Origin of the sequence: Serratia sp. 201 (genome assembly GCF_037027545.1) — a bacterium.
Taxonomy (GTDB): domain Bacteria; phylum Pseudomonadota; class Gammaproteobacteria; order Enterobacterales; family Enterobacteriaceae; genus Serratia; species Serratia bockelmannii.
On sequence record NZ_JAXCHC010000002.1, the window covers coordinates 1,361,412 to 1,476,754 of the forward strand.

Below are 115,343 nucleotides of genomic sequence, written 5' to 3' on the forward strand. Positions count from 1 at the left end.
TGAGCGCCAAGCTGATGGAGCAGAATAACCGCACGCTCTATACGTTGACGGTGATCACCGTGCTGGCATTGCCGATCAATATCGTCGCCGGTTTCTTTGGCATGAACGTGGGGGGGATCCCGCTGGCCAGCAATCACCACGGTTTTATCCTGCTGGTGTTGCTGGTCGGCAGTTTTACGCTGATCGCCGGTTATTTGGCGTTCAGGCGCAGGGACGAGACGTAATTACAGGCGGGCGCGGTACTCTTCTTCCAGCCGGGCATGGGTGCTCCAGAACGGCTGCGGCGCCCGGTCGTGCAGGCGATCCAGCAGGATATCCAGATGAGTGTGCCAGCCGCCGGCGACGCTGAGCATCTCGTCGCGGTTGGCCAAGCGCCGGTGGGTGACCGTCAGCAGCACCGCGTTTCCCTGCTCCGTCAGTTCGAAGGTCACTTCGGAAGGGCGCCCCTGATCCTGTTCGGCCCAGGTAAAGCTCAGCAGGCGCGGCGGGAACAGGCAGGTGATGTGGCCGCGGTTGCTGACACAGCCGCCGTGCTGTTTGTACTTGGCCGGCGGTTGCTCGTGCTCGCCGGCCAGATCGGAGTTGCGAAACTCCAGCTCCAGCGGCGCGCCGTTTTCCAACTTCATGGCGCCGGACGCCAGCCAGGTGGCGCGCTTGTCGGATTCGGTCAGGTAAGCCCACACCCGCTCGATGGGCCCAGGCAGCAAGCGCTGGATGCGCAGCGTGCCGGGTTCGATAATCATGCCGTAATCATTCATGGTTCACTCCTTGGGAGGAAGCTGTTCGGGCTGTAGCAGCGCCTGTTCGAGCGCATCCAGCCGTTCAGTCCAGAAATGTTCATAGGTTTGCAGCCAGTGCATGGCCTGCGCCATAGGCTCGGGTTCGAGCCGGCAGATATGGTTTCTTCCTTGCACGGTGCGTTGCACCAGGCCCGCATGTTCCAGTGCTTTCACGTGCTTGGAGGCGCCGGCGAACGACATCTGCAACGGCGCGGCCAGTTCGCCGATGCTGCGCTCACCGCCGGCCAGCGCGCGTAACATCGAACGGCGGGTCGGGTCGGCCAGCGCATGAAAAATGGCGTCCAGCTGTGAGGAAGATAATTCAACCATATGGTTGAATATAGAACAGGTGGGCTAATATTCAACCGTTTTGTTGAATATTTTTTTGCCCCGGCGAGAAACCGGGGCGAGGATCAGGCGTAGGTGTGCGCCAGCAGGGCGTTGAGCAACACGTCGGCGCCTGAGGCGGCCCAGGCGGGGGTGATATCTTCCCGCTCGTTGTGGCTGATGCCGTCCACGCAGGGAATGAAAATCATGGCGGTCGGGGCGACGCGGTTAAGGTAACAGGCATCGTGGCCGGCGCCGGAAATCATGTCGCGATGGCGATAGCCCAATGCTTGCGCGGCGTGGCGTACGCTGTCGATGCAGCCCCGATCAAAAGCGATAGGGGGATACTGGAAGATGCGGTCGGCGCGGGCGGTCAGACCGTCGCCGTTGACGTGGTTTACCGCCGTCAGCAGACGCTGCTCCATCTGCTCCAGGGTAGACTCCTGCGGATGGCGGAATTCGACGCTGAAAAAGACGCGCCCCGGCACCACGTTGCGTGAATTGGGGGTAATTTGCGCCATGCCCACCGTGGCGCGCGCATCGGGCGCAAAATCCCAACCGATGCGGTTGACCGCCGTGACCAGCGCCGTAAAGCCCAGCAGGGCATCGCGGCGCCGATCCATTGGCGTGGTGCCGGCATGGGCGCTGAAGCCGACGACCTCCAGCTCATACCAGCGCTGCCCTTGTGCGGCGGTCACCACGCCGATGTCGAGATGTTCCGCTTCCAGAATCGGCCCCTGTTCGATGTGCAGTTCGAAGGCGGCGTGGATCGGCGTGCCGCCCACCGGGTGCTCGCCGGCGTAGCCGATGCGCTCCAGTGCGTCGCCGAGGCTGACGCCGTGCTCGTCGCGGCGCGTCAGGCCGTACTCCAGGTCGAATACCCCGGCGAACACCCCGGAGGCGATCATCGCCGGCGCAAAGCGTGCGCCTTCTTCGTTAGTCCAGTTGATCACTTCAATCGGGCGTTCGGTGACGATCTGCCGATCGTTAAGGGTACGAATAACCTCCAATCCGGCCAGCACGCCGTAGATGCCGTCGAAACGGCCGCCGCGGGGCTGCGAGTCGCCGTGAGAACCGGTGACGACCGGCGGCAATTCGGGGCGCGCGCCTTCACGGCGCAGGAACATGTTGCCCATCCGATCGACGCGCACGTTACAACCTGCCTCCAGCGCCCAGGCGCGCAGCTGCTCGCGCGCTTGGCGATCTTCTTCACTCAGCGCCAGCCGGGTGACGCCGTTATTGGCGATGGCGCCGAACTGCGCCATCGTCTGCAGGCTTTGCCACAGGCGCTCGCCGTTGACTCGATACGTCATTGTTCTTCTCCCGACGTTTTGGCGGTGTAGCGAAAATCGCAGCAGGGCGCGCCGGACATGATGGTTTGGCTGCGCTGCAGGTCAACCTCTGGGGCATAGCCGACGATGAACTGGCTGTCGCGGGCGCAGGAGAGCAGGTGGCCGATCTCCCCCAGCCCCATCTCGTGATACATCTCGGCGTAGCGGCAGCGGGTGACGTTATAGTCGAAGTGCTGCGCATCCTGGTTGATCACCTCGACGCGCAGCGCATCGTCTTTTTCCCACAGGTACTGCAAGGCGGCGAAGCTGCGCAGATCCGCGCCGTTCGGTTCCTGGGCGGCGAACTGTTTGCCCGCCTCGATGGCGGCATTCTCGATGGCTTCGCCGATCACCGCCTGGGCGCGCGCCTTGCCGATTTCACGCACCAGAATCTGGTAGATCGGCTTGATGATCTCCGCCTCGATCTTTCTGCGGGCCAAAATGCCCAATTCGTTTTTTGCACAGCTCATCGCCTTGCTCCTCTTGATTTATTGTGACTTGGCGCCGCCCAACACGGTTTGCGGCTGCCATTTGCCGTCAACCACCCGGTACAGGGTGAAGCTCGGCTGTTGCAGGTTGCCTTGCGCATCGAAGGCGATGTCGCCGGTGACGCCCTGGTAATGTATGGCGCGCAGTTTCGGCAGATAATCGGCCGGATTGGCCGAATCGGCTTGCTCAATGGCGGCGATCAGCACCCGGGTGGCGTCGTAGGCGAAGGGCGCATGCAGTTCGATGTGGGTGTGATAACGATCGCGGTAGGCTTGCTCAAACGCCTTGCCGCCCGGCATCTGTTCCAGCGGCAGCCCCGGCTCCAGCGCGACGACGCCTTCGCCTTCCCGCTGCGCCAGCGTCAGGAAGGTTTGGCTGACGAAGCCGCCGGCGCCCATCAGCTGCGCGTTCATGCCCAGCTGTTTCAGCTTGCGTGCCAACGGCGCCGCTTGAGAATCCACGCCGCCGAAGAAAATCAGATCGGCGTTTTTACTGCGCACGGTGGTCAGCACGGCGCTGAAATCGACGGTCTTGTCATCCACATACTCGCGGGTGACCGGCTGCACGCCCTGGGCCTGCAGCGATTTGATAAACTCGTCCGCCAGCCCCTGGCCGAAAGCGGTGCGATCGTCGATTACCGCGATACGCTTGGCTTTCAGCGTTTTCACCGCATATTGCCCGGCGTAGTTGCCGCCGTCGTCGTCGTGGCCCATCACGCGGAAGCTGGTGTCAAAGCCTTGCTGCGTGTAGCCGTGACCGGTCGCCACCGGCGCCACCTGAGCGATACCGGCGTCGTGGTAGATGCGCGCCGCCGGGATGCTGGTGCCGGTGTTCCAGTGGCCGACCACGCCGGCGACGCCTTCGTCGACCAAGCGCTGCGCCACGGCCACGGCGGTGCGCGGGTCGGACTGATCGTCCTCGGACAGTAATTTGAAGGTGACCGGTTTGCCGTTCAGCGTCGGTTTCTGTGCGTTAGCGTCGGCGATCGCCAGCCGTGCGCCGTTTTCGAGATCTTTGCCGATGCGCGCGGAAGGGCCGGTCAGCGGCCCGGCCAGGCCGATCAGCACGGTGTCGTCCGCCAGCGCCGGGAGGCTCAGGATCATTGTCATGGCGGCCAGCGCCAACGGCTTGATGCGAATGTTCTGCTGCATGTCATACTCCTGGTGCGGTTAAAGGTAACAACGGTTATTCACCCAAATAGATCTGTTTGATTTTTTCATCGTCCAGCATGTCGGCGGAGCGGCCGCTGTGGCTCAGGCTGCCGCTGTCCAATACGTAGGCGCGATCGGTGGACGCCAGCGCCAGGCGGGCGTTCTGCTCGACCAATAGCAGCGTGACACCGTCACGGGCTAACTGCTTGATGACCGAGAAAATGGCCTCCACCACAATCGGCGCCAGCCCCATCGACGGTTCGTCCAATATCAGCAGCCGCGGGCGGCTGAGCAGCGCGCGGCCCATCGCCACCATCTGTTGTTCACCGCCGGAAAGCAGCCCGGCCGGTTGATGCAGGCGCTCGCTCAGCCGTGGGAAGGTGGCGCACACGCGTTCGAAATCTTGCCGCACCGCCGATGCGTCACGCCGCGCATAGGCACCCAGCTGCAGGTTTTCTCGCACCGTCAGGCGGGTGAAAATGCCGCGTCCCTCCGGCACCATCACCAGCCCTTGTTGCAGCAAGCGGTGCGGCGGCATGCCGCGAATCGAACGGCCGTCGAACAGGATGTCGCCCTCAAACGGCTGCAGGCCGGTCAGCGCCCGCAGGCTGGAGGTTTTTCCCGCGCCATTGGCGCCGATCAGCGTCACCTGTTCGCCGGCGTTCACCGTGAAATCGATGCCTTTGACCGCATGAATACCGCCATAAGACACTTTGAGTCGTTTAACGCTCAGCAGGGCTTCAGACATGCGCGCCGCCTCCCAGATAGGCTTGAATGACCGCCGGTTCGCGTCGCACCTGCGCCGGTTCGCCTTCGGCGATCGCTTTGCCGTAATCCAGCACCGTCAGCCGATCGCACAGGCCCATCACCAGCTTGACGTCATGTTCGATCAGCAGCAGCGTTTTGCCGCTGTCGCGGATGCGCAGCAGCAGTTCGCGCAGCGCCACTTTTTCTCCGGCGTTCATGCCGGCCGCCGGTTCGTCCAGCGCCAGCAACCGGGGCTCGGTCGCCAGCGCGCGGGCGATCTCCAGCCGCCGCTGATGGCCGTAGGCGAGATCGCCGGCGCGGTAATGGGCGAATTGGCTGATGCCGACGTACTCCAGCAGCGCATGAGATTTATCGCGCACCGCCTGTTCCTCCTCCCTGGCGCGACGGTGCCGGGCGATCGCCGCCCACAGGCCGTTGCGGGTGCGCACGTGGCAGCCGACCATCACGTTTTCCAGCACGCTCATTTCATTGAACAACCGCAGGTTTTGGAAGGTGCGGGCAATGCCGGCCTGCGCCACTTTGTCGATCGCCTGGGGTTTATAGCGCTGGCCCGCCAGGCGGAACTCGCCCGCGTCGGCGCGATACAGGCCGGTGATCAGGTTGAAGCAGGTGGTCTTACCGGCGCCGTTCGGCCCGATCAGGCCGTAGATTTCCCCCTGGCGGATGCTCATGCTGACGTCATCCACCGCCGTCAGGCCGCCGAAGCGTTTGCTGATATGGTGTAAAGCGAGCAGCGGCGTCATGCGGCGGTCCTCCCAGCATGGCGAGCCGGCCACAGGCCCGCTGGGCGATACAGCATCACCAGGATCAGCGCCAGGCCGTAAAACAGTTGGCGAATGATTTCCGGGTCGATCAGCACCTGGCCGAACAGCGCCTGCTGCAGCGGCCCCATGCTGCTGCGCAGCAGCTCCGGCAGGGCGGCCAGCAGCAGCGCGCCCAGGATCACGCCGGGGATGTGCCCCATGCCGCCGAGCACCACCATCGCCAGTACGGCGATCGATTCCTGCAGAGTGAACGATTCCGGCGACACGAAGCCCTGAAACGCGGCAAACAACGCGCCGGCCACACCGCCAAAGGTGGCGCCGATGGCGAAGGCCAGCAGCTTGAAGTTGCGGGTATTGATGCCCATCGCCCGCGCGGCGTCCTCGTCTTCGCGGATCGCTGTCCATGCGCGGCCAATGCGCGAGTTTTGCAGCCGCAGGCTGATAAACAGGATCGCCAGCAGCAGCGCGGCGAACAGGTAGTAATAGAGATACAGCCCGGAGAAACGCACGCCGAACCACTCATGCATGCCGGAGAACTTCAGGCCGAACAGGCTGACCGGGTCGATGCCGGAAATGCCTTTAGGGCCGTTGGTGAGGTTGACCGGGCGATCGAGGTTACGCATCAGAATGCGCACGATCTCGCCGAAACCGAGCGTGACGATCGCCAGATAGTCGCCGCGCAGCCGCAGCGTCGGCGCGCCAAGCAGGATGCCGCACGCCGCCGCCAGCAGCGCCGCCAGCGGGATCAGCCACAGCATCGACAGGTGCAGCCCGTCGGGGAACCACTGCAGCAGCAGCGGGAATTGCTGCGTCAGATGCGGTGATGACAGCAGCGCGGCCAAATAGGCGCCGACGGCGTAAAAGGCGATAAAGCCCATGTCCAGCAACCCGGTCATGCCCACCACGATGTTCAGCCCGAGCGCCAGCATCAGGTACAGCAGGGCGAAGTCGACGACCCGCACCCAGTAGTTGCCGCCGGTGGCGCCCGCCACCCAGGGCGCCAGCAGCAGCGCGAGAATGAACAGCGTCAGCCCCAGCCTGGCGCGACGCGGCGTGGCCAGAGGAACGGGGGGAGTCAAAACGGTCATGGTGATGTCCTTATGCGCGCGTGGCGATGCGTTCGCCCAAGAGCCCGGAGGGGCGGAAGACCAGCACGGCGATCAGCACCAGAAACGCGAACACGTCCTGGTAGTTGCTGCCGAACACGCCGCCGGTCAGCTCGCCGAGATAGCCGGTGCCCAGCGATTCGAACAGGCCCAGCAGCAATCCGCCGAGCATCGCGCCGCGCAGGTTGCCGATGCCGCCGAGCACGGCGGCGGTAAACGCCTTGATGCCCGGCAGAAAGCCCATCGAGAAACCGGCGTTGCCGTAGTTGCTGGCCATCATGATGCCGGCCACCGCCGCCAGCGCGCCGCCGAGCGCAAAGGTCAGAACGATGATGCGGTCAGGACTGATGCCCATCAGGCCGGCGACCTGCGGGTTTTCCGCCGTGGCGCGCATGGCGCGGCCGAAACGGCTGTGTTCGACCAGCAGCCAGAGGCCGGCCATGACCGCCACGGCCACCGCCAGCGTGACGATCGCCGTGCCGGTGATCACCGCCGGCGCATGCCCGCCGCTGCCTGCGGTCAGGGCGATGGGGGTCATTGGCAGCAGTTGCGGAAACATCAGGGGATTGCGTGACCAGATCAGCATCGCCAGGGTTTGCAGCAGCAGCGAGACGCCGATGCCGCTGATCAGCGGAGCCAGGCGCGGCGCAGTGCGCAACCGGCGGTAGGCGAGACGCTCGATCGCCATCGAGGTAATGGCGCAGACCGCCATGGCGAACAGGGCCGCCAGCAGCAGCGTGGCGTACGGCGATAACGCGGGAAAGTGGTGTTGCAACACGCCGATCGCCGACAACGCGCTCAGCGCACCGACCATCAGCACGTCGCCGTGCGCGAAATTGATGATGCGCAGGATGCCGTACACCATGGTGTAACCGAGCGCGATCAGCGCATAGATGCTGCCGAGCATCAAACCGTTGACGGTTTGCTGTACCAGCGTATCCATAAGGAGAGTCCGGAGATAATGAGTCAGGAGGCTCACAGTAGAGAATTTAAAAAAATTGTAAAATACGGAAAAATACTTTCTTATACAAAAAACGAGTGATTTTAATACGTTGATTTTTATGTATATTGAACCCATCCCTTCAGTGTCGATTTCCCAAAAACAGTCAATATATGAAAAAAACAGAACAGTACGATGAGCCATTGCCGATGCTGCCGAACGATCCGCCGCTGCGCGCCGTGCGGGCGTTCGAAGCCATCGCGCGCCTGGGTGGCATCAGCGCGGCGGCTAACGAGCTGATGATTTCGCCTTCGGCGATCAGTCATCAACTCAAAACGCTGGAGGCATTTTTGCAGATGCCGTTGACCGAACGGCAGGGGCGTAACCTGGTGCTGCGCAGCGAGGGGCGGGAGTATTACCGTTCGATTCGCTCGGCGTTCAACGTGCTGCGCCAGGCGACTGAACACGTGCGTGAGCAATCCGCGTCGCGGCAGGTGACCATCAGCCTGATCCCGCTGTTCGGCATGGGTTGGTTCATTCCGCGGCTGCGTGGCTTTTTGCGCGAAAATCCGGATATCGACATCAATGTGGTTTACGCCAACCACCGCAATTACCTGAGCGACGCCGCCGATCTGTCGATCCGCTTCGGGGTTGGGCAGTGGACCGGCTATCGCAGCGAAAAGCTGATGTCTGGCCAAATGGTGCCGGTGTGCAGCCGGGCATTCAGTAAACTGCACGGTTTGCTGGATACGCCGGATCAGCTGGCGACGCTGCCGCTGCTGCACGACGAGGAGCGCAATACCTGGATGCAATGGTTTCAGCTGGCCGGCGTTAAACGCCCGCTGCGCAGCATCGGGCCGATGTTTGAAGACGGATTGTTGACGCTGGCGGCGGTGCAGGCGGGGCTAGGGTGCGCGTTGATGCGTGAACCGTTAATCGCCCAGTACCTTGAGAGCGGTGAGTTGATCAAAATGTTCGATCTGCCGATCGACGACGGCCGCGATTATTACCTGTGCGCTCGACTGGATAGCGAGCTGTCGCAGGAAGGCGAAAATCTGCGGCAATGGCTGCGGCGTGAGGCGGCGGCTCAGAACGTCGGGGCATAATCTACAACCAACGCGTCTTTCAGCACCTGGCGGCTTGCAGTAGAGTGCGGGTTCCTGTGTCGCGATAAGGTATGACGATGCTGTTCGATTTAAACCAGCAGGCGGCCGAACTGCCCGAGGCTTGGCGTTCTGCCGTGCTGGGCCGCGTCGGTGCGGCCAATATCAAAGTGCTGCGCATGGACGCGCGCAGCATTGCGGATGAAGTGCATGATTACAGCGAAGGATTGCTGGTGATCAGCGGCCACCTGCGGCTGCAGGTGGCGGGGGAAGTGGTGGTGGTGCGCGCCGGCCAGCTGTATCAGGCCGCGGCCGGCGTGCCGCATCGCGTGTTGCCGGGCAGCGAAGGCACGCTGGTGATTGTCGATCTGCCGGATGATTAAGCGGCGCCCAGGACCGCCAGCGCCACCTTTACCGCTGCCAATAGCCGCTCTTCAGTGACGCCGTCACGTGCCTGAATCGACAGGCCGTGCAGGAAGACGGCGAAATAGTCACCCAGGCTGTCGGCGTCGGTATCGGCCGGCAATTCGCCGGTTTGCACCGCCTGCCGCAGCCGTTCGACGATCTGCTGCGTACGCTGCAACCGATGCTCTGCCAGCCAGGTTTTGAGCCCATCGTTTTCCGCACTGACACTGGCGGCGGCGGAGACCACCATGCAGCCCTGCGGCAGATCTGGCCGGCTGTAGAGGCGCACGGCATCTTCCAGCATACGTTGGATCGCCGGGCGAATGCCGCTTTCCTGCGCGAAGGCGCGATCGGCGAAGCCGCCTTCCTCGGTTTCGTAACTGGCGATTGCCTCGCGGAACAGCTGCTCTTTGGAGCCGAACGCCTTGTAGATGCGCGCGGAAGCAATGCCCAATTCTGCCACCAGATCCGACATCGAGGTGCCTTCGTAACCTTGCCGCCAAAATAAGTTTCGCGCCTTCAAGAGCGCCTGTTCGCGGTCGAACTCACGCGGTCTGCCAGCCATTCTCTGCTCCAATTTACCTGCCATTCAGCGACATAGGATCGCTTAAATCGGCGGGAATACCAATGTCTTTATAAATTTCGCTTGCGGTGAACTCGCTTTGCTCCTATTGTTTGTCAATCGACAACTAATAGGAGTTTACGATGAAAACCCTCAAAGGTCCAAGCCTGCATCTCGCGCAGTTCAGCGATGAGACAGTGCCGTTCAACAGCCTGCCGGCCATCGCCGAGTGGGCGGCGCAAACCGGTTTTACCGCCTTGCAGATCCCGGCCTGGGATCGGCGTTTATTCGACGTGGCCACCGCCGCGGAAAGCCAAACATACTGCGACGATCTGACCGGGATGTTGGCGGAGCAGGGGTTGGTGGTCAGTGAATTGACCAGCCATATCTTCGGCCAGCTGATGGCGGTACACCCGGCTTACGATACGCTGTTTGACAGCTTCGCGCCGCCGGCGCAGCAGGGCAATCCGCAGGCGCGCGGCGAGTGGGCGCGGCAGCAAATGCTGCTGGCGGTGAAGGCGTCGGCGCGGCTCGGGCTCAGCGAGCTGGGCACCTTTTCCGGTTCGCTGGCCTGGCCCTATCTGTTCCCGTTCCCACAGCGCCCGGAAGGATTGATCGACACCGCGTTCGACGAACTCGCCAAACGCTGGCTGCCGGTGCTCGACGCCTGCGAAGAACAGGGCATCAACCTGTGTTATGAAATTCACCCGAGTGAGGATCTGCACGACGGCGTGACGTTCGAGAGGTTTCTTGAGCGCGTCGGTAACCACCCGCGTTGTCGGGTGCTGTTCGATCCGAGCCATATGGTGCTGCAGCAGCTTAACTATCTGGAGTTTATCGATATCTATAAGGACGTTATCGGCATGTTCCACGTCAAGGACGCCGAGTTCAATCCGACCGGTCGCCAGGGCATTTACGGCGGCTATCAATCCTGGATCGATCGCGCCGGCCGCTTCCGCTCGCTGGGCGACGGCCAGGTTGATTTCAACGGCATCTTTTCGCGCCTGACGCAGTACGGCTATTCGGGCTGGGCGGCATTGGAGTGGGAATGTTGCCTGAAAAACCCGCAGGACGGCGCGCGCGAAGGCGCAGCCTTCATTCGCGATCGCATTATCCGCGTCACCGACAAAGTGTTCGATGACTTCGCCGGTGCGCCGGTCAGCCCGCAGCAGATCAACGCCTTGCTCGGCATTCGCTGAGCCCAACTTTTCAGGGAGTCACCCATGCAATATCTACAGAACGAGGTCCCGTTGGCGGATCTCGCGGCGGAACACGTCTATCTCCAGGTGAACGGCCGGCGCCTTCACTGCGTGGTGGCCGGTGAAGGGCGGCCGGTGCTGCTGATCCCCGGCTGGCCGCAAACCTGGTACACCTGGCGCCATGTGATGCAAGCGCTGGCGGCGGCCGGTTTTCAGGCGATCGCCGTCGATCCGCCGGGCATCGGCGACTCTGACAAGCCCGCTGGCGGCTACGACACCGGCAGCATCGGCGCGGTGTTGCACACAATGATGGCGCAGCTGGGCCATGAGCGTTACCAACTGGTTGGCCACGACATCGGCATGTGGATCGGTTACGCCATGGCGAGCGATTTCCCGCAGGCGGTGGAGCGTCTGGTGCTGACGGAGGCCGTGATCCCCGGGCTGGCGCCGCCGCCGCCGATTTTCGTTGCGCCGGAGGAGAACATCTTCCTGTGGCATTTCATGTTCAACCAGCTGGCGGATTTGCCGGAGACCCTGACCCAGGGGCGCGAACGGGAGTATCTTGGCTATATCTTCAACCGCTGGTCCTATCGGCGCGATCGGGTGGCGGCGGAGGTGTATATCGCCGCCTATTCGGCACCGGGCGGCCTGCGCGCCGGATTCGACTATTACCGGGCGATCCCGGAGACCGTGCGGCAGAACCGGCTGCGCGCCGCTACGCCCTTGACGATGCCGGTGTTGACGGTGGGAGCGGAGCACGCCACCGGCGACGCGCCGCTGACGACGCTACAGGGCAATGCGCACGATCTGCGGGGCGAAACCGTCGCCGGCTGCGGCCATTTCATCACCGAGGAGTGTCATGAGGAATTTATTGCACTGATTACGCCATTCCTGGCGGGAGAGCCGTATGCCGCTTGATGAACGCATCGCCGCCTTTTTGACGGCATCGGCCGACGTGCCACCGCCCGCTTCGCTGGCGGCAATGCGCGCGGCCACGGAAACCGGTTTACGCCAGCTGCAGGGCGAGGCGGAACCGAGCGGCGGCGTCAGGGACCATACGGTGGTCGCCGCCGATGGACACCGGATTGCACTGCGCGCCTATCTACCGGCGGGGGAAAACGGCACGACCGCGCAGCCGGCGATGCTGTTCGCCCACGGCGGCGGCTGGTGCCTCGGCTCACTGGCGTTGTACGATCGGCCCTGTCAGGCGTTGGCTAACGCCACCGGCCGGGTGATCCTGTCGGTTGACTATCGTCTGGCGCCGGAATACCCGTTTCCACAGCCGCTGGAAGATGTCTATCAGGCGCTCTGCTGGGTGGCACAACGGGCGCCGCAGTTGGGGATTGACGCGCAGCGCCTGGCAGTGGGCGGTGATAGCGCCGGGGGCAATCTGGCGGCGGCGGTCGCACTGTTGGCGCGGGATCGCAGCGGCCCGTACATCGAACGTCAACTGCTGCTGTACCCGGCGCTCAGCCGCGAGATGACGACGACGAGCTATCACGAGTTTGCCGAGGGGCACTTTCTGACGCGCGACGCGATGGGGTTTTGTTGGCAGCAGTATCTGGGCCAGCGGCGTGATCCCGGCGCGGAACCGTTGTATGCCGCCACGCTGCGCGGGTTACCGCCGGCCACCATCCTGAGCTGCGAATACGATCCGCTGCGCGATGAGGCCGAGCAGTATGCGCAGCGGCTACGCGAGGCGGGCGTGCCGGTGCGCTGCGAACGGTTGCCGGGCATGGTGCATGCCTGTATTCACATGCTGGGGCTGACCCCGGCGGCGCGGCAGCTGTTCGAACTGGCCGGTGAGTAAAAAAAAGCCCCGCATTGCGGGGCTTCTGGCTATTCATCCGCCGGGCGATTATCGGCCGGCGACGGTGACAAAGCGCGTTTCCAGGTAGGATTCGATCGCTTCGCTGCCGCCTTCGGTGCCGTGGCCGGAGTCTTTCACGCCACCAAACGGCGTTTCCGGCAGGCCGAAACCGATGTGGTTGATGCTCAGCATGCCGCTCTCCACGTCACGCCCCAGCGCATTGACGGTGGCGATGTTGCGGCTGTAAGCGTAGGCGGCCAGCCCGTACGGCAGGCGGTTGGCTTCGGCGATCGCCTCGTCATAGGTAGCGAACGGGCGCAGCAGGGCGACCGGGCCAAACGGCTCTTCCGACATGGCGCGCGCGCTCAGCGGCACGTCGCGTAGCACCGTCGGCTCGAAGAAGTTGCCTTTGCCCGCCACGCGCTTGCCGCCGGTGCTGGCCTTCGCCCCGTGGGCGACGGCATCCTGCACCAGCGCCTCGATATTGTCGACGCTGCGGCCCAACACCATCGGCCCCATCGTCACGCCGTCTTCCAGCCCGTTGCCGAGCTTGAGCTCACGCACCGCGGCGGTGAATTTCTCCACGAAGGCCTCATAAACGCCTTGTTGGATCAGGAAGCGGGTCGGGGCGATACAGACCTGGCCGGCGTTGCGGAACTTGGACTGCGCCAGCTCTTTGGCCGCCGCGTCGAGATCGGCATCGTCGAAGATCAGCACCGGCGCGTGGCCGCCCAGCTCCATGGTGGCCTTTTTCATATGCTGGCCGGCCAGCGCCGCCAAATGCTTGCCCACGCGAGTGGAGCCGGTGAAGGAGATCTTGCGAATGGTCGGATGGGGGATCAGGTATTCCGAAATGTCCGCCGGGGTGCCATACACCAGCGCGATCACCCCGGCCGGAATACCGGCGTCGGCGAAGGCTTTGATCAGTTCAGCCGGTGAGGCCGGCGTTTCTTCCGGGCCTTTGACGATGATGGAACAGCCCGCCGCCAGCGCGGCGGACAGCTTGCGCACGATCTGGTTGATCGGGAAGTTCCACGGCGTGAAGGCGGCCACCGGGCCGACCGGCAGCTTGAGGGTTTGCTGCTGTACATCGCGGGCGCGGGAAGGAATGATCTGCCCGTAGGTGCGGGTGGCTTCGCCGGCGAACCAGTCGATAACGTCGGCGGCGTTGAGAATTTCGACTTTGGCCTGCGCCACCGGTTTGCCCTGTTCCTGCGTCATGACGGCGGCGATGGCGTTGGCGCGTTCGCGCAGCAGCGCCGCGGCTTTGCGCATCAGGTTGGCGCGCTGGTGCGCGGCGGTGTCGCGCCAGACGTTAAATCCGCGCTCGGTGGCGGCCAGCGCCAGATCGAGATCCTCTGCGGCGGCATGCGCCACTTGACCGATGACCTCGTCGGTAGCGGGATTGGTGACCGGCAGGGTTTTTCCGGCCAGTGCGCTGCGCCATTGTCCATCGATATACAGTTGAGTATCCGGATACATTGTTGCCTCTTGTTTGCGGAGTGTCAGGGGCCGATGAGCTTCGCGATGCGGCCCGTCTGAAAGGGACAGGGACCTTAACCCTACGCCGAATGGCGGCGATCGTCCAGGCGAGGGGCACGAAAGGAGCAGGGCGGCTACTCAACCGGCGATGTTTTGGCTATGCTGAGCAGATTGTCAGCACGGATGAGGAGGTCGGGTGCAAGGGGTTCCACAACAGTTTCCGTTCGAGAAGGACTGCGCGCAGTTCCGGCATTTGTCGCATCTGCCCGGCGTCGAACTCTATCAGGCGCATATCGAACGCTATGCCTTCGAGCCGCATACCCACGACGCCTTCGCCATCGGCACCGTGGACACCGGGGCGGAGCGTTTTCGCTATCGCGGGGCGCAGCACCTGGCGGCGCCGGGCGCGCTGGTGCTGATGAACCCGGACGAGCTGCACACCGGCGAAGCCGAAACGCCGGGCGGCTGGTGTTATCGCATGCTCTACCTGGCGCCCGAGGCGCTGGAGCAGCTGTCCGGCGATCGGTGCCAGTGGTTTACCGATGCGGTGTGCCACGATCCGCGGGCGGCGCAGCGCCTGTCCGCCATTCTCGCCACGCTGTGGCAAACCGACGATCCGCTCACGCTCGACGGCCTGCTGTTGGAGGCGGTCGAGGTGTTGCACCCGCACATCCGTACCGGGCGGCGAGAGAAAGCCGAGGCGGCGCACCGTTTCGAGGTGGTGAAAAGCTACCTGCACGATAACTTCGCCGAGGCCATAACGCTCAACCAACTGGCCGAGCTGGTGTCGCTCAGCCCGTACCATTTCCTGCGCAAGTTCAAGGCCGAATATCACGTTTCGCCGCAGCAGATGCTGATGGCGATCCGGCTGTCGCAGGCCAAACGCATGCTGGAGCGCGGCATGCCCGCTGCACAGGTGGCGGCGGCGGCGGGGCTGACCGATCAGGCTCACCTGACGCGTGCCTTCGCCAACCGTTACGGCGTCACGCCAGTGCGTTTCCAGAAACAGGTGAAATTGGGCTAAAACAGCAACCTGCTACAATAATTCCTCCCCGCGTTTTCGTTACTCTGCCGCTGTCTTGTCGGGCGGATTGGCCGCGCCGGCCGTTTGTCGGAGTCGTTATGTTCATTGGCGTTGTGTTTGCCCTGGCCGCCGGGCTAATGTGGGGACTGATTTTCGTCGGCCCGCTGCTGGTGCCGGATTATCCCGCCGCGCTGCAGTCCACCGGGCGCTATCTGGCCTTCGGGCTGATCACCTTGCCGCTGGCGTGGTTCGATCGCCGCCGCCTGCGCAAGCTGCGGCGCCAGGATTGGCTGGAAGCGCTCAAACTGACGGCCATCGGCAATCTGCTGTACTACCTGTGCCTGGCCAGCGCCATTCAGCGTACCGGCGCACCGGTATCGACCATGATCATCGGCACCTTGCCGGTGGTGATCGCCATCTGCGCCAATCTGTTTTACGGCAGGCACGACGGGCGGCTGGCCTGGAGCAAGCTGGCGCCGGCGCTGCTGCTGATCGTCTGCGGGTTAGCGTGCGTAAACATCGCCGAACTGCGCGGCAATGCGGTGCCGATCGACGACTGGCGCTATCTCAGCGGCCTTGGGTTGGCCGCGTTGGCGGTGGCGTGCTGGACCTGGTTTCCGCTGCGCAATTCGCGTTGGCTGCGGGATAACCCGACGCAGCGGCCGGCCACCTGGGCCACGGCGCAGGGGCTGGTGACGCTGCCGCTGGCGCTGCTGGGCTATCTGGCGGTCTGCGGCCAATTGGCGCTGAGCGAACCGGCGTTTGCCTTGCCGTTCGGCCCGCGCCCCGAGGTATTTATCCCACTGATGCTGGTTATCGGCGTGTTCTGCTCCTGGCTGGGGGCGCTGTGCTGGAACGAAGCCAGCCAGCGGCTGCCGACGGTGTTGGTGGGGCCGCTTATCGTGTTCGAAATTCTGGCGGGGTTGGCCTATACCTTTCTGCTGCGCCAGGCCTGGCCGCCGCTGCTGACATTGGCCGGCATCGTTTGCCTGATCGCCGGCGTGGTGTACGCCATGCGTATCAAGCCGCAGCCGGTGGTGGTGGCGCTGGAGGACAAGCCGAGGTGACGCCCGCCGCGAAGGCGGGCGCGAGGGTTAACGCTTGCTGTGGTGAATGATTTCTTCGGCCACGTTGCGCGGCGCTTCGGCGTAGTGGCTAAATTCCATGGTGTAGGTGGCGCGGCCCTGCGACATCGAACGCAGGGTGGTCGAGTAACCGAACATCTCGGACAGCGGCACCTTGGCGCGAATTTCCTTGCCGCCGCCGCCCGGGATCTCTTCCATACCCTGTACTAGACCGCGGCGTGAGGAGAGGTCGCCCATCACGTTGCCGGCATAATCTTCCGGCGTTTCCACTTCTACCGACATGATCGGCTCAAGGATCACCGGGTCCGCCAGGCGGCAGGCGTCCTTGAAGCCGAAGATCGCCGCCATGCGGAACGCCTGTTCCGACGAGTCGACATCATGGTAAGAACCGAAGGTCAGGTGTACCTTGACGTCCACCACCTGATAACCGGCCAGCACGCCGTTATTCAGCGCCTCAAGCACGCCTTTTTTCACCGCCGGGATAAACTCGCCCGGAATGACGCCGCCCTTGATCTCATCGAAGAACTCGAAGCCTTTGCCAGGGTCGTTGGGTTCGACGGTCAGCACCACGTGGCCGTATTGCCCTTTACCGCCGGACTGGCGCACGAACTTGCCTTCCACGTCGGTTACCCGTTTGCGGATGGTTTCGCGGTACGACACCTGCGGCTTGCCGGTGGTAGTCTCCACCCCGAACTCGCGGCGCATGCGATCGACGATGATCTCCAGGTGCAGCTCGCCCATGCCGTAGATAATGGTCTGGCCGGATTCTTCATCGGTGCGCACGCGGAACGACGGATCTTCCGAAGAGAGCCGCTGCAGCGCAATGCCCATTTTCTCCTGGTCGCCCTTGGTCTTCGGCTCGATCGCTTGGGCTATCACCGGCTCGGGGAAGGTCATGCGCTCCAGCGTGATGATGGCGCCAGGGTCGCACAGCGTATCGCCGGTGGTGACGTCCTTCAGGCCGACGCAGGCGGCGATGTCGCCGGCGTGCAGTTCGTCGATGTCCTTACGATCGTTGGCGTGCATCTGCACGATGCGGCCGATGCGCTCCTTTTTGCCCTTGATTGGGTTGTAAACGCTGCTGCCTTTGGCCAGCACCCCGGAGTAGACGCGCACGAAGGTGAGTTGGCCGACGAACGGATCGGTCATCAGTTTGAACGCCAGCGCCGAGAATTTTTCGTTGTCGTCGGCTTTGCGAGTGATGATTTCATCATGTTCACCGTGGCCTTCCATCGGCGGCACGTCGAGCGGCGAGGGCATCAGTTCAATTACCGCGTCCAGCATGCGCTGCACCCCTTTGTTGCGGAACGCCGACCCGCACAGCATAGGCTGGATTTCGCCGGCGACGGTGCGCACCCGCAGCCCGTGAACGATCTCCTCTTCGCTCAGCGGCACCTGGTTGAGGTATTTCTCCATCAGTTCTTCCGACGCTTCGGCGGCGGCCTCAATCATGTTTTCACGCCACTCCTGTGCCGAGTCGCGCAGCTCTGCCGGGATCTCTTCGAAGCTGAAGTTCATGCCCTGCGAGGTCTCGTCCCACAGAATGGCTTTCATCCGCACCAGATCCACCACGCCGCTGAAGTGATCTTCGGCGCCGATAGGGATAACGATAGGCACCGGGTTGGCTTTCAGGCGCTCGATCATCATTTTGCGCACGCGGAAAAAATCCGCGCCGATGCGGTCCATCTTGTTGACGAACGCCAGCCGCGGCACTTTGTACTTGTTGGCCTGGCGCCAGACGGTTTCCGACTGCGGCTGCACGCCGCCCACCGAGTCATAGACCATCACGGCGCCGTCCAGCACGCGCATCGAACGCTCCACTTCAATGGTGAAATCGACGTGCCCGGGGGTGTCGATGATATTGATGCGGTGCTGCGGATAATTATGCTGCATGCCGTTCCAGAAGCAGGTGGTGGCCGCCGAGGTGATGGTGATGCCGCGCTCCTGTTCCTGCGCCATCCAGTCCATGGTCGCCGCGCCGTCATGCACTTCACCCAGCTTGTGGCTGACCCCGGTGTAAAACAGAATCCGCTCGGTGGTGGTGGTCTTGCCGGCATCGATATGCGCGGAGATGCCGATATTGCGGTAACGTTCGATAGGGGTGGTGCGAGCCATAATTAACCTTTCTTAGCCGCATGAAGGAGAGCGGCTTAAACAGCATGGATAATGATGATAATCCTCATAGGGTTATCCGCCGGATTGCAGAGCCTCGCTCTGGTCACAAACTAATCGTAGTTGAAGGCGTTAGTTTTTTTAAGCGATGGCTGTGATAGATGAAAGTTTGCGCGCATAACGGCGCCGGTGCAGAAAAGGGCGAAAAAAAAGGCCCGTAACGGGCCTGTTGTCGTAGGGCGCATTCGCCGCTTATTTGCGTCCCAGCAGGAAGCCGAAAACGATGCCGACCGCTGCTGCAACGGCTACGCCGGCCAGCGGGTTGGCTTCCACCTGCGTTCTTACGCTGTCCGCTGCGTCACGGGCGGCATAGCTGGCCTGGGAGGCGTATTTGCGCGCCGCGCCGCGCACCTGATGCTCCGGCGAATCAACGGCTTTGCCGAACGCTTCTTGTACCGCGCCTGCGGCTTCATTGGCTTTGTCTTCCGCTTTACCAAACATGCTGCTCTCCTGTTCCTTGTGGGTTAACGAACACTAAGCCTAGCAGGTGAATGGCATTTTTTGCAGCATTCTGTGCGTTATAAGATCAATCTGAGCAAAGAAAAGTCTTTCCATACGCACGGCGTCGGCTTCACCCGCGCGTTTTTTTATGTTCTATTGGCTAGCGGTTTAACCGAGAATCTTTACCCTTTGACCGATTCGTTGAGTTGAAAGGACTCCCCATGTCAGTACTGCGTATTCTGGCGCTGTTCGCCGCGACTGCCGCCGCGTTGCCCGCCCTGGCCAAGCCGGTGGCTCACGGCACGGCGCTCGAGAACGGCATTCGTTGGCAATCTTGTCTCAACAGCGGTTTTCAGCGCTGGTTCGATGAGGCGCCACCGCCGGGGCTGCGCTGCGGTTACCTCGAGGTGCCGTTAGCCTACGCCACGCCGCCCGCCCATGCGGCGCAGGCGGGCGAACAGACCGTGCGTCTGGCACTGACCCTGCAGCCCGCTACCGGGCCGAAAAAGGGCAGCGTAGTGATGATCAGCGGGGGCCCAGGCCTGCCGGGCATCAACCCCTATCTGGGCAACGACGCCCACGTCGCCAGACTGCGAAAATCCTACGATATCATCGGTTACGATCCGCGCGGCGTCGGTCAGTCGACGCCGAAAATCTCCTGCCAGCTGGCCGAAGGCGACGAAACCCCGACGCCGGACGACAACGACGTGGCCGGTGCGGAGAATCAGACGCGCACCCTGATTGCCGCCTGCATCAAACAAACCGGCGCGGACGTGTTGCAACACATCGGCACCGACGAGGCGGTCAACGATCTGAACGCAATCCGCCACGCGCTGGGCGAACCGGGGCTGACGGCGGTGGCGTACTCTTACGGCACCAAGGTGGCGGCGCTGTATGCCGAACGTTTTCCGAAGAAAACGCGCGCGCTGGTGCTGGACGGGGTGGTGGATCTGGCGGAGGACGATTTCACCCAGCGCATGAACCAGGAGCGGGGCTTCCAGCAAAGCTTCCTGCGCTTCGCCGCCTACTGCGGCAAAACCGACAGCTGCCAGCTGGGCGGCGGCGCTAATCAGGCGCTGCAGCGCTATCATGCCTTACTGCGCAAGCTGCACGATCAACCGTTCGTCACTGCGGCGGGCTATGAAATCTCCGCCGACGATGTGCTGACGGTCACGCGTTCGCTGCTGCTGTGGCCGGAGCGCTGGCATGAGCTGGCGACCGTGCTGCGTCAACTCGATGCCGGCATCGCCGGGCAGCAGGTTTCCGATCTGATTGACGAAAGCTATTCGCCGGACGCCGATGACGCCCTGAACGTCATCACCTGCGCCGACGTCGCCAACCCGACGGCCGATCCGCAGCAGTTGCGCAGGCAGCGGCAGGAGATCAATACCGCCGCTTTGTACGCTCACTACCTGCCGCTACACGAGTATCCGCTGGAAATGTGCGATCTATGGCCGTACCGCGGCAAAGATCGGCCGCACACCCCGGTGGCGTCCGCCGCGCTGCCGCCGCTGCTGTTCGTCGCCCAGCGCTACGATCCGACCACGCCGTACCGCAACGCCCAGGTGATGGCCGCCGCCTTTAAAAGCCCGCTGATCACCCGCGAACGCGACGGACATACGCTGGCGCTGAACGGCATCGACAGCTGCGTTGACGAAAGCGTGGTGGAGTATCTGCTGGCGCCGAAAAAGCCGCGCCGCGACAAGGTTTGCCGCTGAGGAGGCCGGGGCAGCCCGGCCACAAGAGAGTCAGCCGGCGAAAATATGCGCCTGGCCCATCACGTTGAGATTGACCTGTGCACCGGGCCGCAGGCCTTCGCGGCTGACGGTTTTGATCTCGAGCTGTGCGCCGGTGGCCGCCATTTGCAGATTGAGGGTGGAGACGAAGCCGGCGAAATCGATGCCGGTGATCACCGCCTGGCCGCGCTGCGCCGGATCAGACAAACCGATTTGAATCTGCTCCGGGCGCAGCATGATGCGCGCTGAGCCGCTGCGTTGGCGATCGTCGACGGCGATGCGCCCCAATGCGCAGTCTGCCCAGCCCTGCGCCAGTTCGGCGGTCAGCACCAGCGTTTCGCCAAGGAAACTGGCGGTCGGTTCATCGACCGGGCGCAGATAGAGATCTTGCGGCGCGCCCACCTGCGCCAGCCGGCCGTTGCGCATCACCGCCACCTGATCGGCGAACGACAGCGCCTCGCTCTGATCGTGCGTAACCAGAATCGACGCCACTTTGGCCTCCGTCAGCAGTTCGGCCACCGCTTTGCGGGTGGCGGCGCGCAGGCCGGTATCCAACGCCGAGAACGGCTCATCCAGCAACATCAGCCGAGGTTGTTGCGACAAAGCGCGCGCCAGCGCGACCCGCTGCTGCTGTCCGCCGGACAACTCGTGCGGCCACAGCGCGGCCAGGCGGCGATCCAGCGCTACCATTTCCATCAGCGCCTCAATACGGTGCTGTTTCTCGCGTTTGCTTCCTTTAAGGCCAAAACCGATGTTGCCGGCAACGGTAAAGTGCGGGAACAGTGCGCCATCCTGCGGGACGAAGCCGATGCCGCGCAGATGCGCCGGCACCCAGCCGCCGCCGTTGCCCATGGCTTGCCCTTGCAGCAGGATCTGGCCGCCGTCGGGGATTTCAAAGCCGGCGATGATGCGCAGCAGGGTGGTTTTGCCGGAGCCGGAAGGGCCGACGATCGCCGTGCGGCTGCCGGCGGCAACCTGTAGGTCGATGTGTTCCAGCACCCTGATGGCATTGTAAGATTTTCCGATACCGTGCAGTTCGAGCGTGCTCATAGTCCCGCCGTACGTTTAGATTGAGAGTAAAGAAGCCAGGTGAGCGGCAGCGACAGCGCCACCATAATCAGCGCATAAGGCGCGGCGGCGACATAGTCTATCTCGCTGGTCAGCGCCCAAAATCCGGTGGCCAGCGTGCGGGTGCCGTTCGGCGCCAGCAGCAGCGTGGCGGTCAGTTCATTGGCGATCGCCAGAAACACCAGCGCGGCGCCCGCAGCGGCGCCCGGCGCCGCCAGCCGCAGCGTGGTGCTCCACAGCGCCTGCGCCGGCGATTTGCCGAGGCTGCGCGCCACGTTTTCCAATTCCACCGGCGCCTGTGCGATACCGGCGCGCAGATTGATCAGCGCCCGCGGCATAAACATCAGCAGATATGCCAGCAGCAGGGTGATTTCGGTCTGGTAAATCGGCCGGAAGCTGTGAATGGTGATGGTCACCAGCGCCAGCGCCACCACGATACCAGGCAGCGAGCTGGTCACGTAGTTGCAGCCTTCCAGCACCCGATACAGCCGGGCCGGATAGCGTACCGACAGCCAGGCCATCGGAATGGCGCACAGCGTAATCAACAATGCGCCAGCGGCGGACAGCGACAGCGTTTGCCACAGCGCGGGCCACAGCTCGGCGTTACGCCACACCTCGAATCCACCCAGCCAAAGCCAGCGGGCCAGGGTGATGAAAGGCACGCCCAGCGCCAACGCGGTCAGCGCGATCGGCAGCAGCAGCGCCAGTGCGGCGAACGGCGCTGACAGGCGACGCGGCGTTTGGCTGCGGGCGCTGCCGGAACCGACGCGGGCATAGCGCGCGCGGCCGCGGCTGAGAGCCTCAAGCAACAGCAGCCCCAGGCAGCACAGCACCAACACGCCGGCCAGCATGTTGGCCGCCGGGCCGTTGAAGGTCGACTGGAACTGATCGAAGATCGCGGTGGTAAAGGTATCGAAACGGATCATGGCGTACAGGCCATACTCCGCCAGCAGGTGCAGCGCGATCAGCAGCGAGCCGCCCCAGACCGCCAGCTTCAGCTGCGGCAGCACCACGCGGAAAAACACCGCCGGCGGCCGGGAACCAAGCGAGGTAGCGACGTCTTCGATACCGGGATCCAGGCGGCGCAGCACGGCGGCGGCCGGTAGGTAAATGAACGGGAAATAGGCGAGCACCGAGATGAAAACGCCGGCGCCCAGGCCGTGCATCGACGGCACCAGGCTGATCCAGGCATAGCTTTGCACAAAGGCCGGCACCGCCAGCGGCGCGGTGGCCAATACCGCCCAGAGACGGCGGCCCGGCAGCGTAGTGCGTTCGGTCAACCAGGCCAGGGCCACGCCCAGCACGGCGCAGATCGGCAGCGTCAACACCACCAACAGTAGGGTATTCAACAGCAGTTCCGCCACGCGTGGGCGGAAAACCAGAGCTTTGACCATTTGCCAGCCGGTTTCAAACGCCACGCCGATAACGAATCCCAGCGGCAACAGCGCCAGCAGCGACAGCAGCACAGCGCTGGCCACCACGATCGCCCCTGGCCGCGGGTGACGGGGGACAACAGAATAACGCCGCGCGGTCTGCGCGGCGTGGGTACTCAGGTTTGACATAACGATCAAAAACTCTCGGTTTGCCGGCGGGCCTTACAGCAGGCCGGCCTCGGTCATCAGTTCGACCACTTTTTTACTGTTCAGCTGCGCGGCGTCTACTTTCGGTGCGTCCAGATCTTTCAGCGGCACCAGTTTCGGGTTGGAGGCCGCACCGACGCCGACGGCGTATTCGAAGGCATTGTTGGTGCGCAGGATCTCCTGGCCCTGTTTGCCGGTGATCCACTTGATGAAGGCCTGCGCCTGCTGCTGATGCTTGCTGGAAGCCAGCACGCCGCCGCCGGAGATGCTGACGAATGCGCCCGGATCCTGATGTTTGAAGTAATACAGCTTGATGTTGTTGCTGTTCTCGCCGGTTTTAGCGCCGTCGACGAACGGGTAGTAATGATAGATCACGCCGCTGTCGATCTGGCCGGCATTGACCGCTTTCATCACCGTGCTGTTGCCCTTATAGGCGGTGAAATTGGTTTTCATCGCTTTCAGCCACTCCAGCGTGGCTTTCTCGCCTTTCAGCGCCAGCAGCGCGCTGACGATCGCCTGGAAATCGGCGCCCGATGGCGAAGCGGCCCAGCGGCCTTTCCATTCCGGCTTGGCCAGATCCAGCAGCGACTTCGGCAACTGCGCGTCGGTCAGTTTGGCCGGGTTGTAGACGAACACGGTAGAACGGGCGGCGATGCCGGTCCAGCGGCCGTGGCTGGGGCGATATTGCGGCTCTACCTGGGCCAACGTCGCGGCGTCCAGCGGGGCGAACAGCTTGGCGTTATCCACCAACACCATCGCCGGGGAGTTTTCCGTCAGGAACACGTCGGCAGGCGAGGCGCTGCCTTCCTGCACCAGCTGATTGCCCAGCTCGCTGTCGCCGCCGTTGCGCAGCGTGACTTTGATGCCGGTGTCTTTGGTAAACCCGTCGACCCAGGATTTCACCAGATTTTCATGCTGGGCGTTGTAAATAACGATGCCCTGGTCGGCGGAGGCCGCCTGAGCGCCAAAGGCCAGCATCATCGAGGAGGCGAGCAGGGCGACGGGGCCGAGAGATGAAATACGCAGCTTCATGCAGTTATCCTTTTTAGCGTTCGAATGAAGAAAACGAATATCGCCTGGCAAGCGCAAGCAGGCCGATTTTAGCCAAGAACATCAATAATGATAGTGAAAACGATTCGTATTAAATTATTTTTGACGATCGCTCACAAAATGAATTGCCCTAAGGATACGTTAAGCTTCGGCTGGAATAATCTATATTGATTGCCTGAATTTATGTCACCGCCGATTCACGGGGTTCCCGGCGGCAATGCCGGTCTCCGCGTTTATCCTCGTGTTCTTTATCGTTCCGTCACCAGTACTCCTTTGATAATGAAAGAAATTCAACACCGCTTTTGGTTATGACTCATAGCGATTAATGATTTAATTTATTCCACTGCCTCATTGCATATTGAACGCGATAAAACACTCATCAGGGATATCGACGTGAAATATTCATTCAATGGCAAGAAATTGGCTGGTTTAATCATCCTGGCTTTTAACGCGACGGTCGCACAGGCGGCCGAGGTGCCGGCGGGCGCTAAACTGGCGGCGGCGCAAGAACTGGTGCGCGCCAACGGGTATGAACCGGCGACGCTGGATCCAAACCTGGCCGAGAGCAATGTGGAGTTCTACATCTTCAACGATCTGTTCGAAGGCTTGCTGCGCGTCGGAAAAGACGGCGAAGTGATCCCGGCGCTGGCACAGAAGTGGGAGCACCAGGGCAACGTCTGGACTTTCCATCTGCGGCCGCAGGCCAAGTGGTCGAACGGCGATCCGGTCACCGCCGACGATTTCGTTTACAGTTGGCAGCGCCTCACCGATCCGAAAACCGCGTCGCCGTACGGCAGCTATCTGGCTTCGGCCTACGTGCTGAACGCGGCGGCGATCAACGCCGGCAGCAAGCCGCCGAGCGAGCTGGGCGTCAAGGCGCTGGATGCGCACACCCTGCAGGTGACGCTGTCGGAGCCCAACTCCTATCTGCTCAAACAACTGGTGCATTTTCCGGTCTTGCCGGTTAACCGCAAGGTGGTGGAGCAGTACGGCAAAAACTGGACTCAACCGGCGCATTTTGTCGGCAACGGCGCGTTCCGCCTCAGCCAGTGGGTGGTGAACGAAAAGGTGGTGGTGGAACGCAATCCGCAGTATTGGGATAACGCCAACACCGTGCTCAACAAGGTGACGTTCTTGCCGATACAGGGATTCCCGGAAGTGGCGCGTTTTCGCGCCGGCGAGGTGGAATTGGGGTATACCACGCCGCCGGAGCTGTATCAGCAGCTGAAAAAAACGCTCGGTGAGCAACAGCTGGTGACCTATCCGCTGCTCTCCACCAGCTATTTCGCCTTCAACAACCGCCAGGCGCCGTTCAACGACGTGCGGGTGCGTCAGGCGCTGAATCTGGCGCTGGATAAAGAGATCATCGCCGGCAAGGTGCTGGGATATGGCCAGCAGCCGGCCTGGACCTTTACCCCAACGGGGGCGGGCGGCTATCGCCTGCAGCCCGGCGCCGCGGCCGGCTGGACGCCGGAACAACGGCACGCCCAGGCGAAGCAACTGCTGGCGCAGGCCGGTTTCAACGCCGAGCATCCGCTGCGCTTTACCGTGCTGTACAGTAACGACGCCACCATCAAGAAGATCGTCATCGCCGCCGCCGCCATGTGGAAAAAGAACCTCGGGGTAGAGGCCACCTTGCAAAGCCAGGAGCGTAAAGTGACGCTGGATAATATCAACCGCGGGCAGTACGGCGTGGCCTTTACTCGATGGCTGGCGGATTACAACGATCCGTCTACTTTCCTGAACGTGTTCCGTTCCGACAGCAGCGAAAACAGCCCCAAATACCGCAATCCGGAGTACGATCGCATTCTGCATCAGGCGACGGCGGCGCCGACACCGCAGCAGGTGCAGCAGTATTTCCAGCAGGCCGAGGCGGTGCTGGCCGTCGATACGCCGGTCGCGCCGGTGTACTACGAAGCCAACGCCACGCTGGTCAAACCTTACGTGAAGGGGATCGACTTTACCCGTCAGGGCGCGCTATACGATAAAAACGTCTACATTCTCGCGCACTAAGAAATAAAAAAACGGCTGATTTATATCAGCCGTTTTTATAGATTCACATTTAATAAAATTATCCTAAATACTCCATAAACGACGGGCAATCTTTTCTTCCCGCCGGATAAAACAACGCCTATACTGCGCCGGTAGTTTATATGCAGTATCTCGTTTGGCGAGGCTCCTATACAAACACAGGTTACTGATCTGACGACATCGAGAGATGCCCAAGGTTAAGACAGGCTTTATCGGATTAAGGTTCAGCCCAAAGTAACTTCCGAGCAACAATTCGGATACGTTGTATAGTGCTAAAACCTGGACGCGGAGATAGGCAGTCTGCACTCCCTCTGTGGTTACGCCCCTATGCGATTCGCTGTTGAAGTTCACAACAGAAATAGGGACTGACAAAATGATCAAGTCACATCAATACTCTTCTTCTCCGGCGCTGCGCGCGACTGAAACTCTCGATGAAACTTCAGTTGCCGGTTATATGAACGCCGATTTTATTACCGTTCCCGCGACGATGACGGTCACGCATGCCCGGGAATATTTACTTTCGCAGCTAAAAACGGACGAAATTCCCACCCGGGTCTTTATTACCGCGGACGACTATCATTTGCGCGGCACGCTGTCGGTGAAAAAACTGCTGCAGTGCGACGATGAGGATAAAGCGGTCGGCGTAATGATGGATTACAGCTATTTCCAGGTTTCACCCGACGACGATCGCAATGACGTGGCGCATCTGCTGGGCAAAGGCGGTTTGGACGTGGTGCCGGTCGTGGCGAACAACACGCTGGTCGGCGTGCTGGGCGAGCGCGAGATCGCTCGGCTGGTCGAAGATGAAAACACCGAAGACGCGCAGCGTCAGGGCGCGAGCCTGCCGCTGGACAAGCCTTATCTGGAGACCAGCCCGTGGGCGCTGTGGCGCAAACGCTCGGTGTGGCTGCTGATGTTGTTCGTGGCCGAAGCTTACACCGGCAACGTGCTGAAAGCGTTTGAAGATCAGCTCGAAGCGGCGATTGCGCTGGCGTTCTTCATCCCGTTGCTGATCGGCACCGGCGGCAACAGCGGCACCCAGATCACCTCGACGCTGGTGCGTGCTATGGCGCTGGGCGAGGTCAGCCTGCGCAATCTGGGCGCGGTGATCCGCAAAGAGGTCACGACCTCGCTGCTGATCGCCGTCACCATCGGTCTGGCGGCCTGGGTGCGCGCCTGGATCATGGGCGTCGGCATGGAGGTGACGCTGGTGGTCAGCCTGTCGCTGGTGGCGATCACCGTATGGAGCGCCATTGTTTCGTCGATCATCCCGATGCTGCTGAAACGGCTCGGTATCGATCCAGCGGTGGTGTCGGCGCCGTTTATCGCCACCTTTATCGACGGCACCGGCCTGATTATTTATTTCAAAATCGCCCAGCACGTCCTGGGAATTTAAACGGGTCCCGCGCTTGAAAGCGCGGGAATGTTGCCAAAAAGAGGAGGACGTTAAAAAACCATGGATACCGACCAACCCCGATATTTAACGCAAGGGGCTTTTATCGATAACATTTAACCTGAGGACAAAATAATGGGAAACATGACTATTTTTATGGGATTCCTGGCAATGATCAGCTCGCTGGGCCTGTTGGCGGCCTATATGAGCACCAAATGGGATGATTGATGAACGCTAAAGATCCGCCTAGATGCATCCTCCCCGTACCGCTATTTATTATGGGGAGGATTTAGTGGCGCGCTGAACGCGCGGCCTGATACGGGAGTTGATAATAATGACGATTCTTATTTTGGGATTGCTCTACGCCATTTTAATGATCTCGGTGGGCGTTAATGAGATTTATTTTTATTCCACCGGAAAATCCAATTTTCTTACTAGCCTCATGCTGACATTCTCTGGCAGTATGCTGCTGATCGCCTTTGTCTGGCAATTATCCGCTAAAGTAAAAAAATAAATCACCGTCTGAATGTGAGCAGCATCATGCAGAATGAAAAACAGGCCGTGGCCAGAAACTCGATGATTGCCAGCGGGGTGCTGGCCACGGGCAAATTCGTCGCCGGCATTTTTACCGGCAGTATTGGCCTGATATCCGAAGGGATCCACTCTTTCACCGATTTTATCGCCACCAGCATCACCTGGCTGGCGGTGCGCATCAGCGATAAACCCGCCGATGACGATCACCACTTCGGCCACGGCAAAGTGGAAAACCTGGCGGCGCTGTTCGAAGTGCTGTTGTTGCTGGGCGCCGCCGGTTGGATTGTCTATGAGGCGGGCAGCAGCCTGCTCGGGCAACCGCATGAGATCGTCGCGGCGCCGGTGGTGATCGCGGTGTTGCTGATCTCCATCTGCGTCGATTTCTTCCGCGTGCGGGCGCTCAACCGCGTCGCCAAAGCCACCGACAGCGCGGCGCTGGAGGCGGATGCGCTGCATTTCTTCTCCGACATGCTTTCATCCGGCGTGGTGCTGCTGGGCATGGTGTTTGTGCTGCTAGGCTTTGGCCGTGCGGACGCCATCGCCGCGCTGATCGTCGCCGGTTTTATCTTTGTCGCCGCAATCAAGCTCGGTAAACGCTCCTTCGACTCGTTGATGGATACTGCGCCCGCCGGAGCCACCGAAGCGATTCGCGCCACGCTGGACAGCTTTCCGGCGGTGCTGGCCTGCGACAGCGTGCGCATTCGCAACGCCGGCGCCGTAATGTTTGTCGAGATCACGGTGGCGGTGTGCCGCACCTTGCCGCTGGAGCGCATCGATACGTTGAAGCGAGAAATCATCGAACGGCTGCGGGAGCAGTACGCCAGGGCGGAATTCACCGTCATCGCGGTGCCGCAGACCCGCAGCGACGAAGACATGGCGACGCGCATTCGGGCGATTGCCGCCAACCACGGCGCGCAGGTGCAGAATGTGACCTTGCAGCAGTTGCCGACGCGTATGGCGATCGGCATGGATTTGGCGGTGCCGGCCCACGTCAGCGTGGCGCAGGCGCATGACATCGCCACGGAAATAGAAGGGATCCTGCGCCAGGCGATCGGCGAAGACACTGAAATAGAGACGCACCTGGAGCCGCAGACGCCGCACTGGCTGACCAGCGAGGATGTCGATGCGGCGGAGCTGGCTGCTATTCGCCGCATCCTGCAATCGGCGCTGGAGCAGGGGGAGAATGTGCAAGACGTACACAACATCCGTGCGCGCAAGACCGACGGCGGCATCATCGTCAACTTCCACTGCCGCGTGTCGCCGGCGGTAACCATCGCCGCCGCGCACGATGCGGTCGATCGGGTCGAGCGGCGGCTGCGCGCGCTTTATCCGGCCATCACGCGCGCGATAGGGCACGTCGAGCCGATCAAGCCCGGCATTTGAATCAGCTCGGCCAACTGCGGATAGAGCACCGCGTTGGCCAGTAGCAGCGGGTTGCCGCGCCGCAGCCCGTTGTTGTGCATAAAGTCATTCGCCACGCCGCCGGCTTCGCGCGTCAGCACCAGTCCAGGCAGACTGTCCCAGGCATTCATGTGCGGTTCGTAATAGCCCAGCAGCCGTCCGGCGGCCACCTGGGCGGTCATCAACGCGCCGGAGCCGCTGCGCACAAACATTCCTCCCGCCTGCAGCAGGCGACAGAGAAAGCCGCTGAATTCCGCCGCCGAGGCGCGTGGTGATATCCCGACGCCCATCACGCCATCCGCAACGCTGCGCCCGGCATGCACGCCTATCGGTTCCCCGTTGAGGAAGGCGCCGCCGCCGCGGCAGGCGCGGAACATCTCGCGGTGGTTGGGATCGTAGACCACACCGATCGTCGGCTCGCCGTCGATCACCACGCCTATCGCGATACACCAGGTATGCAATCCGTTCAGGAAGCAGGCGGTGCCATCGATAGGATCGACGACCCAAACGCAGGCGGCGTGCTCGCCGCTGCTGCCGCTCTCTTCGCCGAGAAAGCCATCCTGGGGAAACCGGCGATTGATCATGCGGCGGATCAGCGCTTCGACGCGGCGGTCGGCTTCGCTGACCACGTCCTGCAGCCCCTGTTTAAAGTCGACCGCCAGGCTTTGCCGCCGTTGATAAAAACTGAAAGCGAGATCGGCGGCGGCGCGGGCGATCTCACGCGCGAAGCGGTAGCGCGTTTCGATATCCTGTGGGGAAAGTAACGGCATGGCAGGCTCGATAACAAAGAATGAATCGACTTACTCTGCCATAAAAGAATGAACGTAATGTGTCGTTCAACGCGGCGGATAATAAAAACGTAGCAGTATCAGGGCGTCGTGGGCTGAAAGCGGTTCGGTCTTGGCCTCGGCCGGTATTATCGAGCGCCAAAACGCCAGCCCGCGCGGATTATCCTGGCTGACCGACAGCGACCAACCGCCGGGATGCTGCGCGAACAAGGAATGAGCGGCCCGTTGTCCCAGCCCGTTGCGTCGCCATTCGGGTTTGATGTAGAACTCCGCCATTTCGACGGTTGCGCTATCCAGACGCCTGACCAACGCGAAACCGGCGGTTTGCCGATCGCTCAACATCAAATAAGAGTAGCGGCCGACCTCGCGCCAGTAGAGCGGCAGATAGGGGTAATCTCCATCGGCGCCCAACTCGCGAAGGCAATCGGACAGCATGGCCGCCAGCAGTGGCCGCTGCGAGAGTGAGGCTTGCTCAAGGGAAAATGCCATGTCGCACTCCATCAAAAAACAGGCCGCCGGATGGCGGCCTGTCAAGGTTAGCCCAGATGCAACCGGGCGGTGATGTCGGCAATCTCGCGGCGCCAGCGCGCCTGAAGCTCCGGTTTCTGATGCTTCGGCTTGCGCGCCAGGTCGGCCTCCAATTTGCTTTCGAGGGCAAACAGAGCGGTCAACAGCGCTTCTTCGCCTTCCAATCGATCGTCCGGCGTCGGGCCATCAGCATTAGCCCTGTCCGCCGTCGGCAGTACCGGCGCTTCGCCCGCCAGGCGCTGATACACCGGCGCCAGATCGTGCCACTCCTCCAGTTTTTGCTGGTCGATCAGCCAAAAGCGGTTGCAGCTCTGTTCGATCAGCATCCTGTCGTGGGTAACCAGCATGACGGCGCCGGGGAACTGGCGCAGTGTTTCCGCCAGCTCCTCTTTGCCCGCCATGTCCAGGTGGTTGGTGGGCTCGTCCAGCAGCAGCAGCGAATGGTTGGCCAGCGTCAGACCGACGAACAGCAGCCGCGAACGCTCGCCACCGCTCAGCGAACGGATCTGCTGATGGTGGCGCAGGTAAGGAAAACCGGCGCCGATCAGCGCCAGTTTCCGCTGTTCCTCGGTCAGCGGTGCAAACTGCGCCAACGCGTCGCTCAACGTGTCCTCATCGCGCAGCTGTTGCAGGCTCTGATCGTAATAGCCGATGTGCACGCGCGGATGGAACAGCGCCGGGCGCTCCGTTTGTTGCTGATACTCACGCCACAACAGGCGCAGCAGCGACGATTTACCGCAGCCGTTGCGCCCGACGATGGCGATGCGATCGCCGCTTTTCACGCGCAGATGTTCGAGGCTGAACAGCACCGGCGCATCCGGCGCCGGGCGCACCGCCCAGTGCGGCAGCGCCAGCAGGCGATCGGCGTCCAGCGCTTCTCCCTGCAGCCGCAACCGCCACGGGCTGCCGGCGGTCAGGGTGGTCTGTTCTTCCTTCAACCGATCGACGCGCTTCTCCATTTGCTTGGCCTTGCGCGCCAGATCTTCGTTGTCGTAGACCTTGCCCCAGGTCGCCAGGCGTTTGGCGCTTTTTTCCACCCGGTCTATCTCTTTCTGCTCGGCGTAGCGCCGCTGTTCGTCCGCGGCGTCCTGTTCCGCCAGCGCGGTGCGCGCCGCAGAGCAGGGCAAACGGAAGAACTGCAGCGTTTTGTCGCGCAGGATCCAGGTGCAGTTAGTCACCTGATCGAGCAGGTAGCGATCGTGCGACACCAGCACGAAGCTGCCGGTCCAGTTACGCAAGAACTGTTCCAGCCACAGCAGCGTGGGCAGGTCCAGGTGGTTGCTGGGTTCGTCGAGCAACAGCAGATCGGGTTGGCGGATCAGCGCGCGCGCCAACAGCAGCCGCGTATGCTGGCCGCCGCTGAGGGTGCCAGCGGTCAACGTCCAGCTTGCCGGTTCAAACCCCAGCTCGGCCAGTAACGCTTCACAGCGCCAGCGTTCACTGAGGTGTTGGCCCGCAGGCAGCCGCGCCAGCACCGCATCCAGCAGGGTGCAGGCGTGCAGCTCCGGCGGCAGGTGCTGCTCGATGCGCGCCATCAGACATTGGTGTGACAATGTCACTGAACCGGTGTGCGCAGGTAGGTCGCCGCTGAGAATTTGCAGCAGGGTGCTTTTGCCGCAGCCGTTATCGCCGATCAAACCGATGCGATCGCCTTTTTTCAGGCTGAAGGATATCTCGCTCAGCAGGACGCCGAACGCGTTGTCGTAACCGACAGATTGTGCAGACAGTAATGTGCTCATTGCTTACTCAAGAGTTACAGGCATGACAATGCCTATCGTCAAACATCGCTGACGACAACCCGGTAAGCCGGAGGGAAGATCCTGGATTTTAGTAAGCTTCGCTCAAGCTGGGTTATCGCAGCACGATACCGGTAATGCTTGAGCGGCGACGATTACCAAAGAAGTGTGAGTGAAAAACCAATTCACACGTCAGCATAGTAAGTCTCCTTTTATTGGTTGCAGGTTAATCGGTGGCTGGAGTATAGAGCGCTTTATGCCGTATCGCCAGTGTAAAAGCGCCTGAATAATCAGCAGGCTAAGGCGAGCACGGGCGCGTGGCACACAATGGGAATAATTACTGTATTTCGGCCGACATTAAGCAGCTATTATAATTAGCGTTTATGGTTAAGCGACGGTTCATCCGCCGCCTTTTCGTCTGTCTATCAGATAATGATGCTGAGCACTGAATTTATGTTAAAGCCCCGTTCGTTCCTGCTGTTGTTGTTATTGCTGTTGGGTTTGCAGCTGACGCCGCTCGGCGCCGTCGCCGCCCCCCAGGATGATCCCACCGCCGAAAGCGCGCCCGATCCCGCTACGCAGCTGAAAGCCGCGCAAAAGCAGTTGGACAGCATGAAGCAGCTGGTTTCAAAGGCTACCACCGACACCCAGCTCAGCAAGCTGCGGCTGGCGACCGACGATCTGGTCGCCAGCATGGATAAATTGTCTGCCGATCTGCAGCCGCTGCAGGAAAAGCTGCAGGCGCAGTTGGACGTGTTGGGGCCGGCCCCGGCGGCCGGCGCGCTGCCGGAAACCCCGGCTGTCGCCCAGCAGCGTAATGCGCTGAACAGCAGCAAGAAGCAGCTGGACGATGCGGTAAAACGCGCGCAGGCCATCAAGACCAGCGCTTTCGACCTGGGGCAGCAGATCAGCGATCTGCGCCGGGTAGCGTTTAAAACCCAGCTGGCGCTGAACACCGGCAGCATTTTGGGCGTCAAGTTCTGGACGCCGGTGGTGCAGCCGTCAGCGGATGACGTGCAGCGGCTGGACCAGTTCAACGCCGAGATGAAAGCGGCCTGGGACGCCAGTTGGCAGGACGAATGGCGGTACGGCACGCTGGCGTTGCTGGCGCTGGCGGTGATCGTCTGGTCCTGGGGGCGCTATTTGTCCGAGCGTTTCCTCGCCTGGGTCAGCATTCGCTTCCTGCCGGACGGGCGCCTGCGCCGCAGCTTTATGGCGATCATCACCGTGGCCGTGACGGTGTTCACTACCTCGATCGCGCTGAATTTGCTGTATTACGTTTTTATCCGCGTGCAGCCGCTGCCGGTGATGCTGGAAGACTTCGCCGAAGGCTTTAACCGTCTGGGGATTTTCTGCGCGCTGATCGCCGGGCTGGGGCGTGCGGCGCTGTCGCTGAATCGTCCGTCGTGGCGTTTGGCTTCGCTGGACAATGAAGTGGCCGCCGGGCTGCGTTACTTCTCGCCGCTGCTGGCCGGTCTGGCGCTGGCGTTCGGCACCGTTGAGCTGATCAACAACGTCGTCAGCGCCTCATTGGCCACCACCATCTTCGGTAACGGCCTGGTAGCGGGATTGATCGGCATGGTGCTGCTGGCGGCGCCGCTGCGCGGCCAGCGCATTCGTCGCCGCCTGGAGCAGCAGGGCGCGCACCTGGAAAAACGCACGCTGGTCGGCGGGCTGGTGCATATCGTCACCCTGGTGTGTTCGGTGGTGATCCTGCTTTCCTTGCTTGTGGGTTACATCGCCTTCGCCCGCTTCCTGACCTACCAGCTGATCTGGGTGGTGCTGGTGCTGATGGCGTTCTACTTCATGGTGTTGTTCGCCACTGACCTGTGCGCCGCGCTGTTTTCGCCGCAGACCGTCAGCGGCAAGATGCTGAAGAAAACGCTCAGCTTCAAGGATCGCCATCTGGAGCAGGTGGCGATCATCACCACCGCGCTGGCCAAATGTTCGCTGTTGCTGTTGATGATCGTCGCGTTGTTCAACGGCTCGTTCGGCAGCACCACGCCAGGCTCGCTGATAGAGAAAATCGTCTCGATCCTGACCGGCGAAGGCTTACAGCGTTTCAACATCGTGCCCGGCAACCTGCTCAACGCCGTGATCTGTCTGGCGATCGGTATCTACATCCTGCGCGCGGTGCGGCGCTGGCTGGGCTCTGAGCTGCTGCCGAAAACCATTTCGGACGTCGGCATCCGGGCCTCGCTGGTGACGCTGTTCAGCAATATCGGTTATGTGCTGGTGATTCTGATCACCCTGGCGGCGCTCGGCATCCAGTGGAGCAACCTGGCGTGGATCGTCAGCGCCTTGTCGGTCGGTATCGGTTTCGGTTTACAGGAGATCGTGAAGAACTTTATTTCCGGCCTGATCCTGCTAACCGAGCGCCCGGTGAAGGTCGGGGATATGATCGGCATCGGCGGCGTGGAAGGCGACGTGCGGCGCATCAACGTGCGCGCCACCGAAATCCAGCTCAGCGACCGCTCCACCATGATCGTACCGAACTCGCAGCTGATCTCGCAGAACGTGCGCAACGCCACCATGGGCAACGCGCAAGGGGTAGTGACCATCGCGCTGACGTTCCCGACCTCGATCGATCCGGAGCAGGTGCGCAATATCTTGCTCAGCGCCTATAACGAGTACGAAACCATTCTGGAGACGCCGGCACCTTATGTGCGCTTTAGCCAGCTGGGGCCGGACGGAATTATCCTGAGCGTGACCGGCTACGTGCCGAGCCCGCGCATGGTCGGCGCCACCAAGAGCGAACTGCTGTTCAATATCCTCAAGCTGCTGCGCGCGCAGGAAGTGAGCCTGTCCAGCCCGCAAGAAGTGGTGTTTATGAAACAGCAGGCGACGCGGTATCAGGCCAACGAAGAGGAACATTCCTCCTAACCCAGCCCTGAGGCGGCGGGCCGTTAAGTGACGGCCCGCCGAACGTGGCTAGTACATCGACGGCTCCACCGATTGCGAGCAGTCGCTGTTGGCGCTGGATTTGGTGCAGGTGTAGGGCTCATTCGGCGATGCCGAAGGCGCATTCGATGGGCCGCCGCCGCCGATACAGCCGCTCAGCATCAGCATCAAAAACACGAGAATTATCTTCTTCATCTCACCGTCCTCCATTGCGATTCCTCCCTTAAGTATATGTCGGGAAAGCGAACGGCACCGCTCACCGGTGCAATCTATACTCCTTTGATAACGTTTCGGCGCACAACGGCGGCGAACGAGGAGGGAAAGATGCAAACCGACGACGATTTGACCCACTTTGCCGCGCAGGGTGCGCCGCCGTTGCCGCCCTGTACCAAGCAGGGTGATGTCGAACATGACGGCGCGCGCATCTGGTATGCGGCCTATGGCGCGGATCCGACGGTGATCCTGCTGCACGGCGGCCTGGGCCACAGCGGCAACTGGGGGTATCAGCTGCCGACGCTGCTGGCCGCCGGGTACGGCGTGCTGGTCATCGACAGCCGCGGGCACGGGCGCAGCACTCGCGACGCCCGGCCGTATCGTTACGCTCGCATGGCCGATGATCTGTTGGCGGTGATGGACGCGTTGCGGATCCCGCACGCCGCGCTGGCGGGCTGGAGCGATGGCGCCTGTGTTGCGCTTATCGCTGCCCATCGGGCGCCGCAGCGGGTGGACGGCGTTTTTTTCTTCGGTTGCAATATGGACGCCAGCGGCGTTAAACCGCCCGCGTCAAACCCCATCGTGGAGCGCTGTTTTGCGCGTCATGCGCAGGACTATGCCGCCTTGTCGCCGACGCCGGAGGAGTTCGACGCGTTCGTCGCTGCCGTGAGCCTGATGATGAGCAGCCAGCCAGACTACCGCGTACAGGAATTGGCAGCCATTCGCGTGCCGGTGACGATCGTTCATAGCGAGCACGATGAGTTTATCCGCGTCGAGCATGCCGTCTACTTGAGCCGCAGCATCCCTGGCGCCCGTCTGGTGATGCTGCCGGGTGTCAGCCACTTCGCGCCGCTGCAGCGGCCAGCGGTGTTCAACCGCGCGCTGTTGGATTTTCTCGCCGATGTGATGTGTCGCAAGGCGTTTTGAGGCCGCCGCAAAGAAAACGGGCGCCAAACGGCGCCCAAGGCGTGACAGGTTAGAAATCGACCGTCGCCTGCAGGCTCAGGCTGCGCGGCTCACCCTCAATCACGCGTAAATTACCGGCGCTGGAAGCATAGTATTCGCGGTTGAACAGGTTTTTCACATTCAGTTTCAGCTGAGTATGTTTCCCCAGCAGCTTGCTGTCCCAGGCGACAAAGGCATCCGCCACGGTATAGGCCGGCATGGTGAAACTGTTCTCCGGATCGCCGGCGCGGCGACCGACGTAGCGCGCGCCGCCGCCAATGCGCACCTCGCCGGGCACCACCGGCAGCGTCATGCGGTGGCTGAGGTACAGGCCGCCCATGTTGGTCGGGGCGTTGACCAGCCGATTGCCGACGTTGGTCGGATTGAGGTTGTCTTCGACGATCTCGGTTTTGTCGTAGCTGTAGTTGGCGGTGAGATCCCAGTTGGGCGCCACTTCGCCGTTCAACTCCAATTCCGCACCGGTGGAGCGTGCTTTGGGAATGCTGCGGGTCACGCCGTTGATAAAGATCGACATATTGCTTTCATCGATGCGATAGAGCGCCAGCGTGGCGTCGAACGCCGGAGTGATCTGCCATTTTCCGCCTACCTCATAGGTGGTGCCGGTTTCCGGCGTAGCGACGTCGCCATTGTCGTCGATGGCGGTGGACGGCGTGAACGAACGGCTGTAATTGCCGTACAGCGACAGGCTCGGCGTCAGCTTATACACCAACCCCGCCTGCGGCAAAAACTGGTCGTCTTTGTCATTGAGCGTATTTTTCGGTTTCTGGAAACCGTTGCTGTTGTTTTGGTAATACGACTGATAGCGCGCGCCCAGCACCGCGATCCATTGATCGGTGAGATGAATGCTGTCCTTGGCGTACAGGGAACGGCTGAACAGCGTGGCGCGCAGGTTGCTTGACGCGTCACTGTAAGTGGTGCTGTCAGTGACCGGCGTTTCGCCATACACCGGATCATACATGTTGAAGGTCTTCGAGACCTTGCCGCGGTAGGAATAGGCCTTGTAGGTCTGATTCTTCTCGTAGTCCACGCCCAGCAGCAGGTCGTGCTGCATGCCGAACAGCTGCGGCGAACCGGTCAGATCCCAGGAGTAATAGTGGGTTTGATGATTGAAACCGCGATTGGCGTCGGCGCGGCGCGAGACGATGCCGGTCGTGGTGTCGACCGCGGTGGCGCGCACTTCGTTGCTGTCGTAACGGCGTTGCAGCCAGGCGTAGTTGAAGCGGGTCGTCCAGATCGGATCCAGCGCGTACTCATAATGGGCGTTCAGACGTTTGTTCTTGCCCCAGGCATGGTTCGCGTAGTCATCCAAGCGGCGGTCATAGGGCACATCGACCGGTTTGCCGTCGATAAATGCGGTGCCGCGATCGTAAGGAATGTCGTACTTGTATTCGCTGTAGGCGATGTTAAAGGAAGCCTGGTCGCCGAACCAACTGAGCGAGGGGGCGATCAGCGTGTGTTCGTCGCTGCCGAAATTGCGCCAGTAATCTGCGTGCTGGCGTTCGGCGATCAGGCGAAAGGCGAAGCCGCCGCCCAGCGGGCCGGTCACATCGACGCTGCCGCTGCCGCCGCCAACACTGTTGGTGGCGCCGCTGATGCGGGTGTTCCAGTCATACTGCGGTTTTTTGCTGATCAGATTGATGACGCCGCCGGGGCTGAGGATGCCATACAGCAGCGAAGCGGAACCTTTCAGGACCTCAACGCGATCGGTGGTGGCGTCCATGCTCAACCCCTGATTGCTGCGCACGCCGTCGATGAAGACCGAGCCGTCGGAGTTAACCCCGAACCCGCGTTTGACGAAGCCATCCTCCGTGCCGCCGAGCGTGTTGCCCTGGGTGACGCCGCTGACGAACTTCATCGCGTCATTGACGCTTTTGACCTGGAAGTCGTCAATGACCTGAGAGGTGACGACGCTGACCGATTGCGGTACCTCGGCGATCGGCGCGGCGGTCTTGCCGGCGGTCGAGGCGGTGTCGGCGCTATAGCTGCCAGAAGGCTGGGCCGCGGCGGTCACCGTAATGGATTCCTCCGTTTTTGCGCCGGGTGCGGCGGCGATCGCCAGGGCGGGGAACAGGCCGGCGAACAGGGGCAGCGAGCGAAAAACGTGATTTTTTTTGTTTTTGTTGGGGTGGCGAAGAACTGACTGGCGCATATAATTCCGTAAAAAATAATAAATAGTAACGATTATCATTATAATTATCATTTATCCGTTTTGAATAGTGGGGAATGCCTGTATCCCTTCACTGCGCGATTTAATTTTGTCTTTACGGTAAAAGACGGCCATTTTGCCGGTAAAAAATCGGCTGGGTGGCAATAACGATCGTAGTGACGGGAGGGGCACGGCAGTTTGTTCGCCGGAAGGGGGATTCCTGTCAATATATTGATACACAAATATATTTTCCCTTGATGAATAAACAGGTGTCCGGGCAGGCAAAACTGGCAATAATAGGCGGGTCGGCCGTTTATCTTCGCCTCATCGCCGACGGTTGTGACGCGAACAGACTGTCACTTTATGCTAGCGGAAGTCTCTGGATCCAAGATGCAAACCACCTCGTTGTCCGATACCCGGAAAATCTGGCCCGCGCTCATCATTTTTTTGCTGGTGTTCACCCTGTGTCTGCTGGGCATCGTGAGTCGCCCCGGCAGCTTTCTGGCGATATTCTGGCCGGTGAACGCCGTACTGCTGGCCGTTTTGGTGCGGCGGCCACAGTGGGCTACGCGGGCCGGCTGGGGCATGGCGGTGCTGGGCTATCTGGCGGCGGATCTGTTGACCGGCAGTTCGCTGCAAAAGACGCTGCTGCTGAACGTCGCCAATCTGACCGGCGTCGTGGTGGGGTATCTGTTGTTCATGCGGCTGTCGCCGCCGGCGCGCACGTTGCAGCGCGGCACGTCCAGCATGTACCTGTTCGGTATCTGCCTGGCTGCCGCCGCCGCGACCGGCGCGGTGGGCGCCGCAACTTCGCAGTGGCTGTTCGGCAGACCGTATCTGACCTCGCTGGCGCTGTGGTTCTCGTCCGAATTCACCAACTACGTCACGCTGATGCCGTTTATTCTGGCGTTTCCCGCCGATTGGCGACGTCGCCTTGCGGCGGCCGGCGCCCTGTTCACCCAGCGCAGCCACTGGCCGCGCGCGGGGCGAAAACTCACGGTATTGGCGCTGCTGTTGCTGGCGGCGGTGTGCAGCGTGCTGATCGGCGGCCCCGGGGCGGTGATCTTTCCCATGCCGGTGCTGCTATGGCTGGCGATGTCCTTCTCATTGTTCTGCACCATGATTGCGGTGCTGATTTATGTGCTGTGGTGCCATCTGGCGATCGATTTCGGGTTGCTTAGCACGACGCTCGACATGAAGGTGTTGCAAAACGCGGTATCGATGCGTTTGGGCATCGCGCTGCTGGCGCTGGGGCCCATCGCCGTGGCCAGCATGAACTATGCGCGTAATGCGCTGCTGCGCACGCTGGAGCACGTGGCGAATCACGATGCGTTAACGCACGTGCTGACGCGCAATGCGTTTATGCAGCGCGGCGAACGGTTGATAGACCAAAAGGGCGAGCTGGTGTGCGTCATGATGCTCGATATCGACTATTTCAAATCGATTAATGACCGTTTTGGCCATGCCGGCGGCGATCAGGCACTGATGGCCTTTACCCGCGCGATCGCCGCCGATCTGAGCGTCGGTGACCTGTTCGGCCGCATGGGGGGCGAAGAGTTCGCCATCGTTTCGACGCTCGGCCAGCCGCAGCAAGGATGGCAATTGGCCGAACGCCTGCGGCAACGCATCGAAACGGAGTCTATCCTCATGCCGGCCGGGCATCCGCTGCAGATCACCGTCAGCATCGGCATGGTGACCTGCCCGGGCGGCGCCGGCCAAAGCCTGGCGGATCTGCTGAAGCTGGCGGATCTGGCGGTGTACAAAGCGAAAAACGCCGGCCGTAACCGGGTTGCCACACCGGAATCGTCTCCGCCGGCTGCTCATGGCCGCTGAACTTCCGATCCGCGCTCTGCCCCGGCCGTCTAAACTGGTAGGGGGCGCGGGCATTTCCGCCTGCGCCGAACCGACTGTCCTTAATCAGACAAGAGGATGCCAGAATGAAATACGTAGACGGGTTTGTGGTGGCGGTACCGGCCGCCAATAAGGAGGCCTATCACCGGTTGGCGGCCGCAGCGGCGCCGCTGTTCAAAGAGTTTGGTGCCACGCGCATCGTGGAATGTTGGGGCGATGACGTGCCCGACGGCAAACTTACCGACTTTCGCGGCGCGGTGAAAGCCCAGGAAGACGAAGTGGTGGTGTTCAGTTGGATAGAGTACCCCTCCAAGGCGGTACGCGACGCCGCCAACGAAAAAATGATGAACGACCCGCGCATGAAAGCGCTGGGCGAGATGCCGTTCGACGGCAAACGCATGATCTTCGGCGGTTTCGCGCCGATCCTCGATGCGTAAAGGAGGCACAGATGGCCAGAATTACGCAACATCTGTGGTTTGAAAAAGACATGGAAGCGGCGCTGAATTGCTATGTCGCGTTGATCCCCGGTTCGTCCGTGAACTGGTTTTCCGAGCTGCCGGCGGATACGCCGAGCGGCCCGGCCGGCAGCGTGAAGCTGGCTTCCTTCACGTTGGGCGACCAGCGCTATGCGGCGATCGAAGCCGGGCCGTTGGATCCGTTCAATCACAGCTTCTCCGTGATGGTGGAATGTGACGATCAGGCGGAGGTCGACAGGCTGTGGGGCGCGCTGAGCGAGGGCGGCGAGGCGGAGCAGTGCGGCTGGCTGCGCGATCGCTGGGGGCTGTGCTGGCAGATCGTGCCGCGGCGCCTGACGGAGTTGATGAACGATCCCGACGCCGCCCGCGTGCGGCGTGTCACGGAAGCGATGCTGTTGATGGGCAAAATCGACATCGCCGGGTTGGAAGCGGCGGCGCGCGAGTAGTGCAACGCTCACTGAGGGAGAGAACGGATGCACCGAGAACGGCACAGTATTGAACGCATCGGCTGGCTGCGGGCGGCGGTGCTCGGCGCCAACGACGGCATCGTTTCAACGGCCAGCCTGCTGCTGGGCGTCGCGGCGGCCAGCGCCTCGCATTCCGCGCTGATGATCGCCGGTGTCGCCGGGTGGGTGGCCGGCGCAATGTCGATGGCCACCGGCGAGTATGTGTCGGTCTCATCTCAGGCGGATACCGAAAAGGCCGCGCTGGCGGAGGAACAGGCGGAACTGCTTGAAGACTACCCGGGGGAGTTTCGCGAACTGACGTCAATCTACGTGCATCGCGGTCTGGATCCGGCGTTGGCCCGGCAGGTGGCGGAAAAGCTGATGGCGCATGATGCGCTGGAGGCCCACGCGCGCGACGAGCTGGGCATTTCCTCTGCCACCCGCGCCCGGCCGCTGCAGGCCGCGTTGGCGTCGGCCCTGAGTTTCTCTCTCGGCGCGCTGTTGCCGCTGCTGGTGGCGCTGTGGGTACCGGTCGCCTGGACGCGGCCGGCGCTGGTGGCGTCGGCGCTGATTTCCCTCGGCGTTCTCGGCGGCATCGCCGCGAAAACCGGCGGGGCGCCGATCTTGCCAGGCGTGGCGCGCATCCTCATCTGGAGCGCACTGGCGATGGCAGTTTCTTCCGGCGTCGGCCTGCTGTTTGGCGTTACGGCCGGCTAACGTCGCACTTGCATCAATCTATTGCACCTCAAGCTCAGAATTTATCATTTGTCAGCCGCCGGCGTTCGCGGCAAGGTGACGGCAACGCCAACCTCAGTCAGGGACACTTATGCAGAAATCACAGATCCTATCGTGGGTCGCCCAGCATCCGCTGTTGCAACGCATGGTCGCGCTAGAGCCGATCACCTGGTTCAATCCACGCGCGACAACGTTGGCCGCAGGGCTGCCCCACGTCGGGTTGACCGCCGCCGACGTCGCCGACGCGGAGCAGCGCCTGGCGCGCTTCGCGCCTTATCTCGCCGCGGCCTTCCCGGAAACCCAACCCACAAAGGGGATCATCGAATCCGAGCTGGTGGCGATCCCTGCCATGCAGCTCGCGTTGGATCGGCGCTATGGGCAGACGTTGGGCGGACGCCTGCTGTTGAAAAAGGACAGCCATCTGCCGATTTCCGGTTCAATCAAGGCGCGCGGCGGCATCTATGAGGTGCTGACGCACGCGGAAAAGCTGGCGCTGGAGGCGGGGCTGCTGCACACCGGCGACGACTACGCCCGGCTGTTTTCCGATGAGTTTCGTCAGTTCTTCAGCCAGTACCGCATCGCCGTCGGATCGACCGGCAATCTGGGATTATCCATCGGCATAATCAGCGCCCGACTGGGGTTTGACGTCAGCGTGCACATGTCGGCGGATGCACGGGCGTGGAAGAAGCAAAAGCTGCGCGATAACGGCGTCACGGTGGTGGAGTACGCCGAAGATTACGGCGTGGCGGTCGAGCAGGGGCGCAAACAGGCGGCAAACGATCCGCGCTGTTTCTTTATCGATGATGAAAACTCGCAAACTCTGTTCCTCGGCTACGCGGTGGCCGGCGACCGCCTGAAGCGGCAGTTCGCCGAACAGGGTATCGTGGTGGACGCGCAGCATCCGCTGTTCGTGTATCTGCCGTGCGGCGTCGGCGGCGGGCCGGGCGGTGTGGCGTTTGGCCTCAAGCTGGCGTTCGGCGATCACGTTCACTGCATTTTCGCCGAGCCGACCCATTCGCCCTGCATGCTGCTCGGCGTCTACAGCGGGCTGCATGACGGCATTGCGGTGCAAGATCTCGGCATCGATAACCGCACCGCGGCGGACGGGCTGGCGGTGGGGCGCGCCTCCGGCTTTGTCGGCCGGGCGATGGAGCGCCTGCTGAACGCGTTTTACACTCTCAGCGATGAAGAGATGTTTGCGCTGCTCGGGTTGTTGGACCGGTACGAGCATATCCAACTGGAGCCGTCCGCGTTGGCGGGCATGGCCGGACCGTGGCGCGTTGCCGCCCATGCGAAGGCGCTCAGCGAGCAAGGCATCAGCGCCGAGCACCTGGCGCAGGCGACGCATCTGGTGTGGGCGACCGGCGGCGGCATGGTGCCGTCGGCGGAAATGGCGAAGTACCTCGCCGCCGGGCAGGCGGCGGAGTAAGGCACAGTAAAAAGGGGCGAAAATCGCCCCTGATTGTCTGTCGTGCGGTTACAGCTGTTCGCCGTTGCTGGCGATCACCTGGCGATACCAGTCGAAGCTTTTCTTGCGCGAACGTTCGAGCGTGCCGGTGCTGTCGTCGTGTTTGTCGACGTAGATGAACCCGTAGCGTTTGCTGTACTCACCGGTGGTGAACGACACGCAGTCGATGCAGCCCCATGGCGTGTAGCCGATCAGATCTACACCGTCTTCAATCACCGCTTTCTTCATCTCTTCGATATGGGCGCGCAGATAGTCGATGCGATAGTCATCGTTGATCTGGCCGTCCGCCTCCACCTTGTCGAAGGCGCCGAAGCCGTTTTCCACGATAAACAGCGGCTTCTGGTAACGTTCATACAGCACGTTCAGCGAATAGCGCAGCCCGACCGGATCGATCTGCCAGCCCCAGTCGGAGGCCTTGACGTGCGGGTTCGGCACGTTGCCCGGGAAGCCGAACATGCCGTCGCTGCCGTCCACCGCGTTGGCCTGCAGCGCATTGCTCATGTAGTAGCTGAAACCGATGTAGTCGGTGCAGCCCTCGCGCAGGATCTGCGCGTCCTGCGGCTGCATCTCGATCTTCAGCCCTTTGCGTTCCCAATCGCGCAGCAGGTAGCTTGGGTAGTAGCCGCGCATCTGCACGTCGGTATACAGATAGCGCTGGTGCATCGCTTCCACGGCGTACATCACGTCGTCCGGTTTACAGGAATAAGGATAGAACGGCACGCAGGCAAGCATGCAGCCGATTTTGAATTCCGGGTTGATCTGATGGCCGAGTTTGACCACCTGCGCGCTGGCGACGAACTGGTGGTGCAACACCTGGTACAGCGCCTGTTCCGGGTTGTCTTCCTGGGTGTAATCCACGCCGGAACAGCAGTAGCCGAACAGCGGGTAGCGGTAGTTGCTCTGGTTGTTGATCTCGTTGAAGGTCATCCAGTACTTCACTTTTTCGCGGTAGCGACGCATCACCACCTCGCTAAAGCGCACGAAGAACTCCACCACCCGGCGATTTTTCCAGCCGCCGTAAGCTTTCACCAAATGGTAAGGCATTTCGAAGTGGGACAGGGTGATCACCGGCTGAATACCGTATTTCAGCAGTTCGTCGAACAGGTCGTCGTAAAACTGCAGGCCGGCCTCGTTCGGCGTCGCTTCGTCGCCGTTCGGGAAAATGCGCGTCCAGGCGATCGAGGTGCGAAAACACTTGAAGCCCATCTCGGCGAACAGTGCCACGTCCTGCTTGTAGCGGCCGTAGAAGTCCACCGCTTCGTGGTTGGGGTAACGATAGCCGTCGAGCACGCCGTCGGTCATCACGCGATCCACGCCGTGTGAGCCGCCGGACAGCACGTCGGCGATGCTTGGCCCTTTGCCGCCCCGATCCCAACCGCCTTCAACCTGGTGCGCGGCGACCGCGCCCCCCCACAGAAAATCCTTCGGCAACTGTTTCATCGTCAATGTCTCATCGGTTTATTTAATGAAGGGTAATAACGCTGCGTTGAGAACAGAGTAGCAAGACCGAAAGAAATGTCACGATATAACAAATCACCGTGAAAAGTGATTTGTCACAATAAAAAAACAGCCTGTTTTATTTTTCCGAATTAATATGCCCGAGCCGTTTGCCGATGGTTTCAATAATGTAAAGTACGGGGATCTGCGTGGTAATATTGTGATGCCCGCCGATCAAATGCTGTGGAACGTGGTAGGAGAGGTTGAAGTCCGCCAGCCGCGCCAGCGAAGAGGTTTCGTTGTTGGTGATGCTGATGATCTTGCAGTGGTGCAGGCTGAACTGGCTGGCCAAACGCAGGATCTCTTCGGTCTCGCCAGAGACCGACAGCATGATCGCCACCGCGTTTTTATACATATCGCTGTTGACGGGATAATAAGGATCGTCGATATGAGTACTGAATTTCCCGACGTTGGAAAAGAAACGCGCGCCATATTTCCCCAATGCGCCCGACGTACTGATGCCGACGAAAATAATTCGCTCGGCGGCGGCGATATGTTGCACCGCCTGATCGATCAGCTGATTAAATTCTTCGTTGCTGACGCTTTTAAAAAAGCTGAGGATTTCGCCGATGCCAGAATCGACCGGTGGCGCATCGGTTTGTTCCAGATACAGCTTGAAACGGATGCGAAATTCCGAATAGCCGTCACAGCCCATTTTCTTGCAAAACCGCAGCACGGTGGTGGTGGAGACGCCGGCGGCCTCGGCCAGCTCGCGGATGGTCATGTACATCACTTGATTCTTGTGTTTGCTGACGTAGGTATAAACCATCAGCTCCAGGGCGTTGAGCTCGGCGATTGCTTTATGGGTAAACATGAGTCGGTCCGGCGGCTGAAAACGGGAAGCTTATCTGCGGGTTAACATAGCAAAATTCACCGCCGCTGGCACTGCCGGGCAAAAAGAAAAGCCGCACCAGTCAGGCGCGGCCCAGGGTTCACGACGAACAAATTAAAGCAAAACGTTCCGGAAGACATGCCATGAAAACGCGTTTCATCACACAGGGTTAGCATAGGTCAGCTTATTCCGGTGGCAAAATGCCGGTTTCTGCTTTCTAAAGACAAAGCGCGGCAAAGGCTATGGCGTCTCGGGTTTATCTTCGGACCAGCGGGCGGCGTTGACGTCCACCTTAACCGGCAGCAGCCCGATGGCGGTGAATTTATCCGCCAACTGCTGTTGCTGCCTGAACACCTCCGGCGACATGCGCTGGCTGCCGAACGGCATGCGGGCGATGGCTCTGGCCCAAATGGCCTGATCCAGGCCGGTGCTCTGAGCGAGGATCGCCGCCGCTTCCTGCGGATGGCCGTTGGCCCAGTCGCTCAGCACGCCGAGCTGTTGAATCACCTGCTTGGCGCTGTCCGGGTAGGTTTCGGCAAAGCGGCGGCTGGCGAGATAGAAGGTGTAGTGCGGCACGAGGCCTTCCGCGTCTTTCAGCCGACGGGCGTTGGCATGGGTTTCCACCTCGGCGTAGTAGGGATCCCAAATCACCCAGGCGTCGACGCTGCCGCGCTGGAAGGCGGCGCGGGCATCGCTCGGCGGCAGATAGACCGGCGTGATGTCCTTGTAGCTCAAGCCGGCCTGTTCCAGCGCGCTCACCAGCAGGTAATTGACGTCAGACCCTTTGTTCAACGCCACGCGTTTCCCTTTCAGATCGGCCACGGAGCGGATCGCCGAATCCTGCGGCACCACGATGGCTTCGGTTTTCGGGCTGGGCGGCGAATGCGCCAAATAAACCAGATCGGCCTTGGCGGCTTGCGCGAAGGCCGGCGGAGCGTCGCCGGTCGCCGCCAGATCGATGCTGCCGACGTTCAACCCTTCCAACATCTGTGGGCCGGCGGGGAATTCTATCCAGCGAACCTTGATACCCTGCGGCTCCAGGGTTTTTTCCAGCGTACCGCGGTATTTCAGCAGCGCAAAAATGTTGGCTTTTTGGTAACCGATGGTGATTTGCTGCAGTTTCTCCTGCGCGCCGGCCGGCAGGCTAAACAGGCCGAGCAGCAGGGCGGCGATCAGCGGCGTTGTGAGTTTTCTCATCATGATCTTCCGATAGGCGAAGTGAACGGTAGCGATGACGCGCTGGGCGTAACGCCATGAAACGGCATTTAAATTTTCCTGCGGCGGGATAAGGGCGATGATAATGAGCGGCGCAGTGGCGTGTAAAGCGCCCGCTTATGCTGAATAATGCCTTGCTTAGCCATAAATGAGCTTAATCGGGAGAGGGTGAGCTCGACGCTACGCCGCGTCACGCTCACGCGAACGCGCCAGCAACAGCGGAACCAACAGATACAGGGCGGCGGCCAACGCCCAGACCAGGCCGGGCCAGACATCGCGCGTGGCGGCGTACAGCGCCGTCGCGACCAGCGGCCCCGCGACGCCGATCAGGCTGCCCATGCTGGCCAGCGTCCCTTGCAGCTCGCCCTGATGATCGTCGTCCACCTTGTGCGCCATCAACGCCTGCAGCGCCGGCAGCGCCATACCGCCCGCGGCGAAGAACGGCAGCAGCGCAAAGGGCGCCCAGCCGCGGGTGGCGATCGATAACAGCACCAGACCCAGCGCGTCGGCCGCCAGGCCGATCAGCAGTGCCTTGCGCTCGCCGAGCCGTGCGACCAGCGGGCCGATGGCGAAGGCCTGCGACAGCGCGTGGCAGGCGCCGTAACCGGCCAGCGACAGGCCCGCCACCATCATGCTCCAGCCGAAACGATCCTGACCGTATAAAATCCACAGCGTGGCCGGCGCCTGTGAAACCAGCGCCATGATCAGGTAAATACCGGCCAGCGGCAGCAGGCCCGGTTTGCCGTGCAGCCGACGCAATGACGAAAATGGATTAAGGCGGATTTTCTCGGCGGCGCGGGCGCGGGGTTTACGCGATTCCGGCAGCAGGAAAAACGCCATGATCAGGTTGAGGGCATTCATCGCCGCCGCCGCCAGGAAGGGGGCATGCAGATGCCATTCGCCCAGCGATCCACCGAGCAGCGGACCGACGATAAAACCGACGCCGAACACCGCGCCCACCAGGCCAAAACGCCGCGCGCGCTGGCCGGCGGGGGTAATATCGGTGACGTAAGCGGTGGCGACCGCCATGTTGGCGCCGGTGATGCCCGCCAGCAACCGGCCCAGATAGAGCCAGGCCAGCGTCGGCGCGAACGCCATCAGCAGATAGTCGGCCGCCGCGCCGGCGAGCGAAATCAACAGCACCGGACGCCGGCCGAAACGATCGCTCAGTGCACCGAGGATCGGTGAAAACAGGAATTGCATCAACGCATACGCCGCCAGCAGCGCGCCGTAATGCACGCTGCCGGCGTCGAGGCCGCCCAGTGAGCGCAACAGGGCCGGCAGGATAGGCATGATCAGGCCGATGCCTACCGCATCCAGCAATACCGTCAACAAAATAACCAGCATAGGTTTTTTCAAAATTGCGACTCTAACAGTGATAGAGTATTGAGTATTCCATAGTAACCCTATCAGTGATAGAGAGATGAGCGAAAAAAATACCGCGACGCGTTTAACGCGAGAGACCGTCCTGCGCGGGGCGCTAGCGTTGTTGAATGACATCGGCATCGATGCCCTGAGCACCCGTCGCCTGGCACAACATTTGGGGGTGCAATCTCCCACGCTCTATTGGCATTTCAAGAACAAGGCCGAACTGCTGAAGGCGATGGCGGAAACCATCATGTTGGATCACCGTGAAGAGGTGCCCGCCGACATGCCCTGGCAGGATTGGGTCGTTACCAATGCGAGCCATTTCCGTCGGGCGCTGCTGGCTTACCGCGACGGCGCGCGTCTGCATGCCGGCACCCGGCCGCAGGAACCGCAATTCGCCATCATTGAGGCCAAGGTGGCGCTGTTGTGTCGGGCGGGGTTGACGCCGGAACGCGCCGTTAATCTGCTGTTCGCCGTCGGACGTTTCGTGGTGGGCTGGGTGCTGGAAGAGCAACAAATGCAGTCGGACGATGCGCTGAATGACGCCGATCGCCAGCGTTACCCGCTGCTGTGCGAAGGCTGGGAAACATTGCAGGATAAGGGCGCAGACGCGCTGTTCGAAGCCAGCGTGCGGCTGTTGGTTGACGGCGCCGAGGCCGAATTGACGATCGACAATAATCACGGCCAGCAATCATAAAACCGGGCTTATCTATAGGAAATTTATAGGAAATACCCACTTTTCGTTAAAGCCATGGCGGCTACATTCCCTTAACATCATCATGTCTTTTGATGATAATTATTAGCACGCTGCTCAATTGTTCTTCGCAGTGATGTTACGGATTAAATCCGTTTGTTTAAGGGATAGTTTCACCATGGAAATCAATGTTAATGGCCGGGTGGTTACACTCGGCAATCTCGCGCCCGACACGCCGCTGCTGTACGTTTTACGCAACGATCTGCAATTGAATGGCCCCAAATACGGCTGCGGCCTGGGGGAATGCGGCGCCTGCACGGTGCTGATCGACGGCGTCGCCGCGCGCTCTTGTTCAATGCCGCTGTCCGCCGTAGGAAGCAAATCCGTCACTACCCTGGAAGGCTTGGGCACACCGGACGCGCTGCATCCAGTGCAGCAGGGGTTTGTCGATGAGCAGGCGGCGCAGTGCGGTTACTGCACCAACGGCATGATCATGACGCTGGTCGCGTTGTTCGAACGCGAGCCGGAGGCGGACGAGCAAACGATCAAGAAAGCGCTGGCCTACAACCTGTGCCGCTGCGGCACTCACCTTGAGATCTTGCACGCCGCCGAGCGCGCCCGCGATCTGTTGGCAGCACGGAGGCAAGCATGAGCCGCCTCGAACTGACTCGCCGCCAGTTGTTGCAGGCCGGCGGGGTGGTGATGGTCAGCAGCCTGCTGCCCGCGCCGTTTAACGCCTTCGCCGCCGAGGCGGTTGTAGCGCCTGCCGATCTGCCGCTGGATCGGGTGGACAGCTTTATCAGCCTCACCGCCGACGGCCGGGTAACGGCCTTCAATGGTCACGTCGATCTGGGTACCGGCATTCGCACCGCGCTGGCGCAGATCGTCGCCGAAGAAATTTGCGTGCCGTTCGAGCACGTCACGATGATCCTTGGCGATACGCAGCGCACGCCGGATCAGGGGCCGACCATCGCCAGCGCCACCATTCAGGTCACGTCGGTGCCGCTGCGACAGGCGGCGGCGCAGGTGCGGCACATGCTGACGGCGTTGGCGGCCAAAGCCTTCGAACTGCCGGCCGACCAGCTGACGGCGGCGGCGGGGCAGGTATTTGTGACCAAAAAACCGGGGCGCTCACTGAGCTATGCACAGCTGGCGAGTGGGCAGAATCTGCACGTGATGCTGGATAAAAACGTTCAGTTGAACAGCGAACACCAGAATCGCTACGTCGGCCGCGCCGTTGCCCGGGTCGACATTCCGGCCAAAGTGAGCGGTGGGCTGACCTACGTGCACGACCTGCGCTTGCCCGGCATGCTGCATGGCCGGGTGGTGCGCCCGCCTTACGTAGGCGCCGACAGCAGCGCCCCGCTGGGCGGCGGCCTGCTGTCGGTGGATGAAAATTCGATCGCGCACCTGCCGGGCATCGTGAAACTGGTAGTGATCAACGATTTCATCGGCATCGTGGCCGAGCGCGAGGAGCAGGCGATCGCCGCCATGCGCCAGCTGAAAACCAAATGGCAACCCTGGGCCGGGTTGCCGGATCTGTCGCCGGAAGCGCTGCCCGCCGCGCTGGAAGCCAACCCGAAAACCGACCGCGTCCTGCGCGACGATGCGGGAACGGACGCCGCGCTGGCGGCGCTGCATACCGAAGTGCAGGCCGACTATGTCTGGCCCTACCATCAGCACGCCTCGATCGGCCCTTCCTGCGCGGTGGCGGAGGTTAAAGACGGGCGGGCGCAGGTGTGGTCCGGCACGCAAAACCCGCACGATCTGCGCAAAGACATCGCCACGCTGCTGGAATTGCCGCCTGAGCAGGTGCACATCACCCGCATGGAGGCCTCCGGCTGCTATGGCCGCAACTGCGCCGACGACGTCTCGGCGGACGCGGCGCTGTTGGCGCGGGCGACCGGCCGCTCGGTGCGGGTGCAGCTGATGCGCGAACAGGAATCCGGCTGGGAGCCGAAGGGCACCGGCCAGCTGATCCGGGTGCGCGGCGGCCTCGACGCGCAAAACCGGGTGGCGGCCTACGAACTGAAAACCAGCTATCCCTCCAACAATGCGGTGACCTTGCCGCTGGTGTTGACCGGCAAGGTGGCCAACCGGGCCGATGTGCAACAGATGGGCGATCGCACCGCCATTCCGCAATACGCGTATCCGCACATGCGGGTGATCTGTCAGGACGCCGCGCCGATCGTGCGGGCGTCGTGGATGCGCGGCGTTTCGGCGCTGCCCAACGTGTTCGCCCATGAATCCTGGATCGACGAACTGGCCTGGCACGCCGGCGAGGACCCGATCGCGTTTCGCCTGCGTTACCTGAGCGATCCGCGCGCGGTGGCCTTGATTGAGGCCCTGAAGCGGCAAGCCAACTGGCAAGACGGCCCGGCGTACCGGTCGCACGCCGCCGGCGCCGAAGTGGTGAGCGGCCGCGGTTTCGCCTATGCCCGCTACTTCCACAGCAAATTCCCCGGCTTTGGCGCCGCCTGGGCGGCCTGGGTGTGCGATCTCAGCGTCAACCGCCTTTCCGGGCAGATCACGCTCGATAAAATCTTCGTAGCGCATGACTGCGGGCGCATGATCAACCCGGCAGGGGTGCGCCATCAGGTGCACGGCAACATTATCCAATCCGCCAGCCGGGTACTGAAAGAGTTTGTGACCTTTAACGAGACGGGGGTGACGTCATTGGACTGGGGCGGCTATCCGATCCTGCGCTTCGACGAATTGCCGCAGATCGATATCCAGCTGATTGACCGCCCGGACGAAGCGCCGATGGGTGCCGGCGAGTCCGCCTCGGTACCGAGTGCGGCGGCGATCGGCAACGCGCTGTTTGACGCGCTCGGCGTGCGTCTGCGCGAGGTGCCGTTTACGCCGGCACGGGTGCTCGCCGCGCTGCGCGCCCAGGCCGGCCATTAATCCCCCGTAACGAACAAGGACAGCAAAGATGAGTAAGATGAAAAAAATCGTCGGGTGGGGCGGCGTCACGGTGATCGCCGTTGTGGTGGCCGGCGTGGTCGCCAGTTGGCAGCCGGAAATCGCGCCGCTCGCCGCCGATGCGACCCACCGTTTCAGCGAGGCGCAGATCGCGCGCGGCAAAACGCTGGCCGACCTCGGCGACTGCGCCGTGTGCCACACCCGTGCGGGCGGCGAGCGCAACACCGGCGGGCTGGCGATGGAGATCCCCTTCGGCACCATTTACACCACCAACATCACGCCGGACGTGGAAACCGGCATCGGCAGCTGGAGTTACGCGGCGTTCGTACGCGCCATGCGGCACGGCGTCGATCGCCAGGGCCGCTATCTCTATCCGGCGTTTCCCTATACCGCCTTTACCCGCACTCGCGACGAGGATCTGCAGGCGCTGTATGCCTATCTGATGTCGCAGCCGCCGGTCAAGTACCGGCCACCGGCCACCGATTTGCACTTTCCGTTCAATATTCGCCAGGGCATCTTTGCCTGGAACCTGCTGTTCCTGACGCCGGACGCGATGCCGGAACAGGCGGCCCAAAGCGCCGACTGGAACCGCGGCGCGTACCTGGTCGAAGGGCTGGGGCACTGCAGCGCCTGCCATTCGCCGCGCAACGTGCTGTTCGGCGAGAAAACCGGTGACGAGCACCTGGCCGGCGGCGTGGCGGAAGGCTGGACGGCGCCGGCGTTGACCGGCCGCTCACCCGCGCCGCTCGCCTGGACGCAGCAGGATCTGGTCGATTTCATGCGCACCGGCTACTCGGCCAACCACGGCGTCGCCGCCGGCCCGATGGCGCCGGTGATCGAAGAAGGGCTGTCGCGCTTGCCGCAGGCCGATCTGCAGGCGATCGCCGTCTATCTGCGCAGCTATCATCCTGAAACGGCGGCGGGCGCTACGGCGGCAACGTTAAACGCTCAGGCGGAACGGCAGGTGGAGCCTCTGAGTTCGGAAGGGGCACGGCTGTTTTCCGGCGCCTGCATGGCATGCCATGCGCAGGAAAAAGGCGCGCAGATGGCGGGGGTGCGGCCGTCTCTGGCGCTGAACACTAACTTGTTCGCCGATGCGCCGGACAACGCCATTCGTGTGGTGCTGGACGGCATACAGCGGCCGGCGAACGCCGAGCTGGGCTATATGCCGGGTTTTCGCCATAACCTGAATGACGCGCAGATCGCCATTCTGCTCAACTACCTGCGGCAGCATTACGCCGGTCAGGCGCCGTGGCCGGACTTGGCGGCGCAGGTCAGCCGTTTGCGCGCCGAAACCGCGCAGAAATAGCCGCCTGGGGCTGGACAGCCGCGCCGCGGTGACGACAATAGACCTTTTCACATGGACAGAGGCAGTAAAATGAATACGTTAGACGCGATCCGCCAACGCCGCGCCACCAAGCAGTTCGATACGCAGTACGTGATGACGCTCGAAGAGAAAAAAGCGCTGTTGAACATTGCGCTGCAGGGCGCACCCAGCGCGTTTAACCTGCAGCACTGGCGCCCGCTGCTGATCGAAGATCGCGCGCAGCGCGAGAAAATTCGCGAAGCGGCGTGGGGGCAGGCGCAGGTGACCGACGCATCGATGCTGGTCGTGCTGTGCGGCGATCTGTCGAGCTGGGAGTCACAGGTTAAAAACGTCTGGGCCGAGGCGGCGGAGCCGGTACAGCAGTTCATGATCCCGGCCGTCGATCAGTATTATCGCGGTAAGCCGCAGGTGCAGCGCGACGAAGTGATGCGCAGCAGCGGCATCTTCGCCCAGACGCTGATGCTGGCGGCCAAGGCGCAGGGCTACGACTCTTGCCCGATGGACGGATTTGATTTCGACGCGGTGGGTGAGATTATCAATAAGCCGGCGCACTATCAGATCGCGCTGATGGTCGCCATCGGCAAGGCGGCGGGGCAGCCTTATCCGCGCATCGGCAAACTGCCGTTCGACGACGTGGTGAAAACCGACCGTTTCTGATCTGAGCGGTGAATGACAAAAGGGAAGGCTTGCGCCTTCCCTTATTTTTTGGTGACGCACAGTTCGTTCCAGTAGCTGAAACGGATGCGCCGTTGCAGGCGGTGATGCCACATAGAAAACTCCTTCTACCCTACACGGTTTAAATAAATAGCACCGCGCCGGACACAAGGCGAATGCCTTATTGTGCATAGCTTGCCCGTCGGGCGGGATTAACCGATTTTACCGGCCCGATGCACGGCGAGCGTCCATCGCCAGCCGAAGTTCATGCCCGCTGCCGCGCCGAGAATGGCCAGCGTGCCCAGCAGCTGCAGCAGGCTGAGACGGTGCCCGAACACTGCCCAGTCCACCACGATCGCCACTGCCGGGTAGATAAACGACAGGGCGCCGACCAGGGCCGTGGGGATCTTCTGAATGGCGCCATAGAGCAACGTGGACATCAAACCGGTATGCACCAGGCCGAGGGTTGCCAGCAGCAGCCAGTCGATGGGGGCCGCAGGCGGCGTGGCCAGGCCGGCGAACGGTGCCAGTGCCAACGTGCCAACGGTCAGTTGAATCAACACGATGAGCTGCGGCGGCAACGCGGCCAGCCGTTTGACGATCGCCGCCGCAATGGCGTACATCAGGGCCGCACCGAGCGCCAGTACCACGCCGAGCAGGTAGTCATCGCCGCTGCCGCCGCTTTGCCGGCCGGCGACGATCAACACCATCCCCGCGAACGCCAGCAGAAGCCAGCCCAGCCGGTTAGCCGTCAGTTTTTCGCCGAACAGCAGCGCCCCCAGCGCCACCAACATAAACGGCTGAACATGGTAGGTCACGGTGGCGACAGCGATCGAAGCATGCTGATAGGCAGCAAACAATAGCGTCCAGTTGAGCACCAGCGCGATACCCCCGAGGATGGCGACAGCCAGCTGCCGCCGGTTGATCGCGCCGAGCTTCAACTGACCGAGTGCGGCGCAGGTCGCCAGCATCGCCAGCGCGCCGAACGCGCAGCGCCAAAACACCACCGTTGTGGGCGGCTGCCCTAAAACGAGTACCGGCCAACCGACGGTGCCTGAGATGGTCATGGCGAGGATCATTTGCACTACGCCGCGCGTCTTTGTTTTCATGTTGTTGCCCTCGCTGCCTGACCATGCTTGTGGTGAAGCCGCTTAATCATTAAAATGAACAATTGGACATTATGATGAACACGCATGCAGCTGTTCGTCAAGTCGAACAAACGGATGATATAGAGAACGATGAGCAATAACCTGATGCAGAACATTACGCCGATCGGCCTCTTGTCGGCGGCGATCCGCCGCGAGCGTGAGCGATTGAACCTGTCGGTGACCGAGCTGGCGAAGCGCGCGGGCATCGCCAAGTCCACGCTGTCGCAGCTCGAAGCCGGCAGCGGTAATCCCAGCCTGGAAACGCTGTGGGCGTTGGCGATGGCGCTGGACGTGCCGGTCAGCCGACTGATTTCGCAACCCAGCAGGCCGGTGCAAGTGATCCGCGCCCATGAAGGAACGCCGGCCCTGTCGGAGCAGGGCAACTACGCCGCCACGCTGCTGGCCACCTGCCCGCCGGGCGCGCAGCGCGACATTTACCGGCTGCGGGTGCAACCCGGAGAGGCGAAACTTTCCCGGCCACATCCCCCCGGCACCGTCGAGCATGTGATCATCAGCAGCGGGCGAGCGCGCCTCGGGCCGGCGGAGCAGCCGCTGGAGCTGAGCGCCGGCGATTACATCAGCTACTCCGCCGATCGCGAGCACGTTTTCGAAGCGCTGGAGCCGGAGACCACCGCCGTGATGTTGATAGAACAGGGTTAGCCCGGGCGTTGAAGGTCCGTTTATTGAAAATGATTCTCAATTATATTAGTGTGCCCGCCTGTTTTGACGCCGGGGCAGGCGCGTAGCCCGGCGTCGCCGTTTATTGCCCTTCAAGGACCGAAGATGAAAATCGCTATTCCTTCCCTGCTGTTATTCGCCGGTTTGACGGCAACGCACCCGGCCACCGTGTTGGCCGCTACACCGCCCGTCGCGGCGGATCAGGGCCAGAACGACACGGCCAACAACGATTTCAGCTTCGTGCGCTATCGCGCGGATTACCGCGTCAACGCCAACGCCACCAACGTGAAGACGGAAAGCTACGAAGTGCTGCTGAAGACCAAGGCGGCGGTCGAAAAATTCAGCCAGATCCGCCTGAGCTACAGCGAAAAAATGGAAACGCTGGAGGTGGTCGCCGCCTACACGCTGACTGCCGACGGCCAGCGGCACGACGTGGCGCCCGATCGCATCTATACCCAGGAGAGTTACTCCAGCGCCACGGCCCCGCTGTATGCCGACCGCAAAGTGCGCGTCATCGTGTTCTCCAACCTGGCGCCGGGCTCGCGGGTGGTGTATGAGCTGCGCCGCACGCAAAACACCCCGTATTTCCCCGACTATTTCGGCCTGTGGGAGACGTTCAGCGTTTTCGATCAGTTCGACGACGCCGAAGTGACCCTGCAGGCACCGGCCAAGCTGCCGATGCATATCTTCACGCGTGGCGTGGAAGGCGGGGACAAGCCGCAGATCCGCAACGGCCAAGCGCACTGGCGCTGGCATTATTCGCGCAGCGCGCCGATGAAATCACAAAACTGGGCAGCGGACAGCTGGACCTTCAGCCCGACCATCATGGCGAGCACCTACCGCGAGTGGCCGCAGTTGGCCAAGGCCTATCAGCTGAAGGCCGGTGCGGCGGCGAAGGTGACGCCGGGCATCCAGGCACTGGCAGACAACATCACCGCCGGCATCAGCGATCGGCGCGAGCAGGCGGAGGCCCTCTATCGCTGGGTGGCGCAAAACATTCGCTACGTGGCGGTGTATCTTGGCAACGGTGGGCTGGAGCCGAATTCGGCGCAGAGCATTCTCGACAACCACTACGGCGACTGTAAGGACCACGTGGTGATCCTGGAGGCGCTGCTCGCCGCCAAGGGTATTGAAAGCTCACCGGTGCTGATCGGTATGGATGAAGGCCCGTTACTGCCTAAAGTGCCGCTGCTCAGCCGCTTTAATCACGCCATCACCTATGTGCCGGAGTTCAAACTGTACCTGGACTCCACCAACCCCTGGGCGCGGTTCGGGCAACTGCCGCAAGGCGATCTGGGGGCGCCGGTGCTGCTGACGCGCGACGCCAAGCTGGCGCGCACGCCGGGCAGCGATGAGCAGCCGGTCAAGAGCGCGCTGAGCGTCGATTTCGTGTTTGACAAAGCGGGCAATCTGCACGGACAAACCGAGCGTCGGCTGAGCGAAGTGGAAGAAATTGACCTGCGGGGCTATTTCTCGCAGATCAACCGGCAGAACCGGGCGCAGGCCGAAGCGTCGATCATGTCCGCCTCCGGTATCGACGGCAGCGGCGAAGTGGCGATGAACAGCGATCCGCTGGATCTCAAAAAACAGTTCGGTTACCGCTTCCGCTTCAAGGCGGACGACTACGTCGATTTCGGCGTGGTGGGCGGCATGACGCTACCTAATCCGCCCGGTGGCAAATCGTTCCGCACGCTGTATACCACCACGGCGGCACCGGACAACGAAACGCCGTTCTACTGCAGCGCGCAGCGCTACGACGAAACCTACCGTCTGCAGCTGCCGGCCAACGTGCCGATCATCGCCATTCCGCAAGACAGACAGTTCCGCAATGCGGCGGGCGACTATCGCGTGGCGTGGCGGCGCGACGGGCAGCAGGTGATCGTCAATCACCGCCTGCAGGTGAACGCTATTCGCGGCAAGGAGGCGCTGTGCCAGGCACAGGATTACCCGGCGTTCCGCGAGCTGTTCCAGCAGGTGCGGCGCGGTTTCCGCGGCCAGGTGGTGTACGGCGAATTGGCCAACGGCAAATAAGCCGCTGCCCCGTCGCGCTTAGCGGCGGGGCGCACGCCTCAGTTGAACTCGCCCGCGACCCCAGACCACAGGCTGACGCGGCAGCCGCGTGCGGCGAAAGCGTCCATCTCGCGCTTGATGCCGCCGCTCTCTTGCCAACCCGGCAAATCGAGCACGATCAACTCATCCATCGCCGCCATGAACAGGGCGTCGATCGGCGCCCACAGCTTGCCGATGGCGGTTTTGTCGAGCTCTTGCAAACACAGGTTGATCGGATGTGACATGCTGACCTGGCTAAAAACGGCGCTGCCGGCGCGTACGATAGCGGCGGCGACGTCGTTGCACGCGATAAAGCGTTGCTGCACGACGTTGGCGTCGGCGTGGCTGTAGGGGCAGGCTAAAAATATTTTTCTCATTACCGTTTGTTCTCTCAATAATTGATGGTCGGGGCGAAAAAAGGGCGCAGCTTCCCCGTGAGGCGGCGCCCCGTTTATTTTTATGGCTTAGGGATAAATTTAGCGAGCGGCGGCGGCGATGGCCGTCGATTGCCTTTGCGTCTGTTCTTTTTCCAGCAATTCGGCTTCCGGCACCGAGATCTTGATGGCGATCAGGACAGCAATCATGCCACCGAGGAATTTGCCCATCATGATCGGCAACACCAGCGAAGGTTGGAAGTTGGCGGTAAAAGCTAGGTGATCGCCCAGCGTGGCCTGTGCGCAGATGCCGAAGGCCACGCACAGCACCTTATCGCGGGCGCGCATGCCTTTGAACAGGTGATAAACGGCGATGATATTGGCCAATACCATAATAAAGCCCAGCGCGCCGGTATCCGATAAACCGAGCTTTTTACCGATGAAATGCATCGGCTTGCGGCAATAGCGCTGGAATAAATAACAAATGGGGAATGTGCCCGCCAGCATAATGCCGATATAACCGGCGATCTCGATAGCGCGGAATAATTCGTCTTTGTCGGCAAATAACGGATCGAATACCCAGCCGCCGAACACCTTTTTAAACACACCGGTGAAATGCTCGATGATGCACAGCGCCAACACCAGCTTGATAAAGGCATCCGCCGCCTTGCCGAAGATCAGGAACCCTTTCACCATCGCCGCCGGCCGCAGCTTCAGCCCCAACGCCAACAGGAAGCACAGGGCGAACAGCGGGGACAGCAGCCGCAGCGCCTGCAGCAAGTCCAACTGCAGATAGTGCGCGGCAGGTGACGTGGTGGAGATAATCTCCCTGACCGGCAGGTTGTTGAAGGTGATGGTCACCAGGGCGATCAGCACGGCGAACGGAATGCTGATCAGGCCCGCCATGGCGCCCAGCGCCAGATATTTATGGTCGTCGCGGTTCAGCATGATAAGCCCGACCGGGATCAGGTACACGATGCTGGCGCCGGAGGTGTAGCCCACCAACATGGCGACGATCCACATGTCGCGGTTGGCGGCGATGGCGTCAGCCAACTGATAGCCGCCCATGTCCACGGCGATCACCGCCAGCGCCGCGATCGAGGCGTCGGAGCCGAGCGCCGAGAAGAAGGGGCCGATGCTGTACATGATCAGGTAAGAGATGATTGGGATCGCCGCCATGATGCCCGCCTGGGCGAGAAACACCGGGCCGATGGCGTGAATGCCGTTGACGAACTCACGTCCCAGTTCGCCTTCCGGTTTGACGATCGACGCCAACGCCCCGATCAGAGTGCCGGCCATGATGATATAGATGATGAAATTACCGAACTCAGCCATGGTGTTCCTCCTGCGATGAACGTAAGCCGCGCGAACGCGCGATGATTTCCTGATAGCGGGCAAACCAGACCGCCATATCGACCTCGGCGGGCTCCGTCACTTCATAGCGGTTGAGCACCTTGAGCGGCTGTTCCACGCCCAGCCCTTTACGCGCCAACAGAGCCACGCCCTGAGCGGTGATCTCTTTATTGGCGGGCGTAACGATGCGCTTTTGGATCAGGTTGGCGAGGAACTGCGTGAAATAGCGGTTGGCGGACAGACCACCGTCCACCGAAATGCTGTCGCCGATCGGTTTCAACTTATCCATGGCGTTGATCACCTCGGCGGAACGCATGGCGATGCCTTCGAGTATTGACTGCAGCAGATCCTTGCGTTCGGTTTCCAGCGACAGGCCGGCCCACATCCCGGCGGCGGAGCGATCCCAGTACGGGCAGGCCAGCCCGGAGAGCGCCGGTACAAAGGCCAGGCCGCGCGCGATGGCCGGCTGGGCCGGGAAATCGCCGAATTCATCGAAATCGTTGAACAGGCCTATCTTTCTCGCCCAGTTAATGGCGGAGGCCGCGTTATAAACGCCGCCGTCCAGGCCATACACCGGCTCGCTGCCGGGCAGCTTCCAGCACAGCGTGGGCAACAGGCCGGACTCGCCGGCATCGATCGGACGCGGCCCGGTGATCGCCTGTAAAAAAGCGCCGGTACCGAAGGTGATCTTCATCTGCCCAGGTTGATGGCAGCCGTGGCCGTATGTACCGGCAAACTGGTCGACGATGCAGGCCGTCAGCGGTACCGGTTTGCCGTTGAGCACGACGTCGCCGAAGTGGCCGATGTTGTCTCTGACCTCGGGCAGGCTGTCGATCGGCACGCCGAACAAACGGCACAGCTCCTCGTCCCACTGCAGGGTATGAATGTTGAATAACGAGGTGCGCGAGGCCGAGTTATAGTCGGTGAGATGCCTGCCGCACAGGTGGAACAGGAAGAAGGCGTCCATGGTGCCGAGCCGCAGGCGGCCGCGTTGCGCCAGCTGCCTGGCCCCCGGCGCGTTGTTCATCAGCCAGCCCATCTTGCTGGCGGAGAAGTAGGTATCGAGCGGCAGGCCGGTTTTCGCCATCACCAGCGGTTCGACGCCTTCGCGTTTCAGGCGCTGGATCTCCGGCTCGGTGCGCTGATCTTGCCAAACGATGGCGTTGTACAGCGGCAGGCCGCTGTCGGCGTCCCAGGCCAGCAGACTTTCGCCCTGATGCCCTAAACCGATGGCGTCCACCATGTCGCACTGGCTGAGACAGCGGCGGATATTCGCCAGAATCTCCAGGGCGTCGTGTTCCACCCAGCCCGGATTGGGGGTGATCTGCTTGTGCGGCATGCTGGCCGGCGAATGGTGCCTGCCGTCTTCGCCGAACACCACGACCCGGGTGCCGGTGGTCCCCTGATCAATCGCGGCATAACGTTGATTCATCATTGCTTCGCTCTCTTATAGGTTTTGTTTTTTATTGTGCCTGGTGTTGGTTGTATGACTGTTTTAATAATCTATCTTCAATTTCACACATTAAAGCAACATAAATCACAAGATAAAATAACCCCGCGTGATCGACCTCATACTTTTTGCTTATCACCGCGTTCTGCGGCTTTTTTTTGGGAGTTGTGTTGTTTTTACCATTTCAAATGCGGTTATTGTGTGGTTTTATTGTGGTTATCACATCAAAACGGGACATCAGCATGATGGAAGAACAAACGGATTGGGACATTGTCGTGATTGGCGGCGGTGTGGTCGGGTGTGCGGTATTCCGCCAATTCTGCCTGATGGGCGCCCGAACGCTGCTGTTGGAAAAGGGAGGCGATATCCTGTCTGGCGCCAGCAAAGCCAACAGCGCGCTGCTGCACACCGGCTTCGATGCGCCCAGCGGCAGCCTGGAACTGCATTGCATGCAGGCCGGGTACCGGGAATTTATCGCCATCCGCGAACGGATGAATTTGCCGCTGTTACCCACCGGCGCCTTGGTTGTGGCCTGGGATGAGCAGCAGTTGGCGGCGCTGCCCGCGATCGTGCAGCAGGCGCACGACAATGGCGTGCTGGACGTGGCACAGATCGACGCCGCCGAGCTGTATCGCCGTGAGCCACAGCTGGCGCCCGGCGCGTTGGCGGCGGTAGAGGTGCCGGGCGAGAGCGTGATCGATCCCTGGAGCACGCCGCTGGCTTACCTGACGCAGGGCGTTAAACACGGCGGCGACTATCGCTTCAATACCGAGGTGACCGGCGCCGAACGCTTGCCGACCGGCTGGCGGCTAACCAGCAACCGGGGCGAGTTTCACGGCAAAATCGTCATCAACTGCGCCGGCAATCAGGGCGACCGGGTAGAAAGTTTCTGCCACCAGCCCGAGTTTGAAATTCGCCCTCGCAAAGGGCAGTTCCTGGTGTTCGACAAGGCCGCCGCCGGGCAGGTCAACGCCATTATCTTGCCGGTGCCGACGGCCATCACCAAAGGGGTGCTGCTGTCGAAAACCATCTTCGGCAATCTGCTGCTGGGGCCGACCGCCGAAGAACAGCAGGATCGAGAAACGGCAACGGTAGACGAAACCAAAATGCGCGAACTGATCGAACAGGGCACCCGGCTGCTGCCCTCGCTGGCGAATTACAGCGTGACCGCTAGCTATGCCGGATTACGCCCGGCGACCGAACAGAAACACTACCGCATTCAGCACTATCCCGAGCGGCAGTGGATCTGCGTGGCGGGCATTCGCTCCACCGGCCTGACGGCGGCGCTCGGCATCGCGCAATATGTGGAACAGCTCTATCGCGACCACTTTACACCGTGCTTCACGCCAAAAACGCCGGAGACTGTGCATTGGCCGCAGATGCCGATGCTTGCCGACTACGCGCTGCGCGATTACGCGCGCCCGGACAACGGCGGCATCGTTTGCCACTGCGAGCTGGTGACCCAACGGGAGATCGAGGCGACGTTCGATTCCGCCGTGCCGCCGGAGTGCATCGGCGGGCTGCGGCGCCGCACGCGCGTGATGATGGGGCGCTGCAACGGGTTTTATTGCTGCAGCCGGGTAGCGGAAATGGTAGGCGATCGTTTTGGCCAAACGCTGGCCGTAGGGAGCATTGATGAAAACTGAGTATCAGGTGGCGATTGTCGGCGCCGGGCCGGCCGGGATCGCGGCGGCGACCGCGCTGCGGCAAGCGGGGATCGAGGATGTGGTGATCCTGGAGCGGGAACGGCAGGCGGGCGGCGTGCCCAGACACTGTCGGCACCCCACCTTTGGGCTGCAAACGTTTTATAGGCCGATGCTGGGATCCACCTATGTCGATAAAATACTGGCGCGCGCCGGGCAGGTGGAGATCCGTACCGGCGTGACGGTGCTCGCCATCAAGCCGGACGGCGAGCTGACCATCACGGACTGCCGCGGCGTCAGCACGTTGAAAGCGCAGCGGGTGATCCTGGCGACCGGCGTGCGCGAGACGCCGCGCCATCCGCGACTGGTGAGCGGGCTGCGGCCGCAGGGCGTACTCACCGCCGGTGCGCTGCAGCAGTTCGTCTATCTGCGCGGGCTGCAGCCAGGTAAGGCGCCGGTGGTGGTCGGCACCGAGCTGGTCAGTTTCTCCGCGCTATGGACGCTGCGCAACGCCGGCGTGCGCGCCGTCGCCATGATTGAAAGCGGCGGCAGGCCCGTCGCCTGGCGGTTGAGCGCGCTCTATGCGCGTCTGATGGGGGTGCCGATTCATTATTATTCGCGGGTGACCGATATTGCCGGCTGCGATCGGGTTGAGTCCATCGAGGTGGAAAACCGCCAGGGGGAGAAACGGCGCATCGCCTGCGACAGCCTGATCTTCACCGGCCGCTTCACCGGGGAGTATACGCTGATCCGCCAGAGCCACCTGGCGCAGCGGCCGGACAGCGGCTGTCCGTTGACAGACCAGTTCGGCCGCTGTTCCGACGCCGCCTATTTCGCCGTCGGCAACATGCTGCATCCGGCGGACATGGGCGACCAGTGCTATCAGGAAGGGCTGCGCGTTGGCGAGGCCGTTGCCCGTTCGCTGCAGCGCACGCTGCCACCGGCGCGGCAAATCCTCCCGGTGCGGCATGACGAACGGATCCGCCTGACCGCGCCTACCAACGTGGCGCTGTCAGGCAAAGCCACCACGGTCACGATCAATATGCGCGTGGAACAGGCGGTGTCCGGTTCGGTGGTGGTGCGGCTGGGCGACGAAGTGCTGTATCGCAAAACGCACCGCTGCCTGCCGGAACGGCGGATCCTGCTGCGCAACATCGCCTTGCCGCCCGACGGCGAGCGTGACGCACTGCACATCAGCATAGAATCCGCCGGGTGAACGATGGCAACGGCTTGCGTCTAACGCCCTGAAACCCGTAGTATTCCGTCAGTTAACGCCGCAAGTCTCGGCGGAGGCAGTCACTCTTACTAAAGGCAGCGAGTGTAATGTGAATGGATATCTCTAATTCCGTGGAAAGGCGCAATGAAATACTGGCGCTGATCCAGGCCAACGGCCGGGTTTACGTGAATGAGCTGGCGGATAAATTCCAGGTTTCGCAGGAAACCATTCGGCGCGACCTGAACAAGCTGGAAGACTATCGGCTGATCAAGAAGATCCACGGCGGCGCGGTGAGCAGCCAGTTTAAATTCGAGCATGAATTCAACGAGCGGGCCAAAATCGCCGAGGCCGAGAAGCGCGCCATCGCGGAGAAAGCGGCGACGCTGCTCCAACCGGGCGATACGGTGTTCGTGGATTTCGGCTCCACCACGCTGGAGTTTGCCCGGCAGTTGGCGACGGTCGATCAGTTAACGGTCATCACCAACTCGCCGTTGATTGCCAACGTCTGTCTGGAGAATGACTCCATTGACGTGGTGCTGATCGGCGGGCAGTTCATCGACTCCAAAATGGCGTGCCTGGGCGCGATCGCATTGAATAATATCGAGGCGTTTTTCGCCGACTACGCCATCATCGGCGCCGGCGCGGTCAACGTGCAGACCGGCGTAATGGATCAGAACGTCAATGAAGCGGCCATCGCGCGCAAAATGATTGCCCAGAGCCGCAAGTGCATCGTGCTGGCCGACGAAAATAAGCTGCGCGGGCATGCGATGACGCTGGTGGCCAAATGGCCCGAGGTCGATTATCTGGTGACCTCCGACAGCGGTAACGCATTAGAAGGCTTGGTTTTCCCCGCCAACGTTAATGTGTTGGTGGCGCAGGTCTAAAGGGGGAGAAGCCTTTCTCCATGCGGAGAAAGGCTCAAACCGCTTCCGTCAGGCGATATCGACCGCGCGCACCTCTTTGGATCTCAACTTCACGCGGATCGGCACCGATTTATACGAAGGCGTGCCGCTCTCCTCATCGATGTAATGCAGCGGCACCAGCACGTTGGCCTCCGGGTAGTAGGCGCCGACCGAACCGGCTGAGATGTTGTAGGCGATCACCGTGATGCCTTCCAGGCGCTGGGTGCTGCCGGGCAGCGCCGTTTCCAGATCGACCACGTCGCCATGTTCCAGCCCCAAACGTTGCAGATCGCTGTCATTCATGAACAGCACGTCGCGCCGGCCGAAGACCCCGCGGTAGCGATCGTCCAGAGCATAGATGGTGGTGTTGTACTGATCGTGGCTGCGCAGCGTTATGAGCCGCAACGTGTCTTTGTCTGTCGTTATCTCGTCCTCATGCAGCCCGTTGAACACGGAAAACATCGCCTTGCCCGTCGCCGTCGGCCACTGGCGTTCGGTCGGCGGCAGCGGCATGCGGAAGCCGCCGGGTTGGCGAATACGCGCGTTGTAATCGTCGAAGCCGGGAATGGTTTTTTCGATCAGCTCGCGGATCACGTCGTAATCTTCGATCAGCTCATCCCAGGGCACCTTGCTGGCGGGCATCACCGCTTTGGCCATGCCGGCCACAATGGCGGGTTCCGAACGCAGCAGTTCCGACGCCGGTTTTAATTTGCCGGATGACGCATGCACCATCGACATCGAATCCTCCACCGTCACCGATTGCCGCCCGCCGGCCTGCATGTCCAGTTCGGTGCGGCCCAGGCAGGGCAGAATGAGGGTTTCTTTTGCCACCAACAGATGGCTGCGGTTGAGTTTGGTGCCGATATGCACGCTTAACTCCAGGGCTTTCATCGCCGGGAAGCTCTGCTCGGGGTCCGGCAATGCTACGGCGAAGTTGCCGCCCAGGCAGATCAACGCCTTCGAGGCACCATCGATCATCGCCTGCATGCATTTCACGGCATCGTGACCATGGGCTTTGGGCGGCGTGAAGCCAAACACCGTTTCCAGCTTTGCCAAAAAATCGGCCGACGGTTTTTCGGTGATGCCGACGGTGCGGTTGCCCTGCACATTGGAGTGGCCGCGCAGCGGGCAGATGCCGGCGCCCGGTTTGCCGATGTTGCCGCGTAGCAGCAGCAGATCGGCGATCAGGCGCACATTGGCCGTCCCTTTATTGTGCTGCGTAATGCCCATGCCGTAGGTCACGATGGTGGCGTTGGATTTTGCGTAGGCGGTGGCGACCCGTTCCAGGTCCTGGCGCGCCAGGCCGCTCTCCACTTCGATAGCCTCCCAATGGGTGGCCGCCAGATCGGCGGCGAAAGCGGCAAAGCCTTGCGTGTGCTCGGCAATAAAGGCGTGATCCACGGCGTTGCCTTGTGTTTCATCCAGCTGCAGCAGCGCTTTGGCGATGCCTTTGAGCGCTGCGGCGTCGCCGCCGGCCTTGACCTGATAGTAGGTGGACGCGATAGGGGTCGAACTGTAGGTCGCCATTTCGATGACGTTTTGCGGATCGGTGAAACGCTCGAGCGCCCGCTCGCGCAGCGGGTTAAACACGATAATCGGCACCTTTTTACGCGCCAGTTCATGCAGCGTGCCCATCATGCGCGGGTGATTGGTGCCCGGATTGTGCCCGATGGAGATAATCAGCTCCGCGCTGTCAAAGTCGTCCAGCGACACGGTGCCTTTACCGATGCCGATCGACTGGGGCAGGCCAACGCTGGTCGGCTCATGGCACATGTTGGAACAGTCGGGGAAGTTATTGCTGCCGAACTCCCGCGCAAACAGCTGGAACAGATAGGCCGCCTCATTGGACGCCCGGCCGGAGGTATAAAACTCCACCTGCTCCGGCGGCAGCGTTTGCAAAACGGCGGCGATGCGTTGAAACGCCTCATCCCAGGCCAGCGGGCGCAAGGTGTCCGTCCCGGCGTCATAGCACAGAGGGGTTGTCAGGCGGCCATAGTCTTCCAACTGGTAATCGGTTTTCTGCAGCAGCGACGTTACGGTGTTCTGCGCCAGAAATTCGGGCGTCACGCGCTTGCTGGTCGCTTCCCAGGTCACGGCTTTGGCGCCGTTTTCACAAAACTGGAAGGTAGATCGATGTTCTTTATCCGGCCATGCGCACCCCGGACAATCAAAACCGTCGGGTTGATTGGTGCGCATCAGCGTCACCGGCGCTTCTAAGGTGTCCATCTGCGTGCGCACGGCGATGGCCGTCGCTTTTAGTGCGCCCCAACCGCCGGCGGGCCCATCGTAGGGATGCACCCCAGGTACTGCTCGTCTTTTCGCCATTGTTGATTGCCTCCGACATCGCTTACGATAAATGCAGGTGATTGATTTACTGAAAATATTATTTTTATCGTCCAAGATGGAACGCAAGCGCCGTCGCCGTTAAACGCGAGCCTGTCGATTCAGTATAGATGAGTGAAAAAGGGAGCAACGTCAGTCTGTGCGGGGAGAACGGCGGCCCGGCGTGGCTGAAGCGGGCCGCCGGCGCGTTACTTTTTCACCACCAGTCCGACGCCGCGGCCGCGCGGATCTGATGCGGTTTCCGGCGTGCGGCCATCGATGCGGATAGCCTGAATATCCCCCATGTTCCAGCCCTGGTCTTCGAGGGTGTAACCCATGGCCTTCAGCTCGTCCGCCGGTTTGCCGGTCAGCGGCGCAAAGCTGTCATAGTAGACGGTGTCCTTCGGCAACAGCTGATGGTGCACGCGCTGGGCGGCGACCGCCTGCGCCAGCGGCAGGTGGTAATCGTAGAGGTTGTTGATCACCTGGAAGATCGAGGTGAAGATGCGTGAACCGCCCGGGGTGCCGATCACCAGGGTGACGTCGCCGTCGCGGGTGATGATGGTCGGGCTCATCGAGGAGAGCATGCGCTTGCCCGGCTCGATGGCGTTGGCGTCGCTGCCCACCACGCCGAAGGCGTTGGCGACGCCGGGTTTGGCGCTGAAGTCGTCCATCTCGTCGTTAAGCAGGAAGCCGGCGCCTTTGACCACCACGCCGCTGCCGAAGTCCCAGTTGAGCGTATAGGTGTTGCTGACCGCGTTGCCGGCGGCATCGACGATCGAGAAGTGGGTGGTTTGGTGGGTTTCCAGCCCCGGCCGCACCTTTTCGGTCGGCGAGATCGCCGTCGGGTTGATCTCGGCGGCGCGTTTTTTCAGGTAGTCGGGGGCGATCAGTTGCGCTTCCGGCACCTGGGTGAAGTCCGGATCGCCGAGGTAGTCGGCGCGATCGGCGAACACGCGTTTTTCGATTTCCGCCAGCAGGTGGATGTAGCGCGCCGAATTCAGCGGCACGCTCTTGAAGTCGGCGGCGCGATCTTCTTTGATCCCCAGCAGCTGCGCCAGCGCGATGCCGCCGGAGCTGGGCAGCGGGGCGGTATACACGGTGTTGCCGCGCCAGCTGATGCGCATCGGTTCACGCCATTTCACCCGATAGTCGGCCAAATCCGCCGCGCCGATCAGCCCGTTGTCGCGCTGCATTTGCGCCACCAGCAGGCGAGCGGTTTCGCCGTGATAAAAATCGTCGGCGCCCGATTTGGCGATGCGCTCAAGGGTGGCGGCCAGCTCCGGCTGCTTGAACACCGTGCCGGGCTTCATGGCGCCGAAATAGTCGCCGAAGTTGGTTTTACCGGCGAACAGCTTGTTGGCGTCTTCACGGTACTGATACTGCTGATCCGCCACGGTGAAACCTTGCCGGGCGTAACCGATCGCCGGCGTCAGCAGCTCGGCCCAGGGCAACTTGCCGAAGCGTTTATGCGCTTCCCACAATCCCAGCACGGTGCCCGGCACGCCGGCGGCGCGGCTGCCCACCAGGCTGAGATTCTCGATCACTTCGCCTTTCTCGTTCAGATACATAGTTTTGCCGGCGGCCTTGGGCGCCACTTCGCGGTAGTCGAGGAAATAGGGTTTGCCGTCGACGTACAGCGTCATAAAGCCGCCGCCGCCGATATTGCCGGCTTCAGGGTAGGTAACGGCCAGGGTAAAGGCGGTGGCGACCGCCGCATCGACCGCATTGCCGCCGGCCTGCAGAATGTGCGCGGCGACCTTGGCGCCATACTGATCCGGGGCGGCGACCGCGCCGGCGGTCAGTTCGGCGGCAAAGGCAGCGGGAACGGTGCAGGCAAGGGCCACGCTCAGAGCTATCGTTTTCAATAAACCGGCAGACATAGAAGATCCTTTTAGCGATGTTCAGTTATCAGGTGAATTCAACTAATTATTTTGAAACAGCAGGTTAGCGCGTTTTCTTCGGGCTGTTGCGACGCTTTATTGAAAGTAGCAGCGGGCAGGCGGGGCCGCCTGACCAGAGTAGCAAATCGTGACGTGGCGCGTTATGCGCCGGCGGGCAGCGCCGACTGCAGCCATTGGCAGAAGTGCCGGGCGAGCGGATTGTGTTCGCTGTCGCGGTGCAGCAGCCACGCCCAGTTGGCGCCGCGCACGCGTTGCTCGGTTAACGGTTGCAGCAGCCCGGCGTCGCGCGCGTGTTGCGCCAGCAATTGGCTGACCAACGCGATGCCGAGGCCGTTGCAGGCGGCGTCCAGCAGCAGACCAGGATCGGAGAAGTTCAGCCCGCTGTCTCGCTGGCCGACGTGCGCGCCGCCCGCCACCGCCCAGTGGCTCCAATCCATCTCGCGTTCGCCGTGCAAGGTCACGCGCTGCTCCGGCGTCAACGCCAGCAGGCTGGGGTGGCAGGCGGGGTAGAGTCGGTCGGTACAGAGAACGTTAAAGGTGCAGTCCGCCTGCGCGCTGAGATCGTCACGGATCGCCAGATCGATGCTGTCCGTCGCCATATCCGGCGGTTCAAAGCTGGTGAACAGCCACAGATCGATCTGCGGATGCTGCCGATTGAAATCGCCCAGCCGCGGCGTCAGCCAGTGGCGGGCAAAGGCCGGGGTGGTGTTAACGATCAGTTGGTTGGGTTTGCGGTACTGATCCAAACGGCGAATGCCGACGGCCAGCTGTTGCAGCATCACCTGTGCGGTGCTGAACAGATCGTGGCCGGCGTCGGTCAGCGCCACGCTGCGGCCGGTGCGGAAGAACAGCGGTTGCTCCAGAAACGCCTCGAGGCTGCGGATTTGCTGGCTGATCGCCGACTGAGTCAGGTGCAGCTCTTCGGCAGCCTGATGAAAACTGCCCAGGCGCGCCGCCGCTTCGAAACCGCGCAGGGCGCTCAAGGGGGGCCAGTGTTTTAACATTATCGATAAGCCTGTCTAATCAGATATCCGCTAAATATATCGTTTGTCGCGGTGGCAGGGGAAGACTAGCATGGGATTCAAGCGCTGGAGCGTAAAAAAACCGGCTAACAGTTTGAATTTAAATCAATTTAAAGAGGCTATTTATGTCAACGCGTCGCACCTTTATCAAGCAGCTTTCGGCGGTGGCCGGTGTGAGCTTGACGGCATCATTGGGCATCCCGTTACGCGGTCACGCGAAAGCTGCGCTTAATCCGGCCTGGCGGATGCCCGACGAAGGGGAACCGCAACAGCGGGCGTTTCTCGCTTTCGGCGCGCAGCGTGCGATTTGGGGCGGGTTCACCGCGGACGTGCAGGCAGCGCAGGGGCGCATCGCCCGCGCCATCGCCGACTTTCAGCCGTTGACGGTTTTTTGCCGCGGCAATGAACGTCAATTGGCTGAGGCCACCTGCGGCAGTCACAACGTCAGCTATGTTGTCACTGAGCTGGATGATATTTGGATGCGCGACATCGGCGCCAATTTCGTCGTCAATGACGCCGGCGAACTGGGCGCGGTGGATTTCAACTTCAACGGCTGGGGCGATAAGCAGCAACATGCCAGGGATGCGCGTCTGGCAGGGTTTGTCGCCAGGCGATACGGCGTCGCTCAACCGCGCCGCAGCGCGCTGGTAGGCGAAGGCGGCGGCATCGAGGTGGATGGGCACGGCACCGGCATCATGACCGAGAGCAGTTGGGTGAATGCGAACCGCAACCCGGGCTGGAGCCGAGACCGGGTTGAGCAAGAGCTGAAGGCGATGCTCGGCCTGCGCAAAATTATCTGGCTGCCGGGCATTAAAGGCCGGGACATCACCGATGCCCACGTCGATTTTTATGCCCGTTTCGTGCGGCCTGGCGTGGTGGTGGCCAACCTGGATACCGATCCGGCCTCTTATGATCATGCGGTTACCCAAGCGCATCTGGCGATCCTCAAAGCAGCGACCGACGCCGACGGCCGCACGCTGCAGGTACATACGCTTTCGCCGCCGCGGGCACCGCGCGAAAGCCGATTCAGTCGCCGCAACCCCGATTTCGCGGCGGGCTACATCAACTATTTCGTTATCAACGGCGCGGTGATCGCCCCGGAGTTTGGCGACCTGCAGGCGGACAAGGCGGCGTTTGAACTGCTGTCGGCGCTCTATCCGCAGCACAAGGTGGTGCAGCTGGAGATCGACGCCATCGCCGCCGGCGGCGGCGGCATTCACTGCGTGACCAGCCAATTGCCGGTGCATGGCAAGCCAGACCAGTGAATGTTCAAAAAATGCGCACGCGGTTGTTTGTCGCCATAGGGTGTGATTGGCTGAGTGGAAACATAAGGAGGCCATAATGAACGACTCACCCTTGAGCATTCCCACCTGGTATCGCGATCCGCACGCAGAACAGGCCATGGCCGAAGGCCATGCGCCCATCTGGCGGCATCTGCTGAGCCTGGTGCCGGAACACGAATTGTCCGGCGTCAGGGTGCTGGACTTCGGCTGCAATCAGGGCGGTTTTCTGCGTCTGTTGCACCAAATCCGGCCATTTCGTGAAGGACTCGGCGTCGATATCGCCCGCCAGTCCGTCGAACAGGCCAACCGCCTGAAAGGAAACCTGCCGATCGGTTATCAGACCGACACGCGGTTGACGGGTTATGAGAACCACTTCGATATCGCCTTCAGTCATGAAGTCATCTACCTGATTGAAGATATCGCGCAGCATGCCGCCGATATGCTGCGGGTGCTGAAACCGGGCGGTGTTTATTATGCGGTGACCGGTTGCCACACCGACAACCCGCTGTGGCCGCAATGGCGCGAAAGGGTGGCTGAACAGACGCATACCGTGGTGCGGGATCGCGCTCTGGACGACTATGCGCGCATTTTCTCCGCCGCGGGATTCCAGGTCTCTGCCCGCCGGCTGGGCTTTTCCGGCTTCGTGCCCTATGAGCCGGACGGCTGGATGCCGAATATCGCGGCGGCGATCGACTACTATTGGCACACCAAAACGGTGTTTAGACTGGTTAAACCCTAAAAATCCCCACGCGGCGCTCGGTACGCCGCCGCTGACGAGATAAGATGGCGAGATTTATGATGGATGAGGATGCGAAAACAATGGACTTTCGTTTGAACACCCGGTTATCCCTGCTTATGGTCTCGCTCTTGGCGCCCGTTGTTGGGGCCAGTGCCGCTACGCTTACGCTCGATAATCAGGATCCGGCGGCGGTGTATCTCATTCCGGACGCGAAGCTGATTCAAGAACGCGAGGGGGTGAAAATCGCCGGGCAGTCATACCGTTATTTCGTACTTCAGCTCGCCGACAATCTCCAGTATGAAGGCTATATCACCCGATGCGCCGACGACGATGCCGATAAATTGAATGAACAAGCGCGGCGACAATTGAACCGTTGTACCGAACAGGTCATCGACGACCTGGATCGGTTGATGGAAAAGACCGCCAACTTGACATTCGACTACGGCGGTACGCAAAACGTTTATCGGGGCGAAGAACATTCAACGCCTTATTATTACTATTCATTCGCCCGCGTGGCCCACTATTATCAGACCGAAGACGGACGTCATCCCCTGTATGGTCTGGTTTATCGTTGCAAACAGCCGGCGAGCGATGCTCATCGGGAGCAAGAGCCTGATGCGACTGAAACGACGCAGCCGCCGGCTGAAGTGGAACGCTTTATTGCATTGGCAAAAAATCGCTGCGCCAATGTGCTGAAACCACGCTGAACGATATTGCTCCACCGTTTCCCGCTTCGACAAGATTTTACGCTATCCTTACGCAACCCTTTCAGAAGCGAATGTCTGCATTCGATATATTGAGAATAGTCATTCTCAATGGGATCGTATTGCAATGCAGAGAAAAACGCTTTTGGTGCTTGGGCTGTCGCTGTTGCTGGCTGCCTGCGATGGGCAAAACGCCGGTGCGCCGACGGGCGCAGGCGGTGAGCAGGAGGTCGGCGTCGTCACGCTGCGCGGCCAGTCAGTGACCCTGAGCAGCGAGTTGACCGGCCGGGTCAACGCCACCATGACTTCCGACGTGCGGCCGCAGGTCGACGGCATCATCAAGCAGCGGCTGTTTACCGAAGGGGCCGAGGTGAAAGCCGGGCAGGTATTGTACCAAATTGACCCCGCCAGCTATCAGGCCAGCTACGATCAGGCCGCCGCCCAGCTGAAAAACGCCCAGGCCACGGTGCAATCCACCCGGCTCAAATCACAGCGCTATGCGGCGCTGGTGAAAGAGAACGGCGTTTCTCAGCAGGATGCGGACGATGCCAAAGCCGCCTATTTGGCGGCCGTGGCGTCGGTGGCCCAGTATCAGGCAGCGCTGGAGACGGCGCGCATCAACCTCGCCTATACCCAGGTGCGGGCACCGATCGCCGGCCGCATCGGCATCTCATCGGTGACGCCGGGCGCGCTGGTCACCGCCAGCCAGACCGATGCGTTGGCCACCATCCGCGCGTTGGATCCGATCTATGTCGATCTGACCCAGTCCAGCGCCCAGTTGCTTAAACTGCGCCGTCAGCAGGCCGCTTTGCAGCGCGGTGCGGTCACGCCGGTCGCCATCAAGCTGGAGGACGGCACGCCTTATGCCCACGCCGGCAAGCTGGAGTTGACCGAGGTGGCGGTGGATGAGGCCACCGGTTCGGTCACGCTGCGTGCGGTGTTCCCCAACCCCGAGCATGAGCTGCTGCCCGGCATGTACGTCCACGCCACGGTGGATAACGGCGTCGATCCCAAAGCCATTCTGGCGCCGCAGCAGGGCATCACCCGCAACGCCAAAGGGGAAGCCACCGCGTTGGTGGTGGACGAGCAAAACAACGTGGCGCAGCGCACCGTCAGCGCCGAACGGGTGGTGGGCAGCAACTGGCTGATCGGCAGCGGGCTGAACGAAGGCGATCGCCTGATCGTCGAAGGCACCGGCAAGGTCACGATCGGCGCCGCGGTGAAGCCGGTTGAGGTTTCAGTCGACAAAACCCAACGCGGGGAGCAGTGATATGGCGCAGTTCTTTATCCGGCGGCCGGTATTCGCCTGGGTGATTGCCATCATCATCATGCTGTGCGGCCTGATGTCGATCAATTCATTGCCCGTCTCGCAGTACCCGGATGTCTCACCGCCGCAGATTTCCATCTCCGCCACTTACCCGGGCGCGGACGCGGAAACGCTGGAAAACAGCGTCACGCAGGTGATTGAGCAGCAGCTCACCGGCCTGGACGGCCTGCTGTATTTCTCTTCGACCAGCAGCTCCAGCGGCTCGGTCAGCATCAACGTCACCTTTGATCAGGGCACCGATCCGGATATCGCTCAGGTGCAGGTGCAAAACAAGGTGCAGCAGGCGGAAAGCCGTTTGCCGAGCGCGGTCACTGCGCAGGGCGTGACGGTCAAGAAATCCCAGAGCAGCTTCCTGCTGATCGTCGGGCTGTATGACGAAAGCGACAAGGCGACAATGGCCGATATCTCCGACTATCTGGTCAGCAACCTGCAGGATCCGCTGTCGCGCATCGAGGGCGTGGGGGACGTGCAGGTGTTCGGCTCGGAATATGCGATGCGTATCTGGCTGGATCCGACCAAGCTGGCGAGCTATGCGCTGATGCCTTCCGACGTGCAGACGGCGATCGAAGCGCAAAACACCCAGGTGTCTGCCGGCAAGATCGGCGATCTACCGGCCGCCGCCGATCAGCAGCTGACCGCCACGGTAAAGGCGCAGTCGCGGCTGCAAACGCCGGAACAGTTTCGCAATATCACCCTGAAAAGCGACAGCAGCGGCGCGCTGGTGCGGCTGGGTGACGTGGCACGGGTTGAGCTGGGCAACGAAGACTACTCCGCCAGCGCGCACCTCAATGGCCACCCGGCGGCGGGGATCGCGGTCAAGCTAGCGGCGGGCGCCAACGCCCTCAACACCGCCAAACTGGTTAAGGCCAAGGTGGCGGAATACCAAAGCGCGATGCCGCAGGGCTACAAGGTGGCCTACCCGAAAGACAGCACCGACTTCATCAACATCTCGATCGAGGAGGTGGTGAAAACGCTGTTTGAAGCGGTGGTGTTAGTGGTGGTGGTGATGTTCGTGTTCCTGCAAAACCTGCGCACCACGCTGATCCCGACCATCACCGTGCCGGTGGTGTTGCTGGGCACCTTCGGCGTGCTGGCGGCGTTCGGCTATTCGATCAATACCCTGACGCTGTTCGGCATGGTGCTTGCGATCGGGCTGTTGGTGGACGACGCCATCGTGGTGGTGGAAAACGTCGAACGCGTGATGCGTGAAGATAAACTGCCGCCGCGCGAGGCGACGGAGAAATCGATGCGCGAGATCACCGGCGCGCTGGTCGGCATCGCGCTGGTGCTGTCGGCGGTGTTTCTGCCGATGGCGTTCTTCGGTGGTTCCACCGGGGTGATCTACCGTCAGTTTTCAATCACCGTCGTCTCCTCAATGGTGCTGTCGGTGGTGCTGGCGTTGACGCTGGCGCCGGCGCTGTGCGCCACATTGCTGAAATCGACGCATGAAGAACAGACCGACAAAGGGCTGCTGGGTAGATTCAACCGCGGTTATAACCGGCTGCAGGAGAAGTACGCCGACAAGGTCGGCGCAGTGATCCACCGGCCAACGCGCTATCTGCTGCTGTACGGTCTGCTGCTGATCGCCGCGGCCGTGATGTATCTGCGTTTGCCGACCGGTTTCCTGCCCAATGAGGATCAGGGTTCGGTGATGGTGCAGTACACCTTGCCGGCCGGCGCCACCAACGCGCGCACCTCGGCGGTGAGCGAGGCGGTGACCGCCTATTTCCTCGATCAGGAAAAGGCCAACGTCAGCACCATTTTCACCATCAACGGTTTCGGCTTCAGCGGCAGCGGGCAAAACGCCGGCATGGCGTTCGTCAGCCTCAAAGACTGGAGCCAGCGCAGCGGCAGCGAGAACACCGCCGACGCCATCGCCAAACGCGCCATGGCGCACTTCGCTTCGCTGCGCGACGCCCAGGTGTTCTCCATGAGCCCACCGGCGATCGACGGTTTCGGTCAGTCCGACGGCTTCACCTTCGAGCTGCAGGCCAAAGGGGCGACCACCCGCGCCGAGCTGCAGGCGATGCGCGACCAGATCGTCGCCGCCGCCGGCAACAATCCGGCATTGCTGGCAGTGCGCGCCAACACCTTGCCGGACACCCCGCAGCTGCAGGTGGAGATCGACAACGGCAAGCTGCAGGCGCTCGGCCTGAGCGCCGGTGACGTCAACAGCACCCTCAGCAGCGCGTTCGGCAGCACCTACATCAACGACTTTATCGACCGCAACCGGGTGAAAAAAGTCTATATGCAGGGCGACGTGCAGTACCGCGCCAAGCCGGAAGACCTCGACCGCTGGTTTGTGCGCGGCACCAATGCGTCGGGCGCCAGCAGCATGACGCCGTTCTCCGCCTTTGCGTCTTCGCACTGGATCTACGGCCCGGAAAACCTGTCGCGCTATAACGGGCTGTCGTCGTTCGAGATCACCGGGCAGGGCGCCGCCGGCGTCAGCTCCGGTACGGCGATGAGCGAGATGGAGAAACTGGCGGCGAAATACTCCGCCGGCAGCAGCTATTCCTGGAGCGGGCTCTCCTATCAGGAACGGCTGACCAGCGGCCAGGCGTCGTCGCTGTACGCCATTTCGCTCATCGTGGTGTTCCTGTGCCTGGCGGCGCTGTATGAGAGCTGGTCGATTCCATTCGCGGTGATGTTGGTGGTGCCGATGGGTGTGGTGGGCTCGCTGCTGGCGATCACGCTGCGCGGGCTGGAAAACGACATCTACTTCCAAGTGGCGCTGCTCACCATCATCGGCCTGTCGGCGAAGAACGCTATTTTGATCGTCGAGTTCGCCGAGGAGATGCACCAGCGGGGGGAAACGCTGATTGGCGCGGCGGTCCACGCGGCACGCATGCGCCTGCGGCCGATCCTGATGACCTCGCTGGCGTTCACCGCCGGGGTGCTGCCGCTGGCGGTATCCAGCGGCGCCGGCGCCAACAGCCGAATCGCCATCGGTACCGGCATTATCGGCGGTACGATCACCGCCACCGCATTGGCCATCTTTTTCGTACCGCTGTTTTATGTGTTGGTGCGCCGCATGTTTACCCGCCGGCCCACCAACTCGCCGTCTCAGGCAGGAGAATAACGTGTTGCAACGAGTCATGATGTTAACTTTACCGCTGCTGCTGAGCGGGTGTCTGTCGCTGGATCCACACTACCAGCGCCCAGCGGCGCCGGTGCCCGCCAACCTGCCGCAGGGCGAGGCCGCCGGCAAGCAGGCGTTGAGCTACCCGGACGTCGCCTGGCGCGACTATGTGCAGGACGCCAGGCTGCGGCAGGTGGTGGCGCTGGGGCTGGACAGCAGCCGCGATCTGCGCGAGGCGATCGCCAATATCGCCTCGGCGCGCGCCCTGTACGGTGAGCAGCGCTCGGCGCTGTTCCCGACGATCAACGCCACCGCCGACGGCAGCCGCGGGCGTTCGCTGACCGGTAGCGGCAATGCCACCGCCATCAGTCAGAGTTATGAAGCGCAGGCCGGCGTCAGCGCGTTCGAGCTGGATCTGTTCGGCAAAAACGCCAGCCTGTCGCGCGCGGCGTTCGAAACCTATCTGGCCAATTCGGAGGCGGCGAAAAGTACTCGCCTGACGCTGATCGCCGATATCGTCACCGACTGGGTGGCGGTGGCGGCCGAGCGCAACAATCTGGCGGTGGCGCAGCAGACGATGGAAAACGCCAAACGTTCGCTGGACGTGACGCGTAAGAACCAGCAGCACGGCATTGCGTCGCTGGTTGACGTGGCGTCGGCGGAGACCGTTTATCAACAGGCGCGATCGGACGCCGCCAGCTATGCGACCAGCGCCGCGCAGGCGAAAAACGCGCTGGATTTGGCGGTGGGGCAAAGCGTGCCGGAAAATCTGCTGCCGAGCGGTATCGATGGGCTCGGCGAAATCATGCGCAATCTGCCGGCTGGGGTGTCTTCGCAGGTGCTGCTGACGCGGCCGGACGTGCTGCAGGCTGAGCATAACCTGAAATCCGCCAACGCCAACATCGGCTCGGCGCGGGCGGCGTTTTTCCCGTCGATCAGCCTGACCGCCAGCGGCGGCGTGGGCAGCGGTGAACTCTCGTCGCTGTTCAGCCACGGCGCGGGCGTCTGGTCGTTCGCCCCGAGCATCAGCCTGCCGATCTTCAGCGGTGGCTATAACACGTCGCAACTGAACTACAGCAAAGCGCAGAGAGATCTGTATGTCGCCACCTATGAGAAAGCGGTGCAGACTGCATTTCAGGAAACCGCCGACGCGTTGGCGCGTAAAGCGACTCTGCAGGAACAGCTGGCGGCGCAAACCGGCTATGTGGCGGCGGCGCAGCAATATTATCGCCTGGCCGAGTTGCGTTACCGCCAGGGCGTGGACAGCTACCTGACGCTGCTGGACGCGCAGCGCACGCTGTACACGGCGCAGCAGTCGCTGATCGCCGCGCAGCAGACCGCGTACGACAATCAGGCCACCCTGTATAAAGTGTTGGGCGGCGGCATTGCCGCCGAGCGGCAGGGGGACGGCGTCATCGCCGACAAGACGACGCTCAGCCGCTAACCATCGACCGCGCGCGCCAGAAGTGTGGCTGCGCGCGGTTTTTTATGGAAAGTGTAAAGAAACAGAAAACCCGCGCGGCGGCCCGAACTCGCCGCGGCGAGCAGAGTCAGACAGAGAACCGCATTCATCTTTATTCATACCGGCTTGAGGTCGTCATGGCAGAAGACATTCAGCAACAGGTCATCGCGCTTATCGCCGCATTCAACGCGCCTGGGCGGCAGAAGAAGGGCGTGGTCATCACCCCGGAAACCGAGATCAACACCGCGCTCAGTCTGTCGTTCAGCGACTCCAACACGCTGATGCGCCGCTACTTCGATACCTTCGGCGTCGACAGCAGCAATTACAACCACGAGCTGTATTTCCAGCCGCCGGCCAACACCGGGCGCTGGTTTTCCCCCTCCGCCTGCAAAGAACACCCCCGGCCGCTGTGCGTGTCGATGCTGGTACGCTCCGCACGCGCCAAACGCTGGCTGTACGACATCCACTTCCTGATCGAGCAGCTCCGCTAGCACCGCATTACTGCTCCAATACCTCGGCGAATTTCGCCAGCCACTGCGGATGCGCCGGCCAGGCCGGGGCGGTGACCAGATTGCCGTCGACGTGGGCCTGATCGATGCCGATCTCCGCATAATGGCCGCCGCCGAGTCGCACCTCCGGGGCGCAAGCCGGGTAGGCGCTGCAGGTGCGGCCCTTCAACACCCCGGCCGCTGCCAGCAACTGCGGGCCGTGGCAAACGGCGGCGATCGGTTTTTTCGCGGCGTCAAACGCCTGCACCAGCGCGATCACCTCGGGGTTCAGACGCAGGTATTCGGGCGCCCGACCGCCGGGGATCAAGAGCGCGTCATAGTGTTCTTCTTTGGCGGCGGCAAAGTCGGCGTTCAGGGTGAAACGATGACCGGGTTTCTCGCTGTAGGTCTGTGCGCCGTCAAAGTCGTGGATCGCGGTCTGGATGTAGTCGCCGACGGCTTTGCCGGGGCACACGGCGTCCACCCAATGGCCGATCATCTGCAATGCCTGAAACGGCACCATGGTTTCGTAATCTTCGGCGTAGTCGCCGACCAGCATCAGGATTTTTTTCTTGCTCATGATCACAACTCCTGCAGGAGGGGGAATGCCTAAGGTATAGCCCAGCCCCCCTGGGAATGCGAACCGCAAAGTGCTGTGGAATACACGATTAAAAAGCGTAAAAATTGAGTTGACTTTCTTGGCAAGAATAAAGGCCATAATTATCTTGGCGGTCTAATCAGTAATGAATTTGATTTTCGTTTGTTTCCTATGGTAGAAAAACGGCTCCCCACTAAAATGGAAGAGAAATCTGTTAGCACGCTTCATACGAATACTTCAGAGTTCTGTGATTATGACCATTGCGTAATAATGGAAAGCACTTGTTTAATTTTTTTATTATTTTGAAGGAACAAAAAAATGCCTATTTTAAATCGCTGTGCCACAGCCTGCGCACTGGCGCTGAGCCTGCTGGGGAGCTCGGTTGCAGCACACGCTGGGGAACAAGAGGAACTTACCCAAAAACTCGATGAGTCGGTAATGACGTATGCTTACTCTAAGAGCAGTAGCGATATGGACACCATTAATGAACTGATAAAAAATGGCGCTCACCCTACTATTCAAACGTTATGGTATGCCGCCTATTACAAACAGCCGGCGCTGCTCGATCGTTTTCTTGATATGTCGGTGAATGTGAATCAAGCCATCAGTGACAATGGAGAAACCGTATTGTTGTCAGCGTTGGGAAATACCGACAAGTCTGAATTATCCGATGATGACCTTCACATTTTACAGAGCTTGCTAAAAGCAGGTGCCAATACCAACGTCATTGCACAAGGGGGGACTAATACACCACTTATTGCCGCCGCCCAAAGCCAAGGAGCCGCGCCCGCGCTGGTAAAACTGTTGCTGCAATCTGGTGCGGATGCCAAGCAGGTTACCCCGCAGGGATTCTCACCGATAATGGGGGAAGGGGCGACTAATCTGGAGGTCATCAAACTGCTGGTAGCCGCCGGTACAGATCCTTATGGCGTCAGCAAGGTAGGATCAACGCCTTTGCACTTTGTTTGCACGCGGGATGCTTCCCAAGACGGCCAGCCGGACCCGCAAGCGGCACAGCGTATCGCCTTGTTGCATAAACCCGGAACCTCTATCGATGCTCAACCGCCCCAGCAACAGGCCTGGCCTGTTGGCACACCACTGCTGGAAAGCCTGACCAGCAATAATCCTGACTGCGTCAAGGCGTTGTTGGCTGCGGGTGCCGATAAAGATGCGCTGGCTTTCCCGGCAGAGTATGTGGCAGCAGATCCAAGCGTAAAAGGTAAAACGGTTCGTCAGAATATACTCGGGTCGGCAGAAAAATATCCCGACCTGTATTCGCCAGAAATCGTGGCCTTGTTTCAAAAATAGGTGAAACGAAAAAGGGGGCTTTCGCCCCCTGAAACAATGGCCCGCTCGCAGGCCAAATAAGCCGGCATCAACCTGGGTAGATGCCGCGCTCTTTACGTGCGGTCAGGATGCGCTCACAAGCCACGATGTAAGCCGCGGTGCGCAGGCTGCACTCTTTCTCTGCGGCCTTGTTCCAGACGTGGACCATCGCGTCGGTCATGATCTTGTCCATACGCTCGTTGATCTCGGACTCGCTCCAGAAGTAGCTCGCCATATCCTGCACCCACTCGAAGTAACTGACCGTTACGCCGCCGGCGTTACAGATAACGTCCGGAACTACGGTGATGTTACGGGAGCGCAGAATGTCGTCCGCTTCTGGGAAGGTTGGGCCGTTAGCCCCTTCCAGCACCAGCTTGGCGCTGAGGATTTCGGCGCGCTGGCGGGTGATCTGGCCTTCCAGCGCCGCAGGGATCAGGATGTCCATGTCAACCGACCAGAACGCTTCGCTCTCGATCTCGCTGGCACCCGGGAAGCCGGCGATCTGCTTGTGCTTGGCCTGGTATTCGGTCAGCGCGACCAGATCGATACCGTTGGCGTTGAACAGGGTAGCGGAGTGGTCCTGGATGGTGACGACGCGCGCGCCGACGCCGACGAACAGACGGGCCGCTTCGCTGCCCACGTTACCGAAGCCTTGTACCGCCACTTTGGCGCCTTCGATCTGCACGCCCAGACGCTTGGCCACTTCGCTGCCGGTGACGAACACGCCGCGGCCGGTCGCTTTCTCACGGCCCAGGGAACCGCCGAGGTGGATTGGCTTGCCTGTCACTACGCCGGTGATGGTGGTGCCGTGGTTCATGGAGTAGGTATCCATCATCCAGGCCATCACTTTGGCGTTGGTGCCGACGTCCGGCGCAGGGATGTCTTTCTGTGGCCCGATGATGAAGCCGATTTCGCTGGTGTAGCGGCGGGTCAGTCGCTCCAGTTCACCTTCAGACAGTTTGAACGGATCGACGCGGATGCCGCCCTTGGCGCCGCCGTACGGCAGGTTGACCGCGGCACACTTGATGGTCATCCAGGCGGACAGGGCCATCACTTCGTTCAGATCGACGTCAGGGTGGAAGCGGATACCGCCTTTACCCGGCCCGCGCGACAGGTTGTGCTGTACGCGGAAACCTTCGAAGTGACGGATGGTGCCATCGTCCATCTGCAGCGGGATATCAACAATCAAAGCGCGTTTAGGGTGACGCAGCGTATCAACCCAGCGTGAGAGGTCGCCGAGGTAAGGGGCGACGCGATCGATTTGTTGCAGATATGTAGCCCAAGCGGTGGTGCTGCTGTCTGAAGCGTAGGATAGCTTTTCCATAACCAACCTTTATATTTTAGAGGTATTTATTTCGTTTAACCGTGGATTAGCAAGCGCATAACACTTTGCGACGCTAAATTTACCACTAATTATGCCGGTTGTTAGCCCCCCTCTCATCGGGCCAGCGGACGGTTTTTCGCCGCCTGCAGGGCGGCAAATGAATAGTTAATTACTTTTTGTCGACGGTGAGCGAGTTCATGCATATTTTATGCATATAAAGCGCATAAAACCCCTTTTTATCTATTTTTCAGAAGCTTGAATGTGATCAAAAAGTTTCATTTTATTTAACTGCCATGTTGACAATGGCATTTCCCCTCGCCAGAGTTAAATTAATGTTAAAACGACTCCGGCGTCGTTTTTTTGTTGCACAAGGGAAAGCATAACTATTTGATATTGTAGTATTTACCCACCACGCTCAGGCTATGTTCGCCAAACGTGGGCGATACGACGGCTCACGAGAGCATTTTCTCGGTACCCATTATTATTACCTCCCTGTTACAACGGGGCGGGCAGCGTTCGGTCTCACTTTTTTGCCGGTTAGAACGCTCACGGGCGTTTCACTCCTGCTGCAGCCGCATATCGGTTGCTTAATCGCCTTAATGACGGACAGGTAACACCATGACAAAAAATCACTGCGATCGGCTGAACCCAGGTTCAGCCGAGGGGCCAAACTGTGCCCAAACCTTGCAGCGCGGGCTGAGCGCGCGCCACATTCAACTGATTTCGATCGGCGGCGCCATCGGCACCGGGCTGTTTATGGGCGCCGGGAAAACCCTCGCGCTGTCGGGCACCTCCATCGTACTGACTTACGCCATCGTCGGCTTTTTCATGTTCATGGTCATGAGGGCGATGGGGGAGTTGCTGCTCACGCGGCTCGATTACCGTTCGTTCGCCGATTTCGTCTCCGAATACCTGGGGCCGCGCGCCAGCTTTTTTCTCGGCTGGTCCTACTGGCTGAGCTGGGTCGTGACCTGCATTGCCGACGTGGTGGTGTGCGGCGGCTACGTGCAGTATTGGCTGCCTAACGTCTCGCCCTGGTTGCCAGCGCTGCTGACGCTGGGGTTTCTGTGTCTGTTCAATATGCTGTCGGTCAAGATGTTCGGCGAAGCCGAATTCTGGTTTGCGATGATCAAGGTGGTGGCGATCGTCGCGTTGATCGCCACCGGCGCCTGGATGGTGTTCAGCGGATGGACCTCGCCGGATGGCGTGACCGCTTCGCTGTATAACGTCACCGATCCCGCCATTTTCATGCCGCACGGCATCTTCGGCTTTTTCGCCGGGTTCCAGATCGCCATTTTCTCCTGTACCGGCATCGAGCTGCTGGGCACGATGTCGGCGGAGACCAAAAACCCGCAGAAGGTGTTGCCGAAGGCGATCAACGCGATCCCGGCGCGCATCATCGTCTTCTACGTGTGCTCGATGCTGACCATTATCGCCGTCACCTCGTGGAGCCACATCTCGCCGGACAGCAGCCCGTTCGTGATGCTGTTCGATCGGGCGGGGCTGCCGGCTGCCGCCGCGGTGATCAACTTCGTGGTGCTGACTTCGGCGATGTCCTCGGCCAACAGCGGGGTGTATTCCAGCACCCGCATGCTGTACAGCCTGTCGATGGAAAAGCACGCCCACGGTCAGTTCCGCATTCTGTCTCGCACCACGGCCATTCCGATCCGCAGCCTGCTGTTTTCCTGCTTCTGCATGGTGGCCGGCACCTTGCTGCTGATACTGGTGCCGAACGTCATGACGCTGTTCACCATCGTCTCTACCGTGGCGGCGATCCTGGTGGTCTACAGCTGGGGCATGATTTTGGTCGCCTACCTGGTGTATCGCCAGAAGCGACCGGATCTGCACGCCGATTCCAATTTCAAAATGCCAGGCGGGGTCGCGATGGCCTGGCTGACGCTGGCATTCTTCGCCTTTACGCTGGTGCTGATGGTGTTCGATAGCGATACGCTGATCGCGCTGTGCAGCATGCCGCTGTGGTTTACCACGCTCGGGCTGATCTGGCGCTATCGGGTCCGCGACAGCGTGGCGCGCGAGAGCTACGTGTTTTATCGGCGTGGCACCGAGGCGGAATAACCGGCAAAGGATACGCCGCTTGCTGCCGCTCCACTCGGCAAGCGGCGGCAACTGCGGTATGCTAAGCGGCTGAACAGCAAACCAAACCGGGCCATACGGAGACCCCCAGCGTGCCGAACTCTTCTTCTCAACTCGAACTTTTGCGCTCGGTCGCTGACGGCATCGCGGCGCTGTTTTTCCCGAATGCGGAAGTGGTGATCCACGATCTGGCCACCAACAAGATTGCCTATCTGGCGAACAACCTGTCGAAGCGCAAACCGGGCGACGACGCCGGGCTGGAAGACTTCGAGCTCGATGGCGGCGCCGGCGTGACCGGCCCCTATGAGAAGCTGAACTGGGACGGCAAAAAGATGCGTTCGGTGAGCATTGCCGCACGCGACGAACAGGGCAAGCCCAGCTATCTGCTGTGCATCAACCTGAGCACCGCGATGTTCGAGGACGCCCGCAACGCGCTGGACATGTTCCTGTCGGTCACGCGATTGCAACCTCAGCCACAAGAGCTGTTCAAAGACGACTGGCAGGAGAAGATCAACACTTTCCTGCACGATTGGCTGCGGCGCGAAAACGCCGCGCTCGGCGCGCTGAGCCGCGAACAAAAACGGCGACTGGTCAGCGATCTCTACCATCAGGGCGCGTTCAAGGCCAAAAGCGCCGCGGACTACATCGCCAACGTGCTGTCGATGGGGCGCGCCACGGTGTACAAGCACTTGCGGGAATTGAAGCAGGAGTAAAGGCGGCGGGAAAGGGCACGACGCCCCAGGGCGAATGCCGAGGTAGCGCAATAGCTGCGATGATCGTTTATGAACGGTCTGAGACGACGTCCTGAAGAAGCCAGTCGTGGAAAATTTTCACTTCATCACGCATGACATGTTGCTGCGGGGTGACCAGATAGTAGGACCATCTAAGTGGCCAGCGATGGTCGGGATGGAGATGAACCAACTGCCCGTTCTCGATAAGCTGCTTTACCAGAGCGTTTCGAACGATGGCCACGCCCCTGCCGCTCAGCGCCGACAGGATCACTGCTGAAGTAGAATTGATATGCAGCCCGCTTTCCCGCGTTTCGGGCGCACCGACCGCTCTCAATACATCACCCCATGATGGAAAATCCGCACCAGGATGCGGCGTGTCATCGTGAATGAGTTTTTGCGAGGCGAGCCATTCACTGCAGGCCATTTTCTCGGGGGGAGCCAGGCGTGGACTGCAGACCAGCACGGCTTCCTCATCCATTAGCCAGGTTTTACTCACGCCGGGCCACTCTCCCTGTCCACAGCGAATGCCGATATCTGCCTCGCCATACGACACGTCCATCAGCCTTTCCGTGACGTTAAGCCGCAGATCGATATTCTCATGCGTTTCCGCAAACCGGTTCAGGCGGTCCATCAGCCAGTTCATCATCAGTACCTGGGACGCCGTCACCACGACCACCGAGCGTGACCGGCGACCACGAAGCTTACTTAAACCGGTTTCCAGTTTATCGAGACCTTGAGTGATATCTTGTAGGGCCTCCTGCGCTTCGTCTACCAGCGTCAGTCGCTCCTTGCCAGAGCGGGTGCGGTGAAGAAGCGGGTGTCCGACCCAGTCTTCCAGCGAACGGACCAACTGACCTACGGCGGCGGGTGTGACACCCAGCTCCTGTGCCGCGCCGGTAAAACTGCCATGCCTGGCGGTGGCTTCAAAAGCGTGCAGCCATTTAAGTCGGTTTAACGATCGCATTGTGATCATCCTGATTCATTCTTTTCCTCAGTATACGCCGGCGAGAAAGATTTTCTTTCCTGTGTCGCAATTTCTTCTCAGTCGTCAATCGGTTTTCAGGGTGGCAATCTGGTTTCACACGATGAGAAGCCAGGCTTCTTATTAATGACAACCAGATGAATGTAAAGAGGTTAGCGATGAATACATCTTTTGCTGGCAAAAAACTGTTAGTGGTCGGCGGTACAAGCGGTATGGGCTTCGAAACGGCGAAGCGGGTCCTGAAAAGCGGCAGCAGCGTGGTGCTTGTTGGCCATCGTCAGGACAAAGCCGAGCAGGCCTGTCAGGCGCTGGCTGCAGACGGCCAGGTTTCCGTCATCGTTGCAGATCTGATGAAAGAAGAAGGTCTGCAGCATGTAGTGAACATCATTAACGCCGAACACAAAGATATCAGCCTGCTGGTCAATGCGGCTGGCGTGTTCTTCCCGAAACCGTTTACAGAACATGAAGCGTCAGACTATGACATGTACATGAGCATTAACCGCGCCACGTTTTTTATCACCCGCGACGTAGTGCGCAATATGGTCGAGGCCGATATCAAAGGCGCTATCGTCAATATTGGCTCTATGTGGGCACGACAGGCCATCGGTGCCACACCGTCTTCAGCCTACTCAATGGCCAAAGCCGGTCTGCACGCGCTGACCAAAAACCTGGCTATTGAACTGGGTGAAAAAGGGATCCGTGTGAATGCGGTTTCTCCAGCTGTCGTTCACACGCCGATTTATGAGGGCTTCATTCCGAAAGACGACGTGAAGGATGTGATGAACAGCTTCGACAGCTTTCATCCGATCGGACGCGTGGGTTCATCGGTCGACATCGCGGAAACCATCACTTTCCTGCTTTCTGACAAGACTGGCTGGGTGACCGGCGCTATCTGGGATATCGATGGCGGCGTGATGGCGGGGCGTAACGCCTGATGACCATGCCGCACGAGTTAACCCGCGTGCGGCATGGGGATTGGACAAAGGCGTGGGTTGCAAGGGGCAGCATCTTACGGCCCCTTGCTCATTTTCATTTATCGCCCGAAAACGTCATCAATACCTTCAGAAAAACGCTAACTGACAAACATTACGATGTTGGCCACCCCTTTTTGTTACCAGCGGTAGTTGACCGAAGCGATGATGCTGCGGCCGCTGCCGTAGAAGCAGGCGTACTCGCCGCTGCAGGATGAGACGTATTTCTTGTCCGTCAGGTTCTGCACGTTGAGCTGGAGCGCCGCACCGCGCAGCGCCGACGAAGCCTGGCCGAGGTCATATTTCACCATGGCATCGTACAGCGTGTAGTGCGGCACGTCGTACTGGCCGGTGGCGTCGGCCGGCGCATCGCCGATGTAACGCACGCCGCTGCCGACGGTCAGGCCGTTCAGCGCACCGCTCAGGACGCTGTAGCTGCCCCAGGCGGAGGCCGCGTGGCGCGGGATGCCCGCCGGGCTGTGGCCAATTTCATCCGCCGAGTTGGAGTCTTTGGTCACTACGTCGGTGTAGGTATAAGCGGCGGTCAGCGTGATCTCCGGCGTAGGCTGAGCGTGCACTTCCGCCTCAATCCCTTTGGATTTCACCTCACCGATCTGCTCGTAGGCGGAGGTGAGACGGTTGTAAGACGCCACATTGCGTTGGGTGATGTCGAACCAGGAGAGGGTCAGCAGGGTGTTGCCGTCCGGGATCTGGTACTTCACGCCCACCTCGGTTTGTTTGCCGGTGGTCGGCTTGAGCGGATCGGCGCCCGCGGCACTTGGGTACAGGTTAGGATCGAACGAGGTACTGTAGCTGACATACGGTGAAATGCCGTTGTCGAAGGCGTAGAGCAGGCCCGCGCGGCCGGTGAACTGGGCATCGTTATAGGTCTGCTCTTTGCCGCCGCTGGTGCGATCGCGGGTGTTGACCTGCGACCAGTCCTGACGGCCGGACAGCAGCAGGTTCCAGTTATTCCACTCCAGCTGGTCCTGCAGATACACCCCGACCTGATTCAGCGTCTTCAAATCGCTGGAAGCCAGCGCCAACGTGCTGCCATCGATGCTGGGGCGAACCGGGTTGGCCCAGTCGATCGGGTAATCGTTACCGCGATCGCGATACATCTTCGAATCGATATGGCTGTAGCGGTAATCCAACCCGCCCAGCACCGTGTGCTTCACCTCGCCGGTGTCGAACAAACCCTTCAGCTGGTTATCCACGCCAAACTCGTTGGTCATCTGCGTTTCATGCTGCGCCATGCGGGTGACGGTGTGGTCGTTGACCGTCGAGTTTACGTTATAAACCAGATATTTATAGTCTTCATCACGGTGGGTGAAGCGCAGGTTCTGGGTAAACGACAGCGCATCGCTGAAGTTATGCTCGAGGCTGTAGCCGATCGACGCCTGTTCGCGCCGCGACTTGTTGAAGCTGGGTTCGCTGACGTTGAAGTCGTAAGGCACGTAGCCCGCGCTGGTCGGGAACAGCGTGCCGGAACGCGGCAGGAAGTTACGCGATCCGGCTTTCGGATCGTTCTGGTAGCTGGTCAACAGCGTAAAGCTGGTATCTTCGTTCGGCAGCCAGGTGAAGGCCGGGGCGATGGCCACCCGTTGCTGCTTGCTGTCTTTGACAAACTCATGTTCGGTTCGGGCGATACCGTTCAGGCGGTAGAACAGGGTGTTGTCGTCGTTAAGTTTGCCGCCAAAATCAAACGCCGTTTCCGCCAGATGGCGGTTGCCGGTGCTGAATTTGACTTCGTGAATGCTCTGGGCGGTGGGGCGTTTACTGGTCATCACCACCACGCCGCCGGGGCTGACCTGGCCGTACAGCACGCCGGCCGGGCCGTGCACCATCTCCACGCGCTCCAGCAGCCAGGGATCGATCTGCCCGGCGCCGCCGTTTTGGCTCGAGAGGCCAAAGTGCAGGCCGTCGAGCAGCTTGGGCGCATAACGGAAGCCGCGGCTGATCACTTCGTCATTGCGGTTGGAGTTGCCGCGGTAGGTGGTGATCACCCCGCTGGTGTAGTTCAGCGCGTCGGCGACCGACGCCGGCTCCTGATCGTTCATCTGCTCGCGCGTGACCACCGAGATGGACTGCGGCGTCTTGCGCAGAGCGGTGGCGGTCTTGGTGCCGGCAGCGCTCTCTTTGGCGACGCTCCCTTTGACCGGCGCGGTCACGCTGTTTTGCGCGTCGGCGGTCACCAGAATCGTCTCGTCCGCTGCGGCGGACGCGTGTGGCGCCAAGGGCAGTAAGGCCAGCGCCGATCCCAGCAACAGACGCTTGGCGGACATCGCCTCCGCGTTCGCGTTTTCTATCCCTTTGTTTTTAGTCTTCATTATCTCTCCTGAATACCTGCTTTTGTGTGTCATGCCACCCTGATAAACCCCGAAATGCCGACAAGCGGTCTTGTCCCGTCGACGTGGAGACGTCGTGTTTGCACGACGGTAAAAATCCGACAAATAGTATTGAAAATGATAATGAGTATCAATACGATTGTCAGGTTTTGTAAAAGACACTCATGTTATGTAAGGGGCGCTATGGAGTTTTTGCCGGAAAAGAGGCCAGAAAACGGTCGTGAGGGATTGGCGGCGCAGTGGCTGCGTGAAGAGGCGGCAGGGCAATCCGCGTGGTGGCAGAAGGTTGCCGCTCAGGGCACGCCTGTCGTCGAACCGCACGATGACAGTCACGTCAAAATGACCTGGCTATGGCGCGATCCCGCCGGCGATGAACGGCACTCGCCGATATGCCGCGTTTACGCCGATATCAACGGCATTACCGATCACCACAGCACGTCCCCCAGCGGCCTGACCCGGCTCCCCGGCACCGACGTTTGGTACGGCTCGGCCGTAGTCGATCGCCGCTGGCGCGGTAGCTACAGCCTGATCCCCATTACCGACCGGGATCTTCCCCCCGCATTCAGCGACGACGAAACGTTGCGCGACCGCCAGCAGCGTGCCTGGTGGGTATCGCTGTCCCCGTTGGCGATTGCCGATCCGCTGAATCGTCTCTCGTTGGGACCGTCTCATCGCCCGCGGCCCGTATCCCTGGCGCAAGGGCCGGATGCCGACGATCAAAGCGCCTGGCAGGCCGTCGATCGGCCACTGGAGGAGGCGCGGCTGCAGCTTTTCCAGTGGCAGAGCGAACGGCTGGATAACCAGCGGCGAGTTTGGCTGTATGCCAGCGGCGACGCGGCGATGAAAGCGAATCGCCCGCTGGTGCTGCTGCTCGATGGCCAAAACTGGATCGAAAAGCACGCGCTGTTGCCGGTGATCGAGCACGAAACCGCACAAGGGCACCTGCCGGCCGCATGTTGGCTGCTGATCGATGCGATCGACGGCGAACACCGGGAAAACGAGCTGCCTTGCAACGCCGCGTTTTGGCAGGCGGTGATCGACGAACTGTTGCCGCAGGCGCAGCGGCGCGAACCCTTCAGCGAGGCAGGGGCGCGCACCGTCGTCGCCGGCCAGAGCTACGGCGGGCTGGCGGCGTTATATGCCGGGTTGCACTGGCCAGAGCGCTTCGGCCACGTGCTGAGCCAGTCCGGCTCCTTCTGGTGGCCTACGGTGCAATTCGTTACCCAGTTCGAAAAACGCCACGAACTGGAGGAAGGCTGGCTGATACGCCAGGTTCGGCAACGCAGCGCAGCGGCAGCCACGCTCACCGTAATTCAGCAAGCCGGCGATCGGGAGGCGGACATCGAATTCGTCAATCGCCAGATGCATCAGGCGCTGACGGCGGCAGGGCACCGCGCCGAATACCGCGTGTTTTCCGGCGGGCACGATGCGCTCTGCTGGCGCGGTGGCCTGGTGGACGGCGTGCGCCAACTGCTTTCCGCGATGGAATAACCCACACATTTTGACAGACAGGTAAGGCAAATGACTCAGGAACAACAAAACCCGTTCGATGACGAAAATCTCCGTTTCTCCGTGCTGATCAACGCGCAACAGCAATATTCGCTGTGGCCGCAGTTTGCCGATACGCCGCAGGGATGGCGCGTGTTGATGGGGCCGGCGTCACGCGGTGAATGCATCGACTACATCGAAACGCACTGGCAGGACATGCGGCCGGCGGCGCTGAAAGCGGCGGATGCGGCGCGTTAAGCGCCAGGCAGCCACATCGATACATTCCGTTTGAGGGAAAGGACAGACACCATGTCAGAAACGCTTTCTTTACCGGATACTCAGGTCGAGTATCGGGATTATCCGCTGGTTGCTGCGCAACCGGGGATCTGGATCGCCGACCAAATCGCGCTGCGGCGTAACAGCTTCGCCGTGGCGCACTACACCGAATTGCACGGCGCTATCGATCGTTCGGCGCTGGAGCGCGCGATCCGTCAGGGGCTGGCCGAAGCGGATACGGTTCAGGCGCGGTTCTTTGAGGCGCAGGACGGCCAGCCGGTGCAGCGTCTCCCGTTGATAGCCGACCCTGCGCGCGTACAGGCGCCGGAGTGGTTCGATTTCAGCGCGCAGCCGGACGCCGAACAGGCGGCGCTGGCGCTGATGAACGACGATCTGGCGCAGGATTTGCCTGCGGACGGCGAACGGTCGCTTTATCGCCATGCGATAATCCGCGTCAGCGCCGATCGTTGGTTTTGGTACCAGCGCTTTCATCATCTGACCCTGGACGGCTTCAGTTTCGAAGCCATCACCCGCCGGATCGCCGATATCTATCGCGCGCTGCGCCACGGGCTGTCGCCGGTGTCCTCGCCGTTTACCCCGTTCGGCAAGGTAGTGGAAGAGTTTCAGCAATGGCAAACGTCGCCCGCACGTGAGCGGGCGGCCGAATTTTGGCGCCAGCATCTGCGCGAACTGCCGTCGCCGCTGTCATTATCGACGGAAAGCCGGGAGGTTGAACCGGGCGCCCGGCCGCTCAAACAGGTGCTGGTGCTGCCGGAGTCACTGTTTGACGAAGCGCTGCGCGACGACGCGTTGCAGGCGCTGCAACCGGCCGACATCGTCACGGCGGCGCTGGCGATGTATCTGGCGCGCATGAGCGGCGAAACCCGCTTCTCAGTCGGTTTTCCTTTCATGCGGCGGATGGGGTCGCAGGCGCTGGCGGCGGTCGGCCCGGTGGTCAACGTGCTGCCGCTGCTGCTGAACGTGACGCCGGAGCTGTCGCTGGCGGACGTCTGCCAGGCGACCGTAGCGCAGATCAAACAGGCGCGCCGCCATCAACGCTATGAGGCGGAGCAGATCAAGCGCGATCTCGGCCTGGTCGGTGGCCATCAGGAACTGTACGGGCCGGTGATCAACGTCAAGGTCTACCACAGCGCCTTGTCGTTCGACGGCCAAGCGGCCGTTACCCATACGCTGGCGATGGGGCCGGTCGATGACCTGGAGTTTGAGATCGGCTTTCGCAACGGCGTGCTGACGCTGTCTCTGGTCGCCAACCCGGCCAAATACTCGCCGCGCACCTTGCATCATCACGCGGAGCGCATCGGCCATTGGCTGCAGCAGTTGGCGCGACAGCCGCACCAGCCGAACGCTCAACTGGCGCTGATCGGCGAAGGGGAGCTAAGGCAACTCGCGGCCTGGGGGCGCGGCGCCGATCTGACGCCGCCGACGGGCATGGTGTCAATCTTGGATGCGTTCCAGCGCCAGGTTGAGCGCCAGCCTGAGGCATTGGCGGTGGCCTGCGGCGACGAGCGCCTCAGCTACCGGCAGCTCTCCGAACGGGTGATGCAGTTGGGGCGAGTGCTAATCGAAAGCGGCATCGGCGCTGAAGACGTGGTGGCCATCGGCATTCCGCGCTCGGTGGACACGCTGGTCGCGCTGTTCGGCGTGTTGGCCAGCGGCGCGGCCTATATGCCGCTCGATCTGGATTACCCGCGTGAACGCCTGGCGCTGATGTGCGACGACGCGCGGCCGGTAATGTTGCTGACCCACCGCGCGACGCAGCTCAATATGCCGGATCTGCCGCAGGTATTGTGCCTGGACGACGCAGCGTGCCTGGCGCGCTGCGCGGCTGCCGAGGCGACGCCGATAACGGACGACGAACGGCGTGCGCCGCTGAACGAGGCGCATCTGGCCTATATGATTTACACCTCCGGTTCGACCGGCAAACCCAAGGGCGTCATGTCCACGCACCGCGGGCTGCTGAACCTGTTCCTGTCGCACCAGGCCTCTCTGTTTGGCCCGGCGATCGAAAAATTCCAGGCTCGCCACGCGCGCCGCTTGCGCGCCGGCCATACCGCCTCGTTTTCTTTCGACTCCTCCTGGGAACCGCTGTTCTGCATGATGATGGGCAGCGAACTGGTTATCTTCGACGAGGAGCTGCGCCGCGACCCCTGGGCGCTTCTGGAACAAACCCAACAGACGCCGATCGATCTGCTGGACATCACGCCGTCGTTCTTCTCACAACTGGTGGACTGCGGCCTGCTGAAGGGGCAGTTCCCGCTGCCGGCGTTCGTGATGATCGGCGGCGAGGCGGCGACGCCGACGCTGTGGAACCTGATGCAGCAGCATCCGGAGGTGGAGATCCACAACTATTACGGCCCGTCAGAATATACCGTCGATACCCTCGGCGCGCCGGTCACGGCCGCCGATCAGCCGGTGATCGGTCGTCCCCTCGCCAATACCGCCGTCTGGCTGCTCGACAGCCGGCTGCAGCCGGTGCCGATCGGCGCGGCGGGCGAGCTGTACATTTCCGGCAAAGGCATCGCGCGCGGTTACCTGCGGCGCCCGGATCTGACGGCGGCGCGCTTTGTCGCCAACCCGTTCGCCGAAGGCGAGGTGATGTACCGCAGCGGCGATCTGATGCGCTGGAGCGCAGAGGGCCAGCTGGTATTCATTGGCCGGACCGATCACCAAATCAAGGTGCGCGGCTTCCGCGTCGAGCTGGGTGAGGTGGAAAGCGCCTTGGCCGCCTTGCCGGACGTGGGGCGGGCGGTAGTGATCGCCGAGCCGATCGGCGCCACCTATCGCCTGATCGGTTATTGCTCGGTGCAGAATGACGCGCGGCGCGCCTCACCCACGCTGCAAAGCGAACTGCTGGGGCAACTGGCGCAGCGTCTGCCGGATTATATGGTGCCGGCGATCCTGGTGGTGATGCCGGAGCTGCCGCTTAACGTGAATGGCAAGATTGACCGCCAGGCGCTGCCAAAACCGCAGGAGACGCTGGCGCAAAGCATTCGCGAGCCGGCCACCGAGCAGGAAAGGCTGATTTGCGGCGCCATGGCGCAGCTGCTGGGGATGGATCGCGTCGGTGCCGACGACGATTTCTTCGCGCTCGGCGGCGACAGCATCTCGGCGATGGGGCTGGGTACCGCCCTGCGGCGCAAAGGGTATCTGCTGCGGCCGCGCGAGATCTTCGCGCTGCACACCCCCGCGCGCATGGCGCAGGCGATGCAGCCGCTGGCCATAGACTCTCAGGCTACACGCAGCGTACAGCAAGGCCCGATCGACGGGCTGCCGATCCTGCACTGGTTTGCCGAGACGGGCGATATGCATCGCCGCTTCGCGCACGGCGTTTTCCTGCGTGTACCTGCCGAGCTGCAGCCGCAACAGCTGCGTTATGCGTTGGAACAGCTGCACACGGCACACCCGGCGCTGGGCGCGCGGATCCGCGACGGTCAGTTGGTGGTTGAAACCGCCGTCGCCGGTGAGCTGATGCAGGTTAATACCGTGTCCGGTGAGCTGGAATCAGCGGCAGAACAGGCGTTTGATGCCGCGCTTGACCATCTCGATCCGGCGGCCGGCGCCATGATGCAAGCCATCCTGTTGCAGCGCGACGAGCAGAGCCTGGGGCTGGTGCTGGCGATCCACCATCTGGTGGTCGACGGCGTTTCCTGGCGCATCTTGCTCGACGAACTGCGGCAAGTGGCCGACAGCGCCATGCAGGGGCAGCCGATCACGCTGCCGCCGGAAGAAACCTCGCTCTATGAGTGGTCTGCACGCCTACGAGCCGACGTCGAACGCCGCGAAGCCGAGCTGCCGTTCTGGCGGCAGATGCTGGCGGACGACGTGCCGCGTTTGGGCCGGCGCGCGCTGGATCCGCAGACCGATCGCCTCGCCTCGGTGAGCGAACGGCGCACGCTGATCGACAGCCGGCTGACCGCCGCGTTGCTCGGCACCTTGCCGCAGAACTATCGCGCCCAGGTTGAAGAGATCATGCTGTGCGCGCTGGCTCAGGCCTGTCGCCAGCGTTTCCAGGCCGCTTCGCTGCGTTTCTCTCTGGAGTCGCACGGCCGCGCCGAACTGGACGACGGCCTCGATCTGGCCCGCACCGTCGGCTGGCTGACGGCGGAGTATCCGCTGCGCATCGAACTGCATGACGCTGAGCACAATGAGGCCGTGCGCGCGGTGAAACGGGCGACGCGTGCGGTAGCCGATCGCGGCATCGGTTACGGCCAGCTGCGTTATCTGCATCCGCGGCGTGACGAACTGGCGGCGCTGGCGCAGCGCAATGCGCCGGAGATTTTATTCAACTACCTCGGGCGCTTCAGCCAGGACGAGGGGAACTGGGCGCCGCAACGCAGCCAAACCCGCTTCCGCGACGCCTTCGCCGTGGCGCAGGATGCGCAGCAGGCGCTGTCGTATGGCCTGGAGGTGAATATCTTTGTCGAAGAGCGGCGCGACGGCGCCTGCCTGGCGATCAACTGGAGCTGGCTGGAGGGGATTTTCAGCGAGAGCGACATTACGCAGCTGCACAGCGACATCGAGCAAGCGGTGCGTGCACTGTGCGAATTTGCCGAACGGCATCCCGATCGCGCGGCGGCGACGTTGGTAGCGGCCGAGATCGCCCAGCCGAACGTTGACGATGAAACGGTGCGCGCCTGGGAGCGGGAGTGCGGGCCGTTAGCCGCGGCGCTGCCGCTGTTGCCGTTGCAACACGGCCTGCTGTTCCATGCGCAGACCGCGCAGCAGGGCGGCAGCTATAACTCGCTGACGCGCCTGAGCCTTTGCGGCGAACTGGACGCGCATCGCCTTCAGCAGGCGCTGGATGTGGTGATCCGCCGCCATCCGCAGCTGGCCGCCCGATTCAACCGCGAGGGTGAGCCGCTGCAGCTGATACCGCAGGAAAGCCATTGGCCGCTGGACAGCCACAGGCTGCCGCCGCTGTCCGCCGAACAAGAAGCGCTGGCGCTGAATCAATTGGAGCAGCAGGAACTGCAGCGCGATCTGTTCAACCAGCCGGGCGCAATGCTGCATGCGCTGCGGGTCAAACACGGCGATAGCGAACGCTACACGCTGTTCCTTAACGCGCACCACCTGATTGTCGACGGCTGGTCGACGCCGGTGGTGCTCAACGATCTGATGCTGGCCTTGCGTGAAGGCGAGCAGGCGCTGCCGCCGCTGCGTTCGAACTACGCCGATATCGTGCGCCGCCTGACCGCGCGGGATGCCGAAGCCTCACGCCGCCTCTGGCGCGAGACGCTGCAGGATGTGCGCCCGACGTTGCTGTTCGGTGAAACGCAGGACGATCGCGTGCATGAGCTGGAAATGACGCTGCCGCCGGCCGAGGAAAGGCGCTTGCTGACCCTGTGCCGCGAACGCGGGTTGACGCTCAATACCGTGATGCAGGGCATTTGGGCGCTGCAGCTGGCCAGCTGTTGCGGCCATCAGGACGTGGTGTTCGGCTCGCCGGTTTCCGGCCGCTTTGGCCAGATAGAAGGGGTCGAGGAACACGTTGGCCTATTCAGCAACACGCTGCCGGTGCGGGTTCGTCTGCAGCATGACCGTTCGTTGACGGAACAGCTGACCGAACTGCAGCACCGGCAGATTGAACTGCTGGAGCACGACGATTTGGGGTTGGGGGAGATCCAGCATCTGGCCGGCGCGGGCACGCTGTTCGATACGTTGTTGGTGGTAGAGAACTACCCGGACAACGACGCCCTGCTGGGCGACGCAGGTTCCTTGCGCTGCGATGCTATCCACAACAAAGGCTATACCCACTATCCGCTGACGCTGCTGGTGCTGCCGGGCGACCGTCTGCGCCTGCTGATGGAGTACCGCGACTCGGTGCCGCAGCCTGAACGCTTCGCCGCACGGCTGATGGCGCTGCTGCAACAGTGGATTGCGCAACCGGATCTGCCGTTGCCGCGCTGGCAGTTGCAAATCCCGCAGGAGCAGGCGCTGATCGCGGCGGTCAACCGCACCGGGCAGGCGGTGGCGGACACCACCTTGCATCAGGCGATCGCCGATCAAGCGCGGCGCACGCCGGAACGCATCGCGCTGCAGGATGCCGGGCACAGCCTCAGCTACCGTGACATGCAGCGCCAGGCCGCGCTGTTGGCCGAACGGTTGACGGCGGCCGGCATTCAGCCGGGCGATATCGTCGCGGTGGCGTTGCCGCGTTCCGTGCGCCTCAGCCTGGCGCTGACGGCGATTGTGCAAACCGGCGCCGCCTGGCTGCCGCTGGATACCGGTTACCCGGATGAGCGTCTGGCCTACATGGTGGCAGACGCCAAGCCACGGCTGATTATCACCGAGAGCGCCTTGGATGCCCGTTTTGCCGCGCTGGCGCCGACGTTGCGGTTCGATGCGCTGGACGACAGCGGGCGCGAACCGGCGCCGCGCCCACCGGCGGGGAACGGCGATTATCCCGCCTACGTGCTGTATACCTCCGGCTCTACCGGGCGGCCGAAAGGCGTGGTGGTGAACCACCGGGCGATCGTCAACCGCCTGTTCTGGATGCAGCACGAGTATGCGCTCGATGCGCAGGACGTGGTCTTGCAGAAAACGCCGTGCAGCTTCGACGTTTCCGTCTGGGAGTTCTTCTGGCCGCTGATGGTCGGCGCGCGCCTGGTGATGGCGCCGCCGGAGGCGCACCGCGATCCGCAGGCGCTGACGACGTTGATTGACGACTATGGCGTGACCACGCTGCATTTCGTTCCATCCATGTTGGCTATCTGGGTGGAGGCCTTGAACGAGCGGGCGCCACAGCGCGCCGCCGCCAGCCTGAAACGCGTGTTCTGTAGCGGCGAAGCGCTGTCGTGTGAACTGGCTTCCCGCTATCAGGCGTTGGTTACCGCACCGCTGCACAACCTGTATGGCCCGACGGAGGCGGCGGTCGATGTCACCTATCAACCGGCGTCCGGCGCGGCATTGGCGGCGGTGAACGGCGCCGGCGTGCCGATCGGCAAACCGGTCTGGAACACCCAACTGAGCATTCTCGACGCCATGCTGCGGCCGGTGCCCGTCGGCTGCGCCGGCGATCTCTACCTGCGCGGCATTCAGCTGGCCGATGGTTATCTGCATCGGCCGGGATTGACGGCGCAGCGGTTTGTCGCCGATCCCGCCGGCAACGGCGCGCGCATGTATCGCACCGGCGATATCGCCCGCTGGCTGGAAGACGGCAGCGTCGAGTATTTGGGGCGCAGCGACGATCAGCTGAAGATCCGTGGCCAGCGTATCGAGCTGGGCGAAATCGAGCAGGCGCTGCTGGCACAGCCGGGGGTAGCGCAAGCGGCGGTGCACGCCATCGAACTGGGCGAGGGCGCGACGGGGCTGGGCGGGGCCGATATGCGCCAGCTGGTTGCCTGGCTGATCGCCCAACCGGGCGTGACGCTGGATACCGGCGCGCTGCATCAGGCGCTGGAGCAACGTTTGCCGGCGCACATGATGCCGGTCAGCTATGTCATGACCGACAGCTTCCCGCTCAGTGCCAGCGGCAAACTGGATCGCAAGGCATTGCCACGGCCGCAGCTGAGCCACCAGAGCGGCCGCACGCCGGAGAGCGACAGCGAGCGCCTGCTGGCAGCGCTGTTCGGGGAACTGCTGGGGCGTGAGACGGTGTATGCCGACGACGACTTCTTCGCGCTGGGCGGCCATTCGCTGCTGGCGATGCGTCTGGCGGCGGAGCTGCGTCGGCGCGTCCCTCGGCCACTGAGCGTCGGGCAAATCATGTTTGCCCGTAGCCTAGAGAAGATGGCGCACCTGCTCGATGACGCACAGGCCGCCAACTCGGCCGAGAGCCGTGGCGTCGGCGAGTGCCTGCAGCTGCGGGCGGGTCAAGGCCCCGCGCTGTTCTGCCTGCATCCGGCTTCCGGTTTCGCCTGGCAGTACTCGGGGCTGAGCCGTTATCTGCCAGGGAACTACCCGATCATCGGCCTACAGTCGCCAAGGCCGGATGGCGCTATCGCCACCTGCGAGGACATTGAGCAGATGGTCGATCGTCATCTGGCCAATCTGCGCCGCCTGCAGCCGCAGGGACCTTATTACCTGCTGGGCTATTCGCTCGGCGGCACGCTGGCGCACTCGATGGCCGCGCGCCTGCAGCAGCAGGGTGAAGAGGTGGCGTTCCTCGGCATGCTGGATACCTATCCGCCGGAAGGCCAGGATTGGACCGGCCCCAGCGAGGAGGACGCGCAGAAAGAGGTGGCACAGGAACAGGCCGAGTTTATGGCGGAAGATCATGGCGATCCGGCGCTGATGGCGGAGAAGGCGGCGATGTTCGACAGCATCGTCGCCAACTACCGCGACGCGGTGCGCATTCTGTCTCAGGCGCGCAGCCGGCGCTTCCACGGCACGGCAACGCTGTTTGTCGCCGACCAGACGCTACCGCCGGAGATGGATATCGACGCCGTGTGGGCGCCGTATCTGGATGGATTGATCTGCCATCATCAGCGCTGCGAACACGCGGACATTCTGTCGCCGGTTTCGCTGGAAACGCTTGGGCCGCTGTTGCATTCGCTGCTGACGCGGCAATACGGGTTGGTATAACGCAACCGGGCCGGGGGGCGTGCGTCCCGGCCCGCACTAAAACATGACATGCAGGACACTATGGCCAGACCTTCTTTTTTTCTTGATTTCAGTTTGCTGAGAAGCAATGCGCATTTCCGCGCGATTTTCTGCGCCCGCATGCTGTCGGTGTTTTCCCTCGGCATGTTAGCGGTAGGGGTGCCGATTCAGATCCAGGCGATGACTGGCTCCACCTTGCAGGTGGGCGTGGCGGTGGCGCTGGACGGGGTGGGCATGTTTATCGGCCTGATGCTGGGCGGGGTGCTTGCCGATCGCTACGATCGCCGCAAGCTTATCCTGTTTGCGCGCGGCACCTGCGGGCTGGGCTTTGTCGCCCTGAGCCTGAACGCCTTCGCCCCGGCACCGTCGTTGTGGGCGCTCTACCTGCTGGCGGCCTGGGACGGCTTCTTCGGCGCGCTGGGTATGACGGCGCTGATGGCCGTGATCCCGCTGCTGGTCGGGCGTGAAAACCTGGCGGCGGCAGGGGCCTTGAGCATGGTGACGGTGCGCATCGGCGCGATCCTCGCACCGGCGCTGGGCGGGATTATCATCGTGTTCGGGGGTGTCGGTCTCGCCTTCGCCGTCGCGGCGGCAGGGACGCTGGGCACCCTGGTCCCGCTGGTGCGCTTGCCGACGCTGCTGCCGCAGCAGCAGGAGCCGGAACACCCGCTGCGCGCGCTCGCCAGCGGCTTCCAGTTTGTCTGGCGCAATAAGGTGGTCGGCTCGGTGGTGCTGCTGGGGATGCTGATGAGCATCGTCGGCGCCGTCAGGGTGCTGTTCCCGGCGCTGGCGCAGGACGCTTACCACGTTGGCGCGTCCTCTATCGGCCTGATGTACTCCGCGGTGCCGCTCGGTGCGATGCTGGGCGCGCTGACCAGCGGCTGGGTGGGGCGATACGCTCGCCCTGGCGTGCTGATCCTGGTCGCCGCTATCGTCGCGTTCACCGCCATCGCGTCACTGGGGCTGTTCAGCCACCTGGCGCCGGCGCTGCTGGCGCTGGTGTGCTACGGCTACGCCAACGCTATCGCCTCACTTCTGCAGTTCATGCTGATCCAGAGCAACACGCCGGATCATTTGCTGGGACGGGTGAACAGCCTGGGCACCGCGCAGGACGTGACCGGCGACTCGATCGGTGCGCTGGGGCTCGGCGTACTGGGCAGGGTGTTCACCCCGTTGATGAGCGTGCTGTCGTTTGGTGCATTCGCCGCCTTGTTGGGCGTGCTGGTGGCTTTCAGCGTGCGCACGCTGCGCCAGTGCCGGCCGGCGGACGCGTTGGTTGAGCACGACGATCCCGCTCCGGCAACCTCAGCGGCGGCGGACAACTAACCCCTCAGGGCACCGGCTGTTCCGGCCGGTGCTGTTCCCCCCAGTTACACATCATGTCGATCACCGGGATCAGCGAACGCCCGCGTTCGGACAGGCTGTACTCCACCTTGGGCGGGATCTGCGGATACTCCTTTCTCACCACCAGGCGATCTTTTTCCAGCTCTTTCAGCGTCGAACTCAGCGTTTTGTACGAAATGGTGCCGATGCAGCGCTGCAGCTCGTTGAACCGCAATACTGGCTTATACAGCGCCAGCCAGTAGAGAATAATCATTTTATATTTGCCGTTGATCACCGACAGGGTGTAGCCATAGCCGGTGTCTTCGAGACTGATGCCCGTTGGGCTGCAGTGAGATTCGGCGGTCATTTTATACTTTCTCCAAGGTAAGTATGTGTCGTGAGTGTGCGTATTTTACATTCTGTCAGCATACCCTAAGATGCGTCGAAACACCTGACTGGAGAAATCAGTATGAAAACCTTGGTGATCGTGGCCCATCCCGATATGGCGAACTCGGTGGTTAACAAACGTTGGCTGGAGGAACTGCGTCGCTATCCGGAGCGGTATACGGTGCACGAATTGCATCAGGCCTATCCGGACTGGCAGATCGACGTCGCCAAAGAACAGCAGTTGATTGAAGCGCATGACAACATCGTGCTGCAGTTCCCGATTTACTGGTTCAGCAGCCCGCCGCTGCTGAAAAAATGGCTGGACGACGTGCTCACCTACGGCTGGGCCTACGGTTCCCGCAGCGGCTATAAGATGCAGAACAAGAAACTGGCGCTGGCGGTCACGGCGGGCGTGCGCGCAGAAGATTACGCGCGTGAAGGGCGTTATCGCTACTCGCTGGAGGAGATCTTCCGGCCGTTTGAAGTGACCGCCGATTACGTGCGGGCTGATTATGCCTCGTTCTTTGCCTTTTACGGCAAGGAAGCCGCTTCGGACGGGACGGTGGAACCGCTGCAATCCCACGAATTGGATAGCAGCGCGCAAGGCTATCAGGCATTTCTCGCCGCCCTGAGTTAACGACACTCCCCGGATGCGCCTGATAGTGCTGTTGCGAATGTCCGGGGAGGAATATGATTGCCGTATCCTTTGACTCGCCGGTGATAACCCCCATGCCTTCAGCCGAAACGTTTATTGCTTTTCTTGTTGCACTCACCCTTCTGGAACTCTCTCCCGGACCGGACATGATGCTCACGCTGGCCCGGGGTATCGGCCAAGGCCGTCGCATCGCGCTGCTCAATGTTTTCGGCATGGTTTTTGTCGCCGGTATGGTGCAGGTTTCCATGCTGGTGCTCGGCCTCGCCACGCTGCTGCATAGTTATCCGCTGGCGTTGGACGTATTGCGTTGGGTTGGGGCCGCCTATCTGGTCTGGCTGGGGATAAAAATGCTGAAGGTAAGCCGGCAGCGTTCCGATGCCGTGCTGAAACCCCGGATGATGACCGGGTGGCAGGCGGTGAAAGAAGGGGCAATTAACAGCCTGACCAACCCTAAGTCGCTGCTGTTCATGTTTGCTTTCCTCCCGCAGTTTGTTAACCCTGAAACCGGGCCGGTTTGGTTGCAATTGCTCGTTTTAGGTTCCATTCAGAAGCTGGCCGGGATCCTTTCGCTGGGCTCTGTCGCTATGGCCTCCGGCACCGTGGGGCAATGGCTCGCCCGCAATCCTCGGTTGTTGGTGTGGCAGCAGAGATTTACGGGCTTGGTCATGATGGGATTGGGCGCCAAACTCCTCCTCGGGGGCGGCGCTGCGTCAGCGCCGCGATAAGAGGAGCGGTTCGCGCTATTTCAGGTGAATGCTAAAACCGTCTTGCCCCGGCGCGAGATGTGCTTTCAGCGTCAGCTGCGGGATCAGGTAGTCACCGGCGTTCTGCCGCCGAAACGGAATCGGCTCAGTGTGCCACAGATTATCGAGCCGCTGTCCGAGCTGTTCACACAGGGCGGCGAAGCGCGTCTCGTCGGTCTTTCCGGCACGATAGGTGACAAACGGCGGTAACACCTCGAATCCCGGGTAATGCAGTATGCCGTGCTGGATCGGAAACAGGATATCGTCGATCGGCCCGTTGACACCGCGCGGGGCGTAATGGGATTCCCACCCGCCGGCGCTGACGATCAGCATCGCCCGTTTGCCCGCCAACATACCCTCGCCGTAACGGTCGCCCCAATGCGTATCGGAATGCTCACCGACGCCATAGGCAAAACCATAGGCATAGACACGCTCGAACCAGCCTTTCAGAATCGCCGGCATCGAGAACCACCACAGCGGAAACTGTAGCAGCACCGCGTCCGCCCAGCGCAATTTTTGCTGCTCCCGTTCGATATCGGCGCTCTGCACGCCGTTGGCAAACGCGCGCTGGGAATCCAACGAAGGATCGAAACGGGGCCCTGATGCACCTTCCAGGCTGTCGTTGGCGTCAAGTGCCGCTTTCCACTTCATGGCGTACAGATCGGACACCTGTACCTGATGACCGGCCTGCGTCAGGCGCTCAACGGCGAAGTTTTTCAGTGAGCCGGTCAGCGACTGCGGCTCCGGGTGGGCGTAAACAATCAGCACATTCATAACAACGCTCCTTGGTGTGAGAGCTGCAGGTTAGGGCGTCACAAGGTATATTAGAAATGAATTACCGTTATCCCAGGTATAACCATGAATAATTTAAGGCGGCTGGATCTCAATCTGCTGGTGACGCTCGACGCGCTGCTGGCGGAGCACAACGTTACGCGCGCGGCGCAGCGGCTCAATTTCTCTCAGCCGGCGGTCAGCGTGCATCTCGCCAAACTGCGGGCGATCTTTGACGATCCGCTGCTGTTGCCCGGCCCGCGCGGCATGCGTCCTACCGCCAGAGCGGAGCAGCTGCGGGAACCGCTGCGCCAGGCGCTGGCGGCGCTTGAGTTGGCGGTAACGCCGGCGACGCCGTTCGATCCCGCCGTGGCGACCGATACCTGGCGTGTGGCCGCCTTCGACTACGGCGAATCCACCATCGTCCTGCCGGCGCTGAACGGTTTGCGCACGGCGGCGCCCGGCACCCGGCTGGCGGTGCTGGAAACCGCGCCGTCACGCATCGCCAAACTGGCGGAACAGGGAGAGATCGATCTGGCGTTTCACACCCGTGAAGGGGCGCCGCCCGGTTTGCGTCAGCGCACGCTGTTCAGTGAACGCTATGTGCTGGTGGGCAGAGTCGGCCATCCTAAACTGCATGAAAACCTGACGCTAACGCAATTTTGCCAATTGGAGCAGGTGATGGTCTCACCGGACGGCGGCGGTTTCTACGGCATCACCGACCAAGCGCTGGCGGACGTGGGGCTGACGCGGCGCGTGGTGCTTTCCGTGCCGCATTTTCTCTTCGTGATCTCGGTGCTGACGCAGTCCGATTTGGTGGCGATGCTGCCGGAGCGGCTGGTGCGCAACCAGCCTTTATTGCAACAACTCAAGCCGCCGCTGGCGGTGCCGGGTTTTGAAATGACCATGCTGTGGCACGAACGATCGCATCGGGATCCCGCGCACCGGTGGCTGCGCGAACATATCGTGCGGTCAGTGTAAGCGGGTTAAACTGCGCGGTAAATCACATGAACAGGAAGCGGTCGGCCAGCGGAACGCCACGCTCGAGGCGCGGTGGCAACGCGTCGTCGCGATCGTCTGGCTGAGTAGCCTGTGGCGCGACATCGTCGGCTTTTTCGATCATCAGCTCGCCGAGCAGGGCCAGAAAACGAGTGAGCTTTTGCATATTCCCTCCGGATCGTTGATTACGTTGAGGGTGATAGTAATCGCCGCTAAACCGAATGGGAAAAACTTAAAACTCATATCCTAAGAACCGGATCGCATATCGCATGACCGGGCGACGGTTGCCCATCGCCCGGTGGATGGCTTAGAAGGTGACGTTAACCTTGGCCCACAGGGTGCGGCCCGGTTCATTCACCGCGCTGTTGGCCGAATAGCCGAAGGCGCTGTTGCCCGCCAGGTTGAGGTGCTCGCTGTAGGTCTTGTTCAGGATATTATCCAGACCGGCGCTCAGCTTGACGTTTTTATTCACCTTGTAGGCGGCGTTGGCGGAGAGCACGCCGAAGCCGGCGCTTTCGGCAAAGTCTTTGCCCACCACGTTGCCTTCGTTGATCGCCACGCGGTTTTGGCTGCTGACCAAACGCCACAGCCCGGTGCCACTCCAGTCGCCGTACTCATAGGTCAGCCCCAAGCGTGCCTCCAGCGGCGGGATCTGCGGCAGCGGGCGGCCGTCGCTGGTGTTTTTCCCCCAGGAATAGGCCAGGCTGGCGTCGGTTTTCCAGTGCTCGCTCAGTTGATAACCCATGCCCATTTCGCCGCCCATGATGTTGGCGTTGACGTTATCGGCCTGGCTGAGACGCGCATTGTGCGGATCGTATTTGAACAGGATGAAATCATCGACGCGGCCCACATAAGCGGAGACCCAGCCGTTGAAGCGCTTGCCGTTGTACTGCGCGCCGATGTCGAGCTGCGTGGTTTTCTCGCTCTTGACGCTGGAGAACGGATCCTTGCTGCCGTTCGGGCCTAGCTTCGGCGAGAATAACTCCCAGTAATCCGGGAAGCGCTCGGTATAACTGACGCCGGCATACAACATCAGCGGCAGGTCGGCCAGCGTATGCTCAAGACGCATAAAGCCGCTAGGCAGGGTGTCTGAACGCTCCCCATCGCTGCCGCTGCGGAAATTCTCCACCAGGGTGCGATCAAGACGCGCGCCACCGATCAGTTTATCCTGCTCGCTGGTGGACCAGGTCAGCTCACTGAAGGCGCCGTAGCTGTTGAACTGGGCGTCTTTTTCCCAGCTGCCGCGGCTCATGCTGCGGTGGGTGTTGGTCTGCGTGTCCAGGCCGCTTTCAAGCTTCACGTCCTGCCACTGCCAGGTGCCCATCACGCGGCCGCCGACGGTGCGGCGATCGAGCTGCATCGTCATGCCGGAAGACATCATGTGCCCGCCGTGGCCCCCCATGCTCATACCGCCATGGCCGCCGTGCCCCCCCATGCCACCGCTGCCCGGCGAGCGCAGGGTGACGTTGTCCATCACGTGGTTGGCGTAGTTGTAGTAGACCTGCGCTTCCAGCTTATCCAGCACCTCGCCGATGTTGGATTTTTCCACCCGCATGCCCAGGCTTTCGCGCTTGAACTGCGAACCGTCCATGCTGCGGCCGGCATAGCGCGCTTCGCCGTTGCCGCGGCCCATGGTCACTTCCAGCAGCGTATCGTTGTCCGGCGTCCAGCCGAGCGCCAGATCGCCGTTCCACTTGTCCCAGCGCGACGGCACACGCGTATTGGTGCCGTCCTGATAATCGTTGGAACGAGATTTGTTGGCCATCACCCGCAAGTAACCTTGCTCGGCGCCGAGGCTGGCGTCGATATTCTCGTCCCAGCGGCCGTTGGAGCCGGTCAGTACGCTGGCGTTGCCCTTGATACCCGGCTCGTCGAAGCGCGGACGTTCACGTTCGAAACGCACGGTGCCCGCCGACGATCCCGGCCCCCACAGCACCGTCTGCGGCCCTTTGGTGATGGTCAGCAGATCGAAGCTTTCCGGCGAGATGTAAGAGGTGGGCGCATCCATTCTCGATGGGCAGGCGCCCAGCATTTCCGAACCGTCGGTGAGGATCTTCAACCGCGAACCGAACATGCCGCGGAACACCGGATCGCCGTTGGTGCCGCCGTTGCGGATCTGAGAAAAGCCGGGAATGGTTTTCAGGTAGTCCGAGCCATCGCTGGCCGGCACCGGCTGGCGCGGAGTTTTCGGTGACGTCACGATGGTCAGCGGAGAGTAGAGCGGTGCGGTAACGGTGATCACGTCGCCATCATTAACCTGGGCGCCGGTAGGGGGTTGATGCGCCTGCGCCGCGTGGCCAGCCAGCAGGAACAACGGCATGGCGGTGGTAATGGCGCGGGTGACGGCGTTCTTTTTATAAGTCGGTTTAAACATCATCTTTCCTTAAGCTAACTCTATTCCGTTCTTGGCCGAGGGATTATTCAGGCGTAGGGCGGCCTGGCGAAAATCACCATCGGTAAATACGGGAGGTTAATTCCATCGACGTGGAAATAACCGGACTAATAATGTCGTCTCGATGATTAACCGTTGGGCGAGTTAATTCCGCCGGGTTGAAGCAATCAACGGCAATACAGAGAACGGCAATGGGTTTGCGGTTAAATCAGAGGAAAGAGACGGGGGGCGCGCGCGGCTGTAATTCGGTGTGAACGACGTGGGCAAACAGGGGAACGAGGTAATGGATCGGCGGCGGGCGTGAAGCCAGCGACTGGGACCAGAACAGCGGGGCGTGGCTCACGTCCAGCAGCGGCGCGTGCAGCAACAGCACGCAGTAGCCGCAGGCGCTGTCGTCCATCATCATCGCCATGTTGTGGTGGCCGCCGCCGTGCTGCATCAGCGGCTGTGAGGCTTTTTCAGGCTCAGGCGGCGGCGAGTGCATACCATGATGCATCGGCATCGCCATGCCGCAATCCGCCATGGCGGTCGTTCCAGCACTTCCGGCGCGTACATGCTCCAGGGATCGCGAGACCACCGGCGCAATGAACAACATCAGAATGGCAAACATCCCTAACCAGGCGGCGGCCCGATTTCGCGATGCAGAGCGCTGAATTAACGACACAATCAACCTAAAAAAAGGGTTAACACAGGGTAGGGAATTGTACTGGTTTATGTAGAAATGTTAAAACCTTTTATTTCTGGTCAACGGTCTGTTGATGAATATATTATCGGATAAGCGCTTTAATCCTGACCAAAGGCTATTTTTTTTTGCGCCAATAACGTGACGGGGACAATATTAATGACGGAAAAACTGGCGAGCACGATTATTCCGCTTTATGACGATCTGGCTGGCGCAGAGGGATGAGTGACAATGTCACGGGCGAGTTCACCGGAACCCGCCCGTAACCTTAGTTCGCGCTGACGCGCCAGACGGTGTTGCCGACGTCATCCGCAACCAGCAAAGCACCGGTCTTGTCGATCGCCAGGCCCACAGGGGCGCCATAGAGTTCCTTCTCATCATCGGAGACAAAACCTGTCACCACGGCTTTGAGCTTGCCGACCGGCTTGCCTTGTTCAAACGCCACGTAGCTGACTCGGTAGCCGTTCAGCGGCGAGCGATCCCAGCTGCCGTGCTCGCTGACAAAGGCGCCGCCGCGATACTCGGCCGGCAGAGCGCTCGCGGTGTAGAACAGCAGCCCCAGCGGTGCGACGTGCGAGCTGAGGGCGTAGTCCGGTTTGATGGCTTTCGCCACCAGATCCGGCCGCGCCGGCTGCACCCGACGATCGACGTGCTGGCCGAAATAGCTGTAAGGCCAGCCGTAGAAGCCGCCGTCCTGCACCGAGGTCAGGTAGTCCGGCACCAGATCGGCGCCGATCTCGTCACGCTCGTTGACGATGGCCCACAGCTTGCCGCTGTGCGGTTCCCACTGTAGCCCGGTCGGGTTGCGCAGCCCGCTGGCGAAGATGCGGCTGGCGCCGGAGGCGGTGTCCACTTCCAGTACCGCGGCGCGCCGGTACTCTACGGCCAGGCCATTTTCGGTGATGTTGCTGTTGGAGCCGACGCCAACATACAGCTTTTTGCCGTCCGGGCTGGCCAGCAGAGCTTTGGTCCAGTGGTGATTGATAGTGTTCGGCAGATCGGCCAGCTCTTTACCCGGATCGCTGATGCGCGTTTCGCCCGGTTGATAGGCGTACTGCATGATATTGCCGGTGTTGGCCACGTACAGCGTATTGCCAATCAGCTGGACGCCGAACGGGGAATCGAGCCCCTCGAGGAAGACATGCTTTTCCCAGTTGCCGCCGGCGGTCGGGCGCAGAAGGGTGATACGATTGCCCCCTTTACCGCCTTTACCGGACTGGCCTTTCACCAGGCCGGCGATCAGCTGCTTGGGCGTGCTCACCGCTTCCGTGCCCGGCCCGTTGGCCTCCACGACCAACACATCGCCATTGGGCAGCGCGAGCAACTGACGCGGATGAAGCAAATCGTCCGCCACCTTATCGATTTTCAAGCCTTCCGCCACTTTCGGCGTCTGATCTTGTTGCCAGCCAACGCCCTTAGGCACCTGCATCGGCGGCATCAGAAAGTCTTGCGCCGCCGGCAACGTCGGGTCCGGGCCCATTTGTTGCTCTGGCGAAATGACGGCGCTGTTATCGCAGCCGGCCAAGGCCAATACGGCGGAAAGGGTGAGCGCCTGAGATGAGAGCTTCATGAAAACCTCCTTATTTTGCGCGGGCGCCAAGGGCCAGCAGAATATTCGCCAGGCTGAGCAGCGCGACCACGATCGCAGACAGCACCAGGCCTTGGGGTACCACGGCATACGCATCCCGGCTATGCACGAAAGCGTTGATAATGGCGAGAACGATGGCCAACAGGTTCAGCCAGAAATGGAGTTTGACCGACGAACCCAGCAGCCGGCCGCTGCCGAACCATACTTGCACCAGGTTAATCAGGCGAGGAATGATGGCAAAAATCAGGCCGATGGCGATTAGCCAGCTGGCGCCATTAACCCACTGAATATTGGCAGTGCAGGCATAAATGATGTCGAAAATTAGCGCCGCGGTGAAAAATCCATAAGGTATCGGGTTGAGCCATTCATAGACGGCCACTGCGGCCGCTGAGGGCCTTGCTGTCGTTTGCGTGGTCATGCAGGCATCTCCATGAAAAATGATGGGTAAAAAGGCCATTGGCCCCTTAAAGCTTTGTTCAGATCCAGCGATTTGAACAATTTTGATTCTCATTTTTAGCATGCGATGTTAAAACCGAAACCATCACTGCGGCATTATCAATGGCTTAGCAATATCAGGAGGAAGGGCATGAGTATAGAGCGCGTTCAGCGATTTCTGGCCGAGCACGCACCGGAGACGACGGTGACGGTGCTGGCAAAGAACACCGCGACGGTAGCGCTGGCGGCGGAAGCCTTTGGCGTGGAGAGCGGGCAGATCGCCAAGACGCTGTCGTTTCGCGTAAACGATGGCGTGGTGCTGCTGGTGATGGCGGGAACCGCCAGAATCGACAACAAGAAGTACAAGCAATTCTTCGGCGTGAAGGCGCGTATGCTGCCGGCGGAAGAGGTTGAAGCATTAACCGGCTATCCGCCCGGCGGCGTTTGCCCCTTTGCCGCACCGGAAACGGTGAGAATTTACTGCGACCGCAGCCTGTGCAGTTACGGTGAAGTGCTTCCGGCAGGCGGCAGCGATAACTCAGGCGTGAGAATTGCGCCGCAACGTCTGGCCAGCATCACCGGAGCGGAGTGGATTGACGTGACAGGGTAACTATAGGTGACCGTGTCACAATTACGTTATGTTAAATAGATTGTATCAATTCTTAATTAATAGACTGTTTTAACAGGGAAAATTACTAATCCATCGGGTGATGGCAAACCGCCTCGATATTGTGGCCATCCGGGGCGATCACAAATGCCGCATAGTAATGGGCATGGTAATTGGGCCGCAAGCCGGGCGCGCCATTGTCTTTGCCGCCGGCGTTTAACGCGGCGTGATAGAACGCATCGACCTGTTCACGGCTGCTTGCGGCAAATGCCAGGTGCAGATGCGCCGGTTTTTCATCGGTCTGAAACAGGCATAATGACACGTTATCTCGATCGCGGCACAGCTCAACGCCATAGTCGGGTTCGCCGTCGGCAACGATCTTTACGCCCAGTGGCGCCAGCGCATTGAGGAAAAACGCTTTGCTGAGGGCAAAGTCGCTGACGCCAAATTTCACATGATCAAACATGGGGAGGCTCCTTGAGCGTGAAAGAATGTTCCCATTCAGTATAGCCAACGCCGTGTTGGACGCAGAAAGCGATGCAAACGCACGCCAATGCGCATTTAACAGGCAAATACTGCCCGTTTAAGTGACGCGTTTGGATGAAATCTGCAGTATCGTAGCCGCCACGTTTTATCAGATTTCACGTAGCGCGATCAAAAAAGCAGAGGATTTCTGGCCAATACCGGCAGGTAGCCGCCATAGAAAATCATGTCCGGTCATCATTACAGGAGCGGGAAATGGCAGAGCGCATACCGGCCGGCATGTTAACGGCAATTCATCAGCAGGCCGGAGCTGCCGGCCAAACCAGCGATTGATATCTTGCTAGAAGTTGAAAGCCTGGCGGCGTTGGATGGTTTGAATGACAAGATGCATGATATGAGAGCTACGCCGCGCGGTGAGAACGGCATAGCCGGCAGGCGTTACTACATCAAGGGAAACGGCAATCATGTATTTACTGCAGGAAGTGAACAGGCGATCCGACATTTGGTGTTCAGAGATTATCTGCGCAAGCATCATGGTGTTGCTCAGCAATATGCGGCAATCAAACGTCAGGCAGCAGAAGACAGCCGGCAAAACCCGGCGGCTTATGGCCGGTTGAAAAACGAATTTGTTAAGCGGCATGAGCAGCTGGCGCTGATATGGTTAACCGCATGAGAAAGCCCATGATCAGACCTGGACGGCAGAATCTACATATCATTACTTAGGTGCGCATAATGTATATTATGTTAAATAGAATCACTGGGTACGCACGGGGGTTATCCTGCCCGTTCTTTCTCACCTCACCTTCAAGGCTTATCAGGCTGACATCCTTTTTTATGTTTAAGCCCATCTATCAACCCATCTCAGTTTAACCCTTAGTCGGCGTACCTTGATGAAAGCGCATCTGCCAACCCGCCTTTTCCGTCAGGAGCCAAATCGATGAGCGTTCGGTGCAACGAACGGCGCGGCCCTGCGCGTCATGCTGAAAACTTTTATACGTCAGCAACACGGCGCCTTCACTGATTTGCGCCAGCTTAAAACCTTCGGCGAAAATTGGCGGATAATCCGTTTCCATCTCCAGCGCCGCAACGGTTTGGCATTTGTCATAACGTAGGCCTGAACGACCAATCTCTTCAAAGTCTTCATGCAACAATGCCGCGACATGTTTCGGATCGCAGCGCGTTGTTGGCTGGTGCAGTTCAACCTCAAGCGCCTGAATTTGGCTAAGCCACTGTGCAAAATGGGTCAAAATGCCCTCCTTTTTTGATCGCGCTACGTGAAATCTGGCAAACTTCGGCAGTCAATTCTACATCAGAATGACACTCGTGAAACCTGACTATTCCCAGGATTCCTTCTCATAGGGTTTTTGCCAGTTCTTTTCCGTGACGGGTACGAGTTCCCCGTTGAACGTATAGGTACAACAGCGGCATCTCACCGGCACATCTTCTGCGGTGAATGCCGGGTTCACTTTCTGCAGTATCCCGTGATCATCTATGCATAGACCGCTGTAATAGCTCGACTCACCACAGCAGACATAGCTCTGCCAGTTTTTACGGTGCAGCGCCACCAGGTAAAAAATAGGCGCTTCTTTATCCAACCGACTTACCGCTTCGCTATGTACTTCATTCCAGGGTTGGCCCACTTTACTGAGCAGAAATTGAAATAGCGGCGTGTAATCCATGCCATGTTGTATCTGCCCATGCATACTTTCACGCAGCGGCAACTGCTCATCGTCCACCTGTTTGCCATGGCGTTCCCAGCGGTACTTACCACCGCTGGCGATGGGCCCTCTGGATGTAACGCTTTCTCTTCTATAGAGTTTCTTCTTTCCATCTCGATGTGCTCTCATCAAGCCTCAATAGTGACATTGTCACACAAAAAGAAATCCTTACGCCGGTTTCCCAGCCAAATGCGACCGCCGAACCCGCAATTCCCCGTGCCGCCAAGCGCCGTCTGCCGTGGCGCGATTGTCGAGCAGGCGATTCAAGGCCTCTTCGACCAGCCGGTCAATACGTTGGCTGTAGCTGGTCAGCGCCCAGTTGGCTGAGCCGGCCTCGTCGATATCGTCGAAACCTACCACGGCCATGGCTGACGACGGTGCTACTTGCCTGAGCGCTTCGAGCGCCCCCAGTGCCAGCACGTCGTTCTCGCAGAACAGCGCTTCAACCCGCTCACTTTCCGGCGTTGCCTGCAGGTATTCACTCATCAGTTGGAAACCGCGCTGGCGATCGTAGTGGCCAGCGGTGAGCACCCGATCCAGCTGAAAACCGGCGGCCATCAGTTTGTCGCGGTAGCCTTCCATGCGCAGCAAATGGCTACTTTGCGTATCCGGCCCCTTCATGTAGCCAAAGCGCCGATGACCTTGCTCTATCAGCAGCGTGGCGATCTCTTCGCCAGCGCGGTAGCCGTCGATGTTCACCACATCAATGTGTTCACTTTCCGTATTGCGGCATACCTGCACCAGCGGGATCTGATGCAGATCTTGCGCAATCGCCGCCCACTCTTGGGTTAACACCGTCGCCAGGAACAGAATTCCATCGACCTGCAGCTGGTCGGCCATCGCCATTACCGCCCGGTAGTTTTCCCCGGCGGTGATGTTCAGCAGCAGCGCCATATAGCCGCGGGTTTGCAGCTGTTTGGTGACCATATCGAGCATCATCATCGAATGCGGGTTCTTCATCTCGTCGATGGCCACGCCTATGATGTGCGTGCGTTTTTGCGACAGGCTGCGCGCCAGCAGATTGGGTCGATAGCCCAGCTCGGCCGCCGCCGCCAGTACGCTTTCACGCGCGCTGTCTGAGATCGACGCGCCGGGCGTAAAGGCGCGCGATACCGTCCATTTAGAGACGCCGGCCTTTTCGGCGACGTCGCTGGCGGTGGCTTTGTGGTGTTTCATCATGGTTACGTCGATCCCTGCTTCGGTGAAATCAAACTATACCCTGCTCGCTCAGATCCCCTAAGCGCCTGCCGGCATACCTGCTGCGATTATGTCCCGTTTTTGCACCCGATTGCAATTTGTTATGCAACCGGGTGCAAAAGGTAAAGAGTTTGTGATCGTCCGCGCTGTTTTCACCTTTCCCCTGTTGACCAAACTTTCTTCATGGCCGACATTCACGGTGGCATTCAGAGACTCATCGCGGTTTTGTCTCCTACTTTGCACCCGGTTGCAAAAGAACTGTTTTTACATAACACCTCTCTTCTCAACAGGATACCGTAATGAAAAAAACCAGACTGCTGTTGATGTTAGCCTGCTCGCTGTTTGTCGTGACCGCCCAGGCCAAGACCTACCAGGTCGGCGTGGCGCTGGCCAACTTCGATCTCAACTTCGTCTCCATCCTACGCAGCCAAATGGCGCGAGAACTGGCTGCGCAACAGCTGCAAGGCCAGTTCGTCGATGCCAAAGGCGATGTTGCCCTGCAGGTGCAGCAGGTAGACGATCTGATTAATCAGGGCGTGGACGCCATTATCCTCAACCCAGTCGATACGCAAGGCGTCCAGCCGATGATAGCGGCCGCCCAACGCGCCGCGGTCCCCCTTATCTTCGTCAACCGCAAACCCGAAGTGCCGCTCAGCGGCGCGACGGCCTACGTCGGCTCCGACTCGGCGCTCAGCGGCCGCCTGCAGATGGAGGCCCTGGCGAAAAAAATGAATTACCGCGGCAACGTGGCGATCCTGATGGGCGCCCTCTCCAACGAAGAAACTCGCGAACGCACCCGTGCAGTGGAAACGGTGATCGCCAAATACAAAGACCTGAAAGTGGTAGAGAAACAGACCGCCAAATGGCAACGCAATGAAGCGGTCGACGTGGTTTCCGGCTGGTTGCTGAACGGCGCGGCGATCGATGCGATCGCCGCCAACAACGATGAGATGGCCATCGGCGCGATCATGGCGCTGAAACAGGCCAAAAAGCGCGACGTGCTGGTTGCCGGTATCGACG

General features: G+C 61.1%; 99 protein-coding genes and 1 riboswitch (2 of these 100 cut by a window edge). Of the genes, 52 read left to right on the forward strand and 47 right to left on the reverse strand.

Annotated features, from left to right (window positions below; genetic code table 11):
- Positions 1-224, forward strand: partial view of a transporter gene (locus WA302_RS14700; RefSeq protein ID WP_148123475.1) — the 3' portion only. 805 nt of this gene lie to the left of the window's left edge; the window shows 224 of its 1,029 coding nt (coding positions 806-1,029); its start codon lies beyond the left edge, outside the window; its stop codon occupies positions 222-224.
- Here WA302_RS14700 and WA302_RS14705 read toward each other — a convergent pair whose 3' ends face one another.
- From WA302_RS14705 to WA302_RS14745, 9 genes are all read right to left on the reverse strand, one after another.
- On the reverse strand, positions 225-758 hold the full coding sequence (locus WA302_RS14705; protein ID WP_025302939.1) for an SRPBCC family protein: 534 nt from the start codon (positions 756-758) through the stop codon (positions 225-227).
- A 3-nt stretch (positions 759-761) separates the two neighbouring features.
- Positions 762-1,109 (reverse strand): ArsR/SmtB family transcription factor, encoded by a 348-nt coding sequence (locus tag WA302_RS14710; protein WP_004938187.1) that lies wholly within the window; start codon positions 1,107-1,109, stop codon positions 762-764.
- An 83-nt stretch (positions 1,110-1,192) separates the two neighbouring features.
- On the reverse strand, positions 1,193-2,419 hold the full coding sequence (locus WA302_RS14715) for a Zn-dependent hydrolase (RefSeq protein ID WP_261456393.1): 1,227 nt from the start codon (positions 2,417-2,419) through the stop codon (positions 1,193-1,195).
- Entirely contained in the window at positions 2,416-2,907 is a 492-nt protein-coding gene (locus tag WA302_RS14720; RefSeq protein ID WP_025302937.1) for an L-2-amino-thiazoline-4-carboxylic acid hydrolase, read from the reverse strand. Before WA302_RS14720 ends, WA302_RS14715 begins: the two co-directional genes overlap by 4 nt.
- Positions 2,908-2,925: 18 nt before the next feature.
- Positions 2,926-4,035: a branched-chain amino acid ABC transporter substrate-binding protein gene (locus WA302_RS14725; protein WP_376788159.1), complete on the reverse strand. Its 1,110-nt coding sequence runs from the start codon at positions 4,033-4,035 to the stop codon at positions 2,926-2,928.
- A 76-nt stretch (positions 4,036-4,111) separates the two neighbouring features.
- Positions 4,112-4,825, reverse strand: a complete 714-nt coding sequence (locus tag WA302_RS14730; protein ID WP_043143459.1) for an ABC transporter ATP-binding protein — start codon at positions 4,823-4,825, stop codon at positions 4,112-4,114.
- A complete protein-coding gene (locus WA302_RS14735; protein WP_033643185.1) occupies positions 4,818-5,588 on the reverse strand; it encodes an ABC transporter ATP-binding protein in 771 nt (256 codons plus the stop codon). Before WA302_RS14735 ends, WA302_RS14730 begins: the two co-directional genes overlap by 8 nt.
- Positions 5,585-6,697 carry an ABC transporter permease subunit gene (locus tag WA302_RS14740; protein ID WP_043143462.1) on the reverse strand — a complete coding sequence of 371 codons (1,113 nt, stop codon included), beginning with the start codon at positions 6,695-6,697 and terminating at the stop codon, positions 5,585-5,587. The genes WA302_RS14735 and WA302_RS14740 overlap by 4 nt, the downstream gene beginning before the upstream one ends.
- A 10-nt stretch (positions 6,698-6,707) precedes the next feature.
- Entirely contained in the window at positions 6,708-7,658 is a 951-nt protein-coding gene (locus tag WA302_RS14745; RefSeq protein WP_043143464.1) for a branched-chain amino acid ABC transporter permease, read from the reverse strand.
- Positions 7,659-7,828: 170 nt separating this feature from the next.
- Here WA302_RS14745 and WA302_RS14750 point away from each other — a divergent pair, with 170 nt between their 5' ends.
- Together WA302_RS14750 and WA302_RS14755 are read left to right on the forward strand one after the other, a co-directional pair.
- The gene (locus WA302_RS14750) at positions 7,829-8,761 is read left to right on the forward strand and encodes a LysR substrate-binding domain-containing protein (RefSeq protein WP_261456392.1); all 933 of its coding nucleotides are present in this window, start codon (positions 7,829-7,831) and stop codon (positions 8,759-8,761) included.
- A 77-nt stretch (positions 8,762-8,838) separates the two neighbouring features.
- Positions 8,839-9,141, forward strand: a complete 303-nt coding sequence (locus WA302_RS14755; protein ID WP_261456391.1) for a cupin domain-containing protein — start codon at positions 8,839-8,841, stop codon at positions 9,139-9,141.
- Here the strand turns inward: WA302_RS14755 and WA302_RS14760 are convergent.
- Positions 9,138-9,728, reverse strand: a complete 591-nt coding sequence (locus tag WA302_RS14760) for a TetR/AcrR family transcriptional regulator (protein WP_049207519.1) — start codon at positions 9,726-9,728, stop codon at positions 9,138-9,140. The genes WA302_RS14755 and WA302_RS14760 overlap by 4 nt on opposite strands.
- A 140-nt stretch (positions 9,729-9,868) precedes the next feature.
- Between WA302_RS14760 and WA302_RS14765 the strand changes: the two genes are divergently transcribed.
- From WA302_RS14765 to WA302_RS14775, 3 genes are read left to right on the forward strand one after another with little or no spacing between them, the layout of a single operon-like run.
- The gene (locus WA302_RS14765; protein WP_261456390.1) at positions 9,869-10,924 is read left to right on the forward strand and encodes a sugar phosphate isomerase/epimerase family protein; all 1,056 of its coding nucleotides are present in this window, start codon (positions 9,869-9,871) and stop codon (positions 10,922-10,924) included.
- Positions 10,925-10,948: 24 nt separating this feature from the next.
- Complete coding sequence (locus WA302_RS14770) at positions 10,949-11,842, forward strand: alpha/beta fold hydrolase (RefSeq protein WP_261456389.1); 894 nt, start codon at positions 10,949-10,951, stop codon at positions 11,840-11,842.
- A complete protein-coding gene (locus tag WA302_RS14775; RefSeq protein ID WP_025302926.1) occupies positions 11,832-12,734 on the forward strand; it encodes an alpha/beta hydrolase in 903 nt (300 codons plus the stop codon). Before WA302_RS14770 ends, WA302_RS14775 begins: the two co-directional genes overlap by 11 nt.
- A 48-nt stretch (positions 12,735-12,782) precedes the next feature.
- Here the strand turns inward: WA302_RS14775 and WA302_RS14780 are convergent, their stop codons facing one another.
- Positions 12,783-14,216, reverse strand: coding sequence for an NAD-dependent succinate-semialdehyde dehydrogenase (locus WA302_RS14780; protein ID WP_025302925.1), 1,434 nt, complete (start codon positions 14,214-14,216; stop codon positions 12,783-12,785).
- A 196-nt stretch (positions 14,217-14,412) separates the two neighbouring features.
- Here WA302_RS14780 and WA302_RS14785 point away from each other — a divergent pair, with 196 nt between their 5' ends.
- Complete coding sequence (locus tag WA302_RS14785) at positions 14,413-15,240, forward strand: AraC family transcriptional regulator (RefSeq protein WP_193402325.1); 828 nt, start codon at positions 14,413-14,415, stop codon at positions 15,238-15,240.
- Positions 15,241-15,338: 98 nt separating this feature from the next.
- Positions 15,339-16,307, forward strand: coding sequence for a DMT family transporter (locus WA302_RS14790; RefSeq protein ID WP_336064356.1), 969 nt, complete (start codon positions 15,339-15,341; stop codon positions 16,305-16,307).
- Between the two features lie 27 nt (positions 16,308-16,334).
- On the opposite strand, the gene fusA is transcribed toward WA302_RS14790, so the two are convergent.
- The gene (gene fusA, locus WA302_RS14795; RefSeq protein WP_164099668.1) at positions 16,335-18,440 is read right to left on the reverse strand and encodes an elongation factor G; all 2,106 of its coding nucleotides are present in this window, start codon (positions 18,438-18,440) and stop codon (positions 16,335-16,337) included.
- Positions 18,441-18,689: 249 nt separating this feature from the next.
- Positions 18,690-18,938, reverse strand: coding sequence for a CsbD family protein (locus WA302_RS14800; protein ID WP_016927634.1), 249 nt, complete (start codon positions 18,936-18,938; stop codon positions 18,690-18,692).
- 221 nt (positions 18,939-19,159) lie between these two features.
- On the opposite strand from WA302_RS14800, the gene WA302_RS14805 reads away from it, so the two are divergent.
- Positions 19,160-20,656 (forward strand): alpha/beta hydrolase, encoded by a 1,497-nt coding sequence (locus tag WA302_RS14805; protein ID WP_197823175.1) that lies wholly within the window; start codon positions 19,160-19,162, stop codon positions 20,654-20,656.
- A gap of 30 nt (positions 20,657-20,686) precedes the next feature.
- Here the strand turns inward: WA302_RS14805 and WA302_RS14810 are convergent, their stop codons facing one another.
- Genes WA302_RS14810 through WA302_RS14820 form a run of 3 tightly spaced genes read right to left on the reverse strand, consistent with a single transcriptional unit; the run spans position 20,687 to position 24,354 of the window.
- Positions 20,687-21,724: an ABC transporter ATP-binding protein gene (locus WA302_RS14810; protein ID WP_025302920.1), complete on the reverse strand. Its 1,038-nt coding sequence runs from the start codon at positions 21,722-21,724 to the stop codon at positions 20,687-20,689.
- Entirely contained in the window at positions 21,721-23,304 is a 1,584-nt protein-coding gene (locus tag WA302_RS14815) for an ABC transporter permease (protein ID WP_151428548.1), read from the reverse strand. The genes WA302_RS14810 and WA302_RS14815 overlap by 4 nt, the downstream gene beginning before the upstream one ends.
- 33 nt (positions 23,305-23,337) lie before the next feature.
- Positions 23,338-24,354, reverse strand: coding sequence for an iron ABC transporter substrate-binding protein (locus tag WA302_RS14820; protein WP_043143486.1), 1,017 nt, complete (start codon positions 24,352-24,354; stop codon positions 23,338-23,340).
- A gap of 411 nt (positions 24,355-24,765) precedes the next feature.
- Here WA302_RS14820 and WA302_RS14825 point away from each other — a divergent pair, with 411 nt between their 5' ends.
- The 5 genes from WA302_RS14825 to WA302_RS14845 all read left to right on the forward strand — a co-directional run bounded on the left by WA302_RS14825 (position 24,766) and on the right by WA302_RS14845 (position 29,713).
- Positions 24,766-26,385 carry an ABC transporter substrate-binding protein gene (locus WA302_RS14825; RefSeq protein WP_043143549.1) on the forward strand — a complete coding sequence of 540 codons (1,620 nt, stop codon included), beginning with the start codon at positions 24,766-24,768 and terminating at the stop codon, positions 26,383-26,385.
- A gap of 142 nt (positions 26,386-26,527) precedes the next feature.
- Positions 26,528-26,701, forward strand: a riboswitch (M-box (ykoK) riboswitch).
- 75 nt (positions 26,702-26,776) lie between these two features.
- Complete coding sequence (locus WA302_RS14830) at positions 26,777-27,799, forward strand: magnesium transporter (protein ID WP_025302916.1); 1,023 nt, start codon at positions 26,777-26,779, stop codon at positions 27,797-27,799.
- A 132-nt stretch (positions 27,800-27,931) separates the two neighbouring features.
- Entirely contained in the window at positions 27,932-28,024 is a 93-nt protein-coding gene (gene mgtS, locus WA302_RS14835) for a protein MgtS (protein WP_004938109.1), read from the forward strand.
- A gap of 106 nt (positions 28,025-28,130) precedes the next feature.
- Positions 28,131-28,310: a hypothetical protein gene (locus tag WA302_RS14840; protein WP_025302915.1), complete on the forward strand. Its 180-nt coding sequence runs from the start codon at positions 28,131-28,133 to the stop codon at positions 28,308-28,310.
- A gap of 26 nt (positions 28,311-28,336) precedes the next feature.
- A complete protein-coding gene (locus WA302_RS14845; protein WP_043143489.1) occupies positions 28,337-29,713 on the forward strand; it encodes a cation diffusion facilitator family transporter in 1,377 nt (458 codons plus the stop codon).
- Here the strand turns inward: WA302_RS14845 and WA302_RS14850 are convergent.
- The 3 genes from WA302_RS14850 to WA302_RS14860 all read right to left on the reverse strand — a co-directional run bounded on the left by WA302_RS14850 (position 29,656) and on the right by WA302_RS14860 (position 32,786).
- Positions 29,656-30,501, reverse strand: coding sequence for an inositol monophosphatase family protein (locus tag WA302_RS14850; protein ID WP_142590346.1), 846 nt, complete (start codon positions 30,499-30,501; stop codon positions 29,656-29,658). The two genes, WA302_RS14845 and WA302_RS14850, sit on opposite strands and share 58 nt — an antisense overlap.
- A 66-nt stretch (positions 30,502-30,567) precedes the next feature.
- Positions 30,568-31,008, reverse strand: a complete 441-nt coding sequence (locus WA302_RS14855) for a GNAT family N-acetyltransferase (protein WP_336064370.1) — start codon at positions 31,006-31,008, stop codon at positions 30,568-30,570.
- Between the two features lie 47 nt (positions 31,009-31,055).
- The gene (locus WA302_RS14860) at positions 31,056-32,786 is read right to left on the reverse strand and encodes an ABC-F family ATP-binding cassette domain-containing protein (protein WP_142590347.1); all 1,731 of its coding nucleotides are present in this window, start codon (positions 32,784-32,786) and stop codon (positions 31,056-31,058) included.
- 450 nt (positions 32,787-33,236) lie between these two features.
- Here WA302_RS14860 and WA302_RS14865 point away from each other — a divergent pair, with 450 nt between their 5' ends.
- Positions 33,237-35,666: a DUF3772 domain-containing protein gene (locus tag WA302_RS14865; protein WP_336064373.1), complete on the forward strand. Its 2,430-nt coding sequence runs from the start codon at positions 33,237-33,239 to the stop codon at positions 35,664-35,666.
- Between the two features lie 48 nt (positions 35,667-35,714).
- On the opposite strand, the gene WA302_RS14870 is transcribed toward WA302_RS14865, so the two are convergent.
- Positions 35,715-35,879: a hypothetical protein gene (locus tag WA302_RS14870; protein WP_223294939.1), complete on the reverse strand. Its 165-nt coding sequence runs from the start codon at positions 35,877-35,879 to the stop codon at positions 35,715-35,717.
- A gap of 129 nt (positions 35,880-36,008) precedes the next feature.
- Between WA302_RS14870 and WA302_RS14875 the strand changes: the two genes are divergently transcribed.
- Positions 36,009-36,824: an alpha/beta fold hydrolase gene (locus tag WA302_RS14875; RefSeq protein ID WP_099817252.1), complete on the forward strand. Its 816-nt coding sequence runs from the start codon at positions 36,009-36,011 to the stop codon at positions 36,822-36,824.
- A 49-nt stretch (positions 36,825-36,873) separates the two neighbouring features.
- Here the strand turns inward: WA302_RS14875 and WA302_RS14880 are convergent, their stop codons facing one another.
- Positions 36,874-39,012, reverse strand: coding sequence for a TonB-dependent siderophore receptor (locus WA302_RS14880; RefSeq protein WP_301480966.1), 2,139 nt, complete (start codon positions 39,010-39,012; stop codon positions 36,874-36,876).
- A 387-nt stretch (positions 39,013-39,399) separates the two neighbouring features.
- Here WA302_RS14880 and WA302_RS14885 point away from each other — a divergent pair, with 387 nt between their 5' ends.
- The 5 genes from WA302_RS14885 (at position 39,400) to WA302_RS14905 (ending at position 43,946) form a co-directional block, all read left to right on the forward strand.
- Positions 39,400-40,842 (forward strand): GGDEF domain-containing protein, encoded by a 1,443-nt coding sequence (locus tag WA302_RS14885; RefSeq protein ID WP_049295670.1) that lies wholly within the window; start codon positions 39,400-39,402, stop codon positions 40,840-40,842.
- A gap of 104 nt (positions 40,843-40,946) precedes the next feature.
- Positions 40,947-41,297 carry a DUF1428 domain-containing protein gene (locus tag WA302_RS14890; protein WP_025302905.1) on the forward strand — a complete coding sequence of 117 codons (351 nt, stop codon included), beginning with the start codon at positions 40,947-40,949 and terminating at the stop codon, positions 41,295-41,297.
- 11 nt (positions 41,298-41,308) lie between these two features.
- Positions 41,309-41,782: a VOC family protein gene (locus WA302_RS14895; protein WP_025302904.1), complete on the forward strand. Its 474-nt coding sequence runs from the start codon at positions 41,309-41,311 to the stop codon at positions 41,780-41,782.
- A 27-nt stretch (positions 41,783-41,809) separates the two neighbouring features.
- A complete protein-coding gene (locus WA302_RS14900; protein WP_025302903.1) occupies positions 41,810-42,499 on the forward strand; it encodes a VIT1/CCC1 transporter family protein in 690 nt (229 codons plus the stop codon).
- Positions 42,500-42,608: 109 nt separating this feature from the next.
- Positions 42,609-43,946, forward strand: a complete 1,338-nt coding sequence (locus WA302_RS14905; protein ID WP_197822035.1) for a D-serine ammonia-lyase — start codon at positions 42,609-42,611, stop codon at positions 43,944-43,946.
- Between the two features lie 48 nt (positions 43,947-43,994).
- On the opposite strand, the gene WA302_RS14910 is transcribed toward WA302_RS14905, so the two are convergent.
- The 4 genes from WA302_RS14910 to tet form a co-directional block, all read right to left on the reverse strand.
- Positions 43,995-45,431, reverse strand: coding sequence for a 6-phospho-beta-glucosidase (locus tag WA302_RS14910; RefSeq protein ID WP_315903099.1), 1,437 nt, complete (start codon positions 45,429-45,431; stop codon positions 43,995-43,997).
- Positions 45,432-45,561: 130 nt separating this feature from the next.
- On the reverse strand, positions 45,562-46,296 hold the full coding sequence (locus WA302_RS14915; protein WP_025302900.1) for a MurR/RpiR family transcriptional regulator: 735 nt from the start codon (positions 46,294-46,296) through the stop codon (positions 45,562-45,564).
- Positions 46,297-46,554: 258 nt separating this feature from the next.
- The gene (locus WA302_RS14920; protein WP_147824220.1) at positions 46,555-47,511 is read right to left on the reverse strand and encodes a sulfonate ABC transporter substrate-binding protein; all 957 of its coding nucleotides are present in this window, start codon (positions 47,509-47,511) and stop codon (positions 46,555-46,557) included.
- 198 nt (positions 47,512-47,709) lie between these two features.
- Positions 47,710-49,035: a Tet(A)/Tet(B)/Tet(C) family tetracycline efflux MFS transporter gene (tet, locus tag WA302_RS14925; protein WP_306789722.1), complete on the reverse strand. Its 1,326-nt coding sequence runs from the start codon at positions 49,033-49,035 to the stop codon at positions 47,710-47,712.
- Between tet and tetR the strand changes: the two genes are divergently transcribed.
- From tetR to WA302_RS14950, 5 genes are all read left to right on the forward strand, one after another.
- Positions 48,953-49,594 carry a tetracycline resistance transcriptional repressor TetR gene (gene tetR, locus WA302_RS14930; RefSeq protein WP_025305231.1) on the forward strand — a complete coding sequence of 214 codons (642 nt, stop codon included), beginning with the start codon at positions 48,953-48,955 and terminating at the stop codon, positions 49,592-49,594. The genes tet and tetR overlap by 83 nt on opposite strands.
- Before the next feature lie 175 nt (positions 49,595-49,769).
- On the forward strand, positions 49,770-50,243 hold the full coding sequence (locus WA302_RS14935; RefSeq protein ID WP_197822032.1) for a 2Fe-2S iron-sulfur cluster-binding protein: 474 nt from the start codon (positions 49,770-49,772) through the stop codon (positions 50,241-50,243).
- Positions 50,240-52,498: a xanthine dehydrogenase family protein molybdopterin-binding subunit gene (locus tag WA302_RS14940; RefSeq protein WP_336064378.1), complete on the forward strand. Its 2,259-nt coding sequence runs from the start codon at positions 50,240-50,242 to the stop codon at positions 52,496-52,498. Before WA302_RS14935 ends, WA302_RS14940 begins: the two co-directional genes overlap by 4 nt.
- Positions 52,499-52,526: 28 nt before the next feature.
- A complete protein-coding gene (locus WA302_RS14945) occupies positions 52,527-53,825 on the forward strand; it encodes a c-type cytochrome (protein ID WP_336064379.1) in 1,299 nt (432 codons plus the stop codon).
- A gap of 69 nt (positions 53,826-53,894) precedes the next feature.
- Positions 53,895-54,500 carry a nitroreductase family protein gene (locus tag WA302_RS14950; protein WP_025302894.1) on the forward strand — a complete coding sequence of 202 codons (606 nt, stop codon included), beginning with the start codon at positions 53,895-53,897 and terminating at the stop codon, positions 54,498-54,500.
- Positions 54,501-54,709: 209 nt separating this feature from the next.
- Here the strand turns inward: WA302_RS14950 and WA302_RS14955 are convergent, their stop codons facing one another.
- Complete coding sequence (locus WA302_RS14955) at positions 54,710-55,606, reverse strand: DMT family transporter (RefSeq protein WP_197822025.1); 897 nt, start codon at positions 55,604-55,606, stop codon at positions 54,710-54,712.
- 129 nt (positions 55,607-55,735) lie between these two features.
- Between WA302_RS14955 and WA302_RS14960 the strand changes: the two genes are divergently transcribed.
- Both WA302_RS14960 and WA302_RS14965 read left to right on the forward strand, forming a co-directional pair.
- A complete protein-coding gene (locus WA302_RS14960) occupies positions 55,736-56,305 on the forward strand; it encodes a helix-turn-helix domain-containing protein (protein WP_043143518.1) in 570 nt (189 codons plus the stop codon).
- A gap of 123 nt (positions 56,306-56,428) precedes the next feature.
- A complete protein-coding gene (locus WA302_RS14965) occupies positions 56,429-58,354 on the forward strand; it encodes a DUF3857 domain-containing protein (RefSeq protein WP_197822023.1) in 1,926 nt (641 codons plus the stop codon).
- 38 nt (positions 58,355-58,392) lie between these two features.
- Here WA302_RS14965 and WA302_RS14970 read toward each other — a convergent pair whose 3' ends face one another.
- The 3 genes from WA302_RS14970 to WA302_RS14980 form a co-directional block, all read right to left on the reverse strand.
- Positions 58,393-58,749, reverse strand: coding sequence for a DUF1937 family protein (locus tag WA302_RS14970; RefSeq protein ID WP_089180927.1), 357 nt, complete (start codon positions 58,747-58,749; stop codon positions 58,393-58,395).
- Between the two features lie 99 nt (positions 58,750-58,848).
- On the reverse strand, positions 58,849-60,081 hold the full coding sequence (gene eutH, locus WA302_RS14975) for an ethanolamine utilization protein EutH (RefSeq protein WP_033643135.1): 1,233 nt from the start codon (positions 60,079-60,081) through the stop codon (positions 58,849-58,851).
- Positions 60,074-61,534, reverse strand: a complete 1,461-nt coding sequence (locus tag WA302_RS14980) for an FGGY-family carbohydrate kinase (RefSeq protein ID WP_089180926.1) — start codon at positions 61,532-61,534, stop codon at positions 60,074-60,076. Before WA302_RS14980 ends, eutH begins: the two co-directional genes overlap by 8 nt.
- Positions 61,535-61,791: 257 nt before the next feature.
- On the opposite strand from WA302_RS14980, the gene WA302_RS14985 reads away from it, so the two are divergent.
- The 3 genes from WA302_RS14985 to WA302_RS14995 all read left to right on the forward strand — a co-directional run bounded on the left by WA302_RS14985 (position 61,792) and on the right by WA302_RS14995 (position 65,292).
- Positions 61,792-63,195, forward strand: coding sequence for an NAD(P)/FAD-dependent oxidoreductase (locus WA302_RS14985; protein WP_261456381.1), 1,404 nt, complete (start codon positions 61,792-61,794; stop codon positions 63,193-63,195).
- Positions 63,185-64,408 carry an FAD-dependent oxidoreductase gene (locus tag WA302_RS14990; protein WP_089180925.1) on the forward strand — a complete coding sequence of 408 codons (1,224 nt, stop codon included), beginning with the start codon at positions 63,185-63,187 and terminating at the stop codon, positions 64,406-64,408. Before WA302_RS14985 ends, WA302_RS14990 begins: the two co-directional genes overlap by 11 nt.
- Before the next feature lie 113 nt (positions 64,409-64,521).
- On the forward strand, positions 64,522-65,292 hold the full coding sequence (locus WA302_RS14995; protein WP_049205697.1) for a DeoR/GlpR family DNA-binding transcription regulator: 771 nt from the start codon (positions 64,522-64,524) through the stop codon (positions 65,290-65,292).
- 48 nt (positions 65,293-65,340) lie between these two features.
- Here WA302_RS14995 and WA302_RS15000 read toward each other — a convergent pair whose 3' ends face one another.
- The 3 genes from WA302_RS15000 to WA302_RS15010 form a co-directional block, all read right to left on the reverse strand.
- Complete coding sequence (locus WA302_RS15000) at positions 65,341-67,635, reverse strand: FdhF/YdeP family oxidoreductase (protein ID WP_089180924.1); 2,295 nt, start codon at positions 67,633-67,635, stop codon at positions 65,341-65,343.
- Between the two features lie 206 nt (positions 67,636-67,841).
- A complete protein-coding gene (gene ggt / locus WA302_RS15005; protein ID WP_089180923.1) occupies positions 67,842-69,515 on the reverse strand; it encodes a gamma-glutamyltransferase in 1,674 nt (557 codons plus the stop codon).
- A 161-nt stretch (positions 69,516-69,676) separates the two neighbouring features.
- A complete protein-coding gene (locus WA302_RS15010) occupies positions 69,677-70,540 on the reverse strand; it encodes a LysR substrate-binding domain-containing protein (RefSeq protein ID WP_025302888.1) in 864 nt (287 codons plus the stop codon).
- 143 nt (positions 70,541-70,683) lie between these two features.
- On the opposite strand from WA302_RS15010, the gene WA302_RS15015 reads away from it, so the two are divergent.
- The 7 genes from WA302_RS15015 to WA302_RS15045 all read left to right on the forward strand — a co-directional run bounded on the left by WA302_RS15015 (position 70,684) and on the right by WA302_RS15045 (position 79,646).
- Positions 70,684-71,823 carry an agmatine deiminase family protein gene (locus WA302_RS15015; RefSeq protein ID WP_049207556.1) on the forward strand — a complete coding sequence of 380 codons (1,140 nt, stop codon included), beginning with the start codon at positions 70,684-70,686 and terminating at the stop codon, positions 71,821-71,823.
- A gap of 76 nt (positions 71,824-71,899) precedes the next feature.
- Positions 71,900-72,580, forward strand: coding sequence for a class I SAM-dependent methyltransferase (locus tag WA302_RS15020; RefSeq protein ID WP_049207558.1), 681 nt, complete (start codon positions 71,900-71,902; stop codon positions 72,578-72,580).
- Between the two features lie 56 nt (positions 72,581-72,636).
- Positions 72,637-73,287, forward strand: coding sequence for a hypothetical protein (locus WA302_RS15025; protein WP_049207561.1), 651 nt, complete (start codon positions 72,637-72,639; stop codon positions 73,285-73,287).
- A 124-nt stretch (positions 73,288-73,411) separates the two neighbouring features.
- Positions 73,412-74,554: an efflux RND transporter periplasmic adaptor subunit gene (locus tag WA302_RS15030; RefSeq protein ID WP_043143535.1), complete on the forward strand. Its 1,143-nt coding sequence runs from the start codon at positions 73,412-73,414 to the stop codon at positions 74,552-74,554.
- 1 nt (position 74,555) lies between these two features.
- Positions 74,556-77,693 carry an efflux RND transporter permease subunit gene (locus WA302_RS15035; protein WP_049210148.1) on the forward strand — a complete coding sequence of 1,046 codons (3,138 nt, stop codon included), beginning with the start codon at positions 74,556-74,558 and terminating at the stop codon, positions 77,691-77,693.
- Between the two features lies 1 nt (position 77,694).
- The gene (locus WA302_RS15040; RefSeq protein ID WP_336064387.1) at positions 77,695-79,137 is read left to right on the forward strand and encodes an efflux transporter outer membrane subunit; all 1,443 of its coding nucleotides are present in this window, start codon (positions 77,695-77,697) and stop codon (positions 79,135-79,137) included.
- Between the two features lie 155 nt (positions 79,138-79,292).
- Positions 79,293-79,646 carry a DUF1493 family protein gene (locus WA302_RS15045; protein WP_025302880.1) on the forward strand — a complete coding sequence of 118 codons (354 nt, stop codon included), beginning with the start codon at positions 79,293-79,295 and terminating at the stop codon, positions 79,644-79,646.
- A 7-nt stretch (positions 79,647-79,653) separates the two neighbouring features.
- Here the strand turns inward: WA302_RS15045 and WA302_RS15050 are convergent, their stop codons facing one another.
- Complete coding sequence (locus WA302_RS15050; RefSeq protein ID WP_043143542.1) at positions 79,654-80,223, reverse strand: DJ-1/PfpI family protein; 570 nt, start codon at positions 80,221-80,223, stop codon at positions 79,654-79,656.
- Between the two features lie 336 nt (positions 80,224-80,559).
- On the opposite strand from WA302_RS15050, the gene WA302_RS15055 reads away from it, so the two are divergent.
- Entirely contained in the window at positions 80,560-81,549 is a 990-nt protein-coding gene (locus WA302_RS15055; protein ID WP_089180916.1) for an ankyrin repeat domain-containing protein, read from the forward strand.
- Between the two features lie 67 nt (positions 81,550-81,616).
- Here WA302_RS15055 and WA302_RS15060 read toward each other — a convergent pair whose 3' ends face one another.
- Positions 81,617-82,891 carry a Glu/Leu/Phe/Val family dehydrogenase gene (locus WA302_RS15060; RefSeq protein WP_043143546.1) on the reverse strand — a complete coding sequence of 425 codons (1,275 nt, stop codon included), beginning with the start codon at positions 82,889-82,891 and terminating at the stop codon, positions 81,617-81,619.
- A 618-nt stretch (positions 82,892-83,509) separates the two neighbouring features.
- On the opposite strand from WA302_RS15060, the gene WA302_RS15065 reads away from it, so the two are divergent.
- Both WA302_RS15065 and WA302_RS15070 read left to right on the forward strand, forming a co-directional pair.
- Entirely contained in the window at positions 83,510-84,967 is a 1,458-nt protein-coding gene (locus tag WA302_RS15065) for an amino acid permease (RefSeq protein ID WP_049204055.1), read from the forward strand.
- Between the two features lie 110 nt (positions 84,968-85,077).
- A complete protein-coding gene (locus WA302_RS15070; RefSeq protein WP_016927684.1) occupies positions 85,078-85,698 on the forward strand; it encodes a helix-turn-helix transcriptional regulator in 621 nt (206 codons plus the stop codon).
- A gap of 67 nt (positions 85,699-85,765) precedes the next feature.
- Here WA302_RS15070 and WA302_RS15075 read toward each other — a convergent pair whose 3' ends face one another.
- Positions 85,766-86,680, reverse strand: a complete 915-nt coding sequence (locus WA302_RS15075; protein WP_167324320.1) for a LysR substrate-binding domain-containing protein — start codon at positions 86,678-86,680, stop codon at positions 85,766-85,768.
- A 176-nt stretch (positions 86,681-86,856) separates the two neighbouring features.
- On the opposite strand from WA302_RS15075, the gene WA302_RS15080 reads away from it, so the two are divergent.
- Positions 86,857-87,633 (forward strand): SDR family NAD(P)-dependent oxidoreductase, encoded by a 777-nt coding sequence (locus tag WA302_RS15080; protein ID WP_336064393.1) that lies wholly within the window; start codon positions 86,857-86,859, stop codon positions 87,631-87,633.
- 176 nt (positions 87,634-87,809) lie between these two features.
- Here WA302_RS15080 and WA302_RS15085 read toward each other — a convergent pair whose 3' ends face one another.
- Positions 87,810-89,999, reverse strand: coding sequence for a TonB-dependent siderophore receptor (locus tag WA302_RS15085; protein WP_164099690.1), 2,190 nt, complete (start codon positions 89,997-89,999; stop codon positions 87,810-87,812).
- A gap of 201 nt (positions 90,000-90,200) precedes the next feature.
- Between WA302_RS15085 and fes the strand changes: the two genes are divergently transcribed.
- Genes fes through entS form a run of 4 tightly spaced genes read left to right on the forward strand, consistent with a single transcriptional unit; the run spans position 90,201 to position 101,669 of the window.
- The gene (gene fes / locus WA302_RS15090) at positions 90,201-91,508 is read left to right on the forward strand and encodes an enterochelin esterase (protein ID WP_239662951.1); all 1,308 of its coding nucleotides are present in this window, start codon (positions 90,201-90,203) and stop codon (positions 91,506-91,508) included.
- A gap of 30 nt (positions 91,509-91,538) precedes the next feature.
- Complete coding sequence (locus tag WA302_RS15095; protein WP_049295632.1) at positions 91,539-91,763, forward strand: MbtH family protein; 225 nt, start codon at positions 91,539-91,541, stop codon at positions 91,761-91,763.
- A gap of 51 nt (positions 91,764-91,814) precedes the next feature.
- The gene (locus WA302_RS15100) at positions 91,815-100,325 is read left to right on the forward strand and encodes an amino acid adenylation domain-containing protein (protein WP_336064396.1); all 8,511 of its coding nucleotides are present in this window, start codon (positions 91,815-91,817) and stop codon (positions 100,323-100,325) included.
- 60 nt (positions 100,326-100,385) lie between these two features.
- The gene (gene entS, locus WA302_RS15105; RefSeq protein WP_169540912.1) at positions 100,386-101,669 is read left to right on the forward strand and encodes an enterobactin transporter EntS; all 1,284 of its coding nucleotides are present in this window, start codon (positions 100,386-100,388) and stop codon (positions 101,667-101,669) included.
- Positions 101,670-101,673: 4 nt separating this feature from the next.
- On the opposite strand, the gene WA302_RS15110 is transcribed toward entS, so the two are convergent.
- Positions 101,674-102,033, reverse strand: a complete 360-nt coding sequence (locus WA302_RS15110; protein ID WP_025302868.1) for a winged helix-turn-helix transcriptional regulator — start codon at positions 102,031-102,033, stop codon at positions 101,674-101,676.
- A 102-nt stretch (positions 102,034-102,135) separates the two neighbouring features.
- Here WA302_RS15110 and WA302_RS15115 point away from each other — a divergent pair, with 102 nt between their 5' ends.
- On the forward strand, positions 102,136-102,690 hold the full coding sequence (locus tag WA302_RS15115) for an NAD(P)H-dependent oxidoreductase (RefSeq protein ID WP_043137298.1): 555 nt from the start codon (positions 102,136-102,138) through the stop codon (positions 102,688-102,690).
- 92 nt (positions 102,691-102,782) lie between these two features.
- Complete coding sequence (locus WA302_RS15120) at positions 102,783-103,433, forward strand: LysE family translocator (RefSeq protein WP_072008229.1); 651 nt, start codon at positions 102,783-102,785, stop codon at positions 103,431-103,433.
- 15 nt (positions 103,434-103,448) lie between these two features.
- Here WA302_RS15120 and WA302_RS15125 read toward each other — a convergent pair whose 3' ends face one another.
- Entirely contained in the window at positions 103,449-104,225 is a 777-nt protein-coding gene (locus tag WA302_RS15125) for an NAD(P)H-dependent oxidoreductase (RefSeq protein WP_025302865.1), read from the reverse strand.
- A gap of 84 nt (positions 104,226-104,309) precedes the next feature.
- On the opposite strand from WA302_RS15125, the gene WA302_RS15130 reads away from it, so the two are divergent.
- On the forward strand, positions 104,310-105,203 hold the full coding sequence (locus tag WA302_RS15130) for a LysR family transcriptional regulator (RefSeq protein WP_164099693.1): 894 nt from the start codon (positions 104,310-104,312) through the stop codon (positions 105,201-105,203).
- Positions 105,204-105,225: 22 nt separating this feature from the next.
- Here the strand turns inward: WA302_RS15130 and WA302_RS15135 are convergent, their stop codons facing one another.
- From WA302_RS15135 to WA302_RS15155, 5 genes are all read right to left on the reverse strand, one after another.
- On the reverse strand, positions 105,226-105,387 hold the full coding sequence (locus WA302_RS15135; RefSeq protein WP_162837924.1) for a hypothetical protein: 162 nt from the start codon (positions 105,385-105,387) through the stop codon (positions 105,226-105,228).
- A gap of 141 nt (positions 105,388-105,528) precedes the next feature.
- A complete protein-coding gene (locus WA302_RS15140) occupies positions 105,529-107,541 on the reverse strand; it encodes a TonB-dependent copper receptor (protein WP_336064477.1) in 2,013 nt (670 codons plus the stop codon).
- Positions 107,542-107,821: 280 nt separating this feature from the next.
- On the reverse strand, positions 107,822-108,223 hold the full coding sequence (locus WA302_RS15145; RefSeq protein WP_089195890.1) for a DUF2946 domain-containing protein: 402 nt from the start codon (positions 108,221-108,223) through the stop codon (positions 107,822-107,824).
- A 340-nt stretch (positions 108,224-108,563) separates the two neighbouring features.
- Positions 108,564-109,865 (reverse strand): PQQ-dependent sugar dehydrogenase, encoded by a 1,302-nt coding sequence (locus WA302_RS15150; protein ID WP_261456373.1) that lies wholly within the window; start codon positions 109,863-109,865, stop codon positions 108,564-108,566.
- A 10-nt stretch (positions 109,866-109,875) separates the two neighbouring features.
- Positions 109,876-110,301 carry a DUF2231 domain-containing protein gene (locus WA302_RS15155; RefSeq protein ID WP_025302860.1) on the reverse strand — a complete coding sequence of 142 codons (426 nt, stop codon included), beginning with the start codon at positions 110,299-110,301 and terminating at the stop codon, positions 109,876-109,878.
- A gap of 168 nt (positions 110,302-110,469) precedes the next feature.
- On the opposite strand from WA302_RS15155, the gene WA302_RS15160 reads away from it, so the two are divergent.
- Positions 110,470-110,928 (forward strand): YbaK/EbsC family protein, encoded by a 459-nt coding sequence (locus WA302_RS15160; protein WP_025302859.1) that lies wholly within the window; start codon positions 110,470-110,472, stop codon positions 110,926-110,928.
- 85 nt (positions 110,929-111,013) lie between these two features.
- Here WA302_RS15160 and WA302_RS15165 read toward each other — a convergent pair whose 3' ends face one another.
- Complete coding sequence (locus WA302_RS15165; RefSeq protein WP_043137320.1) at positions 111,014-111,391, reverse strand: VOC family protein; 378 nt, start codon at positions 111,389-111,391, stop codon at positions 111,014-111,016.
- 327 nt (positions 111,392-111,718) lie between these two features.
- On the opposite strand from WA302_RS15165, the gene WA302_RS15170 reads away from it, so the two are divergent.
- Complete coding sequence (locus tag WA302_RS15170; RefSeq protein ID WP_443018044.1) at positions 111,719-112,081, forward strand: GrpB family protein; 363 nt, start codon at positions 111,719-111,721, stop codon at positions 112,079-112,081.
- Between the two features lie 193 nt (positions 112,082-112,274).
- Here WA302_RS15170 and WA302_RS15175 read toward each other — a convergent pair whose 3' ends face one another.
- The 3 genes from WA302_RS15175 to WA302_RS15185 all read right to left on the reverse strand — a co-directional run bounded on the left by WA302_RS15175 (position 112,275) and on the right by WA302_RS15185 (position 114,305).
- On the reverse strand, positions 112,275-112,655 hold the full coding sequence (locus tag WA302_RS15175) for a nuclear transport factor 2 family protein (protein ID WP_025302856.1): 381 nt from the start codon (positions 112,653-112,655) through the stop codon (positions 112,275-112,277).
- 87 nt (positions 112,656-112,742) lie between these two features.
- Positions 112,743-113,255: a hypothetical protein gene (locus WA302_RS15180; RefSeq protein ID WP_025302855.1), complete on the reverse strand. Its 513-nt coding sequence runs from the start codon at positions 113,253-113,255 to the stop codon at positions 112,743-112,745.
- Between the two features lie 39 nt (positions 113,256-113,294).
- On the reverse strand, positions 113,295-114,305 hold the full coding sequence (locus WA302_RS15185) for a LacI family DNA-binding transcriptional regulator (RefSeq protein ID WP_193402346.1): 1,011 nt from the start codon (positions 114,303-114,305) through the stop codon (positions 113,295-113,297).
- Between the two features lie 317 nt (positions 114,306-114,622).
- On the opposite strand from WA302_RS15185, the gene WA302_RS15190 reads away from it, so the two are divergent.
- Positions 114,623-115,343: the 5' portion of a substrate-binding domain-containing protein gene (locus tag WA302_RS15190; RefSeq protein ID WP_049204043.1), read on the forward strand. It continues 203 nt past the right edge of the window; 721 of the gene's 924 nt are visible here — the first part of the coding sequence; the start codon lies at positions 114,623-114,625; its stop codon lies off the right edge, out of view.

Excerpts from the sequence above, each read along its gene's own strand:
- WA302_RS14900 (WP_025302903.1), top strand. The coding sequence starts at position 41,810 with ATGCACCGAGAACGGCACAGTATTGAACGCATCGGCTGGCTGCGGGCG.
- WA302_RS15080 (WP_336064393.1), top strand. The coding sequence starts at position 86,857 with ATGAATACATCTTTTGCTGGCAAAAAACTGTTAGTGGTCGGCGGTACA.
- WA302_RS14950 (WP_025302894.1), top strand. The coding sequence starts at position 53,895 with ATGAATACGTTAGACGCGATCCGCCAACGCCGCGCCACCAAGCAGTTC.
- WA302_RS14985 (WP_261456381.1), top strand. The coding sequence starts at position 61,792 with ATGATGGAAGAACAAACGGATTGGGACATTGTCGTGATTGGCGGCGGT.
- WA302_RS14885 (WP_049295670.1), top strand. The coding sequence starts at position 39,400 with ATGCAAACCACCTCGTTGTCCGATACCCGGAAAATCTGGCCCGCGCTC.
- WA302_RS14990 (WP_089180925.1), top strand. The coding sequence starts at position 63,185 with ATGAAAACTGAGTATCAGGTGGCGATTGTCGGCGCCGGGCCGGCCGGG.
- WA302_RS14720 (WP_025302937.1), bottom strand. The coding sequence starts at position 2,907 with ATGAGCTGTGCAAAAAACGAATTGGGCATTTTGGCCCGCAGAAAGATC.
- WA302_RS14790 (WP_336064356.1), top strand. The coding sequence starts at position 15,339 with ATGTTCATTGGCGTTGTGTTTGCCCTGGCCGCCGGGCTAATGTGGGGA.
- WA302_RS14800 (WP_016927634.1), bottom strand. The coding sequence starts at position 18,938 with ATGTTTGGTAAAGCGGAAGACAAAGCCAATGAAGCCGCAGGCGCGGTA.
- WA302_RS14865 (WP_336064373.1), top strand. The coding sequence starts at position 33,237 with ATGTTAAAGCCCCGTTCGTTCCTGCTGTTGTTGTTATTGCTGTTGGGT.
- WA302_RS14945 (WP_336064379.1), top strand. The coding sequence starts at position 52,527 with ATGAGTAAGATGAAAAAAATCGTCGGGTGGGGCGGCGTCACGGTGATC.
- WA302_RS14775 (WP_025302926.1), top strand. The coding sequence starts at position 11,832 with ATGCCGCTTGATGAACGCATCGCCGCCTTTTTGACGGCATCGGCCGAC.
- WA302_RS14810 (WP_025302920.1), bottom strand. The coding sequence starts at position 21,724 with ATGAGCACGCTCGAACTGCACGGTATCGGAAAATCTTACAATGCCATC.
- WA302_RS15160 (WP_025302859.1), top strand. The coding sequence starts at position 110,470 with ATGAGTATAGAGCGCGTTCAGCGATTTCTGGCCGAGCACGCACCGGAG.
- WA302_RS14830 (WP_025302916.1), top strand. The coding sequence starts at position 26,777 with ATGATCAAGTCACATCAATACTCTTCTTCTCCGGCGCTGCGCGCGACT.
- WA302_RS14995 (WP_049205697.1), top strand. The coding sequence starts at position 64,522 with ATGGATATCTCTAATTCCGTGGAAAGGCGCAATGAAATACTGGCGCTG.
- WA302_RS14770 (WP_261456389.1), top strand. The coding sequence starts at position 10,949 with ATGCAATATCTACAGAACGAGGTCCCGTTGGCGGATCTCGCGGCGGAA.
- WA302_RS15110 (WP_025302868.1), bottom strand. The coding sequence starts at position 102,033 with ATGACCGCCGAATCTCACTGCAGCCCAACGGGCATCAGTCTCGAAGAC.
- WA302_RS14730 (WP_043143459.1), bottom strand. The coding sequence starts at position 4,825 with ATGTCTGAAGCCCTGCTGAGCGTTAAACGACTCAAAGTGTCTTATGGC.
- WA302_RS14815 (WP_151428548.1), bottom strand. The coding sequence starts at position 23,304 with ATGTCAAACCTGAGTACCCACGCCGCGCAGACCGCGCGGCGTTATTCT.
- ggt (WP_089180923.1), bottom strand. The coding sequence starts at position 69,515 with ATGTCTGCCGGTTTATTGAAAACGATAGCTCTGAGCGTGGCCCTTGCC.
- WA302_RS15075 (WP_167324320.1), bottom strand. The coding sequence starts at position 86,680 with ATGCGATCGTTAAACCGACTTAAATGGCTGCACGCTTTTGAAGCCACC.
- WA302_RS15045 (WP_025302880.1), top strand. The coding sequence starts at position 79,293 with ATGGCAGAAGACATTCAGCAACAGGTCATCGCGCTTATCGCCGCATTC.
- WA302_RS15140 (WP_336064477.1), bottom strand. The coding sequence starts at position 107,541 with ATGCCGTTGTTCCTGCTGGCTGGCCACGCGGCGCAGGCGCATCAACCC.
- WA302_RS15115 (WP_043137298.1), top strand. The coding sequence starts at position 102,136 with ATGAAAACCTTGGTGATCGTGGCCCATCCCGATATGGCGAACTCGGTG.
- WA302_RS14955 (WP_197822025.1), bottom strand. The coding sequence starts at position 55,606 with ATGAAAACAAAGACGCGCGGCGTAGTGCAAATGATCCTCGCCATGACC.
- WA302_RS15100 (WP_336064396.1), top strand. The coding sequence starts at position 91,815 with ATGTCAGAAACGCTTTCTTTACCGGATACTCAGGTCGAGTATCGGGAT.
- WA302_RS15095 (WP_049295632.1), top strand. The coding sequence starts at position 91,539 with ATGACTCAGGAACAACAAAACCCGTTCGATGACGAAAATCTCCGTTTC.
- WA302_RS15020 (WP_049207558.1), top strand. The coding sequence starts at position 71,900 with ATGAACGACTCACCCTTGAGCATTCCCACCTGGTATCGCGATCCGCAC.
- WA302_RS14740 (WP_043143462.1), bottom strand. The coding sequence starts at position 6,697 with ATGACCGTTTTGACTCCCCCCGTTCCTCTGGCCACGCCGCGTCGCGCC.
- WA302_RS15010 (WP_025302888.1), bottom strand. The coding sequence starts at position 70,540 with ATGTTAAAACACTGGCCCCCCTTGAGCGCCCTGCGCGGTTTCGAAGCG.
- fusA (WP_164099668.1), bottom strand. The coding sequence starts at position 18,440 with ATGGCTCGCACCACCCCTATCGAACGTTACCGCAATATCGGCATCTCC.
- WA302_RS14710 (WP_004938187.1), bottom strand. The coding sequence starts at position 1,109 with ATGGTTGAATTATCTTCCTCACAGCTGGACGCCATTTTTCATGCGCTG.
- mgtS (WP_004938109.1), top strand. The coding sequence starts at position 27,932 with ATGGGAAACATGACTATTTTTATGGGATTCCTGGCAATGATCAGCTCG.
- WA302_RS14765 (WP_261456390.1), top strand. The coding sequence starts at position 9,869 with ATGAAAACCCTCAAAGGTCCAAGCCTGCATCTCGCGCAGTTCAGCGAT.
- WA302_RS15120 (WP_072008229.1), top strand. The coding sequence starts at position 102,783 with ATGCCTTCAGCCGAAACGTTTATTGCTTTTCTTGTTGCACTCACCCTT.
- WA302_RS14960 (WP_043143518.1), top strand. The coding sequence starts at position 55,736 with ATGAGCAATAACCTGATGCAGAACATTACGCCGATCGGCCTCTTGTCG.
- WA302_RS15025 (WP_049207561.1), top strand. The coding sequence starts at position 72,637 with ATGATGGATGAGGATGCGAAAACAATGGACTTTCGTTTGAACACCCGG.
- WA302_RS14750 (WP_261456392.1), top strand. The coding sequence starts at position 7,829 with ATGAAAAAAACAGAACAGTACGATGAGCCATTGCCGATGCTGCCGAAC.
- WA302_RS15060 (WP_043143546.1), bottom strand. The coding sequence starts at position 82,891 with ATGGAAAAGCTATCCTACGCTTCAGACAGCAGCACCACCGCTTGGGCT.
- WA302_RS15130 (WP_164099693.1), top strand. The coding sequence starts at position 104,310 with ATGAATAATTTAAGGCGGCTGGATCTCAATCTGCTGGTGACGCTCGAC.
- WA302_RS15015 (WP_049207556.1), top strand. The coding sequence starts at position 70,684 with ATGTCAACGCGTCGCACCTTTATCAAGCAGCTTTCGGCGGTGGCCGGT.
- WA302_RS14895 (WP_025302904.1), top strand. The coding sequence starts at position 41,309 with ATGGCCAGAATTACGCAACATCTGTGGTTTGAAAAAGACATGGAAGCG.
- WA302_RS15185 (WP_193402346.1), bottom strand. The coding sequence starts at position 114,305 with ATGATGAAACACCACAAAGCCACCGCCAGCGACGTCGCCGAAAAGGCC.
- WA302_RS15065 (WP_049204055.1), top strand. The coding sequence starts at position 83,510 with ATGACAAAAAATCACTGCGATCGGCTGAACCCAGGTTCAGCCGAGGGG.
- WA302_RS14845 (WP_043143489.1), top strand. The coding sequence starts at position 28,337 with ATGCAGAATGAAAAACAGGCCGTGGCCAGAAACTCGATGATTGCCAGC.
- WA302_RS14875 (WP_099817252.1), top strand. The coding sequence starts at position 36,009 with ATGCAAACCGACGACGATTTGACCCACTTTGCCGCGCAGGGTGCGCCG.
- WA302_RS14880 (WP_301480966.1), bottom strand. The coding sequence starts at position 39,012 with ATGCGCCAGTCAGTTCTTCGCCACCCCAACAAAAACAAAAAAAATCAC.
- WA302_RS14820 (WP_043143486.1), bottom strand. The coding sequence starts at position 24,354 with ATGAAGCTGCGTATTTCATCTCTCGGCCCCGTCGCCCTGCTCGCCTCC.
- tetR (WP_025305231.1), top strand. The coding sequence starts at position 48,953 with ATGAGCGAAAAAAATACCGCGACGCGTTTAACGCGAGAGACCGTCCTG.
- WA302_RS15145 (WP_089195890.1), bottom strand. The coding sequence starts at position 108,223 with ATGTTTGCCATTCTGATGTTGTTCATTGCGCCGGTGGTCTCGCGATCC.
- WA302_RS14870 (WP_223294939.1), bottom strand. The coding sequence starts at position 35,879 with ATGAAGAAGATAATTCTCGTGTTTTTGATGCTGATGCTGAGCGGCTGT.
- WA302_RS14920 (WP_147824220.1), bottom strand. The coding sequence starts at position 47,511 with ATGAGAAAACTCACAACGCCGCTGATCGCCGCCCTGCTGCTCGGCCTG.
- WA302_RS14980 (WP_089180926.1), bottom strand. The coding sequence starts at position 61,534 with ATGATGAATCAACGTTATGCCGCGATTGATCAGGGGACCACCGGCACC.
- WA302_RS14725 (WP_376788159.1), bottom strand. The coding sequence starts at position 4,035 with ATGACAATGATCCTGAGCCTCCCGGCGCTGGCGGACGACACCGTGCTG.
- WA302_RS15135 (WP_162837924.1), bottom strand. The coding sequence starts at position 105,387 with ATGCAAAAGCTCACTCGTTTTCTGGCCCTGCTCGGCGAGCTGATGATC.
- WA302_RS14840 (WP_025302915.1), top strand. The coding sequence starts at position 28,131 with ATGACGATTCTTATTTTGGGATTGCTCTACGCCATTTTAATGATCTCG.
- WA302_RS14705 (WP_025302939.1), bottom strand. The coding sequence starts at position 758 with ATGAATGATTACGGCATGATTATCGAACCCGGCACGCTGCGCATCCAG.
- eutH (WP_033643135.1), bottom strand. The coding sequence starts at position 60,081 with ATGGCTGAGTTCGGTAATTTCATCATCTATATCATCATGGCCGGCACT.
- fes (WP_239662951.1), top strand. The coding sequence starts at position 90,201 with ATGGAGTTTTTGCCGGAAAAGAGGCCAGAAAACGGTCGTGAGGGATTG.
- WA302_RS15125 (WP_025302865.1), bottom strand. The coding sequence starts at position 104,225 with ATGAATGTGCTGATTGTTTACGCCCACCCGGAGCCGCAGTCGCTGACC.
- WA302_RS15000 (WP_089180924.1), bottom strand. The coding sequence starts at position 67,635 with ATGGCGAAAAGACGAGCAGTACCTGGGGTGCATCCCTACGATGGGCCC.
- tet (WP_306789722.1), bottom strand. The coding sequence starts at position 49,035 with ATGCCGATGTCATTCAACAACGCTAGCGCCCCGCGCAGGACGGTCTCT.
- WA302_RS14805 (WP_197823175.1), top strand. The coding sequence starts at position 19,160 with ATGTCAGTACTGCGTATTCTGGCGCTGTTCGCCGCGACTGCCGCCGCG.
- entS (WP_169540912.1), top strand. The coding sequence starts at position 100,386 with ATGGCCAGACCTTCTTTTTTTCTTGATTTCAGTTTGCTGAGAAGCAAT.
- WA302_RS14715 (WP_261456393.1), bottom strand. The coding sequence starts at position 2,419 with ATGACGTATCGAGTCAACGGCGAGCGCCTGTGGCAAAGCCTGCAGACG.
- WA302_RS15155 (WP_025302860.1), bottom strand. The coding sequence starts at position 110,301 with ATGACCACGCAAACGACAGCAAGGCCCTCAGCGGCCGCAGTGGCCGTC.
- WA302_RS15165 (WP_043137320.1), bottom strand. The coding sequence starts at position 111,391 with ATGTTTGATCATGTGAAATTTGGCGTCAGCGACTTTGCCCTCAGCAAA.
- WA302_RS14760 (WP_049207519.1), bottom strand. The coding sequence starts at position 9,728 with ATGGCTGGCAGACCGCGTGAGTTCGACCGCGAACAGGCGCTCTTGAAG.
- WA302_RS15030 (WP_043143535.1), top strand. The coding sequence starts at position 73,412 with ATGCAGAGAAAAACGCTTTTGGTGCTTGGGCTGTCGCTGTTGCTGGCT.
- WA302_RS14855 (WP_336064370.1), bottom strand. The coding sequence starts at position 31,008 with ATGGCATTTTCCCTTGAGCAAGCCTCACTCTCGCAGCGGCCACTGCTG.
- WA302_RS14940 (WP_336064378.1), top strand. The coding sequence starts at position 50,240 with ATGAGCCGCCTCGAACTGACTCGCCGCCAGTTGTTGCAGGCCGGCGGG.
- WA302_RS14890 (WP_025302905.1), top strand. The coding sequence starts at position 40,947 with ATGAAATACGTAGACGGGTTTGTGGTGGCGGTACCGGCCGCCAATAAG.
- WA302_RS14850 (WP_142590346.1), bottom strand. The coding sequence starts at position 30,501 with ATGCCGTTACTTTCCCCACAGGATATCGAAACGCGCTACCGCTTCGCG.
- WA302_RS14965 (WP_197822023.1), top strand. The coding sequence starts at position 56,429 with ATGAAAATCGCTATTCCTTCCCTGCTGTTATTCGCCGGTTTGACGGCA.
- WA302_RS15180 (WP_025302855.1), bottom strand. The coding sequence starts at position 113,255 with ATGAGAGCACATCGAGATGGAAAGAAGAAACTCTATAGAAGAGAAAGC.
- WA302_RS15150 (WP_261456373.1), bottom strand. The coding sequence starts at position 109,865 with ATGAAGCTCTCATCTCAGGCGCTCACCCTTTCCGCCGTATTGGCCTTG.
- WA302_RS14915 (WP_025302900.1), bottom strand. The coding sequence starts at position 46,296 with ATGTTTACCCATAAAGCAATCGCCGAGCTCAACGCCCTGGAGCTGATG.
- WA302_RS14935 (WP_197822032.1), top strand. The coding sequence starts at position 49,770 with ATGGAAATCAATGTTAATGGCCGGGTGGTTACACTCGGCAATCTCGCG.
- WA302_RS15035 (WP_049210148.1), top strand. The coding sequence starts at position 74,556 with ATGGCGCAGTTCTTTATCCGGCGGCCGGTATTCGCCTGGGTGATTGCC.
- WA302_RS14755 (WP_261456391.1), top strand. The coding sequence starts at position 8,839 with ATGCTGTTCGATTTAAACCAGCAGGCGGCCGAACTGCCCGAGGCTTGG.
- WA302_RS15050 (WP_043143542.1), bottom strand. The coding sequence starts at position 80,223 with ATGAGCAAGAAAAAAATCCTGATGCTGGTCGGCGACTACGCCGAAGAT.
- WA302_RS14780 (WP_025302925.1), bottom strand. The coding sequence starts at position 14,216 with ATGTATCCGGATACTCAACTGTATATCGATGGACAATGGCGCAGCGCA.
- WA302_RS14905 (WP_197822035.1), top strand. The coding sequence starts at position 42,609 with ATGCAGAAATCACAGATCCTATCGTGGGTCGCCCAGCATCCGCTGTTG.
- WA302_RS14735 (WP_033643185.1), bottom strand. The coding sequence starts at position 5,588 with ATGACGCCGCTGCTCGCTTTACACCATATCAGCAAACGCTTCGGCGGC.
- WA302_RS14860 (WP_142590347.1), bottom strand. The coding sequence starts at position 32,786 with ATGAGCACATTACTGTCTGCACAATCTGTCGGTTACGACAACGCGTTC.
- WA302_RS15085 (WP_164099690.1), bottom strand. The coding sequence starts at position 89,999 with ATGAAGACTAAAAACAAAGGGATAGAAAACGCGAACGCGGAGGCGATG.
- WA302_RS14970 (WP_089180927.1), bottom strand. The coding sequence starts at position 58,749 with ATGAGAAAAATATTTTTAGCCTGCCCCTACAGCCACGCCGACGCCAAC.
- WA302_RS15055 (WP_089180916.1), top strand. The coding sequence starts at position 80,560 with ATGCCTATTTTAAATCGCTGTGCCACAGCCTGCGCACTGGCGCTGAGC.
- WA302_RS14745 (WP_043143464.1), bottom strand. The coding sequence starts at position 7,658 with ATGGATACGCTGGTACAGCAAACCGTCAACGGTTTGATGCTCGGCAGC.